General features: G+C 71.7%; 90 protein-coding genes, 1 rRNA gene and 4 pseudogenes. 33 read left to right on the top strand and 62 right to left on the bottom strand.

All coding sequences use genetic code 11. The features are described 5' to 3' along the window. Nucleotides 1-243 (bottom strand): 16S ribosomal RNA (locus A6A25_RS26975); the annotation flags it as partial. 501 nt (nt 244-744) lie between these two features. Here A6A25_RS26975 and A6A25_RS26970 point away from each other — a divergent pair. From A6A25_RS26970 to A6A25_RS26950, 5 genes are all read left to right on the top strand, one after another. Next, the gene (locus A6A25_RS26970; RefSeq protein WP_241828934.1) at nt 745-1,713 is read left to right on the top strand and encodes an MASE1 domain-containing protein; all 969 of its coding nucleotides are present in this window, start codon (nt 745-747) and stop codon (nt 1,711-1,713) included. Further along, entirely contained in the window at nt 1,714-2,787 is a 1,074-nt protein-coding gene (locus A6A25_RS26965) for a lycopene cyclase family protein (protein WP_073894750.1), read from the top strand. It abuts the gene before it with no gap. A 41-nt stretch (nt 2,788-2,828) separates the two neighbouring features. Further along, nucleotides 2,829-4,532: a GGDEF domain-containing protein gene (locus A6A25_RS26960; protein WP_073894747.1), complete on the top strand. Its 1,704-nt coding sequence runs from the start codon at nt 2,829-2,831 to the stop codon at nt 4,530-4,532. Nucleotides 4,533-4,614: 82 nt separating this feature from the next. Beyond that, nucleotides 4,615-5,727, top strand: coding sequence for a carboxylate-amine ligase (locus A6A25_RS26955; RefSeq protein ID WP_083668710.1), 1,113 nt, complete (start codon nt 4,615-4,617; stop codon nt 5,725-5,727). A 64-nt stretch (nt 5,728-5,791) separates the two neighbouring features. Next, on the top strand, nt 5,792-6,205 hold the full coding sequence (locus tag A6A25_RS26950) for a CBS domain-containing protein (protein WP_073894744.1): 414 nt from the start codon (nt 5,792-5,794) through the stop codon (nt 6,203-6,205). A 590-nt stretch (nt 6,206-6,795) separates the two neighbouring features. Here the strand turns inward: A6A25_RS26950 and A6A25_RS26945 are convergent. The 8 genes from A6A25_RS26945 to A6A25_RS26910 are packed head-to-tail and all read right to left on the bottom strand — an operon-like array spanning nt 6,796 to nt 13,397. Then, the gene (locus A6A25_RS26945; RefSeq protein WP_073894741.1) at nt 6,796-7,188 is read right to left on the bottom strand and encodes a metal-sulfur cluster assembly factor; all 393 of its coding nucleotides are present in this window, start codon (nt 7,186-7,188) and stop codon (nt 6,796-6,798) included. Then, nucleotides 7,185-7,628: a Fe-S cluster assembly sulfur transfer protein SufU gene (gene sufU / locus A6A25_RS26940; RefSeq protein ID WP_073894738.1), complete on the bottom strand. Its 444-nt coding sequence runs from the start codon at nt 7,626-7,628 to the stop codon at nt 7,185-7,187. The genes A6A25_RS26945 and sufU overlap by 4 nt, the downstream gene beginning before the upstream one ends. Next, nucleotides 7,628-8,905, bottom strand: a complete 1,278-nt coding sequence (locus A6A25_RS26935; protein ID WP_073894736.1) for a cysteine desulfurase — start codon at nt 8,903-8,905, stop codon at nt 7,628-7,630. The genes sufU and A6A25_RS26935 overlap by 1 nt, the downstream gene beginning before the upstream one ends. A gap of 46 nt (nt 8,906-8,951) precedes the next feature. Then, complete coding sequence (gene sufC, locus A6A25_RS26930) at nt 8,952-9,725, bottom strand: Fe-S cluster assembly ATPase SufC (RefSeq protein WP_073894733.1); 774 nt, start codon at nt 9,723-9,725, stop codon at nt 8,952-8,954. 34 nt (nt 9,726-9,759) lie between these two features. Continuing rightward, on the bottom strand, nt 9,760-10,080 hold the full coding sequence (locus A6A25_RS26925; protein WP_073894730.1) for a non-heme iron oxygenase ferredoxin subunit: 321 nt from the start codon (nt 10,078-10,080) through the stop codon (nt 9,760-9,762). Continuing rightward, nucleotides 10,077-11,252, bottom strand: coding sequence for a Fe-S cluster assembly protein SufD (gene sufD, locus A6A25_RS26920; protein ID WP_073894727.1), 1,176 nt, complete (start codon nt 11,250-11,252; stop codon nt 10,077-10,079). The genes A6A25_RS26925 and sufD overlap by 4 nt, the downstream gene beginning before the upstream one ends. 1 nt (nt 11,253) lies before the next feature. Continuing rightward, complete coding sequence (gene sufB / locus A6A25_RS26915) at nt 11,254-12,699, bottom strand: Fe-S cluster assembly protein SufB (RefSeq protein ID WP_073894724.1); 1,446 nt, start codon at nt 12,697-12,699, stop codon at nt 11,254-11,256. Next, nucleotides 12,696-13,397 carry a helix-turn-helix transcriptional regulator gene (locus tag A6A25_RS26910; protein WP_143193441.1) on the bottom strand — a complete coding sequence of 234 codons (702 nt, stop codon included), beginning with the start codon at nt 13,395-13,397 and terminating at the stop codon, nt 12,696-12,698. Before A6A25_RS26910 ends, sufB begins: the two co-directional genes overlap by 4 nt. A 110-nt stretch (nt 13,398-13,507) precedes the next feature. Between A6A25_RS26910 and mptB the strand changes: the two genes are divergently transcribed. Then, nucleotides 13,508-15,076, top strand: a complete 1,569-nt coding sequence (gene mptB, locus A6A25_RS26905; protein WP_198932875.1) for a polyprenol phosphomannose-dependent alpha 1,6 mannosyltransferase MptB — start codon at nt 13,508-13,510, stop codon at nt 15,074-15,076. 231 nt (nt 15,077-15,307) lie between these two features. After that, nucleotides 15,308-18,955, top strand: a complete 3,648-nt coding sequence (locus tag A6A25_RS26900; protein ID WP_073894721.1) for a patatin-like protein — start codon at nt 15,308-15,310, stop codon at nt 18,953-18,955. 160 nt (nt 18,956-19,115) lie between these two features. On the opposite strand, the gene A6A25_RS26895 is transcribed toward A6A25_RS26900, so the two are convergent. Together A6A25_RS26895 and A6A25_RS26890 are read right to left on the bottom strand one after the other, a co-directional pair. Beyond that, nucleotides 19,116-21,140, bottom strand: a complete 2,025-nt coding sequence (locus A6A25_RS26895; RefSeq protein WP_073894718.1) for a glycosyltransferase — start codon at nt 21,138-21,140, stop codon at nt 19,116-19,118. Continuing rightward, nucleotides 21,137-21,763, bottom strand: coding sequence for a DUF998 domain-containing protein (locus A6A25_RS26890; protein ID WP_073894715.1), 627 nt, complete (start codon nt 21,761-21,763; stop codon nt 21,137-21,139). Before A6A25_RS26890 ends, A6A25_RS26895 begins: the two co-directional genes overlap by 4 nt. A 136-nt stretch (nt 21,764-21,899) precedes the next feature. Here A6A25_RS26890 and A6A25_RS26885 point away from each other — a divergent pair, with 136 nt between their 5' ends. The 3 genes from A6A25_RS26885 to A6A25_RS26875 are packed head-to-tail and all read left to right on the top strand — an operon-like array spanning nt 21,900 to nt 24,617. Continuing rightward, nucleotides 21,900-22,838 carry an ABC transporter ATP-binding protein gene (locus A6A25_RS26885; protein ID WP_241828933.1) on the top strand — a complete coding sequence of 313 codons (939 nt, stop codon included), beginning with the start codon at nt 21,900-21,902 and terminating at the stop codon, nt 22,836-22,838. 59 nt (nt 22,839-22,897) lie between these two features. Then, on the top strand, nt 22,898-23,617 hold the full coding sequence (locus A6A25_RS26880; RefSeq protein WP_083668715.1) for an ABC transporter permease: 720 nt from the start codon (nt 22,898-22,900) through the stop codon (nt 23,615-23,617). A gap of 46 nt (nt 23,618-23,663) precedes the next feature. Further along, complete coding sequence (locus A6A25_RS26875; RefSeq protein WP_073894707.1) at nt 23,664-24,617, top strand: COX15/CtaA family protein; 954 nt, start codon at nt 23,664-23,666, stop codon at nt 24,615-24,617. On the opposite strand, the gene A6A25_RS26870 is transcribed toward A6A25_RS26875, so the two are convergent. The 4 genes from A6A25_RS26870 to A6A25_RS26855 all read right to left on the bottom strand — a co-directional run bounded on the left by A6A25_RS26870 (nt 24,554) and on the right by A6A25_RS26855 (nt 28,755). After that, entirely contained in the window at nt 24,554-25,018 is a 465-nt protein-coding gene (locus A6A25_RS26870; protein ID WP_073894704.1) for a GbsR/MarR family transcriptional regulator, read from the bottom strand. The two genes, A6A25_RS26875 and A6A25_RS26870, sit on opposite strands and share 64 nt — an antisense overlap. 185 nt (nt 25,019-25,203) lie before the next feature. Continuing rightward, the gene (locus tag A6A25_RS26865) at nt 25,204-25,731 is read right to left on the bottom strand and encodes a DUF742 domain-containing protein (protein ID WP_083668714.1); all 528 of its coding nucleotides are present in this window, start codon (nt 25,729-25,731) and stop codon (nt 25,204-25,206) included. Between the two features lie 7 nt (nt 25,732-25,738). Next, nucleotides 25,739-26,182, bottom strand: a complete 444-nt coding sequence (locus A6A25_RS26860; RefSeq protein WP_073894702.1) for a roadblock/LC7 domain-containing protein — start codon at nt 26,180-26,182, stop codon at nt 25,739-25,741. Further along, nucleotides 26,179-28,755: a nitrate- and nitrite sensing domain-containing protein gene (locus A6A25_RS26855; protein ID WP_073894700.1), complete on the bottom strand. Its 2,577-nt coding sequence runs from the start codon at nt 28,753-28,755 to the stop codon at nt 26,179-26,181. The genes A6A25_RS26860 and A6A25_RS26855 overlap by 4 nt, the downstream gene beginning before the upstream one ends. A 327-nt stretch (nt 28,756-29,082) precedes the next feature. On the opposite strand from A6A25_RS26855, the gene A6A25_RS26850 reads away from it, so the two are divergent. Both A6A25_RS26850 and A6A25_RS26845 read left to right on the top strand, forming a co-directional pair. Beyond that, on the top strand, nt 29,083-29,499 hold the full coding sequence (locus A6A25_RS26850) for a DUF485 domain-containing protein (protein WP_073894698.1): 417 nt from the start codon (nt 29,083-29,085) through the stop codon (nt 29,497-29,499). Continuing rightward, the gene (locus tag A6A25_RS26845; RefSeq protein ID WP_073894696.1) at nt 29,499-31,073 is read left to right on the top strand and encodes a solute symporter family protein; all 1,575 of its coding nucleotides are present in this window, start codon (nt 29,499-29,501) and stop codon (nt 31,071-31,073) included. The genes A6A25_RS26850 and A6A25_RS26845 overlap by 1 nt, the downstream gene beginning before the upstream one ends. 48 nt (nt 31,074-31,121) lie before the next feature. Here the strand turns inward: A6A25_RS26845 and A6A25_RS26840 are convergent, their stop codons facing one another. The 3 genes from A6A25_RS26840 to A6A25_RS26830 are packed head-to-tail and all read right to left on the bottom strand — an operon-like array spanning nt 31,122 to nt 32,519. Then, nucleotides 31,122-31,973: an ATP-grasp domain-containing protein gene (locus tag A6A25_RS26840; RefSeq protein WP_073894694.1), complete on the bottom strand. Its 852-nt coding sequence runs from the start codon at nt 31,971-31,973 to the stop codon at nt 31,122-31,124. Beyond that, complete coding sequence (locus tag A6A25_RS26835) at nt 31,970-32,257, bottom strand: hypothetical protein (RefSeq protein ID WP_073894692.1); 288 nt, start codon at nt 32,255-32,257, stop codon at nt 31,970-31,972. The genes A6A25_RS26840 and A6A25_RS26835 overlap by 4 nt, the downstream gene beginning before the upstream one ends. Nucleotides 32,258-32,267: 10 nt before the next feature. After that, on the bottom strand, nt 32,268-32,519 hold the full coding sequence (locus A6A25_RS26830; protein ID WP_073894689.1) for a hypothetical protein: 252 nt from the start codon (nt 32,517-32,519) through the stop codon (nt 32,268-32,270). A gap of 1,206 nt (nt 32,520-33,725) precedes the next feature. Here A6A25_RS26830 and A6A25_RS26825 point away from each other — a divergent pair. Both A6A25_RS26825 and A6A25_RS26820 read left to right on the top strand, forming a co-directional pair. After that, nucleotides 33,726-35,348, top strand: coding sequence for a DUF885 domain-containing protein (locus A6A25_RS26825; RefSeq protein WP_073894686.1), 1,623 nt, complete (start codon nt 33,726-33,728; stop codon nt 35,346-35,348). 70 nt (nt 35,349-35,418) lie between these two features. Continuing rightward, nucleotides 35,419-36,390 carry a quinone oxidoreductase family protein gene (locus A6A25_RS26820; RefSeq protein WP_073894683.1) on the top strand — a complete coding sequence of 324 codons (972 nt, stop codon included), beginning with the start codon at nt 35,419-35,421 and terminating at the stop codon, nt 36,388-36,390. A gap of 84 nt (nt 36,391-36,474) precedes the next feature. Here A6A25_RS26820 and A6A25_RS26815 read toward each other — a convergent pair whose 3' ends face one another. After that, complete coding sequence (locus tag A6A25_RS26815) at nt 36,475-37,065, bottom strand: FKBP-type peptidyl-prolyl cis-trans isomerase (RefSeq protein WP_073894657.1); 591 nt, start codon at nt 37,063-37,065, stop codon at nt 36,475-36,477. Between the two features lie 221 nt (nt 37,066-37,286). Here A6A25_RS26815 and A6A25_RS26810 point away from each other — a divergent pair, with 221 nt between their 5' ends. The 3 genes from A6A25_RS26810 to A6A25_RS26800 are packed head-to-tail and all read left to right on the top strand — an operon-like array spanning nt 37,287 to nt 39,658. Next, a complete protein-coding gene (locus A6A25_RS26810) occupies nt 37,287-38,294 on the top strand; it encodes a hypothetical protein (protein ID WP_073894655.1) in 1,008 nt (335 codons plus the stop codon). A gap of 6 nt (nt 38,295-38,300) precedes the next feature. After that, on the top strand, nt 38,301-38,948 hold the full coding sequence (locus A6A25_RS26805; protein WP_073894652.1) for a hypothetical protein: 648 nt from the start codon (nt 38,301-38,303) through the stop codon (nt 38,946-38,948). Nucleotides 38,949-39,007: 59 nt separating this feature from the next. Next, nucleotides 39,008-39,658, top strand: coding sequence for an HD family phosphohydrolase (locus A6A25_RS26800; protein WP_073894650.1), 651 nt, complete (start codon nt 39,008-39,010; stop codon nt 39,656-39,658). Between the two features lie 486 nt (nt 39,659-40,144). Here A6A25_RS26800 and A6A25_RS26795 read toward each other — a convergent pair whose 3' ends face one another. Beyond that, on the bottom strand, nt 40,145-41,068 hold the full coding sequence (locus A6A25_RS26795; protein ID WP_073894647.1) for a heme o synthase: 924 nt from the start codon (nt 41,066-41,068) through the stop codon (nt 40,145-40,147). 255 nt (nt 41,069-41,323) lie between these two features. Between A6A25_RS26795 and tkt the strand changes: the two genes are divergently transcribed. From tkt to A6A25_RS26760, 7 genes are all read left to right on the top strand, one after another. After that, nucleotides 41,324-43,417 carry a transketolase gene (gene tkt, locus A6A25_RS26790; RefSeq protein ID WP_073894644.1) on the top strand — a complete coding sequence of 698 codons (2,094 nt, stop codon included), beginning with the start codon at nt 41,324-41,326 and terminating at the stop codon, nt 43,415-43,417. Nucleotides 43,418-43,460: 43 nt separating this feature from the next. Continuing rightward, nucleotides 43,461-44,573, top strand: a complete 1,113-nt coding sequence (gene tal, locus A6A25_RS26785) for a transaldolase (RefSeq protein ID WP_073894641.1) — start codon at nt 43,461-43,463, stop codon at nt 44,571-44,573. Between the two features lie 31 nt (nt 44,574-44,604). Next, nucleotides 44,605-46,221, top strand: coding sequence for a glucose-6-phosphate isomerase (locus A6A25_RS26780; protein WP_143193440.1), 1,617 nt, complete (start codon nt 44,605-44,607; stop codon nt 46,219-46,221). Further along, complete coding sequence (zwf, locus tag A6A25_RS26775) at nt 46,218-47,759, top strand: glucose-6-phosphate dehydrogenase (protein WP_073894638.1); 1,542 nt, start codon at nt 46,218-46,220, stop codon at nt 47,757-47,759. The genes A6A25_RS26780 and zwf overlap by 4 nt, the downstream gene beginning before the upstream one ends. Further along, complete coding sequence (gene opcA, locus A6A25_RS26770; protein WP_073894635.1) at nt 47,756-49,030, top strand: glucose-6-phosphate dehydrogenase assembly protein OpcA; 1,275 nt, start codon at nt 47,756-47,758, stop codon at nt 49,028-49,030. The genes zwf and opcA overlap by 4 nt, the downstream gene beginning before the upstream one ends. Further along, nucleotides 49,027-49,800 carry a 6-phosphogluconolactonase gene (gene pgl / locus A6A25_RS26765; protein WP_073894633.1) on the top strand — a complete coding sequence of 258 codons (774 nt, stop codon included), beginning with the start codon at nt 49,027-49,029 and terminating at the stop codon, nt 49,798-49,800. The genes opcA and pgl overlap by 4 nt, the downstream gene beginning before the upstream one ends. 243 nt (nt 49,801-50,043) lie before the next feature. Continuing rightward, nucleotides 50,044-51,321 carry a sensor histidine kinase gene (locus tag A6A25_RS26760; protein WP_241828932.1) on the top strand — a complete coding sequence of 426 codons (1,278 nt, stop codon included), beginning with the start codon at nt 50,044-50,046 and terminating at the stop codon, nt 51,319-51,321. A gap of 849 nt (nt 51,322-52,170) precedes the next feature. Here A6A25_RS26760 and A6A25_RS26755 read toward each other — a convergent pair. Together A6A25_RS26755 and A6A25_RS26750 are read right to left on the bottom strand one after the other, a co-directional pair. After that, complete coding sequence (locus A6A25_RS26755; protein WP_073894630.1) at nt 52,171-53,865, bottom strand: serine/threonine-protein kinase; 1,695 nt, start codon at nt 53,863-53,865, stop codon at nt 52,171-52,173. Continuing rightward, entirely contained in the window at nt 53,862-54,659 is a 798-nt protein-coding gene (locus tag A6A25_RS26750) for a hypothetical protein (protein ID WP_143193438.1), read from the bottom strand. The genes A6A25_RS26755 and A6A25_RS26750 overlap by 4 nt, the downstream gene beginning before the upstream one ends. A 98-nt stretch (nt 54,660-54,757) precedes the next feature. Between A6A25_RS26750 and A6A25_RS45810 the strand changes: the two genes are divergently transcribed. After that, nucleotides 54,758-55,618, top strand: coding sequence for a hypothetical protein (locus A6A25_RS45810; RefSeq protein WP_241828931.1), 861 nt, complete (start codon nt 54,758-54,760; stop codon nt 55,616-55,618). Between the two features lie 62 nt (nt 55,619-55,680). Here A6A25_RS45810 and A6A25_RS26735 read toward each other — a convergent pair whose 3' ends face one another. The 6 genes from A6A25_RS26735 to A6A25_RS26710 all read right to left on the bottom strand — a co-directional run bounded on the left by A6A25_RS26735 (nt 55,681) and on the right by A6A25_RS26710 (nt 60,060). Further along, nucleotides 55,681-56,025 carry an RNA polymerase-binding protein RbpA gene (locus A6A25_RS26735; RefSeq protein ID WP_015103628.1) on the bottom strand — a complete coding sequence of 115 codons (345 nt, stop codon included), beginning with the start codon at nt 56,023-56,025 and terminating at the stop codon, nt 55,681-55,683. Between the two features lie 81 nt (nt 56,026-56,106). After that, nucleotides 56,107-56,340: a preprotein translocase subunit SecG gene (gene secG / locus A6A25_RS26730; RefSeq protein ID WP_073894624.1), complete on the bottom strand. Its 234-nt coding sequence runs from the start codon at nt 56,338-56,340 to the stop codon at nt 56,107-56,109. A 90-nt stretch (nt 56,341-56,430) separates the two neighbouring features. After that, nucleotides 56,431-57,219, bottom strand: a complete 789-nt coding sequence (gene tpiA / locus A6A25_RS26725) for a triose-phosphate isomerase (RefSeq protein ID WP_073894622.1) — start codon at nt 57,217-57,219, stop codon at nt 56,431-56,433. Then, a complete protein-coding gene (locus tag A6A25_RS26720; RefSeq protein WP_198932873.1) occupies nt 57,219-58,382 on the bottom strand; it encodes a phosphoglycerate kinase in 1,164 nt (387 codons plus the stop codon). Before A6A25_RS26720 ends, tpiA begins: the two co-directional genes overlap by 1 nt. Nucleotides 58,383-58,402: 20 nt before the next feature. Beyond that, nucleotides 58,403-59,407 carry a type I glyceraldehyde-3-phosphate dehydrogenase gene (gap, locus tag A6A25_RS26715; RefSeq protein WP_073894620.1) on the bottom strand — a complete coding sequence of 335 codons (1,005 nt, stop codon included), beginning with the start codon at nt 59,405-59,407 and terminating at the stop codon, nt 58,403-58,405. 419 nt (nt 59,408-59,826) lie between these two features. Then, nucleotides 59,827-60,060: a helix-turn-helix transcriptional regulator gene (locus A6A25_RS26710; RefSeq protein ID WP_083668711.1), complete on the bottom strand. Its 234-nt coding sequence runs from the start codon at nt 60,058-60,060 to the stop codon at nt 59,827-59,829. A gap of 20 nt (nt 60,061-60,080) precedes the next feature. Between A6A25_RS26710 and A6A25_RS26705 the strand changes: the two are divergent. After that, nucleotides 60,081-60,581: pseudogene (locus A6A25_RS26705) on the top strand (aldo/keto reductase); the annotation flags it as partial. Nucleotides 60,582-60,662: 81 nt separating this feature from the next. After that, nucleotides 60,663-62,705, top strand: a complete 2,043-nt coding sequence (locus tag A6A25_RS26700; RefSeq protein ID WP_241828930.1) for an acyltransferase family protein — start codon at nt 60,663-60,665, stop codon at nt 62,703-62,705. 4 nt (nt 62,706-62,709) lie between these two features. Here A6A25_RS26700 and whiA read toward each other — a convergent pair whose 3' ends face one another. The 7 genes from whiA to A6A25_RS26665 all read right to left on the bottom strand — a co-directional run bounded on the left by whiA (nt 62,710) and on the right by A6A25_RS26665 (nt 69,369). Next, on the bottom strand, nt 62,710-63,696 hold the full coding sequence (gene whiA, locus A6A25_RS26695; RefSeq protein ID WP_053721404.1) for a DNA-binding protein WhiA: 987 nt from the start codon (nt 63,694-63,696) through the stop codon (nt 62,710-62,712). Further along, a complete protein-coding gene (locus tag A6A25_RS26690) occupies nt 63,687-64,718 on the bottom strand; it encodes a gluconeogenesis factor YvcK family protein (protein WP_073894616.1) in 1,032 nt (343 codons plus the stop codon). Before A6A25_RS26690 ends, whiA begins: the two co-directional genes overlap by 10 nt. Next, a complete protein-coding gene (gene rapZ, locus A6A25_RS26685) occupies nt 64,715-65,572 on the bottom strand; it encodes an RNase adapter RapZ (RefSeq protein ID WP_073894770.1) in 858 nt (285 codons plus the stop codon). Before rapZ ends, A6A25_RS26690 begins: the two co-directional genes overlap by 4 nt. A 41-nt stretch (nt 65,573-65,613) precedes the next feature. Further along, a complete protein-coding gene (uvrC, locus tag A6A25_RS26680) occupies nt 65,614-67,602 on the bottom strand; it encodes an excinuclease ABC subunit UvrC (protein WP_073894614.1) in 1,989 nt (662 codons plus the stop codon). A gap of 112 nt (nt 67,603-67,714) precedes the next feature. Next, nucleotides 67,715-68,185: a Rieske (2Fe-2S) protein gene (locus A6A25_RS26675; protein WP_083668706.1), complete on the bottom strand. Its 471-nt coding sequence runs from the start codon at nt 68,183-68,185 to the stop codon at nt 67,715-67,717. A 105-nt stretch (nt 68,186-68,290) separates the two neighbouring features. Then, complete coding sequence (locus tag A6A25_RS26670; RefSeq protein WP_073894612.1) at nt 68,291-68,701, bottom strand: Rieske (2Fe-2S) protein; 411 nt, start codon at nt 68,699-68,701, stop codon at nt 68,291-68,293. Nucleotides 68,702-68,877: 176 nt separating this feature from the next. Continuing rightward, the gene (locus A6A25_RS26665; protein WP_073894610.1) at nt 68,878-69,369 is read right to left on the bottom strand and encodes a hypothetical protein; all 492 of its coding nucleotides are present in this window, start codon (nt 69,367-69,369) and stop codon (nt 68,878-68,880) included. Nucleotides 69,370-69,703: 334 nt separating this feature from the next. Here A6A25_RS26665 and A6A25_RS26660 point away from each other — a divergent pair, with 334 nt between their 5' ends. Genes A6A25_RS26660 through A6A25_RS26650 form a run of 3 tightly spaced genes read left to right on the top strand, consistent with a single transcriptional unit; the run spans nt 69,704 to nt 72,688 of the window. Then, on the top strand, nt 69,704-71,200 hold the full coding sequence (locus A6A25_RS26660; protein WP_241828929.1) for a helix-turn-helix domain-containing protein: 1,497 nt from the start codon (nt 69,704-69,706) through the stop codon (nt 71,198-71,200). 2 nt (nt 71,201-71,202) lie between these two features. Further along, complete coding sequence (locus A6A25_RS26655) at nt 71,203-71,685, top strand: hypothetical protein (protein WP_073894764.1); 483 nt, start codon at nt 71,203-71,205, stop codon at nt 71,683-71,685. Nucleotides 71,686-71,725: 40 nt separating this feature from the next. Further along, the gene (locus A6A25_RS26650; RefSeq protein ID WP_073894607.1) at nt 71,726-72,688 is read left to right on the top strand and encodes a helix-turn-helix transcriptional regulator; all 963 of its coding nucleotides are present in this window, start codon (nt 71,726-71,728) and stop codon (nt 72,686-72,688) included. Here A6A25_RS26650 and A6A25_RS26645 read toward each other — a convergent pair. The 8 genes from A6A25_RS26645 to rpe form a co-directional block, all read right to left on the bottom strand. Beyond that, complete coding sequence (locus A6A25_RS26645; RefSeq protein WP_073894605.1) at nt 72,685-73,332, bottom strand: DUF7919 family protein; 648 nt, start codon at nt 73,330-73,332, stop codon at nt 72,685-72,687. The genes A6A25_RS26650 and A6A25_RS26645 overlap by 4 nt on opposite strands. A 13-nt stretch (nt 73,333-73,345) precedes the next feature. After that, on the bottom strand, nt 73,346-74,683 hold the full coding sequence (locus A6A25_RS26640) for a M28 family peptidase (RefSeq protein WP_073894603.1): 1,338 nt from the start codon (nt 74,681-74,683) through the stop codon (nt 73,346-73,348). 246 nt (nt 74,684-74,929) lie between these two features. After that, complete coding sequence (locus tag A6A25_RS26635) at nt 74,930-75,355, bottom strand: PH domain-containing protein (RefSeq protein ID WP_073894761.1); 426 nt, start codon at nt 75,353-75,355, stop codon at nt 74,930-74,932. Between the two features lie 20 nt (nt 75,356-75,375). Beyond that, nucleotides 75,376-75,855, bottom strand: coding sequence for a 6,7-dimethyl-8-ribityllumazine synthase (ribH, locus tag A6A25_RS26630; protein WP_073894601.1), 480 nt, complete (start codon nt 75,853-75,855; stop codon nt 75,376-75,378). Then, nucleotides 75,852-77,120: a bifunctional 3,4-dihydroxy-2-butanone-4-phosphate synthase/GTP cyclohydrolase II gene (locus tag A6A25_RS26625; RefSeq protein WP_073894599.1), complete on the bottom strand. Its 1,269-nt coding sequence runs from the start codon at nt 77,118-77,120 to the stop codon at nt 75,852-75,854. Before A6A25_RS26625 ends, ribH begins: the two co-directional genes overlap by 4 nt. Continuing rightward, the gene (locus A6A25_RS26620; protein WP_073894597.1) at nt 77,117-77,743 is read right to left on the bottom strand and encodes a riboflavin synthase; all 627 of its coding nucleotides are present in this window, start codon (nt 77,741-77,743) and stop codon (nt 77,117-77,119) included. Before A6A25_RS26620 ends, A6A25_RS26625 begins: the two co-directional genes overlap by 4 nt. A gap of 9 nt (nt 77,744-77,752) precedes the next feature. Further along, on the bottom strand, nt 77,753-78,748 hold the full coding sequence (gene ribD / locus A6A25_RS26615; protein WP_073894758.1) for a bifunctional diaminohydroxyphosphoribosylaminopyrimidine deaminase/5-amino-6-(5-phosphoribosylamino)uracil reductase RibD: 996 nt from the start codon (nt 78,746-78,748) through the stop codon (nt 77,753-77,755). 14 nt (nt 78,749-78,762) lie between these two features. Next, nucleotides 78,763-79,413, bottom strand: coding sequence for a ribulose-phosphate 3-epimerase (gene rpe, locus A6A25_RS26610; protein WP_073894755.1), 651 nt, complete (start codon nt 79,411-79,413; stop codon nt 78,763-78,765). Between the two features lie 119 nt (nt 79,414-79,532). On the opposite strand from rpe, the gene A6A25_RS26605 reads away from it, so the two are divergent. Next, on the top strand, nt 79,533-80,222 hold the full coding sequence (locus tag A6A25_RS26605) for an SDR family NAD(P)-dependent oxidoreductase (RefSeq protein ID WP_073894595.1): 690 nt from the start codon (nt 79,533-79,535) through the stop codon (nt 80,220-80,222). 136 nt (nt 80,223-80,358) lie between these two features. Here A6A25_RS26605 and A6A25_RS26600 read toward each other — a convergent pair whose 3' ends face one another. The 6 genes from A6A25_RS26600 to A6A25_RS44280 all read right to left on the bottom strand — a co-directional run bounded on the left by A6A25_RS26600 (nt 80,359) and on the right by A6A25_RS44280 (nt 86,999). Beyond that, on the bottom strand, nt 80,359-82,905 hold the full coding sequence (locus A6A25_RS26600; RefSeq protein WP_143193437.1) for a helix-turn-helix transcriptional regulator: 2,547 nt from the start codon (nt 82,903-82,905) through the stop codon (nt 80,359-80,361). 31 nt (nt 82,906-82,936) lie between these two features. After that, nucleotides 82,937-83,470, bottom strand: coding sequence for a flavoprotein (locus A6A25_RS26595; protein ID WP_073894591.1), 534 nt, complete (start codon nt 83,468-83,470; stop codon nt 82,937-82,939). A 142-nt stretch (nt 83,471-83,612) separates the two neighbouring features. After that, complete coding sequence (locus A6A25_RS26590; protein ID WP_083668705.1) at nt 83,613-85,040, bottom strand: RsmB/NOP family class I SAM-dependent RNA methyltransferase; 1,428 nt, start codon at nt 85,038-85,040, stop codon at nt 83,613-83,615. Beyond that, nucleotides 85,037-85,972 (bottom strand): methionyl-tRNA formyltransferase, encoded by a 936-nt coding sequence (fmt, locus tag A6A25_RS26585; RefSeq protein WP_073894586.1) that lies wholly within the window; start codon nt 85,970-85,972, stop codon nt 85,037-85,039. Before fmt ends, A6A25_RS26590 begins: the two co-directional genes overlap by 4 nt. A 282-nt stretch (nt 85,973-86,254) precedes the next feature. Then, nucleotides 86,255-86,797, bottom strand: coding sequence for a peptide deformylase (gene def / locus A6A25_RS26580; protein WP_073894583.1), 543 nt, complete (start codon nt 86,795-86,797; stop codon nt 86,255-86,257). Between the two features lie 46 nt (nt 86,798-86,843). Beyond that, the gene (locus A6A25_RS44280; protein WP_158073828.1) at nt 86,844-86,999 is read right to left on the bottom strand and encodes a hypothetical protein; all 156 of its coding nucleotides are present in this window, start codon (nt 86,997-86,999) and stop codon (nt 86,844-86,846) included. Nucleotides 87,000-87,146: 147 nt separating this feature from the next. Here A6A25_RS44280 and A6A25_RS26575 point away from each other — a divergent pair, with 147 nt between their 5' ends. Together A6A25_RS26575 and A6A25_RS26570 are read left to right on the top strand one after the other, a co-directional pair. After that, on the top strand, nt 87,147-87,722 hold the full coding sequence (locus A6A25_RS26575; protein ID WP_073894580.1) for an RNA polymerase sigma factor: 576 nt from the start codon (nt 87,147-87,149) through the stop codon (nt 87,720-87,722). Further along, nucleotides 87,719-88,921, top strand: a complete 1,203-nt coding sequence (locus tag A6A25_RS26570) for a hypothetical protein (protein WP_073894578.1) — start codon at nt 87,719-87,721, stop codon at nt 88,919-88,921. The genes A6A25_RS26575 and A6A25_RS26570 overlap by 4 nt, the downstream gene beginning before the upstream one ends. Nucleotides 88,922-88,973: 52 nt before the next feature. Here A6A25_RS26570 and ggt read toward each other — a convergent pair whose 3' ends face one another. The 13 genes and pseudogenes from ggt to carB all read right to left on the bottom strand — a co-directional run. Continuing rightward, the gene (gene ggt / locus A6A25_RS26565) at nt 88,974-90,758 is read right to left on the bottom strand and encodes a gamma-glutamyltransferase (RefSeq protein WP_073894576.1); all 1,785 of its coding nucleotides are present in this window, start codon (nt 90,756-90,758) and stop codon (nt 88,974-88,976) included. Between the two features lie 66 nt (nt 90,759-90,824). After that, a complete protein-coding gene (locus tag A6A25_RS26560; RefSeq protein ID WP_143193436.1) occupies nt 90,825-92,810 on the bottom strand; it encodes a primosomal protein N' in 1,986 nt (661 codons plus the stop codon). A gap of 114 nt (nt 92,811-92,924) precedes the next feature. Next, nucleotides 92,925-93,170 carry a phospholipase domain-containing protein gene (locus tag A6A25_RS45805; RefSeq protein WP_241828935.1) on the bottom strand — a complete coding sequence of 82 codons (246 nt, stop codon included), beginning with the start codon at nt 93,168-93,170 and terminating at the stop codon, nt 92,925-92,927. A 93-nt stretch (nt 93,171-93,263) separates the two neighbouring features. Next, nucleotides 93,264-93,353: pseudogene (locus tag A6A25_RS45800) on the bottom strand (hypothetical protein); the annotation flags it as partial. Nucleotides 93,354-93,574: 221 nt separating this feature from the next. Then, nucleotides 93,575-94,657: pseudogene (locus A6A25_RS45795) on the bottom strand (alkaline phosphatase family protein); the annotation flags it as partial. A gap of 160 nt (nt 94,658-94,817) precedes the next feature. After that, nucleotides 94,818-96,185, bottom strand: a complete 1,368-nt coding sequence (locus A6A25_RS26550; protein WP_073894570.1) for a hypothetical protein — start codon at nt 96,183-96,185, stop codon at nt 94,818-94,820. Continuing rightward, entirely contained in the window at nt 96,178-97,380 is a 1,203-nt protein-coding gene (gene metK / locus A6A25_RS26545) for a methionine adenosyltransferase (protein ID WP_073894567.1), read from the bottom strand. The genes A6A25_RS26550 and metK overlap by 8 nt, the downstream gene beginning before the upstream one ends. 39 nt (nt 97,381-97,419) lie before the next feature. Continuing rightward, nucleotides 97,420-98,682, bottom strand: a complete 1,263-nt coding sequence (gene coaBC / locus A6A25_RS26540; protein ID WP_073894564.1) for a bifunctional phosphopantothenoylcysteine decarboxylase/phosphopantothenate--cysteine ligase CoaBC — start codon at nt 98,680-98,682, stop codon at nt 97,420-97,422. Continuing rightward, a complete protein-coding gene (gene rpoZ / locus A6A25_RS26535) occupies nt 98,679-98,957 on the bottom strand; it encodes a DNA-directed RNA polymerase subunit omega (protein ID WP_053721631.1) in 279 nt (92 codons plus the stop codon). The genes coaBC and rpoZ overlap by 4 nt, the downstream gene beginning before the upstream one ends. Nucleotides 98,958-99,022: 65 nt before the next feature. Continuing rightward, nucleotides 99,023-99,622 carry a guanylate kinase gene (gene gmk / locus A6A25_RS26530; RefSeq protein ID WP_073894561.1) on the bottom strand — a complete coding sequence of 200 codons (600 nt, stop codon included), beginning with the start codon at nt 99,620-99,622 and terminating at the stop codon, nt 99,023-99,025. Continuing rightward, a complete protein-coding gene (mihF, locus tag A6A25_RS26525; protein WP_033427832.1) occupies nt 99,619-99,936 on the bottom strand; it encodes an integration host factor, actinobacterial type in 318 nt (105 codons plus the stop codon). The genes gmk and mihF overlap by 4 nt, the downstream gene beginning before the upstream one ends. Nucleotides 99,937-100,239: 303 nt before the next feature. Next, the gene (gene pyrF, locus A6A25_RS26520) at nt 100,240-101,040 is read right to left on the bottom strand and encodes an orotidine-5'-phosphate decarboxylase (RefSeq protein ID WP_073894559.1); all 801 of its coding nucleotides are present in this window, start codon (nt 101,038-101,040) and stop codon (nt 100,240-100,242) included. A gap of 29 nt (nt 101,041-101,069) precedes the next feature. Continuing rightward, a pseudogene (gene carB / locus A6A25_RS26515) lies at nt 101,070-101,566 on the bottom strand (carbamoyl-phosphate synthase large subunit); the annotation flags it as partial.

Below are 101,566 nucleotides of genomic sequence, written 5' to 3'. Positions count from 1 at the left end.
CAAGCTGATAGGCCGCGGGTCCATCCCGTACCGCCGGAACTTTCCACCCCCCACCATGCGATAGCAGGTCGTATCCGGTATTAGACCTAGTTTCCCAGGCTTATCCCAGAGTACAGGGCAGGTTACCCACGTGTTACTCACCCGTTCGCCGCTCGTGTACCCCGAAGGGCCTTACCGCTCGACTTGCATGTGTTAAGCACGCCGCCAGCGTTCGTCCTGAGCCAGGATCAAACTCTCCAATAAGGAATGAGTTCGATCGCTCCGAACAACACTGACAAATACTGTCAGTTGTCCAGTAACAATCTCAAAGGAAACCTCTTGACGAGGTTCATAAATTTACTGGCTATTCGGCACGCTGTTGAGTTCTCAAAGAACACGCGCTCACCGTCTTGTCCCGCGTCTTACCGCAGTTCATTCCGGGGCTTTGTGTTTCGTTCTGGTTGAAGCTTAGCTCGCTCGTTTTCGCGGTGTCAAATCGGCCGGTTTCGGCTTCTCGGCTCCGCGCTGAACTCGCTTCGCATTCACTTTGTTCTACCGTCCGGAGCCGAGGCAGCACGCTGTGCTGCTGATTCGATCCCCGGGGCTTGTTCGCCGCGCTCCGTTCCGGTGACTCTCTCCGGCCCGTTCCGCGCTGGCAGAGAGAAAGTTACACGGCGGCCCGCGCGGAGACAAATCGGGGGGTCGGTTTTGCCGTCTCCGCAGCTAGGCGTGGTGCGTCCCCCTGGGACGGTGGATGCTGTGCCCGTGCAGCTCTCCCCTCGGCTCGGCCGGTACGCGTTCCACGTGGCCCTGGTCGCGGCTTGCTACTACGCGGGCGCTCGCATCGGCCTCCTCCAGGCGTTGGTCAACGACCAGGTGACGCCGTTGTGGCCGCCGACCGGTGTCGCCGTGCTGGCGTTGCTGATGGGCGGGCTGAGGATGTGGCCGGGCATCGCGTTGGGCGCGTTCGCGGTCAACTTCACGCTCGCCGAGGTCGGCTCGACGGTCCTCATCACCGCGGGGAACACGCTCGGACCGGTGGTGGCCTACCTGTTGCTCAAGAAGGTGGGCTTCCGGCAGGAGGTGGACCGCACGCGTGACGCGCTGGCCCTCGTGCTGCTGGGCGGGCTCGCGGGCATGGCGGTGAGCGCGACGGTCGGCTCGGGCACGTTGTTGGTCACGGGCGTCATCGACGGCGCGTTGTTCTGGTCGACGTGGATGGTGTGGTGGACCGGTGACGCGCTGGGCGTGCTGGTGTTCGTGCCGATCGTGCTGGCGTTCCGCTCGTTGCGCCCGCGCAACCACCCCCTGCGCCGGTGGGTGGAGGCCGTGGCGTTGGTGGTGAGCACGGCGGTCGTCATGACGGTGGCGAGCACGAGCGACCTGCGGCTGATGTACCTGGTGTTCCCGTTCCTGATCTGGGCGGCCCTGCGGTTCCAGCACCTCGGCACGGCGCCGTGCGCGTTGATCGCGACGACGTTGGCGGCACGGGGCGCGGCACGCAGCACGGGTCCGTTCGCCGATCTGGACCTGGTGGTGCGGATGATGACGTTGCAGGCGTTCAACGGCACGGCGGTGTTGACGGCGCTGCTGTTGTCGGCGGTGATCGCGGAGCGCAACGCGGCGCGGGCGGCGATCGAGCGCACGGTGACGCAGCTCGCGGACGTGGTGGCGCAGTACCAGCCGCTGGTGCTGGGCAACCTGCTGCCGCCCGAGCCGCCGGAGAAGCGCTAAGTGGACGTGGTGGTCGTCGGTGGCGGACCGGCGGGACGGGCGTTGGCGCGGGCGTGCGCGGCGCGGGGGCTGGGGACCACGGTGGTCGATCCCAATCCGGGGCGGCGGTGGCGGGCGACCTACGCGGCGTGGGTGGACGAGTTGCCGGCCGACGCGCCGCTGGCCTTCAGCACGTCGAGGGCTCGCGCGGTGACGACGGCGGAGCACGTGATCGAGCGGGCCTACGCGGTGTTGGACAACGAGCGGTTGTGGCGGCTGCCGGACGACGTGCGGGTGGTGGCGGGCCGGGTGGTCGGCCACACGGCCACGTCGGTGACGTTGGCGGACGGTCGGGTGTTGACCGGGCGGGTGGTGGACGCGAGCGGCGCGGTGGGTGGTCGGGCGGCGCAGACGGCGGTCGGCGTGGTGGTGCCGGCGGAGAGCGCGCGGCCGTTCGTCGGCGCCGACGAAGCGCTGATCATGGATTGGCGCAGGCCCCCGGCGGCGACGACGTCCGATCCGACGTTCCTCTACGCGATCCCGGTGTCGGCGGACGAGGTGCTGCTGGAGGAGACGTCGCTGGCCCGCCGTCCGGGTCTGCCGTTGCGCGAGTTGCGGCTCCGGTTGCACGCGCGGCTGGCCGTGCACGGAATCCCGGTACCGGAGGCCGAGGAGCGGGTGCGCATCCCGTTGGACGGGCGGCCGCGGGAAGGGGCGTTCGGCGCGGCGGCGGGGTGGGTGCACCCGGCGACGGGGTACAGCGTGGCGGCGGCGTTGCGGCGGGCGCCGGTGGTGGCGGACGCGATCATGAACGGGCGTGGGGTGAGGCGTTCGGCGGCGGAACGGGCGGTGCGCGCGTTGCGGCTCAGAGGTCTGGAGGCGTTGCTGGCACTGCGACCCGACGAGGTTCCGGAATTCTTCAACGGCTTTTTCCAATTGTCCGACAGTCTCCAACGCGACTACCTCGGCGGGCACGATGACCTGCGCGGGACCGCCCGCGCGATGCTCGGGCTGTTCGGTTCGGCGTCCTGGACCATGCGCGCTCGGCTGGTATTTCCTGTGCAATCGACCAAGAGTGCGAGAACACCTGGTTAACGGTCTCGGCAAAAGAAGATCGACCGGGCACGATCGAGGCCGTGCCCGCCTTGCTGGATGACGTTCGCTTCGCCTTCCAGCCGTTGTTCAACCTCCACACCGGAGGGGTCGTGGCGGTTGAAGCGCTGGCCCGACCGCACGACGGCAACGTGCAGGACCTGCTGCGGATGGCCTTCCGCGCCGGGTACCTGGCCAACACCGACGTGGCCCTCGCGTGCCGCGCGGTCCGACACGCGGCCGACCACGGCCTGGGCGTGCCGCTGCACGTCAACCTCCTCGCGTTGACGATCGCGGACAAACCCGAGCTGATGGCCCCGCTCTACTCGGCGTTGCGCGAGGTCGGGCGCACCCCCGCGGACCTGGTCGTCGAGGTCGGCACGCCGTACTCGCGCGCGCCGCGCCGGCTGCTGGTCAAGGGCATCGAACGGCTGCGCGAGGACGGGTTCCGGATCGGCCTGGACGGGGTGGGCGAGGGCGACTCGCCGCTGTCGCTGCTGGCCGAGGTGCAGCCGGACGTCATCAAGCTGGACCGCGAGGTCGTGGTGGCGCTGCCCGCCGACCCCGCCCGGTACGCGATGGTCCAGGCGTTGCAGCACCTGTGCGAGCACACCGGGTCGCTGGTCGTGGCCGAGGGCGTGGAGACGGAGGCGCAGCTGGCCGCGCTGCGCCGGCTCGGGGTGCGGCTCGCTCAAGGCAACCTGCTGGCGAGCCCGCAGCGCAGGCCCAAGGTGGACGCGACGATCGCGGCGGTGTTGAGCGAGGTCAACGACCCGGAGGCGGTCACCAGCACGATGACCGCGCCGTTGCGGCGCAAGGCCGGGCCGAAGGTGACCGACTTCCTGCACCCGGCGACCACGCTGCCCGACTCGGCGACGTCCGAGGAGGTGCGCGACGTGCTCGCGAACCAGCCGACGGTCAGCGGCGTGGTGCTCGTGGACGACGAGGGCAGGCCGTGCTGGACGGTGGACCGCAACCGGTTCCTGCTGGCGGTGACGGGGCCGTTCGGGCACGCCCTGCACGCGAAGCGGGAGGCGGCGCGGCTGGCGGACCGGCCGAAGCTGATCGGGGCGGACTCCAGCGCGTTGGAGCTGCTGGACGTGGTCGCGCACGCCAACCGGGAGCGCACCAACGACGACCTGGTGGTCGTGGACGACGACGACCGCTGCCTGGGCGTGGTGCGGGTCGCGGACGTGGTGCGCGGTGTGGCCGAGATGAAGGTGGAGCAGGCGGCGGCGTTGAGCCCGTTGACCCGGCTGCCGGGCAGCGACTCGATCGCCCGCGAGGTGGACCGGCGCATCCTCGGCGGTGAGCTGTTCGCCGTGGGGTGGTTGGACGTGGACGCGTTCAAGCGGGTCAACGACTCGGCGGGGTTCGCCGCGGGCGACGACCTGATCAGGGCCATAGGGCGTGCGTTGACCGACGGTGCGGCGGCGTACCCGGGCGTGCAGGTGGGGCACGTCGGCGGGGACGACTTCCTGGTGGTGGCCGGGCTGAACGAGATCGTGCCGTTCTCCGCCGGGGTGCTGGACGTGCCGTTCGAGGCGGAAGGGCTCGGGGTCACGTTGTCGTTGGCGACGTTGATCTGCGCGGCCGGGTCGGTGGCGTCGTACCGGGAGGTGTCCCGGCTGCTGGCGCCGTTGAAGGAGCACGCGAAGTCGTTGCGGGGAACCAGTTGGGTGCTGGGGCGGCCGGGCAGCGACCACGTCGACGTCCTGCGCGGCGGACCGCATCTGGCAGTAAGTTAGGAAGTTCACCGCAAAGCCGCATGTGCCACCCGATCGGTTACTCATAGCATCAGGCTGACTACCCAGTGCAGGGAGGTCCCTGGTGAGCGAGGTCATCGCCCTACCGCTGCCGCGAGCCGTCTCGGACCTGCCGCTGTCGGTGGGGGTCGAGGAGGAGTTCCTCCTGGTGGACCCCGACACCGGAACGCTCATGCCGCTGGCGTCCGAGGTGCTGGGCGGTGTGCGGTCGGAGCTGGACCTGCAGACCGAGGCGACGCTCTACCAGGTGGAGAGCGCCACTCGGGTGTGCCGCAGCATGGCCGAGGTTCATGAGCAGCTGCTGGCGGCTCGGCGTGCGCTGGCCGCGTTGGCGGCTGCCCGGGGCGCGCGGATCGTGGCGACCGGGACACCGGTGCTCGGTGGCCTCAGACCGCCGCCGTTGACCGAGTCCGACCGCTACCGGATCATCGCCGGCGAGTACGGGGCGTTGGTCGACGGGCTCACCATCTGCGGGTGCCACGTGCACATCGGCATCCCGGACGAGGACACCGGGGTGGTGATCGGCAACCACCTGCGGCAGTGGCTGCCGGTGCTGTTGGCGATCAGCGCCAACTCGCCGTTCTCGGACGGGCGTGACACGGGGTACGCGAGTTGGCGTTACGTGTCGTGGAGCCCGTGGCCGTCGGCCGGCGCGCCACCGTGGTTCGAGTCGGCGGAGGACTACCACCAGGCCACGCGAGTGCTGAGGACGGGCGGGGCGGCGCTGGACCCGGCGATGGTCTACTGGGACGTGCGGCTGTCGGCCCACCACCCGACCGTGGAGCTGCGGGTGTGCGACGTGGCGGCGACCGTGGACGAGGCCGTCCTGTTGGCCGCCTTGGTGCGGGCGATCGCCGTCACGGCGTTGGCCGGTGTGGCCGCACAGCGCGTGCCGGACTTGGCGCTGCGGACGGCGTTGTGGCGTGCGGCGCGGGACGGGCTGGACGGCGCCGGGATCGAACCGGTCAGCGGTCGCCTGGTACCGGCGGCGGACATGGTGCACGCGCTCGTCGACTGGACGCGCCCGGCTCTGCGTGCGGCGGGCGACGAGGACCTCGTGGTCGACGGCATCGCCCGACTGCTGCTGGACGGCACGGGCGCGGTGCGGCAACGGCGGGCGTTCCGCCGACGCGGCTCACCGGCCGACGTCGTGGCGATGTTGGTGGCGCAGACCTAGGCGTCGAGGTGCCGGTCGCGCCGGACCGGCGCATCCTTGGTCTACGCGACCAAGGAGGTTCGGCATGACCACCGCACGGGAGATCATGAACGCCGGTGTCCAGTGCATCAAGGAGAACCAGAGCCTGCTCGACGCGGCGCAGATGATGCGGGACCTGGACGTCGGCTCGCTGCCGATCTGCGGCCGGGACGACAAACTGCACGGGATCATCACCGATCGCGACATCGTGCTGCGCTGCGTCGCCGACGGCCGGGATCCCTCTTCGATGACGGCCGGCGAGATGTCCGGCCACCTGCACTGGGTCAACGCGGACGACGACGTGTCACACGTCCTCCGGACGATGGAGGACAACCAAATCCGCCGCCTACCCGTGATCGAGGACCACCGCCTGGTCGGCATGGTGTCCGAAGCCGACCTGGCCCGCCACCTGGACGAAACCCAACTGGCGGAATTCGTCGAACGCGTCTACGCCCGCTGACCCAACCCACACCCCGACACGTCAACCCTCGCCCCCGCCCTTCCGCATATAGGAGGGCTTCGTGTCATCCCGCCGACCTGGCGCAGCCTTACCGCACGTGTCAAGGGCGGCGCGTTCAGCTTTGCCTACTACTTCACTTAGACCGCGCGCCGCCCTTGACACGTGTGGTAACCCGGAGGGAGGTCGGTGGGATGACACGGAGTCCGGGACCACGCTGGGTCGGGAGTTCCCGACGGAACGGGATCTGAACGGGACGGGGGGATGTCATCCTGTTGATCTGCCCGTCCGGCGAGGACTCTTTTGATCTTTTAAGTCCTTGCACTTCGGACTATCAGTGCGCGACTTGAACCCGGCTCGATTTGACATGGGGCCCCTTACGGGCACTCCAGGCAGGCCAAAGCCGGGCAGGCCTGGCGGAAAAAGCGCCCGCCAAGCCTGCCCGGCTTCGACCAGCCTAAAGCACCCGAACCCCATGTAAAATCGGGCCTCTGCGGGTTGGCTGCGGACCCGTTGTGGTCCGGTCCGTTGTGGGCACGAGGGTTTGGGTTTATGGCCCTCGGCGGTCGGGTTTCGGGTCCAGGTCTGTCGGATCAGACGGTGAAGCCGAGGGCGCGCAGCTGTTCGCGGCCGTCGTCGGTGATCTTCTCCGGGCCCCACGGGGGCATCCAGACCCAGTTGATGCGGAAGTCGTTGACGATTCCGCCGCCGCCACCGCCGACCAGTGCCGACCGGGTCTGGTCCTCGATCACGTCGGTCAGGGGGCAGGCAGCCGAGGTGAGGGTCATGTCGATGAGCGCGACGTTCTCCTCGTCCACGCGGATGTCGTAGACCAGGCCCAGGTCGACGACGTTGATGCCCAGTTCCGGGTCGACGACGTCGCGCATGGCCTCCTCGACGTCGTCCACCGCGGCCACGTCTGCCTTCGGTGCGGGCGGTTCGGGCATGCCCTCGATGCCGCGCACCACGTCCTCTTCGGCGGTCATGCCTTTGCTCCCTCGCTGCGTGCCACCGCGTCCTTGAAAGCCATCCAGCCCAGCAGCGCGCACTTCACGCGTGCCGGGTACTTCGCCACGCCCGCGAACGCGATGCCGTCCTCCAGGACGTCCTCGTCGGGTTCGACCTGGCCACGGCCCTGCATCAGCTCCACGAACGCGTCCATCTTCTCGAACGCCTCGTCCAACGGCCTGCCCACCACCAGATCGGTGAGCACCGAGGTGGAAGCCTGGCTGATGGAGCAGCCCTGGCCGTCGTACGAGACGTCGCGGACGGTGTCGCCGTCGAGCTTGACGCGCAGGGTCACCTCGTCGCCGCAGGTGGGGTTGATCTGGTGCGACTCGGCGTCGAACGGGTCGCGCAGGCCGCGGCCGTGGGGGTTCTTGTAGTGGTCCAGGATGATCTCCTGGTACATCTGCTGCAACTGCATCACGCCACCCCGAAGAACTTCTGCGCCTCGCGGACGGCGTCGACCAGGGCGGTCACCTCGTCCAGCGTGTTGTACAGGTAGAAGCTGGCCCGCACGGTGGCGGCGGCGTCCATCCGCCGGTGCAGCGGCCACGCGCAGTGGTGGCCGACGCGCACCGCGACACCCAGGCTGTCGAGCACCTGACCGGCGTCGTGCGCGTGGATGCCCTCGACCACGAACGACACCGCGCCGCCGCGGTCGACGGTGTCCAGCGGGCCGATGATCCGCACGCCCGGGATCTCGGCCAGGCCGCGCAGCGCGGCCTCCGTCAGCACGTGCTCGTGCGCGGCGATGCGGTCCATGCCGATGGCGTTGAGGTAGTCCACCGCCGCGCCCAGCGCCACGGCCTGCGACGTCATGGGCACGCCCGCTTCGAACCGCGCGGGCGGCGGGGCGAAGGTCGACTTCGCCATCTGGACCATCTCGATCATCGAACCGCCGGTGAGGAACGGCGGCAGGGCTTCCAGCAGCTCACGGCGGCCGTAGAGGACGCCGATGCCGGACGGGCCGAGCATCTTGTGGCCGCTGAACACCGCGAAGTCCACGCCGAGCGCCGTGAAGTCGACCGGGCCGTGCGGGACGGACTGACACGCGTCCAGCACGGTCAGCGCGCCGACCGCGCGGGCCGCGTCCGCGAGCACCCGCACCGGGTTGATCGTGCCCAGCACGTTGGACTGGTGGGTGAACGCGACGACCTTGGTCTTCGCGTTGATCAGCTCATCGAGGTCCGACAGGTCCAGTCGGCCCTCGTCGGTGACACCGAACCAGCGCAGCGTGGCGCCCGTGCGCGCGGCAAGCTGCTGCCACGGCACCAGGTTCGCGTGGTGCTCCATCTCGGTCACGACGATCTCGTCACCGGGACCGATGCGGAACCGCTCGGCCTCGGGACCGGCGGTGGCGGCGTTGCCCATCGCGTACGCGACGAGGTTCACGCCTTCGGTCGCGTTCTTGGTGAACACGATCTCGCCGTACTTGACGCCCACGAAGTCGGCGATCTTCTGCCGCGCGCCCTCGTAGGCGTCGGTGGCCTCTTCGGCCAGTTGGTGCGCCCCGCGGTGCACCGCGGCGTTGGCGGTCTCCAGGAAGGCGCGCTCGGCGTCGAGGACCTGGCTCGGGCGTTGCGAGGTGGCGCCGGAGTCGAGGTAGACCAGCCGCTTGCCCTCCCGCACGGTGCGGCCCAGGATCGGGAAGTCCGCCCGGACGCCTACGACGTCCAGTGGAGTAGCGGTGGTGGTCACTGCTCCGACGCCTCCTCTCGATACGTGTTCACGGACAGGTACAACGTCAGCCGATGCTGGCGGCTTCCTGCTTCCCGGTGTACTTCACGTAACCCTCGGCCTCGAGCTGGTCGGCCAGCTCCGGACCGCCGGACTCGACGATGCGGCCACCGGCGAAGACGTGCACGAAGTCGGGCGAGATGTACTTCAGGATCCGGGTGTAGTGCGTGATCAGCATGACGCCGACCTCGCTGGACTCCTTGTACTTGTTCACGCCCTGGGACACCACGCGCAGCGCGTCGACGTCCAGGCCGGAGTCGGTCTCGTCCAGGATCGCGATCTTCGGCTGGAGCAGGCCCAGCTGCAGGATCTCGTGGCGCTTCTTCTCGCCGCCGGAGAAGCCCTCGTTGACCGAGCGCTCGGCGAAGGCCGGGTCGATGTCCAGGTCGGACATCGCCTCCTTGACCTCCTTGACCCAGTGGCGCAGCTTCGGGGCCTCGCCGCGCACGGCGGTGGCGGCGGTGCGCAGGAAGTTCGACATCGACACGCCGGGCACCTCGACCGGGTACTGCATGGCGAGGAACAGGCCCGCGCGGGCGCGCTCGTCGACGGTCATCTCCAGCACGTCCTCGCCGTCCAGCAGCACGCTGCCGGAGGTGATCTCGTACTTGGGGTGACCGGCGATGGCGTAGGACAGGGTGGACTTGCCCGAGCCGTTGGGGCCCATGATGGCGTGGGTCTCGCCTGCCTTGATCGTCAGGTCGACGCCCTTGAGGATCTCCTTGGAGCCCTCGTCGGTGTTGACCGAGACGTGCAGGTCCTTGATCTCCAGAGTGGCCATTGGTGGTTCGTTCTCCTGGTGTTGCGAGCGAAAGTCAGTTCGTGGTGCGGGTGACGTCCACGTAGACGTCACCGGCGCGGAGTTCGACGGCGAACACGTCGACGGGCTCGGTGGCGGGCGGCGAGGACGGGCGGCCGGTGCGCAGGTCGAAGCACGACCCGTGCAGCCAGCACTCCACGCCCTTGCGCGTGACCTCGCCCTCGCTGAGCGCGACCTCGGCGTGCGAGCACAGGTCGCGCAGCGCGTGCACCGTCTCGCCGTCGCGGACGAGCAGGACCGGGGTGTACTCGTCGCCGACCTCGAACGCGGCCGGCTTGCGGTCGTCGAGGTCGGTCAGCGAGCACACCCTGATCACGCGCCCACCGCTTCCAGTTCCGCCTCGATGGCGGCTTCCAGGCGCTCGCGCACCTCGGGAACACCGATCTTGAGCAGGATCTCGTGGAAGAACCCGCGCACGACCAGCCTGCGCGCCTGCTCCTCCGGGATGCCGCGGGCCTGGAGGTAGAACAGCTGCTCGTCGTCGAACCGGCCGGTGGCGCTGGCGTGACCCGCGCCCTCGATCTCGCCGGTCTCGATCTCCAGGTTCGGCACCGAGTCGGCGCGCGCGCCGTCGGTGAGCACCAGGTTGCGGTTGAGCTCGAACGTCTCGGTGCCCTCGGCCGCGGCGCGGATCAGCACGTCACCGATCCACACCGTGTGCGCGTCCTCGCCCTGCAGCGCGCCCTTGTAGACCACGTTGCTGCGGCAGTTGGACACCGCGTGGTCGATGAAGGTGCGGTGCTCCAGGTGCTGGCCCGCGTCGGCGAAGTACAGGCCGAGCAGCTCGGCGTCGCCGCCGCGGCCGGTGTAGGTGACCACCGGGGTGAGGCGGACGACGTCGCCGCCGAGGGTGATGACGGTGTGCTTGAACGACGCGTCGCGGCCCAGCTTGGCGTGGTGCGCGGAGACGTGCACCGCGTCGTCGGCCCAGTCCTGGATGGCGACCACGGTCAGGTGCGCGCCGTCGCCGACGACGAACTCGACGTTGTCGGCGTACGCGCCGGAGCCGCGGTGGTCGATGACGACGACGGCCTCGGCGAACTGCTTGGCGTGCACCTGCAGGTGGCCGTAGGCGACCTTGCCCTCACCCGGACCGGTCACCGTGATGGTGGTCGGCTCGGACTTCGCGTCACCGGGAAGGGTGACGACGGTGGCCTCGGTGAACGACGACCAGGCCTGGGCGGCGACGCGGTCACCGGGGGTGCCCGCGACGCCCAGCCGCTCGTCGCCGCGCGCCACGGTCTCGACCGTGACGCCCTCGGCGGCGCTGACCTCGACGTTCGCCGTGCCGGTCGCCTCGGCGCCGTTGTGCAGGTTCGCCAGGCGCTTCATGGGGGTGAAGCGCCAGATCTCCTCGCGACCGCCGGGCACCTCGAACGCGTTCACGTCGAACGACGTGAAGTGGTCCGCGCGCGAGGAGACCGGGGCACCCGCACCGTGCGAGTGGGCCGTCAGGCCGTGTTGTTCTTGATCGGTGGTGACGGCCATGTCAGCCGACGGCCCCTTCCATCTGCAGCTCGATCAGGCGGTTCAGCTCGAGGGCGTACTCCATCGGCAGCTCGCGCGCGATGGGCTCGACGAACCCGCGCACGATCATCGCCATGGCCTCGTCCTCGTTGAGACCGCGGGACATCAGGTAGAACAGCTGGTCCTCGGAGACCTTCGAGACCGTGGCCTCGTGGCCCATCGACACGTCGTCCTCGCGGACGTCCACGTACGGGTAGGTGTCCGAGCGGCTGATGTTGTCCACCAGCAGCGCGTCGCACTTGACCGTGGACTTCGAGTGGTGCGCCCGCTTGTTGACCTGCACGAGGCCGCGGTAGGAGGTGCGGCCGCCGCCGCGCGCCACCGACTTCGACACGATCGTGGACGACGTGTGCGGCGCCATGTGGACCATCTTCGCGCCCGCGTCCTGGTGCTGGCCCTCGCCCGCGAACGCGATCGAGAGGACCTCGCCCTTGGCGTGCTCGCCCATGAGGAACACGGCCGGGTACTTCATGGTGACCTTGGAGCCGATGTTGCCGTCGATCCACTCCATGGTCGCGCCCTCTTCGGCCTTCGCGCGCTTGGTGACCAGGTTGTAGACGTTGTTCGACCAGTTCTGGATGGTCGTGTAGCGGCAGCGACCACCCTTCTTGACGATGATCTCCACGACGGCGGAGTGCAGCGAGTCCGACGAGTAGATCGGCGCGGTGCAGCCCTCGACGTAGTGCACGTACGCGCCCTCGTCGACGATGATCAGCGTGCGCTCGAACTGGCCCATGTTCTCGGTGTTGATCCGGAAGTAGGCCTGCAGCGGGATCTCGACGTGCACGCCCTTCGGCACGTAGATGAACGAGCCGCCCGACCACACCGCGGAGTTCAGCGCGGAGAACTTGTTGTCACCCGACGGGATGACGGAGCCGAAGTACTCCTTGAACAGCTCCGGGTGCTCTTTGAGGGCGGTGTCGGTGTCGAGGAAGATGACACCCTGCTCCTCGAGGTCCTCGCGGATCTTGTGGTAGACGACCTCGGACTCGTACTGGGCCGCGACACCGGAGACCAGGCGCTGCTTCTCCGCCTCCGGGATGCCCAGCTTGTCGTAGGTGTTCTTGATGTCGTCGGGCAGGTCGTCCCAGGTCGCCGCCTGCTTCTCGGTCGACCGGACGAAGTACTTGATGTTGTCGAAGTCGATGCCCGACAGGTCGGAGCCCCAGGTCGGCATCGGCTTGCGGTCGAACAGGCGCAGCGCCTTCAGCCGGAACTCCAGCATCCACTCGGGCTCGTTCTTCTTGGCCGAGATGTCCCGAACGACGTCCTCGTTCAGGCCCCGGCGAGCGCTCGCGCCTGCCACGTCCGAGTCGGCCCAGCCGAACTCGTAGTTGCCGATGCTCGCCAGGGTCTCTTCCTGGGTGAGCGGGGCTGTGGTGGTGCGCTGCTCGGCAGCGGCAGTCATGCGGGCTCCCCTCCATCTGGGATCCGGGGTGTGTTCGGGATGTGCGTCGTGCACACGGCATCGCCGCGGGCGATGGTGGCCAGGCGCTGGACGTGCGTGCCGAGCAGGTCGGCGAACGCCGCCGTCTCGGTCTCGCACAGCTGCGGGAACTCCGCCGCGACGTGCGCCACCGGGCACAGGTGCTGGCAGAGCTGCTCGCCCGCCCCCACGTGGCGCGCCGAGGCAGCGTAGCCCTCCCTGGTCAGGGCCACCGCGAGGGCCTTGGCCCGCTCCGCGGCGTCTGGCTGGGCCACGATGGCCGTGCGGTGCCGGTCGACGAAGGCGGACACCCGTCGTTCGGCGAAGGTTCGTACCGCCTCCTCCCCGCCCTGTTCGGCGAGGAACCGCAACGCGGCCACGGCGAGGTCGTCGTAGGCGTGCCCGAAACGGGCCCGCCCCTGCTCGGTCAGCAGGAAGAGCTTGGCCGGGCGACCCCGGCCGCGCTGACCCCTGCGCGGGGCCTCCCTGCTGGTCGCCTCGCCGTCGGCCACCAGCGCGTCGATGTGCCGGCGCACCGCCGTGGGGCTCAGGCCCAGCTGCTCCGCGACCGAGGCCGCGGTCACCGGGCCCTGCTCCAGGAGGAGCCGTGCGACGGCGTGCCGGGTCCGGCCGTCGTGCCCGGACGGCACCACGGTCGACTCGCTCCCGGCGTTTTTCACAACACCAGTGTTGCGTATTTCGGCGGCGGTCGCAAAGATCGACGCACGTCGGGTGACCCGAGTCACGGGATCAGGCCGGTCGCTACTCTTCGGACGTGACGGCGGGCGGAATGGTGATGGCGAACCGGAGCGAGATCGGCGAGGCAGCACCCCTGGACGCCCCCGAACGGCGACAGCTCGACGTCATCCGCCGGTGGGGCACGGTGGGCGCGTTGCTGCTCGCCGTCGGCTCGCTCGGGGCGGGCGCGGCGCCGGTGTTCAGCCCGCTGCCCGGCACGCCGCTGCTCGGGCTGTTCCCGCGGATGCCGAGCGCGTCCATGGCCGTCGCGTGGACCGGCATCTTCCTCATCGTGTCGGCGTGGCTGTGGCTGGGCCGGTTCGCCCGGCCGGGGCGTCCCCGGCTGATGACACGCAGCCAGCTCGACCGCACGCTGCTGATGTGGATCACGCCGCTGGTGTTCGTGCTGCCCATGTTCAGCCGTGACGTGTACAGCTACCTGGCGCAGTCGCAGATCGCGGCCAACGGGCAGGACCCGTACGAGCTGGGCCCGGCCACGGCGTTGGGCGTGGAGCACGACCTGACGAAGAACGTGCCGAACATCTGGCGCGAGACGCCCGCGCCGTACGGGCCGCTGTTCCTGGCCGCCGGGCGGGTCATCTCGATGGTGACCGGCGACAGCGTGCTGCCGGGCATCTTCCTGCACCGGCTGCTGGGGCTGCTGGGGCTGGCGATGATCGTGTGGGCGCTGCCGCGGCTGGCCCGGCGGTTCGGCGTGCCGCCGGTGAGCGCGCTGTGGCTGGGCGCGGCGAACCCGCTGGTGCTGTTCCACCTGGTCGTGGGCGTGCACAACGAGGGCCTGGCGATCGGCCTGATGCTGGTGGGGCTGGAGTTGGCGCTGAGGAAGATGCCGCTGGTCCCGGGCACGCCGATGACGCGGGAAGAGCTGCTGTGGATCGTGCTCGGCGCGACCATGATCACGATGGGTGCGGCGGTGAAGATCCCGGCCGCGCTGGCGCTCGGGTTCCTGGGCGTGATGATCGCGCGGCGGTGGGGTGGCCGGTTCTCCGACCTGGTGCGGTCGGCACTGTTGTTGCTGGTCATCTCGGGTGTGGTGATGGTGGGGACGTGCGTCGGCACCGGGCTCGGGTTCGGGTGGGTGGAGACGCTGAACGTCGCCGGGACGGTGAAGAGCTGGATGTCGCCGCCGACCGCGATGGGGTTCATGGGCGGTGGGCTGGGGCTGCTGCTCGGGCTGGGCAACCACACCGAGTCGATGATCGTGCTGATGCGGATCGTGACGCAGGCCGTGTCGGTGGTGATCGTGGCGACGCTGCTGTGGAAGGCGTTCCGGGGTCGGATCAAGGCCACGAACGGGCTGGGAGCGGGTCTGGGCGCGGTGCTGGTGCTCGGACCCGTGCTGCAGCCGTGGTACGTGCTGTGGGCCGCGTTGCCGCTGGCCACGGCGGTGCTGGCGCGTCGTTTCCGGGTCTTCGCCACCACCGCGAGCGCCGTCATCGCGGTGATCCTGCCGCCGACGGGCTCGGCGTTCGACGGGCGCGCCTACATCGTGCCGCAGGCCGTGACGGGCGCCGTGATCGCGTTCGCCCTGTGCCTCTTCGTCGCCCGCAAACAGGTCCTCCCCCTGATCAAGCGCGACCCCCTCCCCGGCTCCGCCTGACCCCACAACCGCGCGTGTCCTACGTTCAGAACGCGCGTGTCCTACGTTCTGGTACCCCATGTTGAACGCTCGCGTCGGCCAGCCGATGTCCTGAGTGTTCAACATGGGTGTTCTGAACGTAGGACACGCGCGTTCGGGAGGTAGGACACGCGTGGGTGTGTAACTGGGTTGGGTGGATCGGCGAGGTAGGGGGTGCGGGAGGATCGGGGGGCCGCGGGGAGGGAGGGCGTGATGGTCGACGTGCCGAGGGAGCAGATCCGGTTCGCCGTCGTGCTCAACGGGGGTGTGAGCCTGGCCGTGTGGATGGGCGGCGTGGTGCTCGAGCTCGACCGGTTGACCAGGGGTGACGGCCCGTACGCCGACCTGCTGGACATGGTCGGCAGCACGGCCCGTGCCGACGTCATCACGGGCACGTCCGCAGGCGGCATCAACGGTGCGGCGTTGGCGTTGTCGCAGGTCAACGCCAACGCCCGGCTGGAACGGCTGCGTGACCTGTGGGCTGAGCAAGGCCGCATGGAGCAACTGCTGCGCACCCCGTTCCGGGGTCAGCCCGTCTCGCTGCTCAAAGGCGACGAGTTCTTCCTCCCCCGGCTCCAGGAGGCGTTGGAGCGGCTGACGTCCGACTTCACCCCGCAGGAGGACCGGCCGGTCGACCTGCGCATCACCACCACGCTGCTCGCGGGCGTGCCCACGGTCACCCACGACGACCTCGGTCAGAGGCTCGTGCAGGCCACCCACCAGGGCAGCTTCTCGTTCCGCCGCGACCCCGGCGGCCGGGACGACTTCGCCGCCGACAAGCTCCCGACGCTGGTCAGCCGCCTGGCACTGGCCGCGCGCTCGTCCGCGTCGTTCCCGTTCGCGTTCGAGCCCTCGTTCATCCCGGTCGCACCCGGCGCGCCCGACGGCGACAAGCCCAACATGGCCGAGGTCGCGTCCTGGGCCAACGACACCGACAACCGGTCCCGCTACGCCGTGGACGGCGGTGTCCTGGTCAACACGCCCACCGAGGAGGCGTTGGAGGCCATCGACCGGATGGCCGCCGAGGGCCCGGTGCGGCGGGTGATGCTGCTGGTGTTCCCGCACGCCCCGGAGGCGGTCGTGGAGCCGGTGGCACCGGTGGACGGCGCCCTGCCCAGTACCATCGCCACCGGCGGCAAGCTGCTCGGCGCGCTGACCAGCCAGAGCGGGCGCACCTACGTCGACCGCATCGAGGAGCACAACCGCAACGCCGCCTCCCGCCGCGGCGGGCGCAACGCCCTGCTGGACCGGCTCGCGTCGGGCGGCTCGGTCACCGGCAAGCTGTACGCGCTGGCCGCGACCCTGCACGACCACTACGAGGACGTGCGCATCCGGCACGCCGCCCGTGACGTCACGACCCGCCAGTTCGAGGTGCCGGGCGCGAACGCCGCGGGCTGGACGTTCGAACGGGTCCGCGCGGCGGCCGAGGCGGCGCAGCGCGAGTACCGCGCCGAGCACAGCAAGCTGCCGTACGTGCCGACCCGGCCGCAGCCGACCGCGTTGCCCGACCACGGCTGGCCGTGGGGCGTCACGATGGCCGAACGGCTCGCGTCCGCCGCGATGGACGTGCTCAAACGCCTGGTCTGGATCATGCCGGACGCCGAGCGGCTCGCCCTGGCCCGCACGAACCTGTTCGACGTGCGGGCGAAGCTGCGCGCACTGCGCCTGGAGCTGGACGAGCACTGGACCACCGGTGGCCCGGAGGAGCTTGACCAGGAGTACTGGGAACGGCGGGTCCGCCGGTTCGCGGTGAAGATGCTGGACGAGCCGGACGGCGTCGGGCAGCGGGTGCGGGAGCAGGTGGACCGGATCGCGGGCGTCCTCGGCGACGCCCACGACATCCTCGACCAGCTCGACGACGAGCAGCTGCGGGTAGGTGAGCTGCGGTCGTGGCAGCGGCTGCTGACCGAGCCGCGCACCGACGCCGAGACCGAGGCGGGGCTGGTGGCGGGCGAGCTGTGGCTGTCGCGGGTGCTGGCGCTGGAGGTCGCCACGACGTGCCTGGCCGACGACACCCGCGGCGGTCTCGACCAGGCCGTGGAGCTGGTGCAGATCAGCCTGCAGACGCGCAACGCGTTCGCCGAGTACAGCCTCACCGCCGAGGACAAGGCGGGCGGTGCGTCGCTGAACCGGTTCTCCGGGTTCCTGAAGCGGTCCTGGCGGGTCAACGACTGGATCTGGGGCCGGCTCGACGGCGCGACCATGCTGTGCAAGGTGGTGTTCGACCCGAAGCGGCTGCTGCGGGTGGACCGGCTGACCGGCGCCGGTGGCGATCCCCTGGAACGGGCCGCGGCGAAGGTCGACGAGCTGGTGGTGAAGCTGTTCGGCGACGGCGTGCCGGACGAGCTGGCGCCGTACGTGCAGCGGGCGAAGGTCGAGCTGGGCAACGTGTACGCGAACCCGGACGGCGACCACCCGCCGACGTGCGCGGCGCTGGCGGAGCTGGCCGCGTGGGGCCTGCACACCCGGATCATCTGCGAGGAGCTGCCCGCGCTGCGCGCCGCGATCCTGGCCGACCGGCACGAGGGCGCGGACCGGCGTTCGCGCGGTGAGCTGTTCCTGGAGGAGCAGGCCGCGCTGCTGGCCAGGTTGCCCGTGCGGACGGACGCGGAACGGGTCGAAGTGGGCGTGCGTGGGCTGAGCGCGTTCGACCGGGCGGGCATCGGGCGCGAGCCGCTGGTGCAGGAGGCGAGCAGCGACCAGGTGATCCGGACGGCGGCGACGGCCGCGGCGGTGGCGATCACCGTGGCCGACAGCGACAACTCCGGGCTGGGCACGGCGAAACCGCTGACCAGGACGTTGCGCGGGGCGGCGCTGCTGCCGTACTGGACGATCACCGGGTTGACCAGGGGCGGCCGGTTGGCGCAGTTCCTGGGGCTGCTGGGGTTCGCGCTGGGCGGCGCGCTGCTGGTGCTGTCGCTGTTCGACCTGCTGCCGCCGTGGGCGCTCGGTCCGGCGGCGGCGTTCGGCGGCGGCACGTTGCTGGCCGCGTTCGGCTATGCGGCGTTGCGTTCCGGCACGTTGCTGCACGGGCTGGTGCTGCTGTCGCCGGTGATCCCGCTGGTGACGGTGGCGATCGACCGGACGCGGGACGCGTTGGCGTCCGGGGAGACCGGCGACCAGGCCGTGACGGGCATGGTGGCGGTCGGTGGCGTGCTGCTGGTCGTGGTGGGGTTGCTGGTCATCGGCAGCCTGCCCGCGCCGGTGGGCACGCCGTTGGCCGTGCTGGGCAAGGTGCGGCTGAAGCCCCGGCTGCTGGTGCGGGTGCTGGTGGCGGTGGCGATCGTGGCCGGTGTGTGGGCCGTGGTGCGGTACCGGCTGTACGACCTGAACCCGGCGCTGGTGGTGATCGGGACGGTGGTGGCGATCGTGTTCGGCGCGGTGACGTCGTACGTGCTGGGCAGCTCGCTGCGACGGTGGCGGCAGGTGGACGGGGTGTGGGACACCGAGGCCGCCGAACCGCCCGCGTCCGCGACCGCCGGGTGGGCCGCGGTGTACGGGTCCGTGCTGCTGGTGATCGCCGCGGTCGTGCAGGTGTTCTCGCTGCGGTTCACCGGGTGGGAGGCGGTGCTGGGCACGGCGCTGGCGTTCGGGTTGGTGCTGCTGCTGGTGACGACGTGGTGGGTGCCGTTGCGGGCGCGGCGGACGATCGCCACGTCGCTGGTGGAGCAGATGTCCATCGTGGACTTCGAGCCGGACGACGTGGCGGCGGCGCTGCTGAAGCGGCTGGAGGGCCACGGCATGCTGTTCAAGTTCCTGACCGACCTGGACGACACCGGCCGCCCCCGCCTGACCGCCACCGGCCTCCGCGTCGCCGCCCGCGCCGCCCACCGCTCCCGCACCGGCACCGACCTCGACTGACCCGGCGTGTCCTACGCCCAGAACGCGCGTGTCCTACGTTCGGAACAGGCGAGTTGAACGTTCAGAACACTCGGGCGGCTGGGCTGGTGCGTTCTGAGCGTTCAACTCGTGCGTTCTGAACGTAGGACACGCGCGTTCCGAACGTAGGACACGCGCGGGGTTAGGCGGCGAGGGCGGGGGTGGGGCGGACGGTGGGGAGGCCCAGGGCGCGGGCGTAGAGGGACTCGAAGGTGTCCAGGGTGGTGTCGATGGCGTGGGCGGCGATGAGGTCGCTGCTCGCGGCGCCCATGCGGGCGGTGACGGCGGGGTCGGCGGTGACGGCGTGCAGGCGGTCGGCCAGGCCCCGGACGTCGCCCGGTGTGAACAGCCAGCCGTTGCGGCCCGGCTCGCACAGGTGCGGCAGGGCCATCGCGTCGGCCACGACCACCGGCTTGCCCGCGGCCATCGCCTCCATGGTGGCGAGGCTCTGGAGCTCGGCGATGCCCGGCATGCAGAACACGTCGGCGGCCGCGTAGGCGTCCAGCAGTTCGGACTCGCTGACGAAGCCGCGGAACCGGACGCGGGCGGAGATGCCCAGGTCACGCGCCAGCAGCTCCCACTCCGCACGGCACGAGCCGTCACCGACGATCTCCGCGTGCAGGCGTGGCACGAGGGCCAGGGCGCGCAGCAGCTCGTCGACCCGCTTCTCCTCGTCCAGCCGACCCACGAACAGCACGGTCGGCGCATCGGTGTGCCGCACGGGCTCGCGCAGCCGGTACCGGTCGATGTCGATGCCGCACGAGACGGGAACGGCCCGCTCCGGGAACCCGTTGTCGTGCAACAGCTGCACGGCACGCGGCGTCGGCGCGGTCACGACGTCGGCCTGCCCGAACACGCGGCCGAGGTCGCGCCACGCCCACCGCGACGCCATGCCCTGCAGCCACGCCGGCACGCGGGCGTGCCCGAACAGGTTCTCCGGCATGAAGTGGTTGGTCGCCACCGTCGGGATGCCCGACGCCGCCGCGTGCCGCAGCACGTACCGCCCCACGACGAAGTGCGCCTGCACGTGCACCAGGTCCGGCCGCAGCTCGTCCAGCAGCACGCCGACGTCCTTGCGCACCTGCCACGGCAGCCCGATGCGGAACGTGCGGTGGAACGGCGTGCGGTGCGAGCGCACCCGGTGCACGGTGATCCCGTCGGCGCGTTCGGTGCGGGCCGCGCCGTCCGGCGACACGGAGATCACGTGCACGTCGTGGCCGCGGCCGGCGAGACCGGTGGCGAGGCGGTGGGCGAAGCGGGCCGCGCCGTTGACGTCCGGGGGGAACGTCTCCGCGGCGATCACGATCCGCATGGCGCGTCCGTTGGTCACTGTCGTCTCCGATCTGGTGGGAACTGCGGGAAGGGTTCGAGTGCGGGCCAGCGCGACGACACCGCCGATGGCGATCACGGCGCACCCGACCTGGGCGACGGCCACGAGCGGGCTGGTCCGGTTCGCCTCGCCGAGCAGTCCCGCGCCGATGCCGACGGCCACGAGCGGGTCCACCACGGTGAGGCAGGCGACCGCCACGTGCGGCGGTCCGCTGGCGTAGGCGTGCTGGATGAACCAGCCGCCGACGACGAGGGCGACGGCGATGCCCGCCGCCGAGAACGCGGTCGACCACGCCAAGCCGCCCTGCTGGACGTCCTGGGACACCGACCGCATGAGCACGGAGACGAAGCCGTAGGCGACACCGCCCGCCGCGCCGAAACCGAGGGCGCGCACCGCGGGCCGGGTCGACAGCACGCCGACCAGGCCCGGCACCGCGATGAGCCCGAGCGCGAGCAGCGCGGCCTTCACCTCGGCTTCCGGCACGACCGCGGTGGACGTGGCGCTGCCCGCGGCCAGGAGCACGAACGCCCCCACGCCGAACGTGGTCCACGCGACCGCGGGCAGCTCACGCCGGCGACCGTCGAGGACCGCGGTGATGCCGATGGCCACCACGCCGACCGGCTGCACCACGCTCAACGGCGCCATCCCCAGCGCCGCCGCGTGCACACCGGCGCCGAGGACGAGCAACACCAGGCCCAGCAGCCACCGCGGCCTGCGCAGCAGCTCCAAGACCCGCAACGGGCCCTCGCTCGCCCGCACGGCGTCGTGCTGCAGGCGTGCGGCGAAGGCGAAGAACACGGCGCCGAGCACCGCCAGCAGGACCGCGAACCACGTCATGACGCCTCCTCGCGGCGCAGCACGGCGGAGGCCAACGCGAACAGCAGGCCGTACAGCAACGCGAACAGAACGCGTTCGAAAAGGCCGAGCACGACCGCGCCGCTGCCCGGGTAGATCACCGACACGTGGCTCACCATGAACGCCACCGAGGTGATACCGGCGGCAACGGAAAAACGGCGCAGCGCGGTGCTGGAGAGGAACGTCCGGGAAATCAGCCACCCGGCCAGCGGCAAACTCGCGAACATCACCGCGCCCGCGTACCGGTGCACCGCGCCGGAGAACGACGTCGGCGTACCGGTCGGGTCGGTCGGGAACACCGTGGCCACCGCGAGCCCCGCCGACCACAGCCCCAGCAGCACCGCCACCGGTCCCCGCCTGGGCAGACCGGACCGGACCAGGGCGACGAGCAGGCCGACCGACGCCGCCGCGAGGGTCAGCGCGGTGACGGCGAGCAGCCCGCTGCCGTTGTCCACGAAGATGTAGTCGCTGATCGTGTGGGTGATCGGGCTAAGCTCGCCGACCGACGCCACGTGCAGGTAAACAATCGGGAACAGCGACAGGACGAGCCCCACAACAGCCAGCGGCAACACCGCCGTCCGTCTTTTCCCCCGGATCTCCACCACGAGGAAAATCCTGGTCGGAAATCGCGTCGGAAGATATCGGGAACACCCCCGAGCCGACCCTGAAGCCACCCGGAGAACCCTGGTAGGGCTGACCCCACCACGGGGCGGGGCGGGCCACGCCCTAGGCTTCCGCGTCGTGAGCCCGCACCCCCAGCACCCTGCCGTGGAAGTGTCGGGGCTGGTCAAGCGCTACGGCTCCACCGTCGCGGTGAACGGACTCGACCTCACCCTGGAAACCGGCACGGTCCTCGCGCTCCTCGGACCCAACGGCGCCGGGAAAACGACGACCGTGGAAGTGTGCGAGGGATTCCGGGCGGCCGACGGCGGTGAGGTCCGCGTCCTCGGGCTCGACCCGAAGCGCGACGGCGACCGGCTGCGGCCCCGCATCGGCGTGATGCCGCAGGGCGGCGGCGGCTACCCCGGCGTGCGGGCCGACGAGATGCTGAGCCTCGTGGCCGCCTGCGCCGCCAACCCCCTCGACCCCGCGTGGTTGCTGGACGTGCTGGGGCTGTCGTCCTCGCTGCGCACCCCGTACAAGCGGCTGTCCGGCGGGCAGCAGCAACGCCTGTCGCTGGCGTGCGCCCTGGTCGGACGCCCCGAGCTGGTGTTCCTGGACGAGCCGACCGCCGGTATGGACCCGCAGGCCCGCCGCCTGGTGTGGGAGCTGGTGTCGGCACTGCGCGCGGACGGCGTCAGCGTGCTGCTCACCACGCACCTCATGGACGAGGCCGAAGCCCTCGCCGACCACGTCGTGATCGTCGACGCGGGCCGGGTCGTGGCGCAGGGCAGCCCCGCCGAGCTGACCGAGCACCACGCCGACGACCGGCAGCTCCGCTTCCGCGCCCGACCCGGGCTGGAGCTGACGCTGCTGCGCGACGCCCTGCCCGAGGGCCTGGAAGTGCGCGAGGTGACCCGGGGCACCTACGTCGTGCACGGCCACATCGACCCGCAGGTCCTCTCCACGGTCACCTCGTGGTGCGCGCAGCAGGGCGTGCTGGCCGAGGAGCTGACCGTGGCCAGGCGCAGCCTGGAGGACGTGTTCCTGGAGCTGACCGGCAGGGAGCTGCGCTCGTGACCGAACGTTTCGCACCGGGCACGTTCACGCCCGCGCCCGGCCGCGGGAAGCTCGGCCGGATGCTGTTCGCCCAAGCCCGCACGGAGACGGTGCTCACCCTGCGCAACGGCGAGCAGATCCTGCTGACCGTGCTCATCCCGGTGGCGCTGCTGGTCGCGATGAGCCTCATGGACGTCATCCCCGTGCCCGAACCGCGGGTCGGCTCGGCCACCGCCCGCATCCTCGCGCTGGCGGTCATCTCGTCGGCGTTCACCGGGCAAGCGATTGCGCTCGGCTTCGACCGCCGTTACGGCGTGCTCAAGCGCCTCGCCGCGACCGCGCTCCCCCGCTGGCTGCTCGTCGCCGGACGGGTCGTCGCGGCGCTGGCCGTGGTCGCCGTGCAGGTGGTGATCATCGGTGTGACGGCCCTGCTGCTGGGTTGGCGGTTGCCGTCGGGGACCGGCCTGCTGTGGGCGGCGGTGCTGATCGTGCTGGGCACGCTGTCGTTCGGCGCGCTCGGCGTGCTGCTCGGCGGTGCGCTGCGGGCGGAGATCGTGCTCGCGCTGGCCAACATCGTGTGGTTCGTGCTGCTGCTCATCGGCGGCGTGGCGCTCGGCGTCGACACCCTGCCGACGTGGCTCGCCACCGCCGTGGACGCCCTGCCGTCCGCCGCTCTGGCGCTCGCGCTGCACGACGCCGTGGTCGAGGGAGCGGCACCGGGCCTCGGTCACGTCGCCGTGCTGGTGATCTGGGGCGTGGCCGCGGGCGCGCTGGCGGTGAAGACCACCAAGCTCGGGTGACACCCCCGGCCGACGGTTCTCAGCCAGTGGTACCTACCATCGGGTCGTGTCCGCCCCATCCTGGCTCACCTCCTTCCTGAGCACGTTCCAGCGCACGTTCGCCATCGCCGTGGTGATCGCCCAAGGCGGCATCGCGGTCACCGGGTCGATCGTGCGGGTGACCGGATCGGGCCTCGGCTGCCCCACCTGGCCGCAGTGCTTCGAGGGCAGCCTCGTGCCGGTCGAGCACCCCGAGGTGGCGTCGCTGCACCAGTGGGTCGAGTTCGGCAACCGCACGCTGACCGGCGTGGTCGGTGTCATCGCCGGGCTGTGCGTGCTGGCCGCGTGGTTCAACCGGCCTCGGCGCAAGCGGGTCGTGGTGCTGGCGCTGGTGCAGTTCGGCGGTGTCGTGCTGCAGGCCGTGATCGGCGGGTTCACCGTGCTCACCGGCCTGCTGTGGTGGACCGTGAGCGTGCACTTCCTGGTGTCGATGCTGCTGGTCTGGTTCGCCGTGCTGCTGGTCGCGGCGCTGGGTGAGGGTGACGAGCCCGCCCGGCCACGCGTGCCGCGGTCACTGCTGTCGTTGCAGGTCGTGCAGGCGGTGACGCTGGGGCTGCTGCTGCTGGCGGGCACGTTCGTGACCGCCGCCGGGCCGCACGCCGGTGACGCCGCCACCCCGCGCCTGGACCTGCCGGTGGACACGTTGTCGCAGGTGCACGCCGACCTGCTGTTCCTGTTCCTCGGCATGCTCATCGCCCTGGGGTTCGCGTTGCGCGGCCACCCCGTGCCGAGGCGGCCGTACTGGGCGCTGGTGGCCGTGGTGCTGGCGCAGGGCGTGTTGGGCATGGTCCAGTACTGGACGGGCGTGCCGGAGGTGCTGGTCTCGCTGCACGTGCTGGGTGCCGGCGCGGTGGTCGTCGCCACCGCCGCGGTGTGGGTGTCGACCCGCGAACGACCTCACCGCGAGGACGAGGGCCTGCGCTCCCAGACGCCGGGCAGCTCCGTCGCCAGCCACGTGTAGAGGTCGTCCACGGTCCGCAGCCGCATCGCGCGTTCGGGGTCACCGCTCATCAGCCGCATCCCGGCCTCGGTCAGCTCACGCACGCTCACCAGCGCGTCCAGCTTGCGCTGGATCAGGTCGACCCACCGCTTCTCGTTGATCCGGTACTGCGCCGCCTGCCTGCCGCGCCGGGTGCGCTTCGTCACCAGACCGGCGTTGACCAGGAACTTCAGGTTCGTGCTGATCGAGCCGCTGCTCGCCTCCAGCTCCTGGGACAGCTCGGCGGCGGTCCGTTCCGTCGGCTGGCACACCAGCAGGTAGCCGAGGATGCGCCCACCGATCAACGGGATGCCCTCCTCGGCGAAGTGCGCCGCGAACCGCTCGATCCACGCCGACAGCCGCGTTTCCCGTCCGACGCTCATCCGACCCCCTCGACTCCACGCCGACTTTTTCGGTCGGCACTGAAGGCACGATAGGTCGTGTGCTGATCATCACGCAAAGGCGGCGCGCCGAACCCGAGCGTTGAATTCGGGGGTCCTGAAGGTAGGACACGCGCGACCTGAAGGTAGGACACGCGCAACCGGGAGGTAGGAATCCCGGCGTAGCGTTACAAGCGTCGCAGACCCGCCAGGACCCGTTCCATCAGGCCCAGGTCCGGTTGGGCGCCGTCGGAGGACGCGGTGGAGTGGACGTCGATCAGGCCGCGTTCGGCCATGTCGCCCAACAGCACCTTGGCCACACCCAGTGGCAGGCGCAGGAGGGCGGCGATCTCCGCCACCGACCGAGGCCTGGCCACGAGGTTGATCACCTCGTGGTACTCGGACTTCATGGCTCCCGGGTAGTCCCAGTCCACCGCCGACACCAGCGTCTCGATCTCCAACTGGAACGACGACGTGGTGCGGCCACCGGTCCACGAGTAGGCGCGGACGATCGAGGCCGCCTCCTCGCGCGGGTACTCGAACTCGTCCTCGTCGTCGAAGACCGGGCGGTGGGGTTTGGTGTCCCCGGTCGCGGTCGACTGTTGCTCGGGTTTCGGCTTCTCCTGCTTGCGACGGCGGGAGGAGTCGAGGCTGAAACCGTTGAGCAAGGCGGCGAACGTCTCGTCCGACGCCCCTGGCTCCTCGTTCCGGTCCATGACCACCTCACGCAGACGGGCGGGCCATCATCCGCTTCGCGCCGTGGAGCTGGGCGCGCAGCTCGGGGGTCAAGAGCTGGCCGACCTGGTCGACGACCACGGTCATCTCGTAGGCGACCTGGCCGACGTCGGCGTCCGGGGCGGCGAGCACGGCGAGGCACGAGCCGTCCCTGATGGACATCAGCAGCATGATCCCGTACTGCATCTCGATCACCGAGCGCAACACGCCGCCGCCGTCGAAGGTCCGCGCCGCCGACTCGGTCAGGCTCGCCACGCCCGCCGCGATCGCGGCCAACTGGTCCGCCCGGTCGTCGGGCAGGCCGCTCGACGCGGTCAACAGCAAACCGTCCACCGAGATCACCACGGCGTGGGCCACCCCAGGCACGCGATCGGCGAAGTTGCTCACCAGCCAGCCGAACTGGTCGACCTGTCGCGACTTCTGCGTGCTCATCCGCTCTCCTGCCCAGCTCGATTCTCACCGGATCCCCGCACACCTTGCCGGATCCCGGTCTGGTAGCTGGCGAGGAAACCGCGTGTCGCCTGAGGATCCCTCCGGACGGGTGCCACCGCGTCGGGTGCACTCGGCCGTTCGGCCACCAGATTGGTCCGCGGCTGCCTCTTGGGCAGTTCCGCCGGAATGTCGTTCACAGGCTTGTCGTTCACGGGCGCCTCCCCGCGCGCGTGGGTGTCCGCGACGCGGTGCCGCGGTTCAGCCGGTCCGGACGGCACGGGTGCGCCGCCGAACCAGGTCGAGGCCCTCCGCCGCGGCGCGGACGCCGGTGGGGTGGGCGGTGTGGCGGCCGGCGGGTCGACGGTGCGCCCGCGGAACGGCGACCACCCGTCTTCCTTCAGCGGCACGACGGGCGGCAGGACCGGTTGCGGCAGCACGGACGGCGACGGCGACGGCGAGGACGGTGGCGGCACGGTGGCACGCGGCAGCACCGGCTGCGGGTCCGTGGAGTGCGGCGACGCCGGCCGCACGCCGTTCGAGTACGACCCCGCCGACTGCGGCAGGACCGGCTGCGGTCCCGTGGACGGCGACGGTGACGGAGCGGGGATGGACGCCTGCGCCGGCACCGCGCGCGACGGCACCGGACCGCTCGCGCGAACCAGCTCGGCGGGCAGCGCCACCACCGCGCGCAGCCCGTCGCCCTGCTCGCGCAGCATCACGTCGATGCCGTGCCGACCGGCGAGCCGACCGACCACGTACAGGCCGAGCTGGCGTGACACCGGCAGCTCGCCGTTGTCCTCCGACGCGGCCAGCGCGATCCGGCGGTTGGCCTGCGCCAGGTCCTCCTCCGACATGCCGACGCCGAGGTCGACCACGTCGACGAGCACGCCGCCGCCGGGCCGCGGCCGTCCGCCGACGATCACCTGCGTGCGCGGCGGCGAGAACGTGGTCGCGTTGTCCAGCAGCTCGGCGACGAGCCGGACCAGGTCGCCCGCGGCGTAGCCGACGACCTCGACCGACGGCGTGGTCTGCACGACGACCCGCTGGTACTGCTCGATCTCGGACGCGGCGGCGCGCAGCACGTCGCCCAGCGGCACCGGGCGGGTGAAGCGGCGGGCCACGTCGCTGCCCGACAGCACCATCAGGTTCTCGTTGTTGCGGCGCATCCGGGTGGCGAGGTTGTCCAGCTTGAACAGGTTCGCCAGCTGCTCGGGGTTCTCCTCCTGCCGCTCCAGCTCCTCCATGAGCTTGAGCTGCCGCTCCACCAGGCCCTGGCTGCGGCGGGACAGGTTGATGAACGCGTTGCGCATGCCGGTGCGCAGGTCGGCCTGCTCGGCGGCGGAGCTGACCGCCTGCCGGTGCACCGCGTCGAACGCGCGCGCCAGCTGGCCCAGTTCTTCCCTGGTGTGCACGGGCACGGGCGCCACGGTGACGTCGTGCGCGGCGTTCTCCCGCAACTGCGCCACCAGCGTCGGCAGGCGGTGCTCGGCGACGTCCAGCGCGGCGGTGCGCAGCGCGCGCAGCGAGCGCAGCAGGTAGTTGCCGACGACGAAACCGACCGCGGCGGCGGCGAACATCGACGCCAGCAGGATCACCGACGCGGCGCCCGCCCGGTCGCTGGTGGAGTCCTGCAGCCGGCCGGCGGCGGTGGTCAGCTGGTCCTCCAGCGACCGCAGCACCACGCCGATCTGCTTGAGCGTCGCGTCCGAGCCGCTGTTCCACGCGTCGGCCTTGACCAGCACTTCCACCGCGCCCGCGTTGGTGCGCACCTGCTGGAACAGGCTGTTGCGGAGGTCGACCTGCTGGCCGGAGACGGTGCTGCGGTAGTCGGCCTGCTGCTGGGGCGTGGCGACGGCGGAGAAGTCGGCCAGCTTGTCCTGCTGGCGGGTGTAGGACTGCTCCAGCGCGGTGACCTCGTTGTCGGTCAGCCTGCCGCGGCTGATGCCGGCCAGCACCGTGGCGTGCTGCCAGGACACCTGCTCACCAGCCATGGCGATGTTGTGCAGGGCGGTCGCGGTGCCCGACAGCGCCGGGTCGCCGAAGTCGCCGACCATGGCCTGGTCGAAGTCGAGCAGGGCGCGCACCACGACGGTGTAGCCGCCGATGGCGCCCTCCAGGTCGACGGTGCCCGACAGCACGCGTTCGCGCAGCTGCGGCAGGCCGTCCAGCTGCACGGCGACGTCGCGGAACCGGGCGTTGGCGACCTCGCCCAGGGTCGTGGTGCGTTCCATCAGGTTGCGCACGCCCGCGGCGGCGTTGTCGGTGGTGCGGGTCAGGTCCCGGAAGTCCTTCTCGACCACGCCGGAGCCCTCGGGCCGCTGCGCGGAGAACGCGCGTTCGGCCTGCACGCCGGCGATCAGCGGGTCGATACCGGCACGCAGCGTCACGATGCGCTGCATCGAGGCGTAGGTGTCGGCGCTCTTGACGTACCCGCGGATCTGCACCACGCCCGCGCCGACGGCGACGAGCACGGGCACCGCCAGCACGGCGGCGAGCTTGACCGGCAGACGCCAATTCCGCCAGTCCGCGACGGCACTCCACCACTGCCCGCGCGCGTTGTTGTCGCCAGTCACCAGACAAGCCCCGGAAAGTCCGTAGTTGTTTCGAAGTTGAACGACGTCGACGTATTGATGACCGACGAGCGTGGATGTTGCTGGGCGGATAGTAGGTGGTGGACAGGCGTGGGACAACGACCTTGCGGTAGGTCCTCATCCGATCGGCGCAGCGTGACGACCCCAGGCCCACCGGACGCCTGTCGAGACAACGGTCCGGCGTCGACTGAGCAGCCGTGACACGACCGTTGGCGTCACGTCGTTGACTGGCGGCGCATCGCGGTTACGCTGAGCGCTCGCCGCCGGCCCGCGCCTGGAGCGTGCGCGGCAAATCCCCGTGGAGGATTGATGACGAAGGCGATCCTGCCTCCGACGGATTCCGGACCCGCCCGCGGCGGGCGCGGCTTCGCCACTTTCGACGACCCGGGTTCACGCCTGTTGGTCGACGAAGCGGGCGAGCCGGACTTCGTCGCGCTTCAGGCGAGCGCCGATTTCCGCGAGCTCCGCCGCCGCACAGCGATCTTCGTGGTGCCCGCCACGTGCGGGTTCCTGCTGTGGTACCTGGGCTACGTCGCGCTGTCGGCGTACGCGCCGGACTTCATGAGCACGCTCGTGTGGGGCGTGATCAACCTCGGTCTGCTGCTCGGGCTGCTGCAGTTCGTCACGACCATCGCGCTGACCCTGGCGTACGCGCGCTACGCGCGGCACAAGCTCGACCCGCAGGTGCGCGCGGTCCGCTCGCTCACTGCGGAGGACCAGGCCTGATGGGCGGCAACACCGCGATCAACCTGGGCGTCTTCGGCGTCTTCGTGTTGATCACCCTCTACATCGTGTACCGGGCGGGCAGCCGCAACGCCACCGCGTCGGACTACTACGCCGCGGGCAGCAGCTTCACCGGGCCGCAGAACGGGATCGCGCTTTCGGGTGACTTCCTGTCCGCCGCGTCGTTCCTCGGCATCTCCGGCAGCATCGCGGTCAACGGCTACGACGGGTTCCTGTACTCGATCGGCTGGGTCGTGTCCTGGCTGCTCGGCCTGATGATCATCGCGGAGCGGTTGCGCAACACCGGCCGGTTCACCCTCGGCGACGTGCTGGCGTTCCGGATGCGGCAGCGCCCGGTCCGCGCCGCGGCGGCCAACGTGACCCTGGTGATCTCGCTGTTCTACATGATCGCGCAGATGGCGGGCGCGGGCGCGCTGATGGCGCTGCTGCTGGACGTGCACAGCAAGGTCGGCCAGGCGGTGATCATCGCCGTGGTGGGCATCGTCATGGTGCTGTACGTGCTGGTGGGCGGCATGAAGGGCACCACGTGGGTGCAGATCATCAAGGCCGTCTTCCTGATCATGTGCGTGACCCTGCTGTCGGTGTTCCTGCTCGGCAAGTTCGGCTTCAGCCTGTCGGCGATCCTGGAGACGGCCTCGCGCAACACTCCGCTCGGGCCGGAGGTGACCGAGCCGGGCGTGCGGTACGGCGGCAACCCGACCAGCCGGCTCGACTTCATCTCGCTGGCGCTGGCCCTGGTGCTGGGCACGGCGTCGCTGCCGCACGTGCTGATGCGGTTCTACACCGTGCCGAACGCCCGCGAGGCGCGCCGTTCGGTGGTGTGGGCTACGTGGATGATGGCCACGTTCTACCTGTGCACGCTGGTGATCGGGTTCGGCGCGCTGGCGCTGGTCGGGTCGAAGGAGATCACCGCGGCGCCCGGTGGCGAGAACTCGGCCGCGCCGCTGCTGGCCTACGAGGTCGGCGGCGCGGTGCTGCTGGGCGTGGTGAGCGCGGTGGCGTTCGCGACGATCCTGGCGGTGGTGGCCGGTCTGACGCTGACGGCGTCGGCGTCCTTCGCGCACGACGTGTACGCGAACGTGATCAAGCGCGGCCAGGCCGACCCGCGGTCGGAGGTGCGGGTGGCCCGGCTGACCGCGGTCGCCGTCGGTCTGCTGGCCATCGTCGGCGGTATCGCCGCGAACGGGCAGAACGTGGCGTTCCTGGTGGCGCTGGCGTTCGCGCTGGCGGCGTCGGCGAACCTGTCCACGATCATCTACTCGATGTTCTGGAAGCGGTTCAACACGCCGGGCACGCTGTCGGCGATCTACGGCGGGCTCGGGTCGTGCATCTTCCTGCTGGCGTTCTCCCCCGCCGTGTCCGGCGCGAAGTCGTCGATCTTCCCGGACGTCGACTTCGCCTGGTTCCCGCTGAGCAACCCGGGACTGGTGTCGATCCCGTTCTCGTTCCTGTGCGGCTACCTGGGCACGGTCCTCAGCAAGGAGAAGGCCGACCCGGTCAAGCAGGCCGAGATGGAGGTCCGGTCGCTGACCGGCATCGGTTCGGGCCTGAAGTGACGCGGCGGAACGCCGGAGCGCTCGGCTCCGGCGTTCCGCTTTCCTAGCCTAGCGCTTCGAGAGGGCGGCGCGGACGGCCGAGGCGAAGCGGAGCGGTGCGGTGGAGTCGGTCTGGCGGAAGCCCAGCGACGGTTCGACCAGCTCCAGTTCCAGCAGCAGCGGGGCGTTGTCCGCGCCCGGGATCAGGTCCACGCGGGCGTAGAGGAAGTCGTCGCGGCGCAGGCCGGTCAGCTCGGCGGCGGCGTCCACGACGTCCTCGGCGACCCGGCGTTGCGCGGGTGACGGCGTCGCGCCGGACAGGCGTTCCACGATGTACAGGCCGGACTCGTCGTACTCCGCGTCCGGCGTGAGCATCGCGCCCTTGGTGAAGGCGTGCGAGTACTGGCCGCCCAGGAACACCATCGCGGTCTCGCCGACCGAGTCGACGTTCGCCTGGTACGGCTGCACGAGCGCGGGCACGTCGAGGGTGGTCAGGTGCGCGGCGGCCGTCCCGTGGTCGCCGGCCGCGACGCGCAGCGCGCCCCGTGACCCGGCGCCGACGGTCGGCTTCACCACGAACTCGCCGTCCGGCCAGTCGGTGAAGCCCGGCCCGGCCACCGCCGTCGGCACCACCGGCACGCCGTGCCGCGCGAGGTCGACCAGGTACGTCTTGTCGGTGTTCCACCGCACCACGGACGCCGGGTTCACCAGCGCGGGCTCGGCGTCGCACCAGGCCAGGAACTCCGCCAGCCGCTCGGGGTAGTCCCAGGTGGACCGCAGCACGACCAGGTCGGCCGACGTCGGCGCGCCCCACGTCGTCCAGGACGCGTGCACGCCGACGTCGGCGAGGGCGTCGACCAGCGCGTCGTCGTCACCGTCACCGGTGGGCAGCGACTCGCAGGTGGCGAAGACGACCTTCACCGGCCGGCCATCTTGCGCCGGTGCGCCGGCCCGATCTTCACCGCGGCCGTCGTCTCGCGGTCCCACTCGTGCCGCTCCAGGTCCGCGACCGCCTCGCACACGGACTCCGCCGACGCCACGTCCGGCAGCACCACGTCGCCCATGGCTCCGTCGTCACCGACCAGCACGACCCGCGCACCGGCCCGCCCGACGTTCTGCACGACCGCGCGGGCGGGCTTGCCGTGCGCGGCCACGAACGCCGTCGCCGTCTTCACCGCGCGCCCGATCTTCTTGTCCTCTGCCACGTCGGCCAGACTAGAACCTGCCGGTAACTTCCGCGCACGTGACCGCACTCACGGCGGCAGAGGCCATGCCGCCGTGCATCGCGACGCGTCCCTCCCGCCGGGTGACCAGAGTCTCGTTGGGCACGGTGAAGCAGACCACCCTCCGGTCTACGACCTCCTCCACCCGCAGGTTGCCCCTGATCGTCAGCGCTTCGTGCTCCCGGCCCGGCTCCTGCACCATGACCTGGTAGATCCCGCCCTGGTACGGCCCCCCAAACGACACTTCGCCTGCCCGCGACGACCGCTAGCGCCTGCACATCACCCGCCAACCGCGTCGAGATGGTGTAGTAGACCTGCCAGCCGCTTCGACAACGGGTGCCATCGCCCGCCATAAGCGCGGCCAACAGGACTTCGGCCTGTCGGGCGGACAAGTCGAACGCCCAACCCGGCAGCTTCTTCCCGGCCGACCCGCTCCCGCACTCCTCGACCACAGCCGCCGCGACCGCTCGATCGGCCAGCGTGTAGACCGCGTACTCGCAGGGCCGACGACGACCGCCGTCGTGCCGCGTGTAGCTGTACTTGCGGAGTTCGTGGTCCCGACCGACTCGCGCGAGGACCGGTTCCAGACGGCCCCCGAGCTTCTGGCTGAACCCGAGCACCGATGCCGCGCCGGTCGAGAGCCGCTTGGCCACGTGGCCCTCCGACACGTATGCGCCCACGAGCGCGAGCGTCCCGTCGCTGACGGAGTGCTCACCGTCTCGTGGTGTGCCGGCCACGCGTACGTGGTGCAACTTGGTCAGCTCTCGCGCGGGGCGGAAGGCCCACGCTGCGGCTTCGGTGCGGTAGGAGTTGCCGATCCGCCCGCACGGACCCCGGTTGACCGGCGAAGTCCACATGCGGAGACCTGGCGTCACGGCACAAGCCGTGTACCGGTGCCTGAAGATGTGGACAGGCCCGCTGTACGGCCGGGCCATCCGCCCGGTGGGCAGCTGGAACTCCAGCCTGCCGCCCGCCCGGTCGACGGTGCCGACCGGTTCTCCGTCCATGATCTCGTCGTAGGCCCGCCAGCCCCGGTGAGTGAGGAACAGCGTGTCGTCCAAGTAGGAGTCGGGACCGTGCCACCCCACCGGATCGGACCGGTCGACGCGTCGGGCCGCCGCGCGCACTGGCCTGTCATGGGGATGCTCGATCAACGTTGGCTCAGCCGACACGGACCAATTGTCGAACTTGCGTTCGACGGTCGGCAAGATCACTTCCAGGTGAACCTCACGGCCGACGCACCGCCGTTCACGCCCTGGACCGGTCGCCCGAACCCACCTGCGTGCGCAGGATCGTGGCGCGCCGGGCGATCTCGGCGAATTCCGGGTTGTTGTGCTTCACGGCCATTCCCCCTCCGGGTGACGCGGGAGAACTTAAAGCGTCAACGGGCAAGGGCCAAGGGAATTCCGGGCACCTGCCGGACCGCCCGGTCGCGGGGTAGCTTGCGGGCGTGACAGATACCCCACAGCTCACCCACCTGGTCGAACAGTTCCTCGCGTGGCACTTCGACCGCAACCCGGGCAGTGCCGCGATGCTCGGCTCGCTCGCCCACGACCACACCCTCGGCGAGTTCAGCGCGAGCGCGTTCACCGAATACGAACGCGGCGCGGACGCGTGGCTCGACCGGTTCACCGCGGTCGAGGCGGCGGACCTCCAGGGGTCGGTGGACCGGGACCTCGTCGTCGCCGTGCTGCGCGGCGTGCGGGCGAAGGCGACGTGGCCCGCGTGGCGGCGTGACCCGTCGACCTACACGACCGCGGTGCTGTACCCGCTGTTCAGCGCGTTCCTCAACCGGCTGCGGCCGGAGCCGGAACTGGTGGCGAGCGTGGTGAAGAGGCTGGCCGAGGTGCCGGCGGTGCTGGCCGCGTGCCGGGCGAACCTGGACCCGGAGGTGGCCGCGCCGAAGATCGTCAAGCGGGCCGCCGACCAGGCGCGCACCGGACGGGCGTTCCTGACCGTGACGCTGCCCGCCGAGGTGTCCGACCCGGGGCTGCGCGCGGAGCTGGCCGAGGCCGCCGAACCGGCCGCGCGGGCGTTCGACGAGCTGGCGGTGTTCCTGGACGAGTTCGCGGGCCGGGCCGGTGGCGACTGGCGGATGGGCGAACAGCTGTACTCGACGCTGCTGCGGGAGCAGGAGGTGCTGGGGTACGGCGCGGCCGAGCTGCACGAGCGGGGCAAGGCCGCCTACGCCGAGCTGGACGCGGAGATGCGCGAGCTGGCCGGGACCGACGACTGGCACGCGGTGATGGCGTCGTTCCAGGACGACCACCCGCCGACGCCGGAGGCGATGCGCGCCGAGTACGAGGCCGAGACGCGGCGGGCGCGGGCGTTCCTGGTCGAGCACGGCCTGGTGACGTTCGCCGAGGGCGAGGAGTGCCGGGTGGTGCCCTCGCCGACGTTCCAGCGGCCGGTGCTGTCGGTGGCGTCCTACATGTCGCCGCCGCCGCTGACCGACCAGCGGACGGGCCACTTCTTCGTGCCGTTCCCACCGGACGGGTTCACCGCCGAGCAGACCACCCAGCGGTTGCGCACGAACTCGCGCGCCCAGCTGGCCACGATCGCCGTGCACGAGGCGTACCCCGGCCACCACTGGCACCTGTCGTGGCTGGCCGCGCAGGACCGGCCGGTGCGCAAGGTGTTCCGCACGCCGTACTTCTCCGAGGGCTGGGCGCTGTACGCGGAGAAGCTGCTGCGCGAGCACGGCTACTTCAGCGCCGAGGTCGTCGGTGACGCGGCCACCGCGCGGGCGCAGGAACTGGCGCACGTCGAGGCGCGGTTGTTCCGGGCGGCGCGCATGATCGTGGACACCGCGCTGCACTGCGGCGACATGGGCGTCGAGGAGGCCGAGGAGTTCATGACCACGAAGGCGTCGCTCACGCCCGGCACGGCGGCGGGCGAGGTCAACCGGTACTGCGCGTGGCCGACGCAGGCGCCGTCGTACCTGACCGGGGCGCTGGAGATCGAGCGGATCCGGTCGGAGTACACCGGGTCGCTGCGCGACTTCCACGACACCATCGCGGGCGCGGGCGCGTTGCCGCTCGGGTTGGCCCGCAAGGTCGCTCTCGGTGGGTGAGAAGCGGAACAGGCGGGCCGGTCCGGCGGTTGGCGTCTGACGTAGGACATCGCGACAGGAGGACGAACACATGCCCAAGGCAGTGGTGGTGCGCGCGACCGGTGGACCGGAAGCGCTGGAGTTCGCCGACGTCGAGGCGAAGGCGCCCGGCCCCGGTGAGCTGCTGGTGGACGTGGCCGCCGCCGGGGTGAACTTCATCGACTGCTACCACCGCGAGGGCCGCTACCCGCTGGACCTGCCGTTCGGGCCGGGACTGGAGGGCACGGGCCGGGTGAGCGCGGTCGGACCGGACGTCACCGGTCTCGCGGTGGGTGACCGGGTGGCGTGGGCGCAGGCCCTCGGCAGCTACGCGCAGCAGGCCGTGGTGCCGGTCAAGGACGCGGTGGCGGTGCCGGACGGTGTGGACGACGACACGGCGGGCGCGCTGCTGCTGCAGGGGCTGACCGCGCACTACCTGGTCGCGTCCACGTACCCGGTGCAGAAGGGCGACACGGTCCTCGTGCACGCCGCCGCGGGTGGTGTGGGGTTGCTGCTGGTGCAGTTGGCCAAGGCGCGGGGCGCGCGGGTGATCGGCACGGTGTCCACCGAGGCCAAGGAGGCGCTGGCGCGCGAGGCCGGTGCCGACGAGGTGATCAGGTACGACCAGGTGGACTTCGCGCCGAAGGTGCGTGAGCTGACCGACGGCGTCGGCGTGGCGGCGGTGTACGACGGCGTCGGCAAGACGACGTTCGACGGGAGCCTGGCCAGCCTGAAGCCGCGCGGCATGCTGGCGCTGTTCGGCGCGTCCAGCGGTGCGGTGCCGCCGGTGGACCCGTTGCGGCTCAACCACGCGGGGTCGGTGTTCCTGACCCGGCCGTCGCTGGGCGCGCACGTGGCCACCCGGGAGGAGTTGGAGTGGCGGGCCGGTGAGCTGTTCGCGGCCGTCGCGGACGGTTCGCTGTCCGTGCGGATCGGCGGGCGCTACCCGTTGGCCGACGCGCGGCAGGCGCACGAGGACCTGGAAGGCCGGCGTACGACCGGCAAGCTGCTGCTCGTGCCCTGATCGCCGACACCGACCCACGAGCAAGAGACGCGGAAGGGCGGCCCCGACGAGGGACCGCCCTTCCGTTGTCCGGCGCGGCTCGGTTCAGCCCTGGACCTTGACCGCGTCGACCACGAAGATCAGCGTCTCGCCGGGCTGGATGTCACGCGACCCGTTCGGGTAGCCCTTGTCCGACGGCACGACGAGCAGCCGGCGGCCGCCCTCCTTGAGCCCGATCAGGCCCTCGTTCCAGCCCTGGATGACACTGGCCTGGCCGATGTTCTCCAGCTCGAACGGCTCGCCGCTGTCCCAGGACGCCTCACGGGTCCGCTGGTCGCGGAACGTCGCCAGCACGTAGTGCAGCTGGGCGGTGGAGCCCGCCTTGATCTCCGGGCCGGTGCCCTCGGTGAGGTCCTTGACGACCAGGCCGTCCTGCGGCGTGCAGCCGGTCGGGACGGTGATCGTGGGCTTCTCCCCCGCCGCGCCGGTCACCTGGTACTGCGCCACCTCGCACGGCGGGCCGCTCGGCTCGGGCAGGTCGGCCTCGGTGGGCTGCTGCGCCTCGGGCTGAGCGGCGGTCGCGGACGGGGTGTTGGTGAGGGTGGACGGCCGGTCGCTAGCGGTGCACGCGGTCAGCGCCAGACCGGCGGACAACAAGGAGACGAGAGCCAGGGCCGTACGGCCGACAGTACGCATGGTTAACGAGCTTAGGGTTCACCCCCGCGCGCCGCGCCGCGGCCCCACCAGCAGGCCCAACGCCGATCACGGTGCGCTGCTGTCGATCTAGGAACCAATCCGCAAATGTGCCACTAATTACCGCTATCGCCGTTGCGTACTCGCGAGTACAGTAACTCCGCGCACTTGATCGTATACCGAGAGCATTCGGCCGTTCGAGTGCCCACCAAGGAGGTGACATCGTGTCCGCGGAGCCGAACGGCGTCCGCAGCAACCTGTTACAGGAATTGTTCTGGACCAGAACAGGTCTGCTCCTGCTGAGCCTGGTCGTCACTTCCGGCGCCGCTCTGGCCATTTCCAGCACCATGGACCAAGGGGCGTTGCGCACGTTCCTGACGTCGGTCGGCACCGGCACGTTGATCTCCGCCGTGGTCGGTTTCGGGCAGACGTTGATCACCAGTTCGGCCGCGCAGCGGGCGCTGGTCACCCCGGTCGTGGAGGAGAGCCGCAAGGCGCTGCGCGACCTCACCGCCGAGTACCGGGCACTGGACCGCGAGTTCTTCCCCACGCACGTGTTCGAGCCGACCGCGCGGCCCGACCCGGCGTTCAACCAAGTGATGATGCAGGACCTGGAGCGCACCCGGCTGTACGTGTTCCGCGGCTTCGCGGGCAGGTACGCGGCCTGCCGGCTGCTGCTGTCGCAGTCGGAGTGCGAGCTCAAGGCCGTCCTGGCCGATCCCCGGGACGGTGAAGCGATCAGCGGGCGGGCACGCTACCTGCTGCGCAACGAAGGCGCGGACGGCGACTACGACGCGATCGCGGCACGGCTGCGCGAGCAGATCTCCATCGGCCTGGTCGGCCTGTTCCTGGCCCGCGGCCGGTGCTCGCGGATCGACCTGACGATCGTGTCCGACCCGCCGCTCGACCGGCTGGAGCTGTTCGACGACAGCGCCTGGCTCACCCTCTACAGCAACACCAGCGCGGGCGTCATCCGGCTCTACCCGCGCACGGTGCGGTTCTCGGAGGGCTCGTTCCTCTACGGGATGGAACGCGCCGAGTTCCTGCGCATCAGCAATTCCAAGGCAGGGCTCCACGTCGTCATCACCCCGGGCACCAGTCGGGCGGACTTCCTCGCCCTGTTCGAGAAGATCACCGGGAACCCGCTCACCGAGGACGGGTTCCGATCGCTCGAGGAGAAGTTCCACCGATTCCGCAAAGAATTCTCCGCCTCCGCTCAGTTGGGGAGCTGATAAGTCGTGCTCACCGAGTCAACCGGGTTCTCCGCCCTCGCGGAGCTCGCCACGCTCATCGCCGTGGCCGACCCCCCTGTCGTCGACCACTGGGGACACGTCGAGAGGCGTTTCCGGGAGTGGGCGGGCCTACCCGGCCTGCGGGAGAGGCTGCGCGGGCACCTGCGCGCCCTCTCACCGCAGGACGAGATGCGCCTGGTGGCCAGATCCCGCGAGACCACGACCCACTTCGCCTGGTGCCTGCGTGACGAACCGGCCGAGCCGTTCACGTTCTGGCTGCACGAGTACAAGCCGCAGAGCGACTGGCGCCCGGGCTACGCCGACTCCATCCACAACCACCGCTACCACTTCTGCACCACCATCCTGTCCGGCTCCTACCTGCACGAACGCTTCACCGCCGACGTCGGCGACGACGGCACGCGGATCGTGTCGGCCACCCTGCTGCGCAGCGCGGAGGCCCACGAGGGCGCTTCGGGCACGATGCTGGCCCACGAGTTCCACCGCATCCCGAAGGCCGCCGACGACACCATGACGTTCCTGGTCAAGTCGCGCGCGGTCAGCCCGTGGAGCCTCAGCTACGACCCCGATACGGGCGCCAGCCACCGGCACGTTCCCGTGGAGGCGAGGTTGGAGGTCCTGACGAACAGCCTGTAATCGCCGCCAAGGATCATCGCGCGCGCCTACCATCGGCCCACCCGGCACGGGAGGGTCCAATGAGTACTGTCACGAGGACGGTCACGGCACAGGCGATCTCCGAAGTCGAGGCCGAGGTGTGGCGACTGTGCCGCGACCTGGCCGCGAAACTGCAGTTCCACGGCTGGCACCACGTCAGCTTCGTGCGGGACAAGGCCGTCCACTTCGCCCGGCGGAACGGTTCGGACGTGGCGCTGGTCGAGGTGGCCGCCCTCGTCCACGACGTGAACTACATGGTCCGCAGGAATTCGCTGCCGGTCGACGGCAGGCGGCTGCGCCTGGACATCCTGGCGCGCGCGGGCGTGCCGGCCGACGTCGCCGCCCGAGTGGACGTGATCGTCGAAGAGGCCGAGATGCGCACCCGTCACCGGGACATCTCGCGGGAGGCGCAAGCGTTGTCGGATGCGGACACGCTGTTCAAGGCACTGCCGGTAACACCGGTGGTGCTGGCGCCCAAGTACCTCGAAGAGAACGGGATCACGCTCAAGGAGCTGGCGCACAAGATCGTCGGGGAGCAGCGGGACAAGCACGACGAGGGGTACTACTTCTACGACCCGGAGGCAGCGGCCACCTACTCCCGATGGGCCACGGCGAACCTCGAACTGTGGTCGTGCATCGTGGAGTCGCTGGACGACCCGACGGTCAACGAACTCTTGTCAGCCGTCTCGTAACCAAGACCAACACCGAGACCACGGTCACCGCCACCGCCCAGCCCCAATACCCACCACAACGGGTCCGCAGCCCAACCGCAGAGGCCCGATTTTACATGGGGTTCGGGTGCTTTAGGCTGGTCGAAGCCGGGCAGGCTTGGCGGGCGCTTTTTCCGCCAGGCCTGCCCGGCTTTGGCCTGCCTGGAGTGCCCGTAAGGGGCCCCATGTCAAATCGAGCCGGGACTCGAGTAGCGGCTTAGCGCAAGAACGAAAAGCCCCAAAAGCTAAAAGAGTCCTCGCCGGACGGGCAGATCAACAGGATGACATCCCCCGGTCCCGTCTCCCTCTTGTTCCGCCGGGAACTCCCGACCCAGCGTGGTCCCGGACTCCGTGTCATCCCATGAGGTGGAAGGGCGTGCCAGGTGGAGTGAGAGGCGTGCCGGTGGTTGTGAGGCGGTGCCATGTAGGCGAGGCGCTATCCGCAAATATGCGGAAAGTGCATCAAGCTCAGAACGGCCAGCCCAGGACCGGGAGGGCGATGACGGCGTCGACGGCGAGGCCGCAGAACACGAGCATCAGGTAGAGGTTCGACATGTGGAAGAACTTCATCGTGTTGGTCGAGCCGCCCCGTCGCACGACGTGGTGCAGGCGGTGGGCGAAGACGGCGAACCAGATGCCCGAGGCCGCCGCGACCGCGACGTAGATCCACGACGTGACCGGTGCGAGGAGGAGCGTGCAGAGGACCGTGATCCACGAGTAGATGACGATCTGGCGGGTGACCTGCTGGGCCGTTGCCACCACCGGCAGCATCGGGACGCCTGCGCGGGCGTAGTCCTCCTTGAACTTCATCGCGAGCGCCCAGGTGTGCGGCGGGGTCCAGAAGAAGATCACGCCGAACATCACCAGTGCGGGCCACGCGACCGTGCCGGTCACCGAGGACCAGCCGATGATCACCGGCATGCAGCCGGCCATGCCGCCCCAGATGATGTTCTGCGAGGTGCGGCGCTTGAGGACCAGGGTGTAGACGAAGATGTAGAACAGGATCGTGGCCACGGCGAACACGGCCGAGATCAGGTTCGTGGTCAGCCACAGGAACCCGAACGACACGATGCCGAGCACGATGCCGAAGATCAGCGCGTTGCGCGGTGGGATGGAGTCCTTCGCCAGCGGCCGGGCGCTGGTGCGCTTCATCACCGAGTCGATGTCGGCGTCGACGTAGCAGTTCAGCGCGTTGGCCGAGCCCGCGGCGAGGGTGCCGCCGGTCAGGGTGCACGCGATCAGCCACAGCGGCGGCAGGCCGCGGGCGGCCAGGAGCATCGCCGGGATGGTGGTGATCAGCAGCAGCTCGATCACCCGGGGCTTGGTCAGCGCCACGTACGCGCCGACGACCTGCCGGGGCGACCGCGCCGGAGCCTCGGTGACGGCACTCATGGCGTCGCGCTCCTCAACAGGTCGGGGGATGCGCAGATCGTAACCGCGCGTTGGTCGAGCAGCCCGTTCGGGTACTCCCTGAACGCACCAACTACGCCTGTGCGTACACCCACAGAGCGTGAGTGGTACGAGTATCCGCTCGTCGGACTAGGCTGGCCGGCGGACCTTGGTAGCCGCGGATCGGGCCTGACGGGATCGATTAAGTTCACGCCGGCCGTCACAACCGCCGCCTAGTGAGTTTGGAGCTGGAAGTCAGTGTCCGTCACCGATGACATCGCCCGGTTGACCGAAGCCCACCTGCCCGAAGACTGGACCGACCTCGACAAGCGCGCGGTGGACACCGCACGCGTCCTGGCCGCGGACGCGGTGCAGAAGGTCGGCAACGGTCACCCCGGCACCGCCATGAGCCTCGCGCCGCTCGCGTACACGCTGTTCCAGCGCGTGATGCGGCACGACCCCGCCGACGCCGACTGGATCGGCCGCGACCGGTTCGTGCTCAGCGCGGGCCACTCCAGCCTGACGCTCTACGTGCAGCTGTTCCTCAACGGCTACGGGCTGGAGCTGGACGACCTTAAGGCGTTGCGCACCTGGGGTTCCAAGACCCCGGGCCACCCCGAGCACCGGCACACCAACGGCGTGGAGATCACCACCGGCCCGCTGGGCCAGGGCCTGGCCTCCGCGGTCGGCATGGCGATGGGCGCGCGTCGCGAGCGCGGCCTGTTCGACCCGGACGCCCCGCTGGGTGAGAGCCCGTTCGACCACCACATCTTCGTGATCGCCTCCGACGGCGACATCGAGGAGGGCGTGACGTCCGAGGCGTCGTCGCTGGCGGGCACCCAGAAGCTGGGCAACCTGACCGTCATCTACGACGACAACAAGATCTCCATCGAGGACGACACGACGATCGCGCTGTCCGAGGACACCGCGAAGCGCTACGAGGCCTACGGCTGGCACGTGCAGGTCGTCGAGGGCGGCGAGAACGTCGCCGGCATCCTGGAGGCCCTGGAGAACGCCAAGGCCGAGACCGAGCGGCCGTCGTTCATCCTGCTGCGCACGATCATCGGCTTCCCGGCGCCGAACAAGCAGAACACCGGCGCGGCGCACGGCGCGGCCCTGGGCGCGGACGAGGTCGCCGAGGTCAAGCGCATCCTGGGCTTCGACCCGGAGCAGACGTTCGAGGTCTCCGACGAGGTGCTGGAGCACACCCGCGCGGTGATCAAGCGCGGCGAGGCGGCCAAGTCCGAGTGGCAGAAGTCGTTCGACGCGTGGGCGCAGGCGAACCCGGAGCGCAAGGCGCTGCTGGACCGCCTCGTCGCGCGCGAGCTGCCCGAGGGCTGGGCCGACGCGCTGCCGTCGTGGGAGCCGGACCCGAAGGGCGTGGCCACCCGCAAGGCGTCCGGTGAGGTGCTCAACGCGCTGCGCGACGTGCTGCCGGAGCTGTGGGGCGGCTCGGCCGACCTCGCGGAGTCGAACAACACCACGATGAAGGGCGTCGACTCGTTCGGCCCGGAGTCGATCTCCACCAAGATGTGGAACGCCAACCCGTACGGCCGCACGCTGCACTTCGGCGTCCGCGAGCACGCCATGGGCTCGATCCTCAACGGCATCGCGCTGCACGGCCCGACCCGCCCGTACGGCGGCACGTTCCTGGTGTTCAGCGACTACATGCGCCCGGCGGTCCGGCTGGCGGCGCTGATGAAGTCCGCGGTCACCTACGTGTGGACGCACGACTCCATCGGCCTCGGCGAGGACGGCCCGACGCACCAGCCGATCGAGCACCTGGCCGCGCTGCGCGCCATCCCGGGCCTGACCGTGCTGCGCCCCGGTGACGCGAACGAGACGGCCGCCGCGTGGCGTGCCGTGGTCGAGAACCCGACCGGCCCCGCCGGCATCGCCCTGACCAGGCAGAACCTGCCCGTGCTGGCAGGCACCAAGGAGAAGGCCGCCGAGGGCGTGGCGCGCGGCGGCTACGTGCTGGAGGGCGAGGGCGACCCGGAGCTGATCCTCATCGCCACCGGCTCGGAGCTGCAGATCGCGGTCGAGGCCCGCGAGGTGTTCGAGGCCGAGGGCATCACCACCCGCGTGGTGTCCATGCCGAGCGTCGAGTGGTTCGACGCCCAGGACAAGAGCTACCAGGAGCAGGTGCTGCCGTCGTCGGTGAAGGCGCGCGTGGTGGTCGAGGCCGGCATCGCGCAGCCGTGGCACCGGTTCGCGGGCGACGCGGGCGAGATCGTGTCCATCGAGCACTTCGGCGCCTCGGCGGACTACCAGACGCTGTTCCGCGAGTTCGGGTTCACCACGGAGAACGTCGTCGCGGCGGCCCGCCGGTCGCTCGCCAAGGTCAAGTGAACCCGGACCACAGGACACAGACTTCTCAGGGGAGTTGGAAGAGATGAGCACCAATCCGCTGGCCGCGCTCAGCGACGCGGGCGTGTCGATCTGGCTGGACGACCTGTCCCGAGAGCGGCTGAACACCGGCAACCTGGCCGGCCTGGTCGCCGACCAGCACGTGGTGGGCGTGACCACGAACCCCACCATCTTCGCCGCGGCCCTGGCCAAGGGCTCGGCCTACGACGAGCAGGTGCGTGAGCTGGCCGCGCGCGGCGCGGACACCGACGCCGCCGTGCGCGAGATCACCACCACGGACGTGCGCAACGCGTGCGACCTGTTCCGCGACATCTACACCGCCACCGACGGCGTGGACGGCCGCGTGTCGATCGAGGTCGACCCGCGGCTGGCCAACGACACCGAAGCCACCGTCACCGAGGCGCTGGACCTGGCCAAGGCCGTGGACCGGCCGAACCTGCTGGTGAAGATCCCGGCCACGGTCGAGGGCCTGCCCGCGATCACCCGGGTGCTCGCCGAGGGCATCAGCGTGAACGTGACGCTGATCTTCTCGGTCGAGCGGTACCGGGACGTGATGGAGGCGTTCGTCGCGGGCCTGGAGCAGGCCAAGGCCAACGGCCACGACCTGCGCGGCATCCACTCCGTGGCGTCGTTCTTCGTGTCCCGGGTGGACAGCGAGATCGACAAGCGGCTGGACGCGCTGGGCACCCCGGCCGCGGCGGAGCTGCGCGGCAAGGCGGCCATCGCGAACGCGGTGCTGGCCTACGCCGCGTACGAGGAGACCTTCCGCGGTGAGCGCTGGGAGGCGCTGGCCGCCGAGGGCGCCCGCGCGCAGCGTCCACTGTGGGCGTCCACCGGCGTGAAGGACCCGCAGTACTCCGACACCCGGTACGTCGACCAGCTCGTGGTGGCCGGCACGGTCAACACGATGCCCGAGAAGACGCTGCACGCGGTCGCCGACCACGGCAAGATCGAAGGCGACAAGGTCACCGGCGGCGCGGCGGCGGCGCAGGAGGTCTTCGACGGGCTGGTCGAGGTCGGCGTCGACCTGGACGACGTGTTCGTCGTGCTGGAGACCGAGGGCGTCGACAAGTTCGAGAAGTCGTGGGCCGAACTGCTCGACACGGTGACCGGACAGCTGAACCAGGCCAAGGGCTGAGGACCAGGCCAGATCGGGACGGGTACTGAAGATGACCGAGGTGATCTCCGTGGAGATCGTCCGCACGCCGAACCAGAACCAGGTCGACACCGTCATCGGCGACCTGGTCGGTGATTCGGCTCCGAGCAGGCTCACCGCAGGCGACGCCACGCTGTGGGGTCCCGACGCGGAGCCCGAGGCGTCGATCCGGCTGGCTTGGACGACACTGCACGAGACGTCCCGCCCGCTGGTCGCGGAGATCACCGCGCTGCGCGACGAGCTGCTCGCCGAGGGCGTGGACCGCGTGGTCCTCGCCGGCATGGGCGGCTCGTCGCTGGCGCCCGAGGTGATCACGGGCACGGCGGGCGTGCCGCTCGTCGTGCTCGACACCACCGACCCCGGCCAGGTGGCCGAGGCGTTGGCGGGCGACCTGAAGCGCACGGTCGTGGTGGTGTCGTCCAAGTCGGGCGGCACCGTCGAGACCGACAGCCACCGGCGGATCTTCGAGGCCGCGTTCACGGCCGCGGGCATCGACGCGGCGTCGCGGATCGTCGTGGTGACCGACCCGGGCTCGCCGCTGGAGGCCGCGTCACGGGAAGCGGGCTACCGCAAGGTGTTCCTGGCCGACCCGCACGTCGGCGGCCGGTACTCGGCGCTGACCGCGTTCGGCCTGGTGCCCTCGGGCCTGGCGGGCGCGGACGTCGGCAAGCTGCTGGACGAGGCGGCGTCGGCCGCGCCGCTGGTGTCGGCCGACTCGCCGGACAACCCGGCGGTGGTGCTGGCGGCCACGTTCGCGGTGGCGCACGCGCACGGCGCGGAGAAGATCGTGTTCGCCGACACCGGCTCCGGCATCTCCGGGTTCGGCGACTGGGCCGAGCAGCTGATCGCCGAGTCGACCGGCAAGAACGGCACCGGCCTGCTGCCCGTGGTGGTCGAAGGTCCCGGCGCGCCCGGTTTCGTGGACGCGGGCGGTGACGCCACGACCGTCGCGATCGGACCGGCCACCGGCTCGTCCACGCTGTCGGTGGAGGGCTCGCTCGGCGCGCAGTTCCTGGTGTGGGAGTACGCGACCGCGCTGGTGGGCCGGGTGCTGGAGATCAACCCGTTCGACCAGCCCGACGTGGAGGCGGCGAAGAAGGCGGCCCGGTCCTTGTTGGACTCCCCCGCCGCGTCGACCGCCGAACCGGCCTTCGTGGACGGTCCGATCGAGGCCTACCCCAGCGAGGGTTGGCTGCCCGCGGACGTGAAGACGGTCGCCGAGGCGTTGCGGGCGCTCGTCGCCGCCGCGCCCGAGCACGGCTACCTGTCCGTGCAGGCCTACCTGGACCGGGTCGACGACGCGTCGTTCGCCCTCGTTCGCCCGGAGTTGGCGCAGCGTTCACACCTGCAGACCACGTTCGGGTGGGGGCCGCGGTTCCTGCACTCGACCGGCCAGTACCACAAGGGCGGTCACCAGAACGGCGTGTTCCTGCAGCTGACCGGTGCGTCCGAGGAGAGCCTGGACGTGCCGGGCAGGCCGTACGACCTCAGCACGTTGCAGCTGGCCCAGGCGCTCGGTGACGGCCAGGTGCTCGCCGAGCGCGGTCGCCCGGTGCTGCGGCTGCACCTGACCGACCGCGTCGCCGGGCTCGCGCAGCTCGTCGAGGCCATTCAGGAGGACGGTTCGTGACCGCGCCCACCAAGCGCAACCCCTTGCGGGACCCCCGGGACAAGCGGCTGCCCCGCATCGCCGGGCCCTCCGGCCTGGTGATCTTCGGCGTGACGGGTGACCTGTCGCGCAAGAAGCTCATGCCCGCCATCTACGACCTGGCCAACCGCGGCCTGCTGCCGCCGGGCTTCGCGCTCGTCGGCTTCGCCCGCCGCGACTGGGCCGACCAGGACTTCATGCAGGTCGTGCACGACGCCGTCAAGGAGCACGCGCGCACGCCGTTCCGGCAGGCGGTCTGGGACCAGCTCGCCGAGGGCATCCGCTTCGTGCAGGGCACCTTCGACGACGACGCGGCGTTCGACGCGCTCGCCGCGACCCTGACCGACCTGGACCGCGACCGCGGCACGGGCGGCAACCACGCGTTCTACCTGTCGGTGCCGCCCAGCGCGTTCACCACGGTGGTCAACCAGCTCAAGCGCGCCGGCTTGGCCACGCCGCCGACCGACAAGCCCGACCAGTGGCGGCGGGTGGTCATCGAGAAGCCGTTCGGCCACGACCTGGCCAGCGCCAAGCAGCTCAACAAGACCGTCAACGACGTCTTCCCCGAGGAGTCGGTGTTCCGCATCGACCACTACCTCGGCAAGGAGACGGTGCAGAACATCCTGGCGCTGCGCTTCGCCAACCAGCTCTACGAGCCCATCTGGAACGCCAACTACGTCGACCACGTGCAGATCACCATGGCCGAGGACATCGGCCTCGGTGGTCGCGCGGGCTACTACGACGGCATCGGCGCGGCGCGGGACGTGATCCAGAACCACCTGCTCCAGCTGCTCGCGCTGACCGCGATGGAGGAGCCGGTGTCGTTCCGGCCGAGCGACCTGCGCGCGGAGAAGGTCAAGGTGCTCTCCGCGACCAAGGCGATCGGGCCGTTCGACGAGACCACCGCCCGCGGCCAGTACACCGGCGGCTGGCAGGGCGGGCAGAAGGTGCCCGGCCTGCTGGAGGAGGGCGGCTTCGCCAAGGACTCGGTCACCGAGACCTACGCGGCCATCACGTGCGAGGTGAACACCCGCCGCTGGGCCGGTGTGCCGTTCTACCTGCGCACCGGCAAGCGCCTGGGCCGCCGCGTCACCGAGGTGGCCGTGGTGTTCAAGCGCGCGCCGCACCTGCCGTTCGACGACACCGCCACCGAGGAGCTGGGGCAGAACGCCCTGGTGGTGCGGGTGCAGCCGGACGAGGGCGTGACCATGCGGTTCGGGTCGAAGGTGCCGGGCAACTCGATGGAGGTCCGGGACGTCACGATGGACTTCGGCTACGGCCACGCGTTCACCGAGTCGTCACCCGAGGCCTACGAGCGGCTGCTGCTGGACGTGCTGCTCGGCGAGCCGTCGCTGTTCCCGAAGAACGACGAGGTGGAGCTGTCCTGGGAGATCCTGGACCCCGTCCTCGACCACTGGGCCCGCCACGGCGCGCCCGAGAAGTACAAGGCAGGCACCTGGGGCCCCGCGTCAGCGGACGAGATGCTGGCCCGCACCGGCAGGCACTGGAGGCGTCCGTGATCATCGACCTGCCCTCGACGACCACGTCGCAGGTCAACAGCAAGCTCGTGCAGCTGCGCGAGGAGGGTGGCGCGGTCACCCTCGGCCGGGTGCTGACGCTGGTCATCGTGACCGACGACGGCACCAAGACCGAGGAGGCCGTGGACGCCGCGAACGACGCCAGCCGCGAGCACCCGTGCCGGGTGATCGTGGTGGCGCGCGGTGCCCGCAAGGCCGCGCCCCGGCTCGACGCGCAGATCCGCGTCGGCGGTGACGCGGGCGCGTCCGAGGTGATCGTGCTGCGCCTGTACGGCGAGCTGGCCAACGAGGGCGCGTCGTGCGTCGTGCCGCTGCTGCTGCCGGACACCCCGGTGGTGGCGTGGTGGCCGAACGAGGCGCCCGCCGTGCCCGCGCAGGACCCGATCGGGCAGCTCGCGCAGCGCCGGATCACCGACGCGGCGGCGGAGAAGAACCCGATCAAGGCGTTGGAGCAGCGTCGCGCGGGCTACACGCCCGGCGACACGGACCTGGCGTGGACGCGGTTGACGCTGTGGCGGGCGATGCTCGCGTCGGCGTTCGACCTGCCGCCGTACGAAAAGGTCACCGAGGCCGAGGTGAGCGGTGAGAGCGACTCGCCGTCGACCGACCTGCTGGCCGCGTGGCTGGCCGGGTGCCTGCGGGTGCCGGTGAAGCGGGCGAAGGCCGCCAGCGGTGAGGGCATCGTGGACGTGCGGCTGGAGCGCCGGTCCGGTGTGGTGGAGCTGTCGCGGCCGGACGGCAGGGTCGGCACGCTGACCCAGCCGGGCCAGCCGGAGCGGCGGGTCGCGTTGCAGCGCCGCCAGGTGCGGGACTGCCTGGCCGAGGAGCTGCGCCGGCTCGACCCGGACGAGGTGTACGAGGCGGCGTTGCGGTCGCTGGGCAAGGTCGTGCGCGGTCGGACCACGCCGAAGGCCGCCGCCGCGGCGCGCAAGCCCGCACGGGCCGCGTCGGGTGCTGGTGCCGGCGCGGCCAAGGCGAAGTCCGACGGTGGTCCCGGCGTTCAGGCTGCGGACATCGAGCCGACCGCTGCGGTGGACGGCGCCGCGGTCGACGGCCAGGTGGAGGCCAAGCCCGCGAAGGCCGCCGCTCGCCGGGCCGCCGCGCCGAAGCCGACCGCGGCCAAGTCGGCGGCGGTGAAGTCGACCGCGGCCAAGTCGACCGTCGCGAAGTCGGACGGGGCCAAGTCGAGCGCGGCCAAGTCGGCGAAGTCCGGTTCCGCGAAGGCGGGCGCCAAGGCGAAGGCAGGCTCGTGAGCCGGCCCGAGGTGGTGGTGCACCGTGACGGCGACCTGCTGGCCGCCGCCACGGCCGCCCGCCTGGTCACCAGCCTGGTCGACGCGCAGACCGCGCGCGGCTCGGCGTCGTTGGTGCTGACCGGCGGCCGGACCGGCATCGCGGTGCTGGAGCACCTGCGCGCCACGCCCGCCCGGGACGCGGTGGACTGGACCCGCATCGACCTGTACTGGGGCGACGAGCGGTTCCTGCCCGCCGGGCACCCGGAGCGCAACGAGACGCAGGCGCGGGAGGCGTTGCTGGACCACGTGCCGGTGCCCGCCGAGCGCGTGCACGTGATGGAGCCGTCGGACGGGCGGTTCGGCGACGACCCGGAAGCGGCCGCCGCGGCGTACGCCGACGTGCTGGCCGCCTCCGGAGGCCCGGATGGCTCCGTGCCGTCGTTCGACGTGTGCCTGCTCGGTGTCGGGGAGGAGGGGCACGTGGCCTCGATCTTCCCCGAGTCGCCCGCGGTGCTGGAGCGGGAAGGCGCGGTCGTCGCGGTGCGCGACTGCCCCAAGCCGCCGCCGACCCGGGTGAGCCTCACGCTGCCCGCGATCCAGGCGGCGCAGGAGGTGTGGCTGATGACGACCGGCGCGGCCAAGGCCGCCGCCGTGGCCAGCGGCCTGACCGACGAGGACGAGGTGCGACTGCCCGCCGCGGGTGCTCGCGGTCGTAAGCGCACCCTGTGGCTGCTCGACTCGGCGGCCGCCGCCGAGGTGCCGGACCCGCTCACCCCACCGTCGGCCTGACCGCTGCGGTTCCGCTGCCGCCGTCGCCCTCCCGGGCACGGCGGCAGTCGGCGTTCCCGAGTGCCTTCCGGGTGACTTGGCACACTCGGAGCCGGCCACCACGCAAGTTGTCCGGTGAGCGGACGTTCGCGCTCGCAATTTTGTGCGGCGCCGGGCGTCCCTTTCGGGTAATCACAGCATCTCGAAGGGTGAGCGGGTGGATCGAGGCACGTCGGGACGGAAAGGCGGGTCATGCCAAGCGTGATGACAGCGCAGTACGGTGAGGACCGGCGGACGGCTGACACAGGAGGTCGAACCCTGGCCGGCAACGCTGTCGAGAGGCTGCCGAGCGGTCGGGTCAACGGCGTTCCGACCGAACGGGTGTCGCGTGCTGCCTTCGCCGGGGGGTTCGAGCGGTTGCTGGGGCGCCTGCTCGGGCGGCACAGGCAGCTGGCGTTCGACGCGGCGGCCGTCGGTATCGCGGCGCTGGACGTGTGGCTGCGGGTCGTGCCCGAGGCGGAGCGGTACAACTACGTGCTGTCGGTCGTGTCGGTGGCGGCGGTGGCGTTGCGCCGGCGGTTCCCGTTCCTGGTCGTGCTGGTCACCGTGCCCGGGTTCCTGGCCGGGTGGGCGCAGTTGGCGGCGATGATCGCGCTGGGCACGTTGGCCCGGCGGAAGCTGTTGTCGGTGCAGACCTACATCGGGGCCGGGTTGGTGTGGCTGAGCCGGTTCTTCGTGTGGCCGCCGGACGAGTTCGTGGCGTTGGACTGGAAGACGCACGTGCACAACGCGATCTACGGGTGCATCGTCGCGGGGATGCCGATCGCGATCGGGTTGCTGGCGCACGCGCGGGAGGAGCTGTCGGCGCGGATCGCCGAGCTGGCCGCGAGCCGGGAGCGGGAGCGGATGCTGCACGCCCACGCGGTGCGGGCGGACGAGCGGGCCAGGTTGGCGCGGGAGATGCACGACGTCGTGTCGCACCAGGTGAGCTTGATCGCGATGCAGGCGGGCGCCCTGAGGATGGCCGCGGCCGATCCGGACGCGAAGCAGGTCGCCGGGACGATCCGGATGCTGAGCACGCGGACGTTGGACGAGCTGCGGCAGCTGGTGAGCGTGCTGCGGACGACCAGTGGTGACGACTCGCCCCAACCCCGGATCGAAGACCTGCCGCAGCTGGTGAGCACCGCCGGGATCCCGGCGACCCTGACGGTGCAGGGCCCGGTGGCCGACCTGCCGGCACCGGTGTCGGGTGCCGCGTACCGGACGGTGCAGGAGGCGTTGACCAACGTGCGGAAGCACGCGTGCGGGGCGGCGACGGCGGTTCTGGTCGTCGCCGATGCCGACCAACTGCGGGTGGAGGTGCGCAACGAGGCGCCGGAGGGTTCGGTGGACGGTGCGACGTTGCCCAGCGGCGGTCATGGTTTGGTGGGGCTGCGGGAGCGCGCGGCGTTGCTGGACGGTGAGCTGGAAGCAGGCCCGACCGACAACGGCGGCTTCGCCGTCAAGGTAACGTTCCCCCTGGTCAGAACCCTCGACCCCTGACCACCCCGGTCACACTATCGGGTGATCATCAAACAACCACCAACCAAAACAATGTTATTCTCAACCTCAAACGTCGGTTGAAACAACGAGGACCGCCGACCAACCCTCGCCCCCACCCGCCACCGGGCGAACGAGGAAAAGCCCCAGCCTCCACGGGGCACGGATCGCGGCGGTCACGGACCACCGCGGGCCCGGAGCCGTAGCAGGCCAGGCACGCCCAGCACCGGATCGGGCCAGCGGCCACCGCGGGGCACCGGTGAGGCTTCCGGCACCGGCCAACGGCCGGCACCGGCACCGCCGGGACCGGTGAGCCAAGGGACAGAACGGCAACGGCTACGAGTCAGGCCGGCCGCGCAGCGCCACGCAGACCGCCCGGGCGCAGGCACGCTGGTCAGCGGCCAACGGTCGCCCAGCAGCCCAGCAGCCCGGCCGGGCATTGGGCTCCCGGCCACCGGCCGCACGGCAGCACCTCGGCCCCGGCCCAGCGGCCGGCACCGAGTCCAGCGGTGTCACGGCCGTGTCCCGCCTTCGCCCTCGCGGCTGGCGCCGAATCTAGGCGGCGCTCCGGCCCTGGGCCCAGCGGCTGGCATGGATCGCGGCCAGCGGCCGCGCGGGAGCGCCCCGGCACGGCGGCCGGCGGCCGCGCGGGAGCGCCCCGGCACGGCGGCCGGCGACGGCACGGCTGCGTCCTGCCTCCCGGCTCAGCGGCCGGCACCGAGTCCAGCGGCGGCATGGCGGCGCCCCGGTCCTCGCCCAGCGGTGGGCACGGATCGCGGACAGCGCGCGGATCGCGGCCGGCGGCCGCGGGGCAGCCGTGGGCAGCGGCGGCAGGGCACCGGTGGGCGGCTGTCAGCGCAGAGCCGTTGCCGACCGCCGGGTGGCCACGGCGGTGCACACGGCCGCTACTGCGCCCAGCCCGCCGCACACGAGTGCCGGCCAGAGGTCGGGTGTGTGGCGCAGCAGGACGGACGGCAGGAGCCAGACCGCCACGCCGAGCCCGAAGCCCAGCGGTGCCGCTACGACGACCGCCCCGGTGCCCGAGTGACGCCGCCGCCGCAGCGAGCGCAAGATCGACTCCAGGTAGGCGAGCGTGAACAGCAGCAGCACGGCGCTGCCCGCGCCCATGATGCTGATCACCGGGTGGGTGATCGGTTGGAGGGAGTAGTCGGTGGACTTGCCGTCGGCCGTCACGGTCGCCACGGCGGCGCCGCCCACGATCCAGCGGCTCGCGCCCGGCAGTTCGAACGTCAGCGGTGGGCCGGGGTTGGCAGGGGCGTCGGAGCCGGCAGTGCCGGCGGTGGAGGGAGTGGAGGCGGGGACGTCGGCCAGGGTGATGCCGACCGCGGTCACGGTGAGGCGGGCGGTGGTGGGGTTGCCCTCGCCCAGGGTGAACGGCTTGCTCAGGTCGGCTTGGTGCACCGGCAGGTCGCGGTCGGGGATGGTGAGCGGGAGGGCGATCATCAGGGCCGCTGCCAGTGCCGCGGCCACGGCGAACCAGCGGGCCGGTTTCGGCTGGGTCAGGACCTGGGCGGCGGGGACCAGGGTCTGCGAGCCCAGCCGCACGGGGGTCGACGGGGCGTCAACGAGGGTCGCGCGGACGGGGATGTCGAGGGTCTCGCGCGGCACGGAAGGGCCGGTGGCGGGGCGGGTGCCGGCGGCGGCGACTTGCGGGGTCAGGTGGACGGGAGTGCCCAGGCGCAGCAGCCAGTCCCGGCCGAAGACCTCAGCCGCCGCACCCGCCAGGTCGACGGCGAACGTCTCCGCGTTGCGGTACCGGACCTGCGGGTCGCGTTCAATCCCCCGCATGATCACTCGGGCGAGTGGGTCTGGTACTTCGATCAGGGGTCGGGGCTGCTGGTAGACGTGACGCTGGATCATCGCCAACGCCCCGCCGCCGCTGTCGAACGGCAGCCGGCCGCTCAGCAGCTCGTACAGCACGGTCGCCGCACCGTAGACGTCGGCCGCCGGGCTCAGCGGGTTGCCCAGCGCCTGTTCGGGCGACAGGTACGCGGGCGTGCCGAGCACCTGCCCACCGTGCGTCACGAGCGTCGCCCCCTCGCTGACCACCTGCGAGATCCCGAAATCGGCGACCTTGAGCACCCCACCGGCGGTGAACAGCAGGTTCTTCGGCTTCACGTCCAGGTGCAGCACCCCGGCACCGTGCGCGGCGTGCAGACCGGACAGCATCGCCAAGCCGAGAGCACACGAAGAAGCAGGCGTGACACCTGAACCGGTGAACTTCGACCACACCGTGCCACCGTCGAGCTTCTCCATCACCAGCAGGTGCTCGCCGTGGTCCTGGACGTAGTCGTACACGGGCACGATGTGCGGGTGGTCGAGCCGCGCCAGCAGCCGCGCCTCGTGCGCGAACCGCGCACTCATCCGCTCGTCCGAAGCCAGCACACCGGGAAGCCGCTTCACCGCCACCGCCCGCCCCAACGGCCGGTGCACGGCCGCGTACACGACCCCCATCCCGCCGCGCCCGATCTCCGCGCCGATGTCGTACTGCGGCAGCGCCGCGACGACGTTCGCCGACACCGTCACGCGACACCGCCGGGCAACGGCCGGGTGATCCGCTGCGTGCTCTCCGGATCGGTCGGGGGCGGGCGCAGGTCGTCCGCGTCCGGGTGCGGCGTCAGGTAACCCAGGGCGAACGCCGCGGCCGCCGCACCGAGGATGAACGGGATCTCCGCGGCCGGTGACGGCGCCATGACCCGCAGCACGGACAGCGAGATCACCGCGACGAGCCCGGTGCCGACGCCGGCGGGCAGGAACCGCATGGCCCGCTGCCACCGGTTCGCGGGCAGCCGGCGGCGGGCCAGTGCGAACAGCGCACCCGTCCACGCCAACAGCGTCAGCCCGAACACGGCCAGCCCGAACACCCCGTACACCGACCACAGCGACCCGCGCACGTCACCGGTCACACCGATGGACGCGATCACGTCGCGGTTGGTGTCGAGCACTTCAAGCTCGGTGGGCAGCAGGCCGGTGGCCTGGGTGCCGAGCTGCCCGAGGTCGAGCACGAAACCGCGCGTGACGCTCTCCTTGGCGGGCACGTCGAACGGCACGGTCGTGTCGTAGGAGAAGAACGTCAGCGCGAGCGCCGTGCCGGACAGCCGGATCGTCTTGACGTGCCGCACGGTGTCCGTTCCGTTGTGGACGGTCACGGTGATGCGGGAGGAGCCGGACGGGTCGAGCAGCAACTCGTCCTCGCCGACCGGGGTGCCGTCCACCGTGGCGTCGATGGTGACCGCGTCCCCGGCGGCGTGCGCGGGGGCGACGCCGAGGAAGATCCCGCACAGGAGCAGTAAACCGACGCTGCTCATAATGCGTCTCACAAGGGCACCTCATCGGTGGGTAGCGGACTGGTCCGGGAGTCGGGATGCGATCGGCAGGAACACTAGCTCTACTCGGTGCCTTGGCCTATGCCGTTACGGTGCTCGTAGCGGCACCGGTATCGGCGCAGCCGCAGGGCGTCGCGACCGCGAACCCGGATTCCGGACCGCCGGGTACCACGTTCACGCTCAGCTGGACCGGCGTGTACCTCGACCCGGACTGCTCGGACTACACCGTGCAGATCCTGTGGGACGGCGGCCGGGTGATCGGCACCGGCAGGCACACGGGTCGGGGCGCGGGTTCCGGCACGGCGACGGTGCCGTCGGACGCGGGGGTGGGCGGGCACCGGGTCACGGCGCGGCCGGTGTGCGCGGCGACGTCGAACCCGACGGACGGCTTCACCGTGACGGCGAGGCCGACCACGACCACCACCCCGCCGCGGATCACCACGACGACCGCTCCCCCGGTGACCACGACGACTACCACCACCCGCCCGCCGCGCACCACGACCACGCAGCCGACGACCACGACGACTACCACCACCACCACCACGACCGCGACGGACAGCCCCGCGTCGACCACGACGGGGCCGTTCGACGGTGACGGCGCCCTGACGTTGGACAAGGACAACATCCAGCCGGGTGACCCGTTGACCGCGACCGGCACGGGCTGCGACCCGGGTTCGCCGGTGCGGCTCAGCTCGCTGGGCGAGGCGGTGGGCACGGCGAAGGCGGACGGTTCGGGCACGTTCAGCACCAGGGTCGAGTTCACCACGATCCAGCCGGGCCGCCACGTGATCCGCGCGGACTGCGGTGTGGTGCTGGTCGGGAGCGTGGACGTGGCGTTGACCAGTTCGACCGGCGGCACGACGTCCACCCTGGTGATCCTGGTGTTCTTCCTGCTGGTGGGCGCGATCCTGGTCCGCCGCCAGTTCGCCGGCGTGTTCACCAGGAAGGCCTAGGCGCACGACGGCCCCCGCGGGAGTTCCGCGGGGGCCGTCGTGGTGTTCTCGCCCGAACCCGGCTAGGGCTCTTCGCGCTGCTTGCGCAGCTTGGTGAGCGCCTCTTCGAGGATCGCCTCACCATCCGCGTCGGAGCGCCGCTCCTTCACGTACGCCAGGTGCGTCTTGTACGGCTCGTTGCGCGGCGGAGCAGGCGGAGCCTGCTCGTCGCGCCCGGCCGGCAGACCGCACCGGGGGCAGTCCCAGTTCTCCGGGATCTCGGCTTCGACCGCGAACGACGGCCGGGACTCGTGCGCGTTCGCGCACCAGTACGACACCCGACGTCGGGGCGCGGACTCGCCGCGCTCCGATTCGCCCATCGGGCCTGCGCCGACGCGGGTACCGCGAATCGCGTTACCACCAGCCATCGACCCTCACACCCCCACCACGTGGTTTCCCTGTGTCCGTGTCGGCCGACGCCGTCGGCGCCCGCCGACCTGTCACCTGTGTCAGTTCACCTTCATCAGCAGCCCGACGCCCACGATCGCGATGACCCAGATCGCGCCGACGAACAACGTCAGCCGGTCGAGGTTCTTCTCGACGACGCTGGAGCCGGACAGGCTCGACTGCATGCCGCCGCCGAACAACGAGGACAGACCGCCGCCGCGCCCGCGGTGCAACAGCACGAGCAGGATGAGCAGCAGGCTGGAGACGATCAGCAGGATCTGAAGGAACAGGATCATTTCTTCCTCGCTGTCAGGCAGGTGACGCCACAGAGTACCCGGTCGACTGCCGACCGTGGACCACCGCGGGTGGAGTGCGTGTCAATCACATCAGGGTAGAGGTCCGCCCGCGGCGAGCGCGCACAGCTTGGCGAACTCGTCCGAATCCAGGCTCGCACCACCGACAAGGGCGCCGTCGATGTCCTTCTGCGAGATCAACTCGGCGATGTTGCCCGACTTGACCGAGCCGCCGTAAAGCACTCGAACGGCCGAAGCGACGTCCTCGCCGTAGAGCTCGGCGAGCTTGACCCGGATGGCCGCGCACACCTCCTGCGCGTCCGCGGACGAGGCGACCTTGCCGGTGCCGATCGCCCACACCGGTTCGTAGGCCACGACCACGTCGCGCACCTGCTCGGCGGTGAGGCCCTTCAGCCCCGCGACGAGCTGTTCGGTGCAGTGCTCGACGTGCCCGCCGGCCTCGCGGACGTCGAGCTGCTCGCCCAGGCAGAAGATCGGGGTGACACCGTGCTTCAGCGCCGCCTTGACCTTCTTGTTGACCGTGGCGTCGTCCTCGCCGTGGTACTCGCGCCGCTCGGAGTGGCCCACGGTGACGTAGGAGCAGCCGAGCTTGGCCAGCATCGGGCCGGACACGTCACCGGTGTAGGCGCCCGAGTCGTGCGGCGAGAGGTCCTGCGCGCCGTACTTGAGCAGCAGCTTGTCGCCGTCGACGAGGGTCTGGATGGACCGGATGTCGACGAATGGCGGCAGCACCGCGACCTCGACCTTGGCGAAGTACTTCTCCGGCAGGGAGAAGGCGATCTTCTGCACCAGGGCGATGGCCTCGAGGTGGTTGAGGTTCATCTTCCAGTTGCCCGCGATGAGGGGCTGACGCTGAGCCATCACGCCTCCAACACAGACACGCCGGGCAGTTCCTTGCCCTCGAGGTACTCCAGGGACGCCCCACCGCCGGTGGAGATGTGCGAGAACCCGTCCTCGGGCAGGCCGAGGGCGCGCACGGCCGCGGCCGAGTCGCCGCCGCCGACCACGGTGAACGCGTCGCTCTTGACCAGCGCCTCGGCGACCGCGCGGGTGCCGCCGGAGAAGGCCTCGAACTCGAACACGCCCATCGGGCCGTTCCAGAACACGGTCTTGGCGTCGGCGAGCTCGGCGGCGAACAGCTCCCGGGTCTCGGGGCCGATGTCGAGGCCCTCCCGGTCGGCCGGGATGGCGTCGGTGCGCACGACCTCGTACGACGCGTCGGCGGCGAACTCGGTGGCCGCGAGCACGTCGACGGGGAGCACGAGCTTCACGCCGCGTTCTTCGGCCTCCTTCAGGAAGCCGCTGACCTGCTCCAGCTGGTCCTCCTGGAGCAGCGAGCGGCCGACCTCGTGGCCCTGGGCCTTGAGGAACGTGTAGGCCATGCCGCCGCCGATGAGGAGCTTGTCGACCTTGGTGAGCAGGTTCTTGATGACGCCGAGCTTGTCGGACACCTTCGCGCCGCCGAGCACCACGACGTACGGGCGCTGGAGGTCCTCGGTGAGCTTGCGCAGCACCTCGACCTCGGCCAGCACGAGGCCGCCCGCGTAGTGCGGGAGCTTCTTGGCCACGTCGTAGACCGACGCCTGCTTGCGGTGCACGACGCCGAAGCCGTCGGAGACGAACGCGTCGGCCTTGGCGGCCAGCTCGTCGGCGAGGGCGGCGCGCTCGGCGTCGTCCTTGCTGGTCTCGCGGGCGTCGAAGCGGATGTTCTCCAGCAGCACGACGGTGCCGTCACCGGCGGTCTCGGTGCCGATCTCGACCTCCTGGCCGAGCAGCTCACCGAGCCGCACGGCGACGGGCGCGAGGGAGAACTTGGGGTCGGGCTCGCCCTTGGGGCGGCCCAGGTGGGCGGCGACCAGGACGCGGGCGCCCGCGTCCACGAGCGCCTTGATGGTGGGCACCGACGCGCGGACGCGGCCGTCGTCGGTGATCCGGTCGCCGTCGAGGGGGACGTTCAGGTCGGCGCGCACCAGGACGCGCCGACCCGAGACACCCTCGCTGAGCAGATCGTCGAGAGTCTTCACAGCGAGTGACCCGTTTTCGCTCAGAGCTTGCTGGCGACGAGGTTGACCAGGTCGGCGAGGCGGTTGGAGTAGCCCCACTCGTTGTCGTACCAGCCGACGACCTTGACCTGGTTGCCGATGACCTTGGTCAGCGGCGCGTCGTAGATGCACGACGCCGGGTCGGTGACGATGTCGGCCGACACGATCGGGTCGGTGTTGTAGCGCAGGTAGCCCTTCAGCGGGCCGTCGGCGGCGGCCTTGTAGGCGGCGTTGACCTCGTCCACGGTGACCTCGCGGCCCACGGTGACGGTCAGGTCGGTGGCCGAGCCGGTGGGCACGGGCACGCGCAGGGCGTAGCCGTCGAGCTTGCCCTTCAGCTCGGGCAGGACCAGGCCGATCGCCTTCGCGGCACCGGTGCTGGTGGGCACGATGTTCAGCGCGGCGGCACGGGCGCGGCGCAGGTCCTTGTGCGGCGCGTCCTGCAGGTTCTGGTCCTGGGTGTAGGCGTGGATCGTGGTCATGAGGCCACGCTCGATGGTGAAGCTGTCGTGCAGCACCTTGGCCAGCGGGGCCAGGCAGTTCGTGGTGCACGAGGCGTTCGAGATGACGGTCTGCGAGCCGTCGTACTGGTCGTCGTTCGCGCCCAGCACCACGGTGAGGTCCTCACCCTTGGCCGGGGCGGAGATGATGACCTTCTTCGCGCCACCCTCGTCGACGTGCTTGCGCGCGGCCGAGGCGTCGGTGAAGAAGCCGGTCGACTCCACGACGACGTCGACGCCGAGGTCCTTCCAGGGCAGCTTGCCCGGGTCGCGCTCGGCCAGGGCCTTGATGACCTTGCCGTCGACCGCGATGCCCTCGTCGGTCACGGTCACCTCACCGTCGAGGCGGCCGAGGATCGAGTCGTACTTGAGCAGGTGGGCCATGGTGTTGACGTCACCGAGGTCGTTGAAGGCGACGATCTCGATGTCGTGCCCGCTGGCCTGAACGGCGCGCCAGAAGTTGCGACCGATGCGGCCGAAACCATTGACACCTACGCGAACCGTCACGGTGAGTCTCCTCGGTACTCGACTGGCGTTGTCCGCCAGGGGCGTGCAGTCATGGGCTGACCAGGCAGCCGGGAGTCAGCCTAGCCTCCGGCCTGCGTCCCTGGTCACGTGGACCACCAGCATCTCTTTATCGAACAAGAAAATCCAGCTTGACCGGCTTGTTACCTGACGGTAACTCGGGGACCGGGGGTTCGTGACCCCGGAGTGCGGCTGGACCGTGCCTCGGGGCCGGGGCCCACCCGACCCCCAGCCTATGACGCTCGGTGCCCGGGTGCAGGGTGCGCGCTCCGTGACGGACAGCGAGGGTCCGAGCGTTGAATTCAGGGGTCCTGAACGTACGACTCTCGCGTTCTGAACGTACGACTCTCGCGTTCTGAACGTAGGACACGCGCGTTCTGGAGGTTGGACACGCGCGGGGGTCAGGGGCGGTGGGTGGTGCGGTAGGTGTGGGGGGTGGCGCCGATCGCGGTGCGGAAGACGGTGGTCAGGCGAGATTGGCTCGCCAGGCCGACCCGGAGGGCGATCTCGGCGATCGGGAGGTCGGTGCGGGCCAGGAGCTCGGCGGCGCGTTCGACCCGGCGCTGGGTGACGTAGCGGTGCGGCGAGGTGCCGGTGGCGGCTTTGAACGCGCGGCCGAAGCGGTCGCGGCCCAGGCCAGTGGAAGGCCGAGGGCCGCATCCGGTACCTCGGCGTCACCCACCACGTACCCGCCTACTACCCGATCGTGGAGCAGTTCGTCCGGGACGCCGACCTGGACTTCGTGCAGATCGGCTACTCGATCCGCAACCGCGCCGCCGAGGACCGCCTGCTGCCGCTCGCCGCCGACCGGGGCACGGCGGTCCTGGTCAACATGCCGCTGGAGAAGGCGAGGCTGCACGACCTGGTGCGGGACCGCCCGCTGCCGTCCTTCGCCGCCGACTTCGGCGCCCGCACGTGGGCCCAGTTCTTCCTGAAGTACGTGCTGGCGCACCCGGCGGTGACGTGCGCACTGCCCGCGACCACCAACCCGGACCACGTGGACGACAACCTGCAAGCCATGGTCGGCGCCCTGCCGGACCAGCGGACGCGGCAGCGGATGGTGCGGCACATGGAGTCGATCCCGGGCTTCGCCGACGTGCTGGGCAAGCCGTGGTACCCGGGCAAGAAGTTCGACGGGATCGTCACACTGCCCTGAACGGAGGGCGTCGATCGTTACACGGTCGGGTTAAGCTGCGCCGCTTTTTCCTGCGACTTGTGGCGGTGCGTAGTGGCGTTGGTGACCGATGAACCGTCGCTCGCACCCGACCGCGCCGTCGACCGCCCCACCGTCCGGCTCGACATCCAGGGCCTGCGGGCGTTGGCGGTCGGCCTGGTCGTGGTGTACCACCTGCGCCCCGAGTGGCTGCCGGGTGGTTTCGTCGGCGTCGACGTCTTCTTCGTGCTGTCGGGCTTCCTGATCATCGGCACGCTCACCGGCGAGCTCCGGCGCACCGGACGGGTGGGGCTGCTCGACTTCTACGCGCGGCGCATCCGCAGGCTCTTGCCCGCCGCCACCGTCGTGCTGCTGGCCGTCACGGCGGTGGTGTTCGCGCTGCTGCCCGAGTCGCGGTGGCCGAACGTGCTGCGGGAGGTCGCGTTCTCCGCGGTCAACGCGCAGAACTGGCTGCTGGCCGTGCTGTCGAACGACTACGGGCACGCGACTGTCGGCGCATCACCGGTGCAGCACTTCTGGTCGCTGGCCGTGGAGGAGCAGTTCTACCTGGTCATCCCGCTGGTGCTGCTGGCCGCGGCCGTCCTGGCGGCACGGCGGGGCGGCGGGCCGGTGCGGTACGCCGCGGTCGCGGTCGGCCTCGTCACGGTCGCGTCGTTCGCGTTCTCGGTCTGGTACACGCCGGTCGACCCGGGCGCGGCGTACTTCGTCACGCCGACCCGGATGTGGGAGCTGGGGATCGGTGGCCTGGCCGCGATGGTCCTGCACCGGTTGCGGCTCTCGGCGACGGCACGCCTGCTGCTGGCGTGGGGCGGCCTGGCCGCGGTGCTGGCGAGCGCGTTCTGGTTCACCACCTCCATGGCGTTCCCGGGCTGGATCGCGGCGCTGCCGACGGTCGGCACGGCCGCCGTGCTGGTCGCCCGCGACGACTCGCTGGCCCGCGTGCTCGGCGTGCGTCCGCTGACCTACGTCGGTGACGTCTCCTACAGCCTGTACCTGTGGCACTGGCCGGTGATCGTGTTCCTGCTGGAGGTGACCGGGCGCGAGTCGCTGGAGCGGTACGAGGTGGTGGCCGCCGCCGCGGCGAGCCTGATGCTGGCGGCGCTGTCCAAGCACTTCGTCGAGGACCCGTTCCGGCGGCGCAAGCCCGTTCGCCGGCGCACCACGTACGGGATCGGCGCGGTGATGGTCGCGGTGACCGTGGCGGTCTCCTCAGGCGGCTGGGCGTCGGCGAAGTCGACGCTGGCCGCGTTGCGCGACCAGCCGGTGGCGGTCGGCGACCACCCCGGCGCGCTGGCCCTCGACCCGGCCCGTCGGGTCGCCGTGCCGACCGGTGTCCCGCTCGCGCCCCCGCCCGCCGTGGCCGGTGAGGACCGGCCGCGCGAGGACTGCGTCATCCGTGACCTGGGCGACGGGCTCACGTCGTGCGTGTTCGGCGATCCCTGGGCCGCGAAGACCGCGGTCGTCGTCGGCGACTCGCACGCCGGGCAGTTCAGCACCGTCCTGGCCGAGTTCGCGCGACGTGGCGGCGGCCAGTGGCAGGTGCACCTGATGGTGCGCAACGGCTGCCCGTTCTCGACCGTGCCGCCGGCGGAGGCGGGCACCCCGCTGACCGTGTGCTCCGACGAGAACCTGAAGAAGCTCGACCACATCCTCGACCTGGCGCCCGACCTGGTGGTCACCGCCGCCATGTCGCCGGAGTCCTACCTCGCGGACCTCAAGTGGACGTGGGAGTCGACGGACCACATGGTCGACGGCTACCGCACCGTGCTCACCGCCCTGGCCGACGCCGCGATCCCGGTCGCCGTGATCCGCGAACTGCCCCGGCCGGGCCGCCCGGCGGTGGCCTGCCTGGAACGCCACCCCGACGACCCGGCCGCCTGCGACACACCGCGGGCCCAGGCCGTCGGCTCGGCGACCGACCCGCTGGCCGACGCCGCGACCGGGCTGCCGGGCGTGCGGCTGGTCGACCTCACCGACTGGATCTGCCGCGCCGACACCTGCCCGGCCGTGGTGGGCAACGTCGTCGTCTACCGCGACAACCACCTCACCGACACCTACGTGCGGTCCCTGGCCGACCCGCTCGTCGCCGCCCTGGGTCTGCCCTAGACGGTCAGACCTCGGCGTCGAGCATGTCCGCGGTCACCGCGGACTCGGTGTCGGGCATGCCCAGTTCCTTCGCCCGCTTGTCGGCCATCGCCAGCAGGCGGCGGATGCGGCCCGCGACGGCGTCCTTGGTCATCTGCGGGTCGGACAGCTGGCCCAGCTCCTCCAGCGACGCCTGCCGGTGCGCCAGGCGCAGCGCGCCCGCGGCGGCCAGGTGGTCGGGTGCCTCGGCGCCCAGGATCTCCAGCGCCCGCTGCACCCTGGCGGCGGCGGCGACCGCGGCACGGGCCGAGCGGCGCAGGTTGGCGTCGTCGAAGTTCGCCAGGCGGTTCGCCGTGGCGCGGACCTCGCGGCGCATCCGGCGCTCCTCCCAGGCCAGCACGCTGTCGTGCGCGCCGAGCCTGGTCAGCATCGCGCCGATGGCGTCGCCATCCCTTATCACCACGCGCTCAGCGCCGCGCACCTCGCGCGACTTCGAGCCGATGCCCATCCTCCGCGCCGCGCCGACCAGCGCCAACGCCGCCTCGGGCCCCGGGCAGGTCACCTCCATGGACGACGACCGGCCCGGTTCGGTCAGCGAGCCGTGCGCCAGGAACGCGCCGCGCCACGCCGCCTCCGCGTCGCACACCCCACCCGACACGACCGGCGCGGGCAGGCCGCGCACCGGGCGCCCGCGCGGGTCCAGCAGACCCGTCTGCCTGGCCAGCCCCTCGCCGTCCTTCACCACGCGCACCACGAACCTGGTGCCCTTGCGCAGCCCGCTGGACGTGATGGTGAACACGTCCGACTGGTGCCCGTACAGCTCGTGGATCTCCCGCCGCAGCCGGCGCGCCGTGGAACCCAGGTCCAGCTCCGCCTCCACGACCACCCGGCCGCCCACGATGTGCAGGCCGCCCGCGAACCGCAGGAGCGAGGCCACCTCCGCGCGGCGGCAGCAGGTCTTGGAGACGGCCAGCCTGCTCAGCTCGTCCTTCACCGCCGACGTCATCGCCACGGCGCCTCGCCTCCCCTGCTCGTCCGTTGTTCCTGGAGGGTTGTACTCGACGCCCCGGTGGTCCCGTCACCAGGGCCTGCCAACGCCCGGGTGATGCTCAGCGCCAGCGCTGCCGGGTCGTGCCGGTCCGGCGCGCCGGTCACCGCGATGGGTGCCAGGTGCGCGGCAGCGCCGAGAGCTGCGGCGGCCCTGCGCAGCCGGTCCGGCACGGGCACCGCGTCGACGTCCGCGATCACCGCGTCCACCCTCAGCGCGGGCGCGTGGGCGCACAGCACGTCCAGGTGCAGCTCCGGCGAGAAGCCGTCGGTTTCCCCCGGTTGGGGGACGAGGTTGAGCACGACGACCTTCCGCGCCGAGGTGCGCACCAACGCGTCGTGCAGCTCGGGCACGAGCAGGTGCGGCAGCACGCTGGTGAACCACGAGCCCGGCCCGAGCAGCACGACGTCCGCCGCCAGCACCGCCTCGACCGCCTGCGGGCAGCCGCGCGGCGCCTCACCCGGACCGCCCGGCCCGTGGAGGCGGATCCGCTGCACCCGGCCCGGCGTGGTGGCGATCGCGACCTGGCCCCGGATGCGGCGCACCACGTCGGCGTCGTCGTCCAGCCCGGTCACGTCGGCCTCGATCGACAACGGCTCGGTGCACATCGGCAGCACGCGGCCGCGCACGCCGAGCAGCCTGCCCGCCTCCTCCAGCACCGCCACCGGGTCGCCGAGCTGCTCCAGCAGGCCCGCCAGCACCAGGTTGCCGACGGCGTGCCCGGCGAGCGCGCCCGTGCCGCCGAACCGGTGCTGGAACAGCTGCGACCACAACGCGCTCGACTCGTCCGACCCGGCCAGCGCCACCATGGCCTTGCGCAGGTCACCGGGCGGGAGCAGGCCCAGCTCGCGGCGCAGCCGGCCCGAGGAGCCGCCGTCGTCCGCGACCGTCACCACGGCCGTCACGTCGTCGGTCACCCGGCGCAGGGCGGTGAGCGTGGCGTGCAGCCCGTGCCCACCGCCCAGCGCGACCGCTCTGAAGCTCACTCGCGTCCCAGGTCCCGGTGCACGACCTTGACCGCCATGCCGTCCTCGCTGGCCAACCGGCCCGCCAGCTCCTCGGAGATGGCCACGCTGCGGTGCTTGCCGCCGGTGCAGCCGACCGCCAGCGTCAGGTACCGCTTGCCCTCGCGCCGGTAGCCGGCGCCGATGAGCCGCAGCAGCTCGTGGTAGCGGTCCAGGAACTCCTCCGCGCCCTCTTGCGTGAGCACGTAGTTGCGCACGTCGCCGTCCAGGCCGGTCTGCTCGCGCAGCTCCGGGATCCAGAACGGGTTCGGCAGGAACCGCACGTCCATGACCAGGTCGGCGTCCATCGGCAGGCCGTACTTGTAGCCGAACGACAGCACCGTGACGCGGGTGCGGGTCGCCGACTCGGTGCCGAAGGTGTCCTCGATCTTGGCCCGCAGCTGGTGCACGGACAGCCCGGAGGTGTCCAGCACCAGGTCGGCCTCCTCGCGCAGCGGCGTGAGCAGGATCCGCTCGGCCTCGATGCCGTCGGCCAGCCTGCCGTCCGCCTGCAGCGGGTGACCGCGCCGCACCGACTCGAACCGCCGGATCAGCACGTCGTCGGTGGCCTCCAGGAACAGCACCTTCGGCTTGTAGCCGCGCGCGTCCAGGTCCTTGATGACCGCCGCCAGGTCCTCGGTGAACGCACGGCTGCGCACGTCCATCACCACCGCGACCCTGGTGATGGCACCCCTGGCCTGCGCGCCGAGCTCCACCATGGTCGCGATCAGCTCGGGCGGCAGGTTGTCCACCACGAACCAGCCCAGGTCCTCCAGGCACTTCGCGGCCGTGCTGCGGCCCGCCCCGGACAGGCCCGTCACCACCGCGACTTCGATGCCGGACTTCTCGCCGGCCGGTGCGCTCACTAGTACTCCCGTTAGTGTTCGACTACTGGCTCAGCCGCCCGCAGTCCGGTCTTCGACTCCGTCGATGGCACTTCGGTACCGGCCGCGCCCAACGTCGCGTGCACGGCCTCAGCGGTGCGCCGGCCCACTCCGGGCACCACGCTGATCTCCTCGATGCTCGCCTCGCGCAACTTCTTCAGCGAGCCGAAGTGCTTCAACAACGCCGCCTTGCGCGTCTGCCCCAGGCCGGGCACGTCGTCCAGCGCCGACGTCGTCATCCGCTTGGACCGCTTCTGCCGGTGGTAGGCGATCGCGAACCGGTGCGCCTCGTCGCGCACCCGTTGCAGCAGGTACAGGGCCTCGCTGGTGCGGGGCAGGATCACCGGGTCCGGTTCGCCGGGCACCCACACCTCCTCCAGCCGCTTCGCCAGGCCGATCACCGCGACGTCGGTGATGCCCAGTTCCGCCAAGACGTCGGAGGCTACCTGCGCCTGCGGCGCGCCGCCGTCCACCACCAGCAGGTTCGGCGCGTACGCGAACTTGCGCGGCTTGCCCGTCTCCGGGTCGATGCCGGGCGTCGGACCGGCGTCGCCTTTGTTGTCACGCAGGTAGGCCTGGAACCGCCGCCGCACCACCTCGGCGATCGAACCGACGTCGCCCTGCTCGGCGCCTTCCCGCACGGCGAACCGGCGGTACTCGGACTTGCGCGCCAGACCGTCCTCGAACACCACCAGCGACGCCACCACGTCCGTGCCCTGCACGTGGCTGATGTCGGTGCACTCGATGCGCAGCGGCGCGGTGTCCAGGCCCAACGCCTCCTGCAGCTCCTGCAGCGCCGCCGACCGGGCCGTCAGGTCGCCCGCGCGACGCAGCTTGTGCTGCTGGAACGCCTCCTTGGCGTTGCGCTCCACCGTCTCCATGAGCGCCCGCTTGTCACCGCGCTGCGGCACCCGCAACGCGACCTTGCCGCCGCGCAGGCCCGCGAGCCACTTCTCCACCGCCTCGGCGTCCTCGGGCAGTTCCGGCACCAGCACCTCGCGCGGCACCGGCGCCGACTCCACCCCACTGGCCTGGGCCGACTCGACCTGCTCGCCGTAGAACTGGGTGACGAACTGGTCCACCAGGCCCGTCACACCGGTCTCGTCCACCTTGTCGACCACCCAGCCGCGCTGGCCGCGCACCCGGCCGCCGCGCACGTGGAAGACCTGGACCGACACCTCCAGGTCGTCCTGCGCGAACGCGACCACGTCGGCGTCCGTGCCGTCGCCGAGGACCACGGCCTGCTTCTCCAGGGCCCGCTTGAGGGCCGCCTGGTCGTCGCGCAGGCGGGCGGCCTTCTCGAACTCCAGCTCCTCGGCGGCGGCCGTCATCTCGCGTTCCAGCCGGCGCACCATCGAGTCGGTCTTGCCGGCCAGGAAGTCGCAGAAGTCCTCCACGATGTCGCGGTGCTCGTCCGCGCTGACCCGGCCCACGCACGGCGCCGAGCACTTGTCGATGTAGCCGAGCAGGCACGGGCGGCCGATCTGGCCGTGGCGCTTGAACACGCCCGCCGAGCAGGTGCGCGCCGGGAAGACGCGCAGCAGCAGGTCCAGCGTCTCGCGGATCGCCCAGGCGTGCGCGTACGGGCCGAAGTAGCGCACGCCCTTGCGGCGCGGGCCCCGGTAGACGTGCAGGCGGGGGAACTCCTCGTTCAACGTCACCGCGAGGACCGGGTACGACTTGTCGTCGCGGTAGCGGACGTTGAACCGCGGGTCGAACTCCTTGATCCAGTTGTACTCGAGCTGGAGGGCCTCCACCTCGGTCCCGACAACGGTCCACTCGACGCTCGCGGCGGTGGTCACCATCTGCCGGATGCGCGGGTGCAGGCCGGCGATGTCGGCGAAGTACGAGTTCAGCCGTTGGCGCAGGCTCTTGGCCTTGCCGACGTACACCACGCGGCCGCCCGCGTCGCGGAACTTGTACACGCCGGGTGCTTCGGGGATGGTGCCTGTCGCAGGGCGATAGGTCGACGGATCGGCCACACGCAAAGCGTACGTGGAGCCACCGACAAGCCGGCCGAGACCGACCCCGCGCCGGGTCGGCCCGGTCTGCTACCGGCCCCGGCCGGATCGGGTGATCCGGCCGAGCGCGCCCTCAGGCGGGCACGACCTGGCCCGCCTGCACCTTCACCGGCACCTCCGTCAGGCCCGTGGTGGCCGGGCCCTTCGTCACCGTGCCGTCCGCGGCGTTGAACGTGCTGCCGTGGTTCGGGCACGTGATCACGCCGTTCTCCGGCGGCGACACCGCGGTGCCCTGGTGCGGGCACGAGGCGTCGTAGGCCTTGACCGTCTCGCCGGTGCGCACCAGCACGAGCGGCTTGCTGTTGGCCGGGTTGCCGGCGATCAGGCCGCCGCCGTCGGGCACGTCGGCCAGCGCCGCGATGATCGGCGGCCCGCCCGGGGTGGTGGCGCCGCCCGGCGTCGACGCGCCGCCGGTCGCGGTTCCGGTGCCGGTGGGGGTCGACCCGCTGCTGCACGCGGCCAAGCCGCCCGGGACCGCCAGCGCGACCAGCACGCCGCACATCATCGAGCGACGGGACAGCCCGGTCTTCTCCGTTGAACTCAAAGCAGGTCCTCCGCTATGTCCGTGGTGGGTGGTCGTTCGGCCACACAGGCAATACGACACCACGTGAAGCGGGGTTCAACACCCCAGCCCTTGGGACGGGATTTTTCAGGAAAGCACCACGTCCGGCCCGGACACCGTCACCGCGACCTCCGCCAACCCCCGCGGTGACGGGCCGGACAGCACCGCGCCGGTCGTCGGGTCGAACGCGCTGCGGTGCGTGGGACAGCTGATCGTGCCGCCGGCGGGCGGGTTCACCGTCGTGCCCTGGTGCGGACAGGCCGGGTGGAACGCCCGCACCTCCGACTCCGACGGCCTGACCAGCAACAACTGGCCGTCGCCGCCGACATCGACCAACGCGCCGGACCCCACCGGGACGTCGGCGAGCCCGGCCACCCGGTCACCCGCACGGGCCGAGCCGACGCCGGGCCGACGCGTCGGCGCACCCGTGCCGCAGCCAGCCAGGGGCGCGGAGGCGGTCAGGGCGAGCAGTCCGCACAGCAGCGTCCGTCGGTCCACCCGCCCATCTTCGCCTAGGGCCGCGACCGGCAGCCTTCGCCCCGTGTTCCGCCGGTCGGACGGTGGATCGGGGTGCCGGCCCCACGTCCTCATCCTGGTCGGACGGGGGGCGTGGGGCCGGTGCCGCGAGGCGCCCCGCCGAGCGCCGGAAGAGGTGGAGGTTGCCGGTCGCGGCACTACTGGTCCTTGGCCACCGCCGTGCGGGCCAGCGCCAGCACCGCCGTGAACGGCGGGAACCAGTGCCGCGAGTGCGACGGCGGGTTCGCCCACCTCAGCGACCCGTACCGGGTCATCGTGGGCGGCAGCGCGATGCGCTGCGGCGAGCGGACGAACTGGACCTCGGCGGGCGCCTTCAAATGCGTGGGCAGCAGGGCGACCAACTCGGCGAGGAAGATCCAGTGCTCCCGCGGGCCCGGGATGACGGTGACCGGGCCGGCGAGCATCCGGGCCTTGAGGTCGGCCAGCACGCGCGAGCCGATGCGGGCGGGCATGGCCAGGGCGGTGGTGGCGGGGCCGAGCGGCAGGAACACGCCCTGCTCGGTCACCGACACCTTCCAGCCCAGCAGCCGGTAACCGGCGATCGCCTCACCGAGTGCCTGCTGGTGCGCGCGGTCGCGTGGCCCGTAGCGAGGGCCGTTGTCTGCGGTGGTGGCGGCGGTGATGCTCATCGGCGGAGGTCCCTCCCCGGTCGGGTGGAGTGGGCGGTGTGCGCGGGCCGCGGGGTCGACCCGGCACTGGCACACCACGCAGCGTCCGGCCGATCGAGACGTTCCACCACACCGTTATCGGGTCGGATCCATGCACCGCGCGGATCCGGCTCATCCGCCACTCGGCGTCACCCGGTCCCCAACCAGGGGCCTACCCCGCCTTATGCACGAAATGCATGGACTCCTGATCACACCTCTATACACTGTTGAGCACGCTCAGTGACGGGAGCGAGCCATGGAACGGAAAGCTCGAAGAGCAGCCAGTACCAGGCGCGCATGCCCGACGTGCGGGGCGTTGATCGCCGCCGACAACACCGACCGGCTCTGCCAGCGTTGTCGCCGCAACGCGCGGACCGAGCTCTACGGACCACCCGAGGTACCCGCGGACTTCTGGGACCACCAGGCGATGGCTGCCGCGTTCGCCGACCGGAACATGGGTGCCCTCCTCGCCGCCTACCGGCACCACCCCCAGCACGTCAGCCGCGTCACCCAAGACCGCCTGGCGTCCTGGCTGGGGATCTCCCAGGCGCAGCTCTCGCGGTACGAGACCGGTGACAACCCGATCGACCGGATCGACCGCCTGCGCCACTTCGCGCGGGTGCTCGGCATCCCGGCCGACCGGCTCTGGTTCGACCGCGTCGGAATCCCAAGCCAGGCGGACGCCGATCGCGGCGCCCCGCCCGATGTGCTCGCCGCGGCGTGGGACGCGTCGAGCATTGCCAGATCGGTCGAGGAGACGGCGAGGAACGACTTGGCGATCAGCAGACGAGCGGCGCTCACCGGAGCCGCCGCGGTGGCGATGGGTCCCGCACTGGTCGAACCGTTGCAGCGGTGGTTGCACCCCCTGCAGCCCCTGTCCAAGTGGTCGTCCAGCGCGGCGATCAGCGAGGAGGAACTGGCGGCGTTGCAGCGCGTCGCCGACGGGCTGCGCGGGTGGGGCGGCCGGGGCGGGTACGGGTTGGCGCGCAAGGCGGTGCTCGGGCAGTTGGAGGAGCTGGCCGAGCGGCTGTCCCGCGCGCCGGCGGGCCCGACCACGGAACGAGCCTTCTTCATCGGGGCCGAGCTGTCCAAGGTCGCGGCGAGCATGTCGTGGGACGCGGGCATGCACGACGCCGCGCAGCGGTACTACGTGCTCGGGGTGCGGATGGCGAAGGCGGGCCGCAACGACCCGTTCGCGGCCCTGTGCCTGGCGGCGATGGCCAGGCAGATGTTCGACCTGGGCAGGCCCGAGGACGGTTTAGAGCTGGTCCAGCTGGGCCAGTACGGCACGAGGCGCAACGCCACCCCGACGTTGCAGGCGCTCCTGCTGACCCGGGAGGCGTGGGCGTACGCCCAGATGGGTCGGGTGCGGGAGTTCCACCGGGCGGTCGGGCAGGCGCAGGACAGCTTCGCGCAGCGGCGGCCCGGTTCGGACCCGTGGTGGCTGGACTCGTTCGACGAGGCGGAGCTGGAAGGGGTCATCGGCGCCCGGATGCGCGACCTGGCCGGGCACGACCCGAAGCAGGCGCCGCTGGCCGAGGCGCACATCCGGCGGGCGCTCGACCTGCGCGACCCGGCGAGGGTGCGCAACCGGGCGTTCGACGTCATCGGGTTGGCCCGCACGAAGATGGTGGCGGGTGAGCCCGAGGAGGCGTGCGGGCTGATCCAGCAGGTGCTGCCGACGGCGGCGGGCCTGGCGTCCGGGCGGGTCGTGCGCAAGCTGCAGGACTTCGCCAAGGAGGCCGAGCGGCACCGCGACCTGGCCGTCGTGCGCGACACCCGTGAGGCGATCCGCGGGGTTCGGACGGCCTAGTGATGCGGGTGGGGATCACCGGGCACAGCAATCTGGTGCCCGAATGCGTCGACGTCGTGCGGGAGGGCATCCGCGCGGCGTTGGAGGCCGAGGCGGCGGGCGGGTCATCCCTGGTCGGGGTGACCTGCCTGGCGCCGGGCGCGGACCAGCTGTTCGCGCGGGTGGTGCTCGACCTGGGTGGCCGGGTCGAGGTCGTGCTGCCCGCGATGGACTACCGGGAGAAGCTGAAACCGGAGAAGCGGCCCGCCTACGACGAGCTGCTCGCGCGGGCGCACGTGGTCAGCGTGCTGCCGAACGAGCTGTCCGGGCGGCACGCCTACGTGATGGCGAACGAGCGGATGCTCGCGTCGGTGGAGCTGCTCATCGCGGTGTGGGACGGGCAGCCGCCGGACGGGCGCGGCGGCACGGCGGACGTCGTGGAGACCGCGCGGGCGTCGGGCGTGCCGGTGGTGGTCGTGTGGCCGGACGGTGCCCGCCGCGAATAGAGGACAGGAGTCGTCCGCGATAGCCGGCAGACTTCGGCGCATGCTGGAAACCTCGGCCCGTCTGCTCAAGCTGCTGTCGTTGTTGCAGGTGCGTCGCGACTGGACCGGTTCGGACCTCGCGCGGCGGCTCGGCGTGGACGTGCGGACCGTGCGGCGCGACGTCGACAAGCTGCGCAACCTCGGCTACCCGGTGAACGCGTCGCCGGGCGTGTCCGGCGGCTACCAGCTGGGCGCGGGCGCCGAGCTGCCGCCGCTGCTGCTGGACGACGACGAGGCCGTGGCGGTCGCCGTCGGGTTGCGGACGGCGGCCAACGGCAGCGTGGTGGGCATCGAGGAGACGTCCGTGCGCGCCCTGGCCAAGCTGGAGCAGGTGCTGCCGTCCCGGCTGCGGCGGCGGGTGAACGCGCTGCAGGCCCACACCGTGGCGCTGCCGACGACGCGCGGCACGCAGGTGGACGCGGGCACGTTGACCGCGATCGCCGGCGCGTGCCGCGACCACCAGCGGCTGCGGTTCGGGTACGCGGGACGTGACGGTGGCACGAAGCGGCACGTCGAGCCGCTGGGCCTGGCCCACACCGGGCGGCGGTGGTACCTGGTGGCGTGGGACGTGGACAAGGCGGACTGGCGCACGTTCCGGGTGGACCGGATCGAGGAGGAGCCGACGCTCGGCGCCCGGTTCACCCCGCGCGAGCCACCGGCCGACGACCTGGCGTCGTACGTGTCGCGGCAGCTGTCCGTCGCGCCGTACCCGCACGAGGTCCGGCTGATCATGCACGCGCCGCACGACGTGATCGCGGCCCGCACCTCGGCAGGCTCGGCGCACCTGGAGCGGATCGACGACGACCGGACCAGGCTGACCGTCGGCGTACCGGTGCTGGACGAGGTCGGGCTGTGGGTCGCGATGATCGGCGTCGACTTCGAGGTGGAAGGCCCGGAGGAGCTCAAGCACCACCTCCGGGCCACTGCCGAGCGGCTGCTGCGGGCCGCCGGCGACGCGCGTTAGACCCGCAGGAGGACCCGGCGTTCCCGGTCGGAGTGCCCCACGACCACCGCGTCGACCGGCACGTGGAACGCGACGTGCTCGCGGTTCTCGCCGACCCCGTCGGGCCCGTACAGGTCGTTCGGGACGAAGGCGTCCACGTCGGGGTGGTCGGGCAGGTCGAACCACAGACCCGTGACGTGGTAGCTGTGGATCTCGCCGCGCAGGGGCGTGCCGACGGACAGCGACCGCTTGGTCTCCTCCCAGGCGCCGGCACTGGCCTCGGCTCGTGCGAGCACCGCCCGGACGAACACCGCCGGCGGCCGGTAGTGGTGCCGCACGACGTAGTGGTGGACCAGGTTCGGCGCCGCGTAGACGACGCCGGTGCCCGGGACGTCGATCTCGGCGCTGCCCAACGTGACCTCTTCGTCCCCGTCCGGCTCGGACACCGGGTACGCGGCACCCGGCCCGCACAGCCGGCACGGGTGCCACCCGCGCGTGACGCGGACCCGGTGGAACCGGACCAGCGCCGACAGGGCCTCGGCGAAGCCGGGTTCGGGTTCGCCCACCTCGAACCGCGACTCCGGACCGAGCCAGCCGACGTTGACCACCGGCCCGGTCACCTCTGGCGAGTACGCGTAGGGCGTGAGGTCCTCGTACGTCGTCATGGCGTCCCGTCGTTCAGCCGCGTGTGCAGGCCAGACGGTAGGCGGCGGCGCCGATCAGCTCCAGCGAGATCTGCAGCCGGTCCGGGCTCACGTTCTGCGCGATCGTGTCCTCGGGCGTGTGGTAGAGCGGTTCCAGCTGGTGCGGGCCGCCCTCGCCGCGCCAGCTGAAGTTCGCCGCGGCGATCTTGCGCTCGTGGAACGGCACGTGGTCGCTGCTGCCGCGCGGCACCGGGCCGTGCACCTGGGCGCCGTAGCCGAGGCGGGCGGCCGCGGCGGCGACCTCGGCGGTGGTGGCGTTGTCACCGCCGTCCACCGAGAGCAGCCAGTACGCGGTCGCGGGGCCGTGGCTGGTGGCGACCATGTCGTTCTGGAACACGCCCGCGATCCGGGCCGCGTCCGCGTCGGCCAGCTGGTTGACGTAGTAGCGGGAGCCGAGCAGGCCCTGCTCCTCCGAACCCCACAGCGCGAACCGCAGCGCCTTGTGCGTCGGCAGGTGGCGCAGCACGCGGGCCAGTTCGAGGGTCAGCACCGTGCCGCTGCCGTCGTCGTTCGCGCCGGGCGAGCCGGGCACGCTGTCGTAGTGCGCGGTCACCATGACCACGCCGTCGTCGCGGCCGGGGAACGTCGCGGGCCGGTCGGCGATGACGTTGTACGAGGTCAGGCCGGCGAGGTGGGTGGTGGACACGGTCACCGTGACGGCGCCGGCCGCCCGCAGCCGCTCCACGTGCACCTGGGCGATGCCCAGCACCGGCACGGCGACGTTCGCGGTCAGCGTCGGGGAGAACGCGCTGGTCTTGCCCGCGGGCGGCGTCGAGACGCGGCCGACCAGCACCGCCGCGGCGCCCAGCCGGGCCGCGTCCAGCACCGCCGTGGAGCCGGTAGGCACGTTGACCAGCAGCGCGACCTTGCCCGTGAGGTCGGCGGGCAGGGACGCGCCGTTGTCCAGGTCCACCACGGGGCCGGTGGCCGTGACGCCGAGGGCGCCGAAGCGGGACGCGCCCGCGTTCCACTTGTCGGTGCCGACGGTGAGCGTGGACAGGTACTTGTCCGGCACGGTGAACGGCTGCAGCGTCACCTGGTAGCGCAGGTCGCGCAGCACGGAGGCGAGGTAGTCGCGGGCGCGGTGCTCGGACTCCGTGCCGCCGATGCGCTGGCCGATCCGCTCGCTGAGCACCCGCAGGTGCTCCATCGCCTTGCGCGCCCGCACCCGGCCCACCACCGGGTAGTCGCCGAGGAGCAAGTCGGGCACGTCGGACGCGCCGGGCCGCTGTGCCCGTGCCGCCGGGTTCAAGCCGAGCGTCACGGCGCCCGCCACGGCCGCGGCACCGGTCAGGAAGGAACGTCTGCGCATGTGCGGACCCCCAAGCTCGTAGATCACCCGAACCTAGGCAGGGGTCCCGACCCCTACAAGAGTGCCGTTGGGGGACACCGGTCCCCCAACGGCACCACGACGATCGGCGCTGACGCCGCACACCCTCACCGGCTACGCGCGAACGGTGAACTCAGGGGTCCTGAGCGTTCGACACTCGCGTTCCGAGTGTTCAACTCGGGTGTTCCGAACGTAGGACACTCGCGTTCCGAACGTAGGACTCGCGCGCTAGTGGGTGGCGGAGCGGTGCAGGTCGCGCAGGGCGCGGACGGCGGCCACGGCGTGGTCGCGGTCCACCGCCTGGACGGCCATGATCGACACGTACTCGTCGTCCGGCAGCTCCAGGCGGGCCCACGAGGCGCCGTCCGGGAACGACACGTGCAGCACCTGCTGCCAGGTGAACCGGTGCGCCGTCACCACGTTGCGCACCTCCACGCCCTCGGCGTCGGCCCGCACCCGCGGCCGGGTCAGCAACAACATGCCGCACGCCAGCAGCACACCCAGGCACACCATCGCCACCTGGTCGGACACCCGGAAGATCACGCCGGTCGGCGTGTCACCCAACAACAACCCGACCACGGTGAACACCGCGACCAGGAACACCGCGCTCGCCCACGCGACCACGCGGATCCTCTTCGGCCGGAACTCGACCATCTCGGCAGCCACGGCGGTCCTCACGAGCCCGCTCGCAGCCCGCGCAGCACGAGCGCCGTCTCCAGCGCCGCCACGCACGCCTCGAAACCCTTGTCCTCCACCGAGTCCGGGAACCCGGCGCGGGCCAACGCCTGGTCCTCGTCGTTGGTGGTCAGCACGCCGTTGCCGACCGGCGTCGAGGAGTCCAGCGCGACCCTGGTCAGCCCGGCGGTCACGGCGTCGCACACGTACTCGAAGTGCGGGGTGCCGCCCCGGATCACCACGCCCAACGCCACCACGGCGTCGTGCGTGCGGGCCAGTTCCTGCGCCACCACCGGCAGCTCCACCGCGCCCGCGACCCGCACCACCGTCGGCGACGCGACACCGGCCTTCGCCGCCGCGGCCAGCGCCCGCTCGACCAGGTTGTCGGTGATCTTGGTGTGCCAGCGCGTGGCCACGACGCCCAGCGTCAGGCCCGCCGCGTCGGGGACGACGTCCTCCGGTCGTCCTTCGCCGCTCATTCCGCTCCCTCCGTGGTGGACACCACCGCGCCGCCCTGCGACAGCGCCTCGTACTGCTCGAGCTGGTGCAGCTCGTGCCCCATCCGGTCGCGCTTGGTGCGCAGGTACCGCAGGTTCTCCGGGTTGGGCGAGATCGGCAGCGGCACCCGGTCCAGCACGGTGAGGCCGTAGCCCTCCAGCCCGACCCGCTTGGCCGGGTTGTTGGTCAGCAACCGCATCGACTTGATGCCCAGCGAGCACAGGATCTGCGCGCCGGTGCCGTAGTCGCGCGCGTCGGCGGGCAGCCCCAGCCCCAGGTTCGCGTCCACCGTGTCGGCGCCGCGGTCCTGCAACTGGTACGCCTGCAGCTTGTGCATCAGGCCGATGCCGCGGCCCTCGTGCCCGCGCATGTAGAGCACGACGCCACGCCCCTGCGCGGCCACCGCCTCCAGCGCCGCGTCCAGCTGCGGGCCGCAGTCGCAGCGCAGCGAGCCGAACACGTCACCGGTCAGGCACTCCGAGTGCACCCGGACCAGCACGTCCTCGCCGTCGCCCAGGTCGCCGTAGACCATCGCGATGTGCTCGATGCCGTCGAGCTTGCTGTCGTAGCCGACCGCGGTGAACGTGCCGTGCGCGGTCGGGATGCGCGCCTCGGCGACCCGCTCGACCTGGGTCTCCTTCCGCCGCCGGTAGGCGATCAGGTCGGCGATGGTGATCAGCACCAGGTCGTGCTTGCGGACGAACAGCTCCAGGTCGTCGCGCCGGGCCATGGTGCCGTCGGCGTTGGCGATCTCGCAGATCGCGCCCGCCGGGCGCAGGCCCGCCATCCGGGCCAGGTCGACCGCCGCCTCGGTGTGGCCCGCGCGCCGCAGCACGCCGCCCTCCTTGGCCCGCAGCGGGAACACGTGCCCGGGGCGCACGATGTCGTGGGAGGTCGTCGCGGGATCGGCCAGCAACCGGATCGTGCGCGCGCGGTCGGCGGCGGAAATACCGGTGGTGACGCCTTCACGGGCGTCGACCGACACGGTGAACGCCGTACCCATCCGCTCGGTGTTGTTCCCGACCATCAGGTCGATGCCCAACCGGTCCAGCGCCTCGGGCTCCATCGGCGTGCACAGCAGGCCGCGGCACTCGGCCATGGTGAACGCCACCAGCTCCGGCGTGGCCTTCTCCGCCGCGAAGATCAGGTCGCCCTCGTTCTCGCGGTCCTCGTCGTCCACGACGACGACGGGCCTGCCCGCGGCGATCTCCGCGATGGCCCGCTCGATGTCGGCGAAGTCGTTCACCGGGCCTCCTCGGCGCGCAGGTGGGTGCCCTGGAGATGAGGTGCGGCGAGCCGCTCGACGTACTTCGCGAGCACGTCCACCTCCAGGTTGACGTGGTCGCCCGGCACGCGCCGACCGAGGGTGGTGAGCTCCAACGTGGTCGGGATGAGGCTCACCGAGAACTGGTTCTCCGAAGCCTCCACCACGGTCAGCGACACGCCGTCCACGGTGATCGAGCCCTTCTCCACCACGTACCGGGCCAGGCCCGGCGGCAGTCCGATGTGGACGATCTCCCAGTGCTCGGCCTTCTCCCGCGCCAGCACCACACCGGTGCCGTCCACGTGGCCCTGCACGATGTGACCGCCCAGGCGCTGGCCGACGGCGGCGGCGCGCTCCAGGTTGACCTTGTCGCCCTCGGCGACCTTGGCCAGGCTGCTGCGGGTCAGCGTCTCGCGCATCACGTCCGCGGTGAACGCGCCGTCCACGACGTCCACCACGGTGAGGCACACGCCGTTGACCGCGATCGAATCGCCGTGCTTCGCGTCGCTGGTCACCAACGGGCCCGCGATGGTGACGCGGGCCGCGTCCGGCAGGTCCGCGACGGCGACGACCTCACCCAACTCCTCGACGATCCCGGTGAACACCGTTCCTCCTCAACGCGCGGGGACTGCGGAAACCCGCACGTCCGGCCCGCACATACTGACCTGCTCCACGACCAACCCCACAGCGTCGGTGACGGTCGACACCCCCGCGTCCCGCAAGGCCTGCGGACCGTCGCCCAGGAACTTCGGGGCGAGGTAGGCGAGCACCCGGTCGACGCGGCCGGCCGCCGTGAACGCACCCGCCAGGGTAGGCCCGCCCTCCAGCAGCACGTCGACCACGCCCCGCGCGGCCAGCGCGCCGAGCACGACGTCCGGGTCGTGCGTCCGCAGGTGCATCGTCTCCGCCTCGTCGTCCAGCACACGGGCACCCGGCGGCAGGTCGCTCATCCCGACGACGACCCGCAGCGGCTGCCTGACCCCATCCTGCCCCGGACGCGCCGTCCGCGCGGTCAATCTCGGGTCATCGGTGCGGACCGTCCCGGTGCCCACCACGATCGCGTCCACCCGCGCCCGGAACTCGTGCACCTCCGCCCGCGACTCCGGCGAGCTGATCCACCGGCTGCTGCCGTCACCAGCCGCGACCCGCCCGTCCAGGCTGGCCGCGAACTTCCAGGTCACGTGCGGTCGCCCGGTCCGCGCGTAGTGCAACCACGCCCGCAACACCCCCCGCTCCACGACCTCCGCCGACAGCCCGCCCTCGACCCGGACCCCGGCCGCCCTCAACACCTCGGCCCCACCGGCCGCCTTCGGATTCGGATCCGCCACCGCGAACACCACCCGCGCCACCCCGGCCTCGATCAACGCCCCGGTGCACGGCGGCGTCCGCCCGTGGTGCGAACACGGCTCCAACGTCACCACGGCCGTGCCACCCCTGGCCGCCGGACCGGCTTCCGCCAACGCCACCACCTCGGCGTGCGCCCCACCGGGCGGCCGGGTAGCCCCCTCGCCCACCACCCGCCCACCGGCGTCCAAGATCACACAGCCCACCGGCGGGTTCGGGCTGGTCGTACCGCTCACCCGCGCACTCGCCGCGACGGCCAGCGCCATCGCCTCGTCCACGTTCACCGGACGCGCGCCGCCTGCTCGCGCAGCCGCTCCAGCGCGACACCGGGATCCGCCGCGTCGTACACCGCCGACCCGGCCACGAAGCAGTCGACCCCGGCCTCCGCCGCCTGCTCGATCGTGTCCGCGTTGATCCCACCGTCGATCTCGACGACCAACCTGAGGTGCCCGGTGTCCACCAACCGCCGTGCCTCCCGCACCTTGTCCAGCACCTCGGCCATGAACGACTGCCCGCCGAACCCCGGCTCCACCGACATGACCAGCAACGTGTCGTAGTGCTTCAGCACGTCCACGTACGGCTCCAACGGCGTCCCCGGCTTCAGCGACAACCCGGCCTTCGCCCCCGCCGCCCTCAGGTTCTTCGCCAACGCCACGGGGTCACCCGCCGCCTCCACGTGCACCGTGACGTTGTAGGCGCCGGCCTCCGCGTACCCGATGGCCCAGCGATCCGGGTCCTCGATCATCAGGTGGCAGTCCAGCGGCAGGTCGGTCGCCTTGCGCAGGGACTTCACCACCGGCAGCCCGATGGTCAGGTTGGGCACGAAGTGCGCGTCCATGACGTCCACGTGCAGCCAGTCGGCCGACGACACGGCGGCGGCCTCGTCGGCGAGTCGGGCGAAATCGGCGGACAGGATGCTCGGGGCGATCATCGGCTGGTGGACCACGGCTGCCGAGTCTAGGCTTCCCCGATTGCCCGGACCTGCACGGGAGTCCTATTTCACCCGACACTTTTCCGACTACTCACGCGGGTAGTTCCCCAGCCGGTGTGGTGGCCATTACGTTCGTCACCGGGGGCAGCAACTGGGGAGCACTGGGGATGAATGCCGAATTCCGCCACAAGATCGCCCTGATCACCGGGGCCTGTTCACCGCTCGGCGCCGAGGTGGTCGAGTCACTGGCCGGCCAGGGCGCGCTCGTCGTCGCCGTCGACAGCGACGGCGCGAGACTGGCCGACCTGGTCGAACGCCTCCACGCACAGGGCCTGCGCATCGCGGGCAGGCAGATCGACGTCACCTCGAGCGCCGCCGTGGACGCCCTCGTCGACCAGGTGGAACGGGAGTTCGGCCAGATCGACGGCCTCGTTGCCATGGCCGGCGCACTGCGCCCCGGCCCAGCCCTCTCGATCACCGACGACGACTGGTCACACAGCTTCGCCGTCAACGTCGACGGCGTGTTCAACATCTCCCGAGCCGTCGCCACCAGAATGGTCGCCCGGACCAGGGGCACGATCATCATGGTCCCCGCCCACGCCGTCGCCGTGCCGAGATCAGGCATCGCCGCCTACGCAGCGTCACGCGCAGCCGCCATCGCCTACACGGAGTGCCTAGCTGTTGAAGTAGCACCCAGGGGCGTCCACTGCACCGTAGTAGCGCCGACCGACGTCCACCGCGTCGCCGACGAAGTCAGATTCCTCCTCGCCGACACCACCTCACCGACCAACACCGCCGTCGGCGCCTAACACCCATTCATCCGACAACCACTCATCCCACCACCGGCCAAACAGGGCCCACTCCACCGCCACATCGGACCCGCAGCGGGACCGCCCAGGCTCGATGTGACCTGGCTTCGACCAGCCCAAGGCACCCGAACCCAGGTCACATCGAGCCTGACCCGAGCACAGCGGAGCCCTCCGCCACCCCCGCCGCCTCCTGCTCATGCGCGAACCGCGCCAACTCCACCCTCGAACTGATCCCCAACTTCTTGAAAATCCCCCGCAAGTGGTAGTTCACCGTGTGCGGCGACAGGAACAACTGCCTCGCCACCTGCCGGTTCGTCAACCCGGCCCCCACCAACCGCGCGATATCCCGCTCCGCCCCCGACAACAACCCCCACTCCACCTCCCCGGCACCAACAGCACCACCCCCACCGACCCCGCGTAAGCGCGCCAACTCCCCCTCCGCCCCCATCCGCTCGAAGATCCGCGACGCCACCGTCGTGTGCGCCGACGCCCGCCCCGCCTCCCCCGCCTCCCGCAACAACCCCGCCAAGTCCTCGTTCGCGTTCGCCCGCGCCCACGGATGCCGGTGCCGCCCCGCCACCGCCTGCAACCGCTCCACGTCCCGCTCGAACAACGCCCGCGCGTGCCCGGCCGCCACCGACACCGCCTCGAACCCGGGATTGTCCGCGGCCAGCGTCTCCGCCACTCCCACCACCTCGCCGGCCAACCCGCCGTCCCCCACCACCAACGCCTGCCGCACCAGCCACGAGGCCGCCCCCGGCTCCTCGATCAGCATCCGCCGCGCCACTCCCGGATCGGCCACCCGCTCCCGCGCCAACTCCACGACCCGCTGCGCCCCACCCTGGGCGTGCGTCAACAACAACTCCACCCAGTCGTACTGCCCCGAGTGCAACACCGCCTCGCCCGCCGCCAGGTCCGCCCGGTACCGGCGCACGTGCTCGGCCGCCGCCGCGATCTCACCCCGGTGCAACGCCACCGTCGCCAGCACGGTCGACGCCAGCGGCACCAGGATCCGCAGCCCCCGGTCGCGGGCGGTCGACAACCCGCGCCGCGCCGTCGCCAGCGCCTGCGCCAACTTCCCCGCCTGCACCAGCACCCGCGCCCGCGCGATCGTCCGCGCCGTCGGCGACCCCGCCGTCACGGCCTCGTCGTCGCAGGCGACCCCGTCCCGCACCAACCGCTCGGCCTGCTCGAACTCCCCGAGCGCGGACAGCTTCAACGCGAACGACACCGCCGACTGCGACTGCCACCACGAGGTGGGCCGGTCCAGTTCCCAGCGGGTCGACTGACGGCCCCAGTACATGCCTTCGGCGAGGCGCCCGGCGTTCCACTCCAGGCACGAGTGGACGGTCGCCGCCATCACCACGTCCGCGTCACCGGGCTCCCGGTCACGGGTGGTCAACACCGACAACGCGTGCGCGCCCGCCCGGCTCCCGGTGGCGAAGTACAGCGACAACAACCGCCCCGCCTGCGCCAACCGGCGCCACGGCGCGGGCGCACCCGGCGTCGCGAGCACGTGCTCCAGTTCGGACGCCGCGTCGGCCGGCCTGCCGTCCGCCAGCAGGATCCCGGCCAGCACCACGTGCAGCTCCGCCGCCGCACCGACGGGCACCCCGCCCGCCAGGCTCTCCCGGGCCAACGCGATGGCGGCACCGAGCCTGCCGTTGGCGGCCAACGACCGCACCCCGCTCACCGCGACCGCGCCCTTGGCCGCGTCACCCTCCCCGACCTCATCCACCCCGACAGCCGCCCCGGCAGCCGCCCCGACGGCCACCGGCCGCGTGCGCAGGACCTCCGCGTCGTGCCGCAGGGCGTGCCGCACCGACCCGGGCATCGAGTCCACCACCGCCCGCCACACCAGGTCGGACCCGAACTCCAGCCGCTCGTCCACGCACACCACCAGCCCGGAGGCGAGCACCTCGTCCACGGCGAGCAGCAACGCGCCGGTGGTCTCGTTCATCATCGCGGCCACGTCCTGGAGCAGGAACGACCGGCCGATCACGGCCGCGACCCGCACCACCTGGGTCGCCTTGGCCGACATCGCGTCGACCTGCCGCCGCACCACGGCGCCGACCCGGCGCGGCAGCCACCCGCCACGGGGCCGGGCCACCCCGCCGACCACTTCGAGCCGTCCTTCCTCGCGCAGCCCCGCGATGAGTTCCGCGACCAACCGGGGGTTACCGCCGGCGCCCGAAGTGAAGGTCGTCAGGTCCGGGTGCGGTGTCGCGTCCACCAGGTCCGTGACCATCCGCTCGACCGCGTCGTCGTCGAGCGGGCCGAGCCGCAGCACCTCGCCGTGACCGCTCAACGCCGCCCGGACGTCCGCCCCGGCCGACTCCCCGCACAGCGCCACCACCACCGAGACCAGCGGGTGCCCGGCCCGGGTCGGCAGCTCCAGCAGCGCCGCCGGGTCCTCGTGCGCCTGGTCGACCGCGATCAGCACGGGCACCCGATCGATTTTCACCTGATCGAGTGCCTCGATCACGTCGGCCGACGCCGCCAACCTGCGACCGGTGACCGGCACGACGGAGTAGCCGCGGTCGCGGGCGGCGGCGACCGCCTCACGCAGCAGGGAGGTCTTTCCGGAGCACGGCGGGCCGTCGATGGCCAGCAGGCCACCGGGCGCGGACAGGAAGCGGAGAACCGAAGCCCATTCACGATCCCGGCCGTACAATTTCGACACAATCCAGACTGCTACGCGTCTCGACTGACTGTCAATTCTGCGGGGTTTCTCCGTTACCGCGATTTTCACCTAATGCGACGAGTGGTGCCACCCGATCCAGTTCACGCACCACCGATAGGTGATCGGCCACGAACACCACTCCGGCGGACCGCAGCACGGCCAGGTGGCCGTCGAGCGCCGGGTGCGCGGCCTGGTCGTCGGACAGCTGCGGCAGCACGACCATCGGCGTGCGACGGCCCAACGCCTCGCACAGCACCGTGAGCGCCTGGTTGTCGGCGATCCCCAACGCCAGCTTGGCCAGCGAGTTCGCGGTCGCCGGCGCGAACACGAACGCGTCCGGCACAGGGTGGGGCTTGGGTTCGGCCGGCAACCGGGACGTCCACCGGACCGGCAGCCCGGTCAGCTCCGCCAACGCCGGCACCTGCGGCTCCAACCACCGGGCCGCCGACGGGGTGAACGTGATCGCCAACCGCCACCCCTCGGCCGCCAGGGGCCGGGCGAGCTCGTCCACGAACCACCGCTCGACCCCACCGGCCGCCGACGCGACCAACCCGAGCACAGTCACCGCAGCCTCACCCGCACCAACCCCACCGGACCCCGGCTCACCAGCACCCGACCGCTCCTCACCCCAGCCGGCTCAGCCGACCCCGCTCACCCGGCCCGGCCAACCCGACCTGGCTCATCCGACCTGGCTCATCCGACCTGGCTCACACCGGCCGCCGCAGCATCGCGCAGAACATCGCGTCCGTCCCGTGCATGTGCGGCCACAACTGCACCTGCGGCCCGTCACCCAGGTCCGGCACACCGGGGAAGAACTCCCGCGAGTCCAACCACTCCGCCCCGGTCCGGCGCGCGACGTCCGCCACGACACCCACCGTCTCCGACAGGTGCGGCGAGCACACCACGTACGCCACCACACCCCCGGGTCGGACCAGCGTCAACGCCGCCGTCAACAGCTCGCGCTGCAACCGGGCCAGCGGCGCCACGTCCGACGGCTGCCGCCGCCACCGCGCCTCCGGCCGCCGCCGCAACGCACCCAAACCGGTGCACGGCGCGTCCACCAGCACCCGGTCGAACCCGCCCTCCTCCAGCCCGGACTCGCGGCCGTCGGCCACGTGCACCGTGATCGGCAGGTCGCCCGCCGCCTTGCGGATCAGGTCCGCCCGGTGCGGCGCCTTCTCGACCGCGTCCATCGACGCGCCCGACAACACCGCCAGCGAGCCGAGCAGCACCGCCTTCCCGCCGGGTCCGGCGCACAGGTCGAGCCACCGCTCGTCCCGCCCTTCGACCGGCACCCGGGTCAACGCCACCGCGCACAGCTGGCTGCCCTCGTCCTGCACCGCCGCCAACCGCTGGCGCACCGGTTCGAGGTCACCCGGGTCACCCGCGCCCGCGTCCAGGTGCACCCCGTACGGCGAGTACGGCGCCACCTCGCCGCCGGTCATCGCGGCCAACTCGTCCGCGCTGCACTCGCCGGGCCGGGCGGCCAGGTGCACCGCAGGCCTCGAATCATCCGCGGCCAACGCCTCGCGCAACGGCGCCCCACGGCTGCCCAGGGCCTCGGCGAACGCCTGCGCGATCCACCGGGGGTGCGCGTTGGCCATGGCCACGTACCCGATCGGGTCGGTGTCCTCGTCCGGCGCGACCTCGTCCACCCAGGCCGCCTCGTCCTGCCCGGTGACGCGCCGCAGCACCGCGTTCGCGAACCCGGCCGCGCCCGATCCCCGGTCCGCCCGCACCAGGTCCACGGTCGACGCGACCGCCGCGTGCGCCGGGATGCGGGTGCGCAGCAGCTGGTAGGCGCCCAGCCGCAGCGCGTCGAGCACCGCACCGTCCACTTCGGACAGCGGCCGGTCGGTGCACGCGGCCAGCACCGCGTCCAGCAGCCCCTGGGCGCGCAGCGACCCGTACGTCAGCTCGGTCGCCAGGGCCGCGTCACGCCCGGTGATCCGGCGGTCCCGCAGGATCCCCGGCAGCACCAGGTTCGCGTAGGCGTCGCGCTGCCGGACCGCGCGCAGGGTGTCCAGCGCCGCCTGCCGGGCCGGGTCGTCCACCGGCGGCCGGGCCGGGCCGGTGCGCCCGCGCGGTGGGTGCGCGCGCTGCGGGCGGGATGGACGCGAAGACCTCTGGGTCATGAAATCCGTTCCCCCGCCTCGATCCGGGCGCCGCGCGCCCAGTCGGTCGCCGACATCCGCTTCTTGCCCTGCGCCTGCACGTCGCCCAGCGCCACCGGCTCGGTGGCCGTGCCGACCAGCACGCGCTTGCGCTCCACCCGGATCTCACCGGGCGCGAGCGCCTCACCGTCCGCGACCTCGACCGGGAGCACCGGACCGAGCTTGAGCCGTTCACCGCGGAACTCGGCCCACGCGCCGGGGTCCGGCGTCACCGCGCGGGCCACCCGGTCGATCGCGGCGGCGGGCGTGCCGAAGTCGAGCCGGGCGTCGTCCACGGTCACCTTCGGCGCGTAGCTCACGCCCTCCGCCGGCTGCGCCACGGGCCGCAGCGTGCCGTCCGCGATGCCGTCCACAGTGGACAACAGCAGCTTCGCGCCGGACTCGGCGAGCCTGCCGAGCAGGTCACCGGCCGTGTCCCGCTCGCGAACCCGCTCGGTCACCACGCCGAACACCGGGCCCGCGTCCAGCTCCTTGACGATGCGGAACGTGGTCGCGCCGGTGATGTCGTCGCCGTGCCGCACGGACGCCTGCACGGGCGCCGCGCCGCGCCAGGCCGGCAGCACCGAGAAGTGCAGGTTCACCCAGCCGTGGCGAGGGATCGCCAGGGCCGACTCGGGCAGCAGCGCGCCGTAGGCCACCACCGGGCACAGGTCCGGCTCCAGCTCCGCCAACCGCGCCTGGAACGCCGGGTCGCCCGCCTTGGCCGGGGTCAGCACCTCGATGCCGAGCTCGTCGGCCAGGGCCGCGACCGGTGAGCGCTCCACCCGGCGACCACGTCCGCTCGGCGCGTCCGGGCGGGTCACCACGGCCACGACCTCGTGCCGGTCGGAGTCCAGCAGCGCCCTCAGGGACGGCAGCGCGACCTCGGGCGTGCCGGCGAAGACCAACCGCATGTCAGACCCCTCCGCAACGCACGTCGGGACTCGGACAGGACGGCCTGGCTCCGTGGTCGAACACGCACTCTCCTCGCTCCTCCTGCGACAACCGCAGACCGCAAGTCTAGAAGAGCGCCTTCCACCGAGCTCGCCCACAACCCTCGCCCGCCACCCTGCCCGCGAGGTCGCGTCGGTCGTTCGCGACTCATTTCCCGGCGATCACGCTTTTCGATCGTCGGGAAATCAGGCGCGAACGACCGACTTCAGGCGACCGAGCCGCCGTCTGCGGAGCAGCGGCAATCAAACACCGAACAGGGGGTGCGGCGACTGCTTGATCGTCGGCACGCCGCCGTCGAACCACGACTGCTGCCGGATCGCCCGCATGGCCTCCTTGCGGGTCTGGTCATCCAGCCGGTCCAGGAACAGCACGCCGTCCAGGTGGTCGGTCTCGTGCTGGACGCAGCGGGCCAGCAGGTCCGTGCCCTCGACCTCGATCGGCTCGCCGTGCATGTTCCAGCCCTTGGCCACCACGTGCTTGTGCCTGCGGCAGTCCCACGACAGGCCGGGGATGGACAGGCAGCCCTCCGGGCCGTCCTGCTCCTCCTCGCCGACCACGTCGAACGTCGGGTTGACCAGGTGCCCGGCGAACCCGTCGCAGTGGTAGGTGAACACCCGCAGCCCCACGCCCAGCTGCGGCGCGGCCAGCCCGGCGCCGCCCGCTTCGCTCATGGTGTCCCACAGGTCCTTGACCAGCTTGCGCAGCTCCGCGTCGAAGTCGGTGACCTCGACGGCGGGCGTCCGCAGCACCGGGTCGCCGAACAGCCGGATCGGTTGGACGGTCACGCGCACTCCTCGAAGCCTGGGGAGGTTCCAGTCTACGAAAGCCCGCTCAGTGCTCCAGGTCACGGCCGAGGATGGCGACCCCGACCAGGGCGGCCAGGAGGTGCCCGACGAACCTGGCCGCGGTCGTGACGGGGGCGGACGCCCTCACCACCGTCCTGGTCGCGGACGGCGTGGTCGAGGATGTCATGGTGATCGTGGTCATGCCCGCTCCTCGGCGCTCGGCTCCTCGCGTGCTCCCAGCGTGCGCCGCACGGCCGTCGGCGGGCATCCGCTCGGAGTAGCGAATGTCCCTCATCCCCCGGGATGAGGTCGGCTGCAACGCCGGGGGCCCCTGCGGCTACCTACTGGCATGACCGCTGCGACATCGGGCCGGCAGGGGGCAGGACGAGTGTCGGACACCGACGGGGAGCTGTGGGCGCGTGGCGACAAGGCGGCGTTCGCCGCGTTGTTCGACCGGCACGCCGAGGCGGTGTGGAACCACGCCTACCGGCTGACCGCGTCGTGGTCGCTCGCCGAGGACCTGACCTCCGCCACGTTCCTGGCCGCGTGGCGGCGCCGTTCGGACATCACGCTGGTCCGCGACAGCGCCCTGCCGTGGCTCTACACCGTGGCGGGCAACCTCGCGCGCACCGAGTTCCGCCGCCTCGGCCGGTTCCGGCGGGCGTTGCTGCGGGTGCCCGGCCAGGAGGTGGTGCCCGACCACGCCGAGAGCGTCATCGCCTCGGTGGACGACGACCGCGCGTTACGCCGGGTGCTGGACGTGGTGGCGACCCTGCCGAGAGCCGAACGGGAGGCCGTGGAGCTGGTCCTGCTGGGCGAGCTGTCCACGGCGGAGGCCGCCGAGGTGCTCGGTGTCGCCGAGGTGAGCGTGCGCTCGCGGATCTCGCGGGCCCGTGCCCGACTGCGTGCTGTGGAGGAGCGATGAGCCAGCCGGACCTGACCTTGCCGGACCTGCCGCCGCGCCGTCCCCTGCCGCCCGACGTGCGGGAACGCCTGCGTCGACGTGTCCTGGGCGGTGGGGGTGCGCGGGCACCGCTGGCCGCCGCCGCGGCCGCCGTCGTGCTCATCGCGGGCGGTGCGATCGTCGCCCAGTCGACGCAGGGCGACACGAACGCCGTCACGCCGCCGTCCACGACCTCCACGACCGGGCCGTCACCGGACCAGTCGCCGGTCACCGCCGTCACGCCCGGCACGACCGCCGGTGATGCGACGCGGTGCGGGCTCGGCGACGCGGACGTGCGGTTCACCCTCGGCTTGGCGGGCCGCCGGATCCTCGTGACGCGGGACGACCGGTTCTGCGAGCTCACGCACACGACGATCTCGACCAGCAACCCCGAGGTCGACGCGGTCCCGTTGGCGGGCGGTGCGGCGGCGGTGCTGTGGCGCAGCGGGTCCGCCGTGCTCGTCGGCCGCGTGCCGGCCGGGACCAGCCGCGTCCAGCTGAACTCCGGTGACCCGACCGGCACCGGGCCCATGCCGGTCTCGCTGGTGCACGACCTGTTCGTGACCCCGTACACCACCACGGGCATGTCGGTGGACTTCATCACGCCGTCCGGCCCCGTGTCCGCGGGGATCGACGTGGCGGCGCTGCCGACCCCGCAGGTGTGGGGGGCGCCGCGGGAGGAGCTGCCGGCGGGCGACCCGGACGTGGCCCGGTGCCTGGACCAGGCCCTGCGGGACGCGGCGGGGTGGGTGGGAGACCCGCTGAAGTGGCGCCCGGGAGCGCTCGTGGGCCCGGAGGCCGACGCCCGGCTGGTGCTCCACGACCAGGCGGGCAAGACCGCCTACTGCGAGTTCCGCCAGGGTCGGCCGTCCCTCGTGCACGAGGAGAGCACGTCACCGCGGCGGGGCGGGTCGTTCGAGGTCCGCTACGTGACGTCGAGCCAGACCGGCCCCAGGCCGGACGACGGGTACGTGCTGCTGGCGGGCACGGTCGACGCGGCACGGGTGGGTGGCATCGAGGTCACCGCCCCGCGGGGCGGAACGGTGGCGGCCACCCTGCGGGACGGCACGTTCGCCGCCCGGCTGGACGACCAGGAGCTGCCCGACCCCCTCTTGAAGGGCTTCCGGCTGCGCGTACTCGACCACGGCGACCAGCCGATCGAGACCGTGACGCTGGACTGAGACGCGGGTGGTCCCACCCGTACGAGGGGGCGGGTGGGACCACACCGCCCGGTCAAGGTGCCGGCCACACCGCCCGGGCCGCACCGCCGCCGCGCCGGGACGTCTCCGCTGCCGCGCGCCACCGGCCGTCGGGCAGGCGTTCGACCGCCGTGACCGCGCCGATCTCGTTGGCCGACGTGAACCGGTGGCCCAGCGCGCGCAGCGGCTCGGCTTCCGCGCTCGCCAGAAACGCGGCCTCGGCCTGCGTGTTGGTGGCGTTGCGCTGGGACGCGCGCGGCGCGGCGATGGCCTCCACCAGCGGCGTGCCGCGGTCCAGCCGCCGGGTCAGCACCTGGACGACCGTGGTGATGATCGACGCGCCACCGGGCGAGCCGAGCGCCAGCACCGGCTGACCGTGCTGCAGCACGATCGTCGGCGTCATGGACGAGCGGGGCCGCTTGCCGGGTCCGGGCAGGTTCGGGTCCGGCACGCCCGGCGTCACGGGGGTGAACGAGAAGTCGGTCAGCTCGTTGTTGAGCAGGAACCCGCGACCGGGCACCACGATCCCGCTGCCGCCCTCCTGCTCGATGGTCAGGGTGTAGGCGACCACGTTGCCCCAGCGGTCGGCGACGGTCAGGTGCGTGGTGTCCGTGCCCTCGTACGGGGTGACGGTCGGTTCCCCGGTGGTACCGCACGGCGTCGGGTTGCGCGGGTCGCCCGGAGCGACGGTGCCGGTCATGGCGGCGGTCGGCGAGATCAGGCACGCCCGGCTGTCGGCGAAGCGCTGGGAGAGCAGCTCCCGGGTCGGCACGTCGCTGAACGCCGGGTCGCCCACCCACCGGTTGCGGTCGGCGAACGACAGCCGGCTCGCCTCCAGGAACCGGTGCAGGTACTGGACGGAGGTCTCGGCGGCCAGGTCCGTGGTCTCCAGGATGTTCAACGCCTCACCGGCGGTCGTGCCACCGGACGACGGCGGCGCCATGCCGAACACGTCGTAGTCGCGGTACCGGATGCGGGTCGGCTCGCGCAGCGGCGCCTCGTACCGGGCGAGGTCGGCCTCGGTCAGGTCGCCGGCGCGGACCTCGCGGGTGGTGCCGGCCACCACGGGTGGCTGCCGGACCGCCGCGACCAGGTCACGCCCCACCTCACCGCGGTAGAACTCCGACACGCCGTGCCGCCGCAGCGCGCGGTAGGTGTCGGCGAGGTCGGGGTTGCGGAACGTGCTGCCGACCGCGGGCGCGGCGCCGCCGGGCAGGTACAGCGCGCTGGTCGAGGTGAAGTCGGCGAACCGGGCGGCGTTGTCGCTGACCTGCCGGTGGAACGTGGCGTCGACGGTGAAGCCGCGCCGGGCCAGTTCCTCCGCGGGCCGCACGGCCCGGTCGAGCGACCACGAGCCCCACCGCCGCAGCGCCTCCTGCCACGTGCGCGGCGTGCCCGGCACACCCACCGACAGCCCGCTGGTCACGGCCTCGGCGAACGGGATCGGCGCGCCGTCCTCGACGAACAGGTCGGCGTCGGCGGAGGCGGGCGCGGTCTCCCGACCATCCACTGTGGACACCTGGCGGGTTCGGGCGTCGTAGTGGACGAAGAACCCGCCGCCGCCGATACCGGCCGAGAACGGGTCGGTGACGCCCAGCGCGGCGGCCACGGCGACCGCGGCGTCCACCGCGTTGCCGCCGCGGCGCAGCACGTCGACGCCGATCTGGGAGGCGTCGGGGTCGACACTGGACACCACGCCACCGAAGCCGACGGCGACCGGCTCCCGCGGTGGCGCCTGGGCGGCAGCGGTGGCGGTGGCGGGCAGGAGGGGTACGACTAGGAGGGATGCGAGGACGCTGGCGACAGTCGACCGGAGCATCGTTCCCTTCTACTCCACCCCGGCGGAAAGCAGAACCACCCGCGAGTCGTCGTGTCGGGTTCGGCCTCAGAGGACTTCGAGGGGGTCGAGCTTCACCCGCACCACGTCCGGCTCCTTGCGGGCGCTGCGCACGGCCAGCACCTCGGCCAGCACCGTGGCCAGCGCGCGCCCGTCCGCCCGGGACACCCGGACCAGGGCGCGTTCCTTGTCCTCGGACAGCGGCACCGGGCCCAGGACCTCGCCCGTCCGCGGCAGGTGCAGCTCCTCCAGGACACCGGCCAGCGCGTCCGGCGCGCCGTCCACGGTCGCCATCCGCACGGCGGGCGGGAACCCCAGCTCCGCCCGCGCGGCCAGCTCCTGCCGGGCGTGCCACACCGGGTCCCACCGGACCAGGGCCTGCACCGGCGCCAACGACGAGTCGGCGACCACGACCACCCGCCCGGCCGCGTGGACCAGGGCCGCGGCCGTCATCCACCGGCGCAGCGCCTCCTCCGCCGCACGCAGGTCGGCCCGGCCGAGCAGCGCCCAGCCGTCCAGCAGCAGGGCCGCGCCGTAACCGCCCTCGGCGAGCGGTTCCGCGCCCGGCGTGGCCACCACCAGCGACCGACCGCCCGGCACCTCGGCCAGCACCTCGTCACCGCCCGACGTGCGGACCGGCACCCCGCTGAACGCGCGCCCCAGCTCCTCGGCCGTGCGGCGGGCGCCGATGACCTGGCCGCGCAGCCGGCGCGAACCGCAGTTCGGGCAGCGGTACGCCGCCTCCGTGGCACCGCACCACCGGCAGTACGCGGGCCTGGGCACACCGTCCTGCGTGCCGCCGGGCAGGGCCAGCGGGCCGGCGCACCGGCGGCAGCGGGCCGGTGACCGGCACTGACCGCAGGCCAGCGCGGGCACGTAACCGCGCCGGGGCACCTGGATCAGCACCGGCGTGTCGGCCGCCAGCGCCGCCCGCGCCGCGTCGAACGCGATCGACGGCAGCCGGGCCGACCGCGCCGCCGGGTCCTTCACCTCCTGCCACTCGCTCTCACCCACCGCCGCCACCCTGGGCGCCACGGCGCGCAGCACGTCCCGGCCCGCGACCACCTCGTGCGCCCAGCCGCTGTCCACCAGCAGCTGCGCCTCCGCGGTCCGGGCGAACCCGCCGACCAGCAGCGACGCACCGGTCAGGTGCGCGCGCTGCACCAGCACGTCCCGCACGTTCGGGTACGGCATGCGCGGCTCGGCGTGCAGGTCGTCGCCGTCGTCCCAGACCGCCACCAGCCCGAGGTCGCGCACCGGCGCGAAGGCCGCGCCACGCGTGCCCAGCACCACCCGCACCGCACCCCGCCGCACGGCCAGCCACCGCTTGTACCGCTCGGACGGCCCGAGGTCGGCCGACAGCGTCACCACGCCCGCCTCGCCCACCAGCGCCGTGCACGCCCGGTGCAGCCGGGCCAGGTCGCGGTGGTCCGGCACGACCACGAGCGCGCCCTTGCCCGTGCTCGCCATCGACGCCGCCGCCTCGGCCAGCCGGGCGGGCCAGTCCTCCGCGGGCAACGCCTGCCACACCGCCCGCGCGGCCCGGCCGGAGCGCAGGGCGTCCAGCAGGTTCGGCCCGAACGGGTACCGCGACCAGCCCTCGTCCGGCGGCGCCGCCGGCGGCGGGGCCGGCTCGTCGGACGGCTTGGCCTCCACCCGCGCGTGCCGGGGCGGTATCGCCATCCGCAGCACGTCGATCAGCGAACCCGCGTACCGGTCGGCCACCGCCCGCGCCAGCTCGGCCACCTCCGGCGACAACACCGGCTCCGGCGAGATCACCCGGTCGAGGAACGTCAGCTTGCGCCCGTACTCCGAGGTCTCCACCCGTTCCAGCAGGTAGCCGTCGACCAGCTGGCCCGCGAACCGCACCCGCACCCGGCAGCCGGGCACCGCGTCCGCGTCCTGCTCGGTCGACACCTGGTAGTCGAACGGCCGGTCCAGGTGGGCCAACGGCACGTCCACGCACACGCGGGCAACCGGCAGCGAGGCGGCGGGAACCCGCTCACCTCGCCTGGTAGTCGCCTTGCCCGCCACGGGTGGAGGTCTACCAGAGACCCGGGTGGGCGCCCGCGCCCCGGACCGCCATCGATGAAGCCACACCCCATTGTCGAACAACAGTTCGAACCAAGCAAGATCACGAACGGGTGATCAGCCCGACACGCTCTCCCGCCCGTTCTCCACGTGCCCGGCCAGCCTGCGGTGGAAGCCGCCGTCGGCGGTGATCGTCAGGTCGTACCAGCCGTGCCGGAACGCGGTCAGCCACGGCACCAGCCGCCGCTTGCCCGGCCGCACCGCCACCTTGAAGTCCCGCCCGTCACCCACCACGGCGAACGTCACGTCCTCCGCACCGGAGTTCGCCAACGTCACCGACAGCACCCGGCTGTGCCCGTGCACCGACGACTCCACCGCCACCGTCTCGCCGCGCCCGCCCGCGAACTCGCGCCGGAACCCGTTCGGCCCCACCACGGTGAACCGGTACCGCCCGTCGAACGGCACCGCGACCTCCGCCGACGACCGCACGTCGAAGTGCTCCGGGCACTCGAACTCCCCCACGCACGGGTACAGCGCCAGGTGCACGCTCTCGTCACCCGAGTTGCGCAGCGCCAGCCGCACCTCACCGCCGACCACCGCTCCGGACCCGGCTGCGCCACGACCGGCCGCCGTGCCCGCCGGGTGAAGTCGAACGCCGACGTCAGGTCGCCGCACACGGTCCGCCGCCACGCGCTGATGCCGGGTGCCGGCACACCCAGCCAGCGCTCCAGGAACCGGGTCGTGGACGAGTGGTCGAACACCTGCGAGTCGACGTACCCGCCGACCGTCCACGGCGACACGACCACCATCGGCACGCGCGGACCCAGCCCCAGCGGAAGGCCGCCGACGTGCTCGTCGGCCACCTCGCGTGGCGGGCGTGGTGGCGGCACGTGGTCGAAGTAGCCGTCGTTCTCGTCGTAGGTGATGAACAACGCGGTCGAGTCCCACACCCGCGGCACCGACGCCAACGCGTCCAGCACCTGGTAGGTCAGCGCCGCACCGGCGGCGGGCGACGACGCGCCGGGGTGCTCGGAGTCCACCGACGAAGCCACCAGGTACGACACCCGGGGCAGCCGGCCCGCCACCACGTCGGCCCGGAACGACGCCGCCAGCTCCCCCGGCCGCACCCGCCGCAATGCCCCGTCGTACAGCGCGCGCTCCTCCGCCGGGAGCAGCGCGACGCCTTCCTCCAACCACGCCAGCATGTCCGCCGGGGACGACGACCGGCCCAGCTCCGCGTAGAACGCGTCGAGGCTGGGGTACGCCCCGCGCAGCGCCTTGCGGGCGATCAGCTTGAACCGGGTGAAGAACTCCAGGTTGTTGTCCTGGAAGTTGTCCCACTCCTGGTAGACCCGCCACGAGTGGCCCGCCTCCCGCAGGCGCTCGGGGTAGGTCGGCCAGTCGTACCCCGGGTGCGTCGCCTCGGCGTACGCGGCGTTGGTGACGGCCCGCTCGCCGGACGCCTCGAACCCCGTGCAGCCGCTCACCCAGTAGTTCCGGTTGGGGCTGGTGGAGGTCGGCACCGAGCAGTGGTAGGCGTCGCAGACGGTGAACGTGTCCACCAGCTCGTAGTGGAACGGCAGGTCCCGCCGGTCGTAGTACGCCATGGTGGCCGGGCTCTTCGCGGGCACCCAGCCGTCGTGCCAGCCGCCGCGCAGCGCCCGGTGCCCGCCGTCCCAGCTGTGGTCGAGGTCCCCGATGTACTGCACGTCGCCGCCGCTCGCGCCGCGCACCGGGAACGGCAGCACGCCGTGCTGCGAGAACACGCCGTCGATCGCGTTGCGGTCGGAGAAGCCGCGCACACCGCGCAACGTGCCGTAGTAGTGGTCGAACGACCGGTTCTCCTGCATGAGCAGCACGACGTGCTCGATCGCGGCCAACCCACCCGGCCGGGGTTCGCGGGCCAGCGCCTCGTGCACCGACGGCGGCAGCAGGGACCCCGCCACGGCGGCGGTGAGCAGCGTGCGACGCGTGACCGGCATGCTGCGTGTCTAACGCCCGCCGGTGAACTCAGGAGGTCTTGCGGACCAAGCCCGTGAAACCCGCGACGAACAACGTCGCGAAAGCCCACGCGAGCACCTGCAGCACCCACGTGGACACCATCACGACCTGGCCGAGGCCGCTGGTGGTGACGAGCTGGCACCGGACGCCGTCCGGCTTGGCCAAGGGCATCACGGCGTTCAGCGCGTGCCCGACCTGCTCGACCGCGCCGCACGACCGCACCAGCCCGGCCGGTCCGGCGACCCCGGCGACCAGCGCGGCCGCCGCCGCCAGCGTGCCGAGCAGCCACACCAGCGCCACCGCGGGCCGGTAGCCGTACCCGACGGTGGCCCCGGTGACCCGGTGCCACAGCCTGCCCCACCTGGTCAGCCGGCCGCGACGCACCAGGTCGCGCTGCTGCGCCACCCTGATCCGCCGCGCGTCCCGCTCGTTGCCCGCCGCCTGGTGCGCCGCCGCGAGCTGCGCGTACGGCTGGCTGGCGTACCCCGGCGTCCGCGTGGCGAGCACGTCCAGCCACTCGTCCACGGTCGCGTCCCGCGGCACGCCCGCATAGGTCAGGCCGTCCAGCTCGACCTCGCCGTCGAGGCAGTCCGGCGGGAGCAGCACCTCCAGGCCGACCCGGACCTGCTTCACGTCCAGCGCCACAGCACCCGCGCACCGACCGCCGCGCAACACCAGTTGGCCGCCGATGCGGGCGCCGCGCAGGCGCACCGCCGCGTACCGGTCGGACCCGGTGGAGGCGCGGAAACCGCCGCCGAGGTGCACCGTGTCGTCCACCTGCAGGTCCACGCCGAGCAGCGCCGAGTCACCCGGTGACCGCAGGTGCGCGCCGCGGCAGTGGAGGTTGCCGCCCAGCCGCGCGCCATCCAGCCGGATCGTGCCGACGGCCTGGACCTCGGTCAGGTAGAGGTGGCTGCCGGTGCGCAGCTTCACGCCGTGCACCGCGTGGTCGCGCTCGGACTTCAGGTGCGACCGGGACAGGCTGACGTGGCCGCCGATCGACGCCTCGCCCAGGTCGAGCGCCCAGTCGGCGGCGCCGCCGTCCAGCCGGGCGTGCTGGAGCAGCAGGTAGTGGTCGAGCTTCAGCCACGGCGCCGACACGGCGGGCGCGACCAGGCCGCTCAGGTCGAGCGACGTCAGCCGCGCCCGGTCCAGCAGCACCGGTTCGTCGGCGGTGCAGTCGCGCAGCACCACGGGCCGCGAGACCACGACGTCCGACAGGTCCAACTGCCCGGTGATGCGCGCGCCGCTGATCCGCAGGCCCCGCTGGTCGAGTTCGTCGGTCAGCAGGTCCCGGATCAGCGACGCGGGCAGCGCTTCGCCGTCGAGGTCCACGGCCTCGCCGCGGACCAGGCGCCCGGTTAAGGCCTCACGCACCCGCGGCGGCGCGGAGGGCGTCGGCGCGGTCGGTGTTCTCCCACGGCAGCTCGATGTCGGTGCGGCCGAAGTGGCCGTACGCGGCGGTCGGGGCGTAGATCGGGCGCAGCAGGTCCAGGTCGCGGATGATCGCGGCCGGACGCAGGTCGAAGACCTCACCGATCGCCTGCTGGATCTTGGTCGGGTCGACCGTCTCGGTACCGAAGGTCTCCACGAACAAACCCACCGGCGCCGCCTTCCCGATCGCGTACGCCACCTGCACCTCGATCCGCGTGGCCAGACCCGCGGCCACCGCGTTCTTCGCCACCCACCGCATCGCGTACGCCGCCGACCGGTCCACCTTCGACGGGTCCTTGCCCGAGAACGCACCACCACCGTGCCGCGCCATACCACCATAGGTATCGACGATGATCTTGCGACCGGTCAGGCCCGCGTCACCCATCGGACCGCCGATGACGAACCGGCCAGTCGGGTTGACCAGCAGCCGCACGTCGGAGGTGTCCAGGCCGAGCGCGTCGACCTCGGGCGCCACGACGTGCTGCCGGATGTCGACGCCGAGCAGCTTCTCCAGGTCGATGCCGTCCGCGTGCTGCGTGGACACCACGACCGTGTCCAGCCGCACCGGCTGGTCACCCGCATACTCGATCGTGACCTGCGTCTTGCCGTCCGGACGCAGATACGGCACCGTGCCGTCCTTGCGCACCGCGGTCAACCGCCGCGACAACCGGTGCGCCAGCGCGATCGGCAACGGCATCAACTCCGGCGTGTCCGTGCAGGCATACCCGAACATCAGGCCCTGGTCGCCCGCACCCTGCTTGGCGATCTCGTCCTCGGCACCCTCGACCCGCTTCTCGAACGCCGTGTCCACGCCCTGCGCGATGTCGGGCGACTGCGAACCGATCGCCACGTTCACACCGCACGAATAACCGTCGAAACCCTTGGCCGACGAGTCGTACCCGATCTCCACGATCTTGTCCCGCACGATCGACGGGATGTCGGCATACGCCTCGGTCGTCACCTCACCCGCGACGTGCACCTGACCAGTGGTGACCATCGTCTCCACCGCCACGCGCGAACGCGGGTCCTTGGCCAGCAACGCGTCCAGGATCGAGTCGCTGATGGCGTCGCAGATCTTGTCCGGGTGCCCTTCGGTCACCGACTCACTGGTGAACAGCCTGCTGCTGTGCTGGCTCACGACACTCCCTAACTGTCCGATCTGCGAATGGTCTGAAGCTTACCGAGGGCCCGGGTCCGACGGTCGGGCTTGGACCGCCGGAGCTACGGCGTCCCACAATGCGGACGCCAGCCGTGCCTTCGAGCCGTGCGGGATCGGGGTCTCGGCGCCGTCCGCGGACAACAGCCAGCCCGCGTTGTCCTCGACCTCGAACGCGCGACCGTCGCCGACGGCGTTGACGACGAGCCAGTCGCAGCCCTTGCGCTTGAGCTTCGCGCGACCGTACTCGAGCACGCCCGTCCCGGCGTCCCCGGTCTCGGCCGCGAAGCCCACGACGACCTGGCCGGGGCGCCGTGCGGCGACCAGTTCGGCCAGGATGTCCGGGTTGCGGGTGAGCGCGACCGGTTCGGGGTCGCGCTCGGTCTTCTTGATCTTGTGCTCGACCTGGTCGACGGGCCGGAAGTCGGCGACGGCGGCGGCCATCACCACCACGTCGGCCGTCGCGGCGACCGCGTGCATCGCGTCACGCAGCTCCAGCGCCGAACCGACCCGCACGACGTCCACCCCGGCGGGCGCGACCAGGTCCGCGGTGTGCGCGGCGACCAGCGTCACCCGCGCGCCGCGCTGGGCGGCGACCCTGGCCAGCGCGTAGCCCTGCCGGCCGGACGAGCGGTTGCCCAGGAAGCGCACCGGGTCCAGCGCCTCGCGCGTGCCGCCCGCCGACACGGCGACGTGCACGCCTTCCAAATCGCGCGGCAGCGCGTCGGGGCGCGCCAGCAGCAACCGGGCCAGGTCGACGATCTCGGCGGGCTCGGGCAGCCTGCCCTTGCCGGTGTCCTTGCCGGTCAGCCTGCCGCTGGCGGGCTCGGCGACGACCACGCCGCGGGACCGCAGCAGCGCCACGTTGGCCTGCGTCGCCGGGTGCTCCCACATCTCGGTGTGCATCGCCGGGACGAGCAGGACGGGGCAGCGCGCGGTCAGCAGCGTGTTGGTGAGCAGGTCGTCGGCCAGGCCGTGGGCGGCCTTCGCGATCAGGTTCGCCGTGGCGGGCGCGACGACGACCAGGTCGGCGTTCTGGCCGAGCTTCACGTGCGGCACGGACGGCACGTCCTCGAAGACGCCGGTCTGCACGGGCTGGCCGGACAGCGCCTCGAACGTGGCCGCGCCGACGAACTTCAGCGCGCCGTCCGTGGGCACGACGCGCACGGAGTGACCGGACTCGGTGAGCCGGCGCAGCACCTCGCACGCCTTGTACGCGGCGATGCCCCCGCCCACGCCGAGGACGACCCGCGGGCGGTCGGGGGCGTCAACGGCCTCGGTCACTCGCCCTCGGTGTGCTCGAGCAGACCCGCGTGGATCTCCCGGAGCGCGATCGACAGCGGCTTCTCGCGCGGGCCGGGCTCGACCAGCGGGCCGACGTACTCCAGCAGGCCCTCGCCGAGCTGCGCGTAGTAGTCGTTGATCTGGCGCGCGCGCTTGGCGGCGTAGATCACCAGCGCGTACTTCGAGCTGACCTGCTCCAAGAGGTCGTCGATCGGGGGGTTGGTGATGCCCTCCGGAGTACCCGAGAGCGGGCCCAGCTCGGTGTGCGTGGTCACTCGTCAACGCTCCTGCGGTTCAAGGGTGGGTCTGCGGGCCGTCCCGCGCCGCGCGACGCGCGTGCTCACGCGTCGGGCACCGGGCCGACCACCAAGTTTAGCAAGCTCGCGGCGGCGGACTTCACGTCGTCGTTCACCACGACCTCGTCGAACTCCGGCTCGGCCGCCAGTTCTTCCCGGGCGATCTCCAGCCGGCGGGCGACGACGGCGGGGTCCTCCGTGCCGCGGCCGGTCAGCCGACCGACCAGGTCCTCCCACGACGGCGGGGCCAGCATGACCAGCTGGGCCTCCGGCATCGCGACCCGGACCTGCCGGGCGCCCTGCAGCTCGATCTCCAGCAGGGACGGCGTGCCGGACGCCAGGGCCCGCACGACGGGCGCCTTGGGCGTGCCGTAGCAGTTGCCCGCGAACTCGGCGTGCTCCAGGAACTCGCCCCGGGCGACCATGTCGCGGAACTCGGCGGCATCGACGAAGTGGTAGTGCACCCCGTCGACCTCGCCCGGTCTCGGCTTCCGCGTGGTCACCGAGACGCTGAAGTGGATCTCCGGCCCCATCCGGCGCAGCTCGGCCAGCACGCTGGACTTGCCCACACCGGACGGACCGGACAGAACGGTGAGGCGGGGCCGGGCGCGAACGCCCGACCCCACCCCGGTGCCATCACTCACTCGCCGCTGAACTCGGTGAGCAGCGCCTTGCGCTGCCGCTCACCCAGGCCGCGCAGCCGACGGGACGGAGCGATCTCAAGGCGCTCCATGATCTGCTGCGCACGCACCTTGCCGACGCCCGGAAGGGCCTCAAGCAGCGCGGACACCTTCATCTTGCCAAGGACCTCGTCGCTCTCGGCGGCCTTCAGCACGTCCGTCAGGGTCGTGCCGCCACGCTTGAGGCGCTCCTTGAGCTCAGCCCGAGCGCGACGAGCGGCAGCAGCCTTCTCCAGCGCTGCGGCCCGCTGCTCCTCGGTAAGCTGGGGAAGGGCCACGATTTCCTCCGTGGTGTGGGAATTTCAATTCTGGATCGGTGCCGCGACCGTACCGAGCGCAATTGCCTGGGTACAACGTGGGTCCCAGTCAGGTGAATCTTTGTCAGCGCTGGAGTGGTTGCGGCGGGTGGTAGTAGTACCAACACCCTCCAACAGGTCCATCACCGCCACCGGTAACGCCCTGCGCACGCCTTGTGTGGTATGCGCTCGATGGGTGATGGACCCGCCGGTGGCCAGGACCGTACCAGGGACCGTTTGCGCAGGTGAGCGGACGGCGCGAAGCGTGTCGCGATTTGATCGTGATCACATCTCCAGGGACCGCCGGACGGCGTCCACCGCAGACCGCAACTTTGCGGTCTCGGGACCGTGCTTGAGCACGTCCCGGGACGACGTCGGCAGCACTCCGCGCAGCTCCGGACCGAACAGCGCGCGGAGGTCCGCGACTGTTGCGCCCTGAGCCCCGAAACCCGGCGCGAGCACGTATCCGCGCAGGTCAGAGAGGTCCACGCCCAGCTCGTCCACGGTCGCACCGACCACCAGGCCGACATCGCCGAACGGCTCCGCGCCCGCGTTCGCACGGGCCGCGGCGTCCACGATCGACTGCGCCACGGAACGCCCGTCGGAGCCCACCGCGCGCTGCACGGAGGCACCCTCGGGATTCGAAGTCAACGCGAGGACGAATATTCCGCGACCGCTCCCGGCGGCGGCTTCGAGCGCCGGGTCCAGCGACCCGAACCCGAGGTACGGCGACGCGGTGACCGCGTCGCCCGCCAGCGGGGAGCCCTCGGTGAGGTAGGCCGCCGCGTACGCGGCCATGGTCGAGCCGATGTCGCCGCGCTTGGCGTCCACCAGCACGAGCGTGCCGCTGTCCCGGAGGTCGGCGATGACCCGTTCGAGCACCGCCACGCCCCGCGAGCCGTGCGCCTCGAAGAACGCCGCCTGCGGCTTCACCAGCGCCACCCGACCGCCGAACGCCTCCACGCAGGTCAGCGCGAACCGCTCCAGCCCGGCGGCGTCCTGGGAGAGCCCCCAGGACGCCAGCAGGCCGGGGTGCGGGTCGATGCCCACGCACAGGGGTCCGTGCTCGGCGACCGCCTTCGCCATCCGTGTCGCGAACCTCTGGGCGGTGAACCTCACGCGTCACCCCGCAGGGCCGCTTGGAGGGCCTGGAGGGGCCGCACGCCGATGTCACCGCGGATGGCGGCCTCGATGCCGTGCACGGCCGCCGCCGCGCCCTGGATCGTGGTCACGCACGGGATGTCCTTGGCCACGGCCGCGGTGCGGATCTCGTAGCCGTCGATGCGCGGCCCGTTGTTGCCGTACGGGGTGTTGATGATCATGTCGACGCTGCCCGCGAGGATCGCGTCGACGATGTTGTCCGCACCCTCGAAGTGCTTGCGCACGACCGTGCAGGGGATGCCGTTGCGCCGCAGCACCTCGGCCGTGCCCGCAGTGGCCAGCACCTCGAAGCCCAGGTCCGCGAGCCGCTTGACCGGGAAGATCATGGCCCTCTTGTCCCGGTTGGCCACCGACACGAACACCCGCCCTGACGTGGGCAAAGAGCCGTAGGAGGCGGTCTGGGACTTGGCGTAGGCCATGCCGAAGGACACGTCGATGCCCATGACCTCGC

Source organism: Saccharothrix sp. CB00851, assembly GCF_001905065.1.
Lineage (GTDB): Bacteria > Actinomycetota > Actinomycetes > Mycobacteriales > Pseudonocardiaceae > Actinosynnema.
The sequence above is the reverse complement of the archived record's forward strand: the minus strand, read 5'-3'. Positions and strand labels throughout refer to the sequence as shown.

What these genes read in the sequence shown, in the direction of transcription:
- A6A25_RS26950 (WP_073894744.1), top strand. Translation starts at nt 5,792, where the DNA reads ATGACCACCGCACGGGAGATCATGAACGCCGGTGTCCAGTGCATCAAG.
- A6A25_RS26945 (WP_073894741.1), bottom strand. Translation starts at nt 7,188, where the DNA reads ATGACCGCCGAAGAGGACGTGGTGCGCGGCATCGAGGGCATGCCCGAA.
- sufU (WP_073894738.1), bottom strand. Translation starts at nt 7,628, where the DNA reads ATGCAGTTGCAGCAGATGTACCAGGAGATCATCCTGGACCACTACAAG.
- sufC (WP_073894733.1), bottom strand. Translation starts at nt 9,725, where the DNA reads ATGGCCACTCTGGAGATCAAGGACCTGCACGTCTCGGTCAACACCGAC.
- sufD (WP_073894727.1), bottom strand. Translation starts at nt 11,252, where the DNA reads ATGGCCGTCACCACCGATCAAGAACAACACGGCCTGACGGCCCACTCG.
- sufB (WP_073894724.1), bottom strand. Translation starts at nt 12,699, where the DNA reads ATGACTGCCGCTGCCGAGCAGCGCACCACCACAGCCCCGCTCACCCAG.
- mptB (WP_198932875.1), top strand. Translation starts at nt 13,508, where the DNA reads ATGGTGATGGCGAACCGGAGCGAGATCGGCGAGGCAGCACCCCTGGAC.
- A6A25_RS26900 (WP_073894721.1), top strand. Translation starts at nt 15,308, where the DNA reads ATGGTCGACGTGCCGAGGGAGCAGATCCGGTTCGCCGTCGTGCTCAAC.
- A6A25_RS26895 (WP_073894718.1), bottom strand. Translation starts at nt 21,140, where the DNA reads ATGACGTGGTTCGCGGTCCTGCTGGCGGTGCTCGGCGCCGTGTTCTTC.
- A6A25_RS26880 (WP_083668715.1), top strand. Translation starts at nt 22,898, where the DNA reads ATGCTGTTCGCCCAAGCCCGCACGGAGACGGTGCTCACCCTGCGCAAC.
- A6A25_RS26870 (WP_073894704.1), bottom strand. Translation starts at nt 25,018, where the DNA reads ATGAGCGTCGGACGGGAAACGCGGCTGTCGGCGTGGATCGAGCGGTTC.
- A6A25_RS26865 (WP_083668714.1), bottom strand. Translation starts at nt 25,731, where the DNA reads ATGGACCGGAACGAGGAGCCAGGGGCGTCGGACGAGACGTTCGCCGCC.
- A6A25_RS26860 (WP_073894702.1), bottom strand. Translation starts at nt 26,182, where the DNA reads ATGAGCACGCAGAAGTCGCGACAGGTCGACCAGTTCGGCTGGCTGGTG.
- A6A25_RS26850 (WP_073894698.1), top strand. Translation starts at nt 29,083, where the DNA reads ATGACGAAGGCGATCCTGCCTCCGACGGATTCCGGACCCGCCCGCGGC.
- A6A25_RS26845 (WP_073894696.1), top strand. Translation starts at nt 29,499, where the DNA reads ATGGGCGGCAACACCGCGATCAACCTGGGCGTCTTCGGCGTCTTCGTG.
- A6A25_RS26820 (WP_073894683.1), top strand. Translation starts at nt 35,419, where the DNA reads ATGCCCAAGGCAGTGGTGGTGCGCGCGACCGGTGGACCGGAAGCGCTG.
- A6A25_RS26815 (WP_073894657.1), bottom strand. Translation starts at nt 37,065, where the DNA reads ATGCGTACTGTCGGCCGTACGGCCCTGGCTCTCGTCTCCTTGTTGTCC.
- A6A25_RS26800 (WP_073894650.1), top strand. Translation starts at nt 39,008, where the DNA reads ATGAGTACTGTCACGAGGACGGTCACGGCACAGGCGATCTCCGAAGTC.
- A6A25_RS26795 (WP_073894647.1), bottom strand. Translation starts at nt 41,068, where the DNA reads ATGAGTGCCGTCACCGAGGCTCCGGCGCGGTCGCCCCGGCAGGTCGTC.
- tal (WP_073894641.1), top strand. Translation starts at nt 43,461, where the DNA reads ATGAGCACCAATCCGCTGGCCGCGCTCAGCGACGCGGGCGTGTCGATC.
- A6A25_RS26780 (WP_143193440.1), top strand. Translation starts at nt 44,605, where the DNA reads ATGACCGAGGTGATCTCCGTGGAGATCGTCCGCACGCCGAACCAGAAC.
- A6A25_RS26760 (WP_241828932.1), top strand. Translation starts at nt 50,044, where the DNA reads ATGACAGCGCAGTACGGTGAGGACCGGCGGACGGCTGACACAGGAGGT.
- A6A25_RS26735 (WP_015103628.1), bottom strand. Translation starts at nt 56,025, where the DNA reads ATGGCTGGTGGTAACGCGATTCGCGGTACCCGCGTCGGCGCAGGCCCG.
- secG (WP_073894624.1), bottom strand. Translation starts at nt 56,340, where the DNA reads ATGATCCTGTTCCTTCAGATCCTGCTGATCGTCTCCAGCCTGCTGCTC.
- tpiA (WP_073894622.1), bottom strand. Translation starts at nt 57,219, where the DNA reads ATGGCTCAGCGTCAGCCCCTCATCGCGGGCAACTGGAAGATGAACCTC.
- A6A25_RS26665 (WP_073894610.1), bottom strand. Translation starts at nt 69,369, where the DNA reads ATGAGCATCACCGCCGCCACCACCGCAGACAACGGCCCTCGCTACGGG.
- A6A25_RS26655 (WP_073894764.1), top strand. Translation starts at nt 71,203, where the DNA reads ATGCGGGTGGGGATCACCGGGCACAGCAATCTGGTGCCCGAATGCGTC.
- A6A25_RS26650 (WP_073894607.1), top strand. Translation starts at nt 71,726, where the DNA reads ATGCTGGAAACCTCGGCCCGTCTGCTCAAGCTGCTGTCGTTGTTGCAG.
- A6A25_RS26645 (WP_073894605.1), bottom strand. Translation starts at nt 73,332, where the DNA reads ATGACGACGTACGAGGACCTCACGCCCTACGCGTACTCGCCAGAGGTG.
- A6A25_RS26640 (WP_073894603.1), bottom strand. Translation starts at nt 74,683, where the DNA reads ATGCGCAGACGTTCCTTCCTGACCGGTGCCGCGGCCGTGGCGGGCGCC.
- A6A25_RS26635 (WP_073894761.1), bottom strand. Translation starts at nt 75,355, where the DNA reads ATGGTCGAGTTCCGGCCGAAGAGGATCCGCGTGGTCGCGTGGGCGAGC.
- ribH (WP_073894601.1), bottom strand. Translation starts at nt 75,855, where the DNA reads ATGAGCGGCGAAGGACGACCGGAGGACGTCGTCCCCGACGCGGCGGGC.
- ribD (WP_073894758.1), bottom strand. Translation starts at nt 78,748, where the DNA reads ATGGCGCTGGCCGTCGCGGCGAGTGCGCGGGTGAGCGGTACGACCAGC.
- rpe (WP_073894755.1), bottom strand. Translation starts at nt 79,413, where the DNA reads ATGATCGCCCCGAGCATCCTGTCCGCCGATTTCGCCCGACTCGCCGAC.
- A6A25_RS26590 (WP_083668705.1), bottom strand. Translation starts at nt 85,040, where the DNA reads ATGACCCAGAGGTCTTCGCGTCCATCCCGCCCGCAGCGCGCGCACCCA.
- fmt (WP_073894586.1), bottom strand. Translation starts at nt 85,972, where the DNA reads ATGCGGTTGGTCTTCGCCGGCACGCCCGAGGTCGCGCTGCCGTCCCTG.
- A6A25_RS44280 (WP_158073828.1), bottom strand. Translation starts at nt 86,999, where the DNA reads ATGACCACGATCACCATGACATCCTCGACCACGCCGTCCGCGACCAGG.
- A6A25_RS26575 (WP_073894580.1), top strand. Translation starts at nt 87,147, where the DNA reads ATGACCGCTGCGACATCGGGCCGGCAGGGGGCAGGACGAGTGTCGGAC.
- A6A25_RS26570 (WP_073894578.1), top strand. Translation starts at nt 87,719, where the DNA reads ATGAGCCAGCCGGACCTGACCTTGCCGGACCTGCCGCCGCGCCGTCCC.
- ggt (WP_073894576.1), bottom strand. Translation starts at nt 90,758, where the DNA reads ATGCTCCGGTCGACTGTCGCCAGCGTCCTCGCATCCCTCCTAGTCGTA.
- pyrF (WP_073894559.1), bottom strand. Translation starts at nt 101,040, where the DNA reads ATGGCGAAGGCGGTCGCCGAGCACGGACCCCTGTGCGTGGGCATCGAC.